The organism is Microbulbifer sp. CnH-101-G (genome assembly GCF_052466775.1).
Genome location: NZ_CP174292.1, coordinates 745,001 through 860,343, shown reverse-complemented (window position 1 = coordinate 860,343; position 115,343 = coordinate 745,001). Strand labels below are relative to the sequence as shown.

Sequence of the window (115,343 nt, the reverse complement as noted above, 5' to 3'; positions counted from 1 at the left end):
TAGTGTTCTATCACTCCACTTCAAGAACCATGGCTCTGCATAGTGAACCACAAAGTCTGACATAACTTTTGCACAATGTTCAACAGAATCAATTTCTCCACCATAGTCAAAGCGAGCATCTTCAGATAACTCACGCTCAGTGGGCCCTGCCAATGCAATGTAGTCTAATGACTCATTAAGCACACGAATACAAATGTGCATACGAAAACAAGGGCCAAACGTATATTTGTGAATATGTAAAAACTCTACAATTAGCCCAGATTCACGCACAAAGAATTTAGGCTTTATACGGCTAAACCCAAATTTTTTGATTTCCTTAGTAAAACGCCTTAGGACTTTGTCTGCGTTTGATCGCTCAAGTTTTTTATCCATATCCTACGTTTTTTGCACAACGCCGCCGTAACGGGCCAAAGCTGCATAGCGGCGAAGGTCCGACCCCAACGCAGTTGGGCTGAACGTTGACGGCCTTGTCAAATGCCATTATTTCCAACCAAGCTCTGCATACAATTTTTTATCTTGTTCTGGGTAGTCCGTGGTATATTCACCCCACCCCATGTACTCGTAATACTTAGTCATCGCTTCGAAGTGAGATGAAGCTTCGCACACCCATACTAGTTTTGCACCTGGACGAAGAAGATTTCTAGCATCATCACCATGCGGTCCAGCCAAACAAAACGTTTGCTCGTCTTCACCTTCCATCCAGAGTTCGTGCTTCATAGTCTCTTTGGCAATTAACGCTAAGTTAACCGGCGCACAGTGCGAAGCACGCTTTTATGCGTCCGGCGAAGGCTGCTCGCGGCCGGAGTGTAGTTGAACACCCTGTTAAAAGGCATTATGTACGGCCTCGCAGCTTATTAAATAGATTGAGCCAGAAGGTAGACGCGCTAACAAGCCATAAGCCAATCGTTAACTGGAACACCAAACCAGCTGGCCATAAAATGCTTGATGAAGATATTTCCACTGTGTTTGGTATAAATGACAGTGAGCGAGGTAGATAAGCTAGAGCATTAACAACAAAGTATAAACCTGCTAGCTGAAACAATACTTTTTGAGAGTCACTATTCAGTGTTGCCTCGGAGTTGGATTTGGCACTCTTTAAAACTGAGTTGGCAGCTTTGTTGATCAAGAATGCTGCGATGAGCCCGACCAGGATAAATGCCACTATGAGGCCAACATAAGACCCCATAGGTATTTCTTGCTGCTGATATTGCTCAACGCTGGCGAACAGTATTGCAAGGCTTGGCAAATTCAAGATGAGCTGAATTAAAAGCCAGATTGAAAATAGCCTTAATGCGATTGCTGTGACTTGCTGCGTAATCATGGTTAGCCTTTTAACGCCGCGCTTGGCCGCGGACAATTTTGGGTGCTTTATGCGCGACAATAGGAGCGCAGCAGCCGCGCATAAAGTGCACAAAGTTGTGCCGTCGGCCTGCAGCTCCTTGCTAAGTAGACTTTGGTGAGGAAATCTAAGTTTTTCATGCTTCTACTAATTCATTAAAGTGACGATCTATTAGTCTAGTTGCTTCCTCAATTGACTTTGCATCTAAACCCGTAGGAAACTCTAAACTTAGATCAACTGAAGGTTCTAACTAGAAGTGAGCCCGCCCAAGCTCATGCATGATAAAAACGTACATACGTGAAGTATCAAATCCCTGGTGCGGAAACATGGCCAATGTGTAACCGTCGTCTTTAATAAGTATAGCGCTGGGCAAACTCCTTCCTCTCTTTTTTGATTTATACATAACGCCGCTGGCAGGGGCAGCTTACCTGATGCGCGATTTGCGCGAAAATGGGTGCGCAGCGACCAGCGCAAAACGTGTACCAGGCAAGCTGTCCCGGAGCAAATTGCTCGGCTTGTTAGTGCATGGGACCACTACAACACTCTGAATGATAATAAACTACTGGGGTCCGATCTAAGAACATAAGAGATTGGCTTAAGATGATCGTAAAACAGCCCATCTCGAAAGCTCTTCAAGCTACCTGAATTTCTAACGGATATTAACTTAGTTCCTTCAATTGGAGCACCCGGACCTCTAGCGTGCAAAGCATCCCAAAGCGCATCTAAGTTTCTACCAAATAGATCACCTTCAACAGTATCCACAGAGGATAAGTACTTATCCCAGAACTCTTCTTCTGATTTTATATTTGTGCAGTCGACAATGAATTTACTCATGGATTTATTGTGCACTAACGTCCGCATTTGGAGCCGTAGTGAAGCGCCGTGTAACGAAGGTTCCAACCCCATAGGGGCGAACAACTTGCGCTCGTTATGTTTCTGGGCTTAACGACGATTTTTCCCAACAGTACACCCCTTTATACTGAGAACTGAGGAACAGACCCAAGCTGGCTTTTCATCTAGCCATATCACTTCCCCATCAAACGCACCAATAAAGAATTGAGGCTCCTTAAATACAAAACCGCCTGGTATTAGGATGCTCTTAAACTTTCCATTACTTGATATCGCTTCTTCAGGTAACACATTAAGCAAATGTTGGTATTCTGTTAAATTGGCCCCCAATTCAACTACGCCCATAGTTGCATCTGTTTTCGAATCTTGGTGCTCCCCTATAGTAGCAATAGGAATCATAACTGCACCTAAAATAATAGGTGCCCCACCAGTTATTACTGAATACGTAAGTAGTTCAACGCCGTAACCTACCGCCTCTAAGTTGTTCTGATCTTTATTTCCTAAGTTAGGATCAAAACTGAGAGGCAATCTAGCCTTAACAAGATTCTCCGTAAAATCATTAAGACATTTGTTTGGGTCATCCGATTCATACAGAGGAAATACCATACATTCAGATAGCCCATGACTTCCATAGCCATCATCTTTAGCGATGGCCTCTAGTTTTCCATCTTTAAAAAGGAAACTAAGGAGCCCTTCTACTTTAGACCGGTCATATTGAATGAATAGGTAATTAGATTCATTACTCCGGTATTGCGACCTTCGATAAACTTTATCACCTAGCTTTTGAGTGATTACGTTTACGTCAGCATCGCCATAATTCCAAGTAGAAATATCTCGTTGACTGATCGTTGTGTTCGAAGCGCACCCTGTAAGAATAGAAACACTTAGAATGAGGTATCTAATTTTCACCCTGCCTCCCCACTATTAAAAACATAACGCCCCGCACAAGGGCAGACAGATAAGCGCAGCGTTTTGACTGTCCCAGCGACCAACGGGAGCGATTGCTGCGGTTTGTTATATGCTGGTGAGCTGTGGATCATGCCACACATCCTCGTACTCGCCAGCGATTAAAAATCTATAACCTGGAGGCAATGATAAATACTGCTCTAATTCAGGTAGATACTTCGATATATGACTAACGTGCAATGCCTTGAAAAAATCTGCGTTTTCGGACATTTCTTCGCCGCACCAGATATACCAGCCACATGTTCCACTCTCTGGGTTGAGTCGTAAACCATTAATTGGCATCTTGCCAATAGTTTCGATAGCTATGCCTAGCTTTTCACCCGCATTGGAGGGGAGTGGCATTGCATCGAATTTTTTACATATTTTCTTTTGGCTTGACACAATATTTCCTAGGGCATGTAACGCCGGCCACACAGGCGAGCGAAACGCAGTGTAGCGAGTCCAGCCAAATGCGTTTTTTGCATTTGGCGGTTGTGCTGGCCTTTGTCAGCTTCGTTTTCCAAATACAAAGTGCTTTCCCTCAACTGTACCTAATGTTGGGAGCATATTATCCATGCCTCCTTTTATGGTTTTTCCGCTTAGATCCCATTCAACCTGGGGAAGCCAATAGTCAAGCTCCTCTCTGTTGTCGTGGCACTTAATGGGCATGCTTTCATCAACCTTGCTTCCTGAAAAGGTTGGCCCAAAATTAAAGCATGGCCAAGCAGGCCTCCACCAGTACATATCGGGAAGCCCTGTTGCTTTTCCTTTGCGGGGAATATCAAAAGCAGTAATGGAGCCACTATGGCTCTTGTAGATCATTACGCTCCATTTATAGCCTCTGATTGAATCACCGTAGTTTGGGTGATCAAAAATTATAAATTCGCCATTATTAATCTTTGATATATCTAGCTTAAACAGGGCTGCTTCAGCTTTAGCATTAGGCTGAAGCGATGAAAAAAAAGGCACCATAGAGAAAACAACCCCTATTAATAGAGTTGTTGAAACTAGAATCAATAACGATTTCTTTCGGTTCATATTTAAGCTAACGCTTCAATAACCGGCAGCTGTAACGAAGCGAAGCGTAGTGTAAGCTGTCCGGCGCCGAAGGCACGAAGTTGATTGACTTGTTATGTGTTTTACTCACAAAGGAACCCTTTGGCATTGTATATTGAATAGTATTTTGTGGAGGCGCCAGGTGTGTGAGAAAAGCCAATTTCAATTGGCCCTTTCGGGTCTGGAACGATTACATTTCCGCCTAACTCAGCCACTTTCCTCTTTGCACTCTTAAATGCACCCTCATCAGTCTTGCCTGTTCCAGATACGAAGCCTTTCACTTTACAAGAAGTAGGTTCGTGATGACGAAAGATGATACTTCTCTCTATTGTGTTACAGCCGACTATTACCAACAAACTGGCAACTACTAGATTTCTCATATGTGATTACACATAACGTCGGCTGCATTGCTTTGTTAACTGTGACCGAAGCGCTCAAGTAGGTGCCTTTTATTAGAACAGGATATTTCACCAAAATAGACACCTATTGGATAAAAGCTGAGTAAGTATGGTTTTACTCGACATTTTTGAAGACCCGGCGAGAGTTCAGAAAACTCCATTTTCAAGCTCATGTATTTTCCATGAATTATAAGGCAACTTTCTGAACACTCTTCGACTTGAATACGGCTGAGTGGATTGTTGAAGCTCCATGAGATCGGGGAACCGAAGATCGCATTAACCTTGTAATACTCCTCTCCATTCTCTTCATAGAACTTGGATTCTAGAGCCCCTAAATGTATCTCTTTCTTGATCATGTACATAATTTAACATTTATATAGTGATCACTCCGACCGCTATTATCCTGATTACTATCTCAGGATCAATTTACCAATCCAACTCTTAATTTCATTTCAGAATCATAGGGTTAAATAAACTTGGCTCGATCGTACAAACTGGAAAAGTGATCATTCTGACCACTATCACAAGTTTTAAGGGATCAGCAACCTATTGATTTTTAACATTTTTATCCTTCAGATTATTTCCTATAAAAATAACGATCACATTGAAAGAAATCCCAAAGCCATTTCAGTCACTGTTACCAAGCATCTATAGCAGGAAACTAGAACCAAGCACCACATTCAAAGAAGTAAAATCCTATTCCACCTCTCACCGTCAAGTTGCAGCCACATAGGGCCCCAGGCGTTTCTGAATCACCTGTATTCTGTCGGTTCAATACCAGGTTTTTTTCACTGCTTATCTAGGGTATTACCAACCTGCATAGGCTCCATCGCCCCAAAAATAGCGGGGTTGAGGCTCTATTAAAAATAGTTGTCACTTTATGGGGAATTTACTGAAAGGAAACCACCGCGCCGGAAATAGCGCGGTGGCTGTACACACTGGGGATAGTGCGTGGGAGTTTACGTTTTTGTTCGCTTAGTCGTTCGCTTCCGGGCGCATATGCGGGAACAGCAGTACGTCGCGAATCGATGGGGAGTTGGTAAACAGCATTACCAGGCGGTCGATACCGATACCTTCACCAGCGGTGGGCGGTAAGCCATACTCCAACGCGCGGATATAGTCGGCGTCGTAGTGCATGGCTTCGTCGTCACCGGCGTCTTTCTCTGCAACCTGCGCTTTGAAGCGTTCAGCTTGGTCTTCTGCGTCGTTCAGCTCGGAGAAGCCATTGGCAATCTCGCGGCCGCCAACGAAGAACTCAAAGCGGTCGGTGACAAACGGGTTGTCATCGTTGCGGCGAGCCAGCGGAGACACTTCGGTTGGGTACTCAGTGATAAAAGTCGGCTGGTCGAGACGGTGCTCTACAGTCTTCTCGAAGATCTCGATCTGTACCTTACCCAGGCCCCAGCTGTCTTTCAGCGGGATGTCCAGTTTCTCGGCAACGGCGCGAGCGGATTCGATGTTGTCGATATCAGCCCCAGTCAGTTCCGGGTTGTAGTGCAGGATGGAGTCGAACACAGACAAACGCGCGAACGGCTTGGAGAAGTCGTAGCTGCTGTCCTGGTATTCCACAGTGGTGGAGCCCAGTACATCTTCACAGATACCGCGCAGCATCTTCTCGGTGAGATCCATCAGGTCGTTGTAGTCCGCGTACGCCTGGTAAAACTCAAGCATGGTGAATTCAGGGTTGTGGCGCGTGGACAGACCCTCGTTGCGGAAGTTGCGGTTGATCTCGTAAACCCGCTCAAAACCACCCACGACCAGACGCTTCAGGTACAGCTCCGGGGCAATACGCAGGTACATATCGATATCCAGCGCATTGTGGTGGGTAACGAACGGACGCGCGCTGGCACCACCGGGAATAACTTGCAGCATGGGTGTTTCCACTTCCATAAACTGCTGGGCGTTGAGGAAGTCGCGGATGTACTCAATCACTTTAGAGCGCACTCGGAACACTTCGCGGGCTTCCGGCGTGGCGATCAGGTCCACGTAGCGCTGGCGATAACGCATTTCCTGGTCGGCGATGCCGTGGAATTTTTCCGGCAGCGGGCGCAGCGCTTTGGTCAGCAGGCTGTACTCTTCACAGTTGACGTAGAGATCGCCCTTGCCGGATTTGTGCAGTGTGCCTTTTACGCCGACGATATCGCCGATATCCCAGGCACCGAAGCGCTCTTTAATATCTTTTTGTGCCGCTTTATCGGCGTAGAGCTGGATGCGGTCAGACACATCCTGGATCACCATAAAGGGGCCGCGTTTAGCCAGGATTCGTCCCGCTACGCACGCCCGTTTACCCAGTTCTTCCAGCTCCTCTTTCTGTTTATCGCCGAACTCAGCTTGCAGGTCGGCAGCGAGGTTCTCGCGGCGAAAACTATTGGGGAAAGCATTGCCCTTCTCGCGCAGAGCGGAAAGCTTGGTGCGGCGCTCGGCGATCAGTTTGTTTTCGTCTTGCTGGATATCAGTCATGGTGATCTATCAGTTTTGTGAGTGATATTACCCCTCGACTCATTAGTGAGAGACGAGGGGCGCGGTGAGAGTGGAGACTTTAAATCAGAGGCCGGCTTTTAGGCTGGCTTCGATAAATTGGTCCAGGTCTCCGTCCAGTACTGCCTGGCAGTTGCTGGTCTGGACACTGGTGCGCAGGTCCTTGATACGCTGGTCGTCCAACACGTAGGAGCGGATCTGGCTGCCCCAACCGATGTCGGCCTTGCTGTCTTCCATGGCCTGCTTCTCTGCGTTGCGCTTCAGCATTTCCTGCTCGTACATTTTTGCGCGCAGCATTTTCCAGGCTTTATCGCGGTTCTGGTGCTGGGAGCGTTCGCTCTGGCACTGCACGACGATGCCAGATTCTGTGTGGGTCAAACGCACGGCAGAATCGGTTTTGTTCACGTGCTGACCACCGGCGCCGGAGGCGCGGTAAGTGTCTTCACGCACCTGGGATTTGTCGATTTCAATCTCGATATTGTCATCGATTTCTGGCGACACAAATACCGAGCTGAAAGAAGTGTGACGGCGGTTGCCGGAATCAAACGGCGACTTGCGTACCAGGCGATGTACGCCGGTTTCGGTGCGCAACCAGCCGAAAGCGTGGTCGCCGGCAAAATGTATGGTGGCACTCTTGATGCCGGCCACTTCCCCCGCGGAGACCTCTTCCAGGGTGGTCTTGAAGCCGTGGGCTTCACCCCAGCGCAGGTACATACGCAAAATCATTTCCGCCCAATCCTGGGCTTCGGTGCCACCGGAGCCGGCCTGGATATCCAGGTAGGCATTGTTCTCATCGTTCTCGCCGGAGAACATGCGGCGGAATTCCAGAACTCCCAACTGCTGTTGGAGACCTTCGATCTCAGTGGAGACCTCCCCTACGGAGTCCTCGTCATTTTCCTCGACCGCCATTTCCAGCAGTTCGCGGCAATCGGCAATGCCGGAGTCGAGGTTTTCGATAGTGTTAACCACCGTTTCCAGGGAGGAACGCTCGCGCCCCAGTTCCTGTGCGCGGTTGGGGTCGTCCCAAACGCTCGGCTCAGCCAGCTCCAGCTCTACTTCGGTCAGGCGTTCTTTCTTGCTGGCATAGTCAAAGATACCCCCTAAGAACGTCGGTGCGCTCTTCGAGGTCTTTCAATTGGTTGAGGAGGGGATTGATTTCCATGAACTCTCGGTGTCCGGACAAAATAAAAAGCGGCGCGCATTCTACCGCAGCGCGCGGGGGTCCTTCCAGTCGGCCAGCCACTGTAAATCGGGCAAAATCCCTATTTGCATGGCTGGCCGGATAACTGCTGCAAAATCGCGCAGTCCGGTGAGTCATCACCGGCACAACTGTCGATAAACGAATGCAGGGTTTCACGCATCGCCAGCATATCGCGCAGCTGGGCTTCCAGTATGGAAAGTTTTTCATGCACCAGCTGCTTGGTTTCGCGACTGTGTCGCCCGGGGTCATCCCGCAAGCCCAGCAGAGTGCGCACCTCCTCAATAGAGAAGCCGCAGGCGCGAGCGCGCTGGATAAAACGCAAGGTCTCCAGGTCATTCTCGCTGTAATGGCGGTAGCCATTGGCTTTGCGCTCGGGAGATACCAAGCCGATCGATTCATAATGGCGCAGGGCCTTGCTACTAAGCCCCGAATGCTGCGCTGCCTGGGAAATATTCACTGCCAACTCCCAACCCATTAACTACAGCTGATAGACCTTGTTCCTAGGCGCTGTTATCCCGGCACTGGGAAAATTGATACTGCATTTTTTCTGCGGGGTCGTAACCCAACTCCAGGGCCGCATCCAAGGCATCCATACTGATCAAGTGCAGCAATATATCCCCGGTGGGCGCACCACAAACGGCCGGAAACATTCGATCTGTGCGCACGCCGCAGCGGGATTCCTGCACCATCAAACCGTTTTCCCGCAGCTTGGCTCGGCTCTGCTGTAACGTCATGCCACCGCCCTCGCACTGCTTACGGCCACTCTTGCGATAGACCCAAACCAGCTCACCCTGCCTAGCTACGGGAGGATTGGCCGCCACCTCTGGCTGACTGGAGCCCGGAGTATTCTCCACCTGATTTTCCATAGCCTTTTCCTCCTTGGCTCCACCGCAGGCCGCCATCGCCAGTAAGGTCAACACCAGCAGAGCAGACAGTTTTATTTTCACCATCAAACTTCCTCCATAAAGCAATGGCCACCCAGCTTAAGACAGGGCCAGCCAGGCTCCCACCAGTAACATCAAAGTACCGGAAATACGGTTAATTAAACGCACATTTTCAGCGTGTTCCAACAGGCGACTGAGGGCCTGACCACCCCCAGCGTAAATCAGCAAGCACAGGGTTTCCAGCAACAGTATGGTGGCGATCAACACAGAGAGCTGCGGTGCCAAAGGCTTGCTTTGGTCGATAAATGGCGGCAACAGGGCGATAAAGAAGGCCCAGCCCTTGGGGTTGGCAACCGCAGTGATAAACCCCTGGGCTATTAGTGACTTTGCTGAAGGCCGGCCGCTCCTCTGTGCCGCATCAAGAGAAGCCAGCTGCCCCTGAGAGCGCCACATTTGGATACCTATCCAAGCGAGATAGGCACCGCCGCAGTATTTAAACAGCTGAAATATCGCAGGATATTGCACCATCACGACCGCCGCGCCGAGCCCCGCAGCCAGAGCCACCAAGGCGACTCCCACCAACTCGCCAATCACCATCCACAATGTGTGGCGCACCCCCACTGTAATACCAAGGCTGAGGGCCAGCATCATGCACAGCCCCGGGGTTACCGAGACAAAAAAACTGGCGGGGACAAAAAGTGCGAGTACTGACAATTCCATTGTATTTTCCTAGTGATGGGTACCACTGTGGTTCCCATAATGACTTACCAGCATCCCAGCCAGCATCAGGCCACAGCCAATCAATTCCGTAGTGTTAAGTATTTCATTAAGGAATAACCAGCCCGCCGCCAGGGCGAATACCGCCTCCAAGCTCATAATTACCGTGGCATGGGATGGTGCCGCGTGGCGCTGGGCCAGCAGTTGGAAAGTAAATGCCAGCGCGGTGGAGAAAATCATCATGTAGGCGATCGGCCAGGCTGCATCCACAGCGGACTGTATCGTTGCCTGTTCGGTGAAGAGCGATGCCAGGGCCGACAACAGACCACAAACCAGAAACTGGATACAGGCAAGGCGCAGCGCATCGTAGCGTTTCACCAGGCGATCCGCAGAGAGCACCTGAATGGCGAAGACAAAAGCGCTGGCAAATACCATCAGGTCGCCAACTAGCTGAGACTCTTCACTGAAGTCCGCCAGCCAGTAGAGACCAAATAAAGCCAGGCCAATACCGGCCCAAGTCCAGCGGTTGGTTTTATGCCCGAGGGACAAGCCGATGACCGGCACCAGCAAGAGGTAAAACCCGGTGATAAAACCGGCGCGGCCGGCAGTGGTGTAGAGCAGGCTGATCTGTTGCAGCGCCGCACCGAGAAATAACCAAAAACCGAGCAGCGCTCCCCCGGGTAAACAGGCTCTCCAGCGATGAATAACAGAGTGCCCATCCACTTCGCCGGGCTGGGCATCCCTGCGGGAGGACAGCCAGTAAACGATGGGTACCAGAATCAAGCCCCCGAGGAAAAATCGCCAAGCATTAAAGGCCAGCGGCTCAATATCCGCCATGGCGATCTTTTGTGGCACAAAGGCGACGCCCCAGAAAAGAGCGGCTAATAACAGCAGGATTTCGGCCTGGACTTGTTTGCGTTTCACGTTTTTACTTCCAACCACTTTTTTATTATTGCTGCGAACAAGCTCCAAGCCATTCACAACTCTCTGCAAAGGAAGCCCTACATGGCCTCCAGCAGGTTCACCATTAACTGCAGGGACTCGCGCCCACGAAATTCATTAACGTCTAACTTGTAAGCCAAACGCACTCGCTCGGTAGGCTGCGGCCACTGGTCTGTGTCCACATTAAAAGCGATGGCATCGAGGGCCAGCTGTGGCGCCTGCGGCGGAGCCACCACCATCTTCAAGTGACGCTCGCCGACAATACGCTGCTGCAGCAACAGAAACTCCCCATCGAAGACCGGCTCGGGAAACGCCTGCCCCCAAGGTGCACAGGCGCGCAACAGGGCTGCGGTTTGCAGGTTGTAGTCTGCAATATCCAGCTCACCATCGGAGTCGATCACCGCCTGCAATTGATTTTCATCCAGACGCTTGCGCACCACGCGCTCAAACTCCGCTCGGAACGCATCGAGGTTTTCCGCTGGCAGGCTCAACCCCGCGGCCATAGCATGACCGCCGAATTTACTGATCAACTCAGGATTGGCTGCAGCCACATCGCTCAGGGCATCGCGGATATGCAAACCGGAGATGGAGCGCGCCGAGCCTTTGACCAAGCCGTTATCCCCTTCGGCAAAGGCAATTACCGGGCGGTGGAATTTCTCCTTGATACGGCTGGCGAGGATACCCACCACCCCCTGATGCCAGTTGGCATCGTAGAGGCACAAGCTCCAGGGAATCTCTCCCTCCAGCTGCAGAACTTCCAACGCCGCCAGAGCTTCCCGCTGCATACCCTGCTCGATGGCCTTGCGGTCCCGGTTGAGCATATCCAGCTCCCCCGCCAGCTCACGAGCCTCACTGGGATCGCGGGTCAGGAGGCAGCGGATGCCGGTGCCAATATCATCCAGGCGCCCGGCCGCATTGATACGCGGCCCCAGGATAAAACCAATATCGGTGGTGGAAAGCCTGCGCTGGTCACGCCCGGCCACTTCTAACAAAGCGGAAATACCGGGTCGGCAGCGACCGGAACGAATACGAGCAATACCCTGGTGCACCAGGATGCGGTTGTTGTGATCCAGCGGCACCAGGTCTGCCACGGTGCCGAGCGCCACCAAATCGAGATATTCGGCCATATTCGGCGGGGCAATACCGCTCTGCTCAAACCAGCCGCACTCCTGCAAGGCGCTGCGCAGACGACTCAACAGGTAAAAGATAACTCCCACACCAGCGAGATTTTTACTGGGGAAATCACAGTTCGGCTGGTTCGGGTTCACAATGGCATCGGCATCTGGCAGCTCACTGCCGGGCAGGTGGTGATCGGTTACGATCACTGTCATACCCGCTGCCTTGGCCGCCGCCACCCCATCGATACTGCTGATGCCGTTATCCACGGTGATCAGCATATCCGGGGCGCAATCCTTGGCCACCTCTACGATTTCCGGGGTGAGGCCGTAACCAAAATCGAAACGGTTCGGCACCAGGAAGTCCACGCCCGGCGCTCCCATGGCCCCCAGTGCCAGCACGGCGAGCGTGCTGCTGGTGGCACCATCGGCATCGAAGTCACCGACGATCAAGATCTTCTGTTGCGCTCGCACGGCTTCCACCAGCAGTGTCACCGCTGTATCCAGCCCCCGCATCAACTGGGGTTGCTGCAGCTTGGCGAGACTGTGGTTCAGGGCCTCCTCGCTGACGATGCCACGACCAAGCAGTACCCTCTGCAAAATTTTGGGGGTTTCAGAAGCAAAACGGCCAGTGGAAAAATCCACTGGCCGCCGCTGAATTCTTGTACTCATTCTCTCTCAGCTTTTTTTATCCGGCCGCCAAGTCCCTCGCTGCAAAGTCTGCGCCAGCTAGCGTCCTTCGGACAGCATGGTCGCCATATAGTCGTGCACCTGGGACAAGTCGTTGGGCAGTACCTTGAGTCGCTCTTCGCGTTGCCAAAGGTCCTGCATATGGGCCGGCAGGGGAATTTCGGTTTGTGGCAGCGCCTGCGCCACGGCATCGGGGAATTTTGCCGGGTGTGCGGTGGATAAGCAAACCATGGGCTGCTCGGCGGAGCGCCGCACCCTTCTCGCTGCCTCGACACCAATTGCGGTATGGGGGTCGAGCAGATAGCCGGTCGCCTGGTACTGCTCGCGGATCACCTCAATAGTGCGCGCATCGTCGACCCGGCAGCTGGAAAATGTCTTTTGGGCCTGCAACAGGGCCACTTCGCTCAAGTGCATAGGTGCACTGCGATCCGCCAACAATTCTGCCACTGCGGCACCGTCACGGCCGTAGAGATCGAACAACAGCCGCTCAAAGTTACTGGACACCATGATATCCATACTGGGCGACAGGCTGTGCACCAGCGGCTTGGGGGTGTGGTCGTTATCGCTGATGCAGCGGTGCAGGATATCGTTGGCATTGGTGGCGATCACCAACTGGTCGATAGGCAGACCCATCTGCTTCGCCAGGTAACCGGCAAAAATATCGCCGAAGTTGCCGGTGGGCACGGAGAAATTCACGGTTTTTTCCGGCGAACCCAGGCGCAAGGCCGCATAAAAGTAGTAGACGATCTGCGCCATAATGCGCGCCCAATTAATGGAGTTCACTGCCACCAAGCGGCGTCCGTCGGGCAAAAAGGACTGGTTGGCAAAGCTGGCCTTCACCATATTCTGGCAATCGTCGAAATTACCTTCCATGGCGATATTGAACACATTGTCCGACAGCACCGTGGTCATCTGCCGGCGCTGTACTTCTGAGACACGGTTGTGGGGGTGCAGAATAAAAATATCGATATTGTCGCAGTGGCGGCAGCCTTCAATCGCCGCCGAACCGGTATCCCCGGAAGTCGCCCCCATCACCACCACGCGCGCACCGCGCTTTTCCAGCAGGTGATCGAATAACTGGCCGAGAAACTGCAGGGCAAAATCTTTAAAGGCCAGAGTCGGGCCGTGGAAAAGCTCCAGAATCCACTCGTTGGTATCGGTCTGCACCAAGGGCGCCACCGCCCTATGACGAAACTGACTGTATGAGCGCCCGATAATATCGCGCAGCTCCCGCTTACTGAGATCCTCTCCCACAAACGGCCGGATAATTTCAAAGGCCAACGGCTGGTAATCCATACCTGCCATAGCCGCAATATCCTTTTTGGAAAAGTGCGGCAGTGACTCGGGCACATAGAGACCGCCATCACTGGCTAGCCCGGTGAGGACGGTATCGGCAAAAGAGAGAGACGGCGCGCGGCCGCGGGTGCTGACAAATTTCACGATGTTATTTCGCTCTTGGATCTCGTGGGCAATAGTGAAAACTGGCGCCGACTCCTATGGAACGGCGCCATGTAGCAGAGGGGGTAAGGATCAGCCGAGGCTCTCCACGCGAATGCGCACCACTTCCCCCTCGACTGTATCCAGGGCCTCAATTTGTGCGACCGCCTCGCGCAGGCAGGCCTCTCTGGCACGACTGGTGAGAATCACCACAGGAACTAACTCTTCCCCATCCACTGGCTCGTGCTGAATCAGGGCCTCAATGCTGATGCCCTGATCGCTGCAGATCGTCGCCACCTTGGACATGACTCCGGGCTTGTCGTGAGCGGAAATACGCAGGTAATAGCTGGTGACCACTTCTTCCTCCGGCAACACCAGAGTATCGCCCTGCTCTGCCAAGGCCACCCCGGCAGCGGGCACGCGCTGATCCGGCTTGGCATCGAGGGTGCGCGCTACATCGACGATATCGGCAATCACTGCCGAGGCAGTGGCTTCGGCACCGGCGCCCGCGCCGTAATACAGGGTTGGCCCCACTGCATCGCCGTTGACCAACACCGCATTCATCACACCATTGACATTGGCGATCAGGCGACGCTGGGGAATCAAGGTTGGGTGTACCCGCAGTTCTACCCCCTGCTCTGTGCGGCGGGCGATACCCAGGTGCTTAATGCGATAGCCGAGTTCATCGGCATAGCGGATATCCTCCGGGCAAATGCGGCTGATCCCCTCGGTATACACCTTGTCAAAGGCGAGCGGGATAGTGAAAGCTAGCGAGGCCATAATTACCAGCTTGTGCGCGGCATCGATACCTTCCACATCGAAGGTCGGGTCCGCTTCGGCATATCCAAGCGCCTGTGCCTGAGCCAGGGCCTCATCAAAGCTGCGACCCTTCTCGCGCATTTCTGTGAGGATATAGTTCCCAGTGCCATTAATAATACCGGCGAGCCATTCGATGCGGTTGCCCACCAAGCCTTCGCGCAGGGATTTAATAATAGGAATGCCGCCGGCCACGGCCGCTTCATACGCAATGGTGACCCCCTTTTGTGCGGCCAGCTCAAACAGCTCATTGCCGTGCTCGGCGATCAGTGCCTTGTTCGCTGTCACCACATGCTTGCCGTTTTCTATCGCTACCAGAACCAGCTCGCGCGCTACCGTAGTGCCGCCAATTAATTCCACCAGAATATCGACATTAGGATTGTGGGCGACCTCAAAGATATCGCGGGTGACATTCAGCTGGCTGGTATCGCAATCGGGGTTGTCGCGGCGGGCTCCGACCTGCTCAATCACCACCGCGCGACCACAGCGCGCGGCCACCTCATCTCCATTGCGCGCCAGGACATTAATCGTTCCGCTGCCCACAGTGCCCAAACCGCAAACACCGATACGCACTGCACGCTGCGGCTCTACCGCAGACACCTGATCCGCCGCCTCTGCGACGTCTTCAATTGTTGCGCTCACAAATTCCCTCCGCGCCTAGGCTCCCGGCAGTACACCCCAACCTAAAATGCTGCGCCAGGAGAAGACGCAATAAAAACAAATAAAATTAACAAAAGATCGACAACCTTACCGAGCCGAAAGCAAAAAAGTCAATAAAATTGCGCCAGCCAGACCCTAGCCTAGGCATTGTGGTGAGCGAAACTTTTGTCACGCTAAAGATCCTCTTGAAATAGGAACCATCCTCAGTAGATGCTATAAGAGCATCTACTAGCATCAGGTACCAGCAACCTGCGAAATTGCATCCACCGCGCCTTTTCCAAAAAATGGGCGCACTGAAAACGGACTCAGATAGCGGTCGAGTGATGAAAAAAACCCTTATCCTTTATACCGGCGGAACCCTGGGAATGCGCCGCAGCGAATCCGGCTATGTGCCCGACGCCGACCTCGAAGGTGCTCTGCAGCGCCTGCTACAGGATGTGATCGGCCAGCTGCCGAGCTACGACTTCCAGGCCCTCGACCCACTCCTCGACAGCGCCAATATGCAACCCCAGGACTGGTACCGCATCGCCTCCCTGATACGCGACAACTATAGCCACTACACAGGCTTTGTTGTGCTACACGGCACCGATACTATGGCTTATACCGCCTCCGCGCTGTCCTTCGCCCTGCAGGGACTGGCGAAACCGGTAGTGGTAACCGGCTCGCAAATTCCCTTGCGGGAAATGCGCAGCGACGCCTACAACAATTTAATCGCCGCCCTGCTGTTGAGCGGTTCGGACAGTATTGGAGAGGTCTGCCTCTACTTTAATGGCAAGCTGCTGCGCGGCAATCGCGCGGTAAAAGTCAGCTCCGGCTCATTGGACGCCTTTGCCAGCCCCAATTACCCGAGCCTCGGCGAAGTGGGTATTCAGGTGCATATCGACCCCAATGCTTTATTGATGCACGGCGACACACCACAATTTGAGATTCCCGAAAACGCCGATGGCAACGTTGTACTGGTGAAACTATTCCCCGGAATAACGCCGCTATTCCTCAGCAAGATTATTGAAGCCCGTCCGCGCGGCATAGTGATTGAAACCTACGGTACCGGCAACGCCCCCACCGACGACCAGGCCTTTACCGCACAACTGACAAGAGCCGCAGAACTGGGAATTATTTGTGTGGCGGTATCCCAGTGTCTGGAAAACCATGTCGATCTCGGCAAGTACGCTGCGGGCTCTGCGCTACTGCGCGCCGGTGTAATCGGTGGCCTGGATATGACCAGTGAAGCCTGCTATGCCAAATTGAATCATCTGCTGGCCATGAATTACACGAGCAGTGAAGTTAAAAAACTGATGGAAACCCCGCTGTGTGGGGAATGTACACCCTAGCAAAACCAAACGGGATTCATTGAGCAGTGCATAAAGAAGATTCTGCCAGTCTATCGCTGCAAATATAAATCCCAGCTACTTTTTATCGGGCGGCCAAATGTGGCCAAGTATTCGTTTAGATGGGAAATACTGGGCATTTAGGCCAGAAGCAGACACTCCTTGATGAGCAATAATTTTTCACAAAACTTGCGCTTGCTGTGCAGCTTTTACCGATCGATCGCCGAAGTGTGTCGGCGCATGGGCGTGAACCGAGCGCAATTTAACAAATATCTAAACGGTAATACCCAGCCCTCACAGTATACCCTCAATAAGATCTGCCATTTCTTTGGTGTTGAACCTCATGAAATTCTGATGCCCGCGGAACAGTTTGAGCAAATTGTTCGGGTACGCAGCACCCACACTACCGTTGAACCTTCTCGCCCCTATTCCACGGATATTGATCTGTTAATGCGGGAGTCCCAAGGCCGCGCAGATAAATACCTGGGTTTTTACTTTGAGTTCCACTACTCAATGACCTTTCCCGATCACATTATTCGCAGCCTGCTGCATATTGAATCCGATGGGGAAGGATATTATTTCCAGCGCTTCGAGCGCATGCGCTACCCAGACAGGGAGGAGTGGTACAAATCTCGCTACAAAGGCATGCTGCTTTTTCTCTCCGAGCGTATTTTTCTGATCGGCTATGAAGCGCTGACGCGCAATGAAATTGCCCAGACAATTTTGTACCCCACCTACAAGAGCCGGGTCAGTTATTTGTCAGGATTAAAACTGGGTGCCTCCGCCAGTGACCGACGTGAACCCGTATGCACAAAAGTATTGTTGGAATCGCTCGGAAGAAATATCAGCATCAAGAACGCATTAAAACTATGTGGTGTATTTGGCCCGGACTCGGACGAGATTAATCGCAGCATTCGCGAAAATATCCGGGCGACCAATACTGAAGGTCCACAGAGTTTTTTTGCCACCCCACTTTAATCATAAATTTCTATTGAGGGCCCAACCAAGAGGCCCGAATAATGACAACTACGGGCAGCCTGGAACCCAGCTTAATACTGGCTACTGGTGCGCTTGCCCCTATGCAGATGAAGAGAAAGCAAAAGCATCATGACAAATGATTTCCATACCCTAAAATCCATGCCCGTATTCTCTGCCGGCAGTGAATTTCGTATCGAAAAAGACCTGCTCGGAGAGCGCGAAGTACCCGCCGATGTCTATTTCGGCATTCAAACCCTGCGCGCCCTGGAAAACTTCCAGATCACCGGTATTACCCTCAACCATTTCCCCAACTTGGTCAAAGCGCTGGCTATGGTGAAGAAGGCTGCGGCTCATGCCAACTGCGAACTTGGCTACCTCGAAGAAAACTTACAAGCGGCAATTGCAGAAGCCTGCGATGAAATTATTGAAGGCAAACTGCATGATCAATTCCTGGTGGACATGATTCAAGGCGGTGCCGGTACCTCCACCAATATGAATGCCAACGAGGTAATTGCCAATCGCGCCCTGGAACTGTTAGGCCACAACAAGGGGGAATACAAAAACGTTCACCCCAATAACCATGTCAACCTGTCGCAATCCACCAACGACGTTTACCCTTCCTCCATCAACCTGGCGGTACTACTCAGTTACAACGACCTGGTGCAATCCATGGAGGAGTTGTGTATCGAGTTTGATGGCAAAGCCAAGGAATTTTCCCACGTTATTAAGATGGGCCGCACCCAGTTACAGGATGCCGTGCCCATGACTCTCGGGCAGGAGTTTGCCGCTTTCGCTGCAACTATTCGCGAAGATGTCGCTCGGGTTAAAGAGCTCGTCGTACTGTTTAATGAAATTAATATGGGCGGCACCGCAATCGGCACAGGAATTAATACCGATCCGCAATATCGTCAATTGGTTGTGTCGGCACTGTCGGAAATTTCTGATATCGACTTTGTCTGCGCGGAAAACCTGGTGGAAGCCACCTCAGACATGGGCGCCTTTGTCATGTTTTCCGGGGTGATGAAACGTATCGCGGTAAAAATATCGAAGATCTGTAGCGACCTGCGCCTTTTATCCAGCGGCCCCCGTGCAGGTCTCAATGAGATTAATCTGCCACCGATGCAGCCGGGCTCTTCTATTATGCCTGGCAAGGTAAACCCGGTAATTCCCGAGGTAGTAAACCAGGTGGCCTACCAGGTGATCGGCAATGATCTGACCATTACTCTCGCGGCCGAATCGGGCCAGCTGCAGTTAAATGTCATGGAACCAGTGATCGCCTTCAACCTGCTGCAATCCATGCGCCTGATGACCCAGGCTATGCACACCCTGGCCCAACGCTGCGTCAACGGTATCAGCGCGAACGAAGAGCACTGCCGACAGATGGTCGAAAACAGTATCGGCCTGATTACCGCGGTAAATCCATTTATCGGCTATGAAAATGCCACCCGCATCGCCCAGCAGGCATTGATGACCGGCGCGAGCGTCAAGCAGTTGATTTTGGAGGAAGGATTGCTGAGTGAAGAGGAGTTAAACGATATTCTCGCACCGGAGAATATGACTCAGCCGCGCAAGGTGGCACTGAAGAGTCCAGCTTAGATATAAAATCAGCGGCTGCCTTAGGCTAGCCGCTGATTTTTATATGTGGGTTTTTAAATACCCAGCTCTTTAATCAGGGTAGCTGGCGGCAGATAGCCTGGCACAACTCTGCCATCCTCCATCACGATGGTGGGTGTCCCACGCACATCGATCTCTTCATTACCCAATTTATATTGGGCCGCGACCGGGTTGTTATCGCAAACTTTCAGTGGCACATTTTCGCGATTTTTTAATGCGGTCAGGGTCTGGTTGCTGTCATCGGCACACCAGGCAGTCGCGAGCTTGCGATAACCCAGTGACTGCAAGCCGCCGCGCGGGAATGCCAAATACCTGACTTCAATGCCGCGCTTATTCAACTCAGGCACATCCTGGTGCAGTTTTCGACAGTAACCGCAGTCCACATCGGTAAATACATAAATTCGCGCTTTGGTTTCACCCTTGGGCGAGAAAACGATCATATCGTCAACGCTCTGGGTTTCCATTACCTTGGCCCGGCGAGTTGCCCGGCGGCCTTCAGAGAGGTTGGCAAAGCCGCCACCGCTCTTCACCTGAAACAGGTCACCCAGGATAAAGTGGTTGCCATCGGCTGAGACGAACAGAGTGCTGCTGCCACCATCCAACTCTACCTCGTAGAGCCCTTCGATGGGGGTCTCACGCACGTCACCGTACTTGGGCTTTGGGTTACTGGCCTCTAGACGAGCTTTGATTGTCTTCGCAACATTCGCGTCGACCTCTGCAAGGGCCGCTGGGCCAAGCAGACCGAGCAGCGCACCAGCGAGCGCCAGCGGCTTCTTGATAAGCATCATTACCGATTGCTCCTTAAATTCTCAATGGGGTTCGACTCGATCGTCGGCCTTCAGTTCCAGCCAGTATGGCAGCTGCGCGCCATATCAGGTTTATATGGCGCGTTTTAACATATTCGAGCACCTGTAACTACGTGCAAATAGCCAACTTGTGGACTGACTCTATGGATCTGACAGAGGGGAACCCAACGGATGGGCGCTCAGCAAGAAGGGATAGAAAGGATAGCAGCGCAAATGACTATACAATTGCGACAATCTCTCAAAGCATCTGAGAGCGAATATTCACTAGGTCTGCTTGAGATACAAAAAAGCCGGAGCAACTGCCCCGGCTTTTTGGTGAGCTGTAAGAGATGCGCTTAGTTAAGCTTCTCTTTAATACGTGCGGCTTTACCAGTCAGGCTGCGCAGGTAGTAGAGTTTAGCCTGGCGCACGTCACCACGACGCTTAACCTTGATGCTGTCAACCAGCGGGCTGTGAGTCTGGAAAGTACGCTCAACGCCAACACCGTGGGAGATTTTACGCACGGTGAAGGAGGAGTTCAGGCCGCGGTTGCGCTTGCCGATTACCACGCCTTCGAACGCCTGCAGACGCTCGCGGTTACCTTCTTTTACTTTCACTTGAACGATTACGGTGTCGCCCGGTGCGAAGGGAGGTACTTCGCTCTTCAGCTGTTCCTGCTCCAGCTGCTGGATAATTTTGTTAGTCATTTGGATTTGCTCCCAAATAGAGTTTATGTAGCTTCTCAGCTAGTTCACCGAACTACTCTCGCCTCCCGGCGAATCCGGCATCAAGTTTCGTCGGATTTCCGCTCCTGCTGAATTTCCTCCAACAGTTGCTTCTGCTCCTTGTCCAGCTCCAGCCCCTCCAAAAGGTCGGGCCGACGCTGCTGTGTGCGCGCCAGTGCCTGCTTCAGGCGCCAGCGGCGTATTCTTTCGTGGTTGCCCGAGAGCAACACTTCCGGTACCGCTACACCCCGGTACTGTTCGGGCCGGGTGTAGTGGGGACAGTCGAGCAAGCCCGAGGAGAAAGAATCCTCAACCGCCGACTGATCGTGCCCCAAAGCGCCGGGAATCAGCCGTGTGATGGCATCCACCATCACCATAGCAGCCAGTTCACCACCGCTAAGGACATAGTCACCAATGGACCATTCCTCGTCGATCATCGATTCGACGATACGCTCATCCACCCCTTCGTAACGCCCGGCCAGCAAAACCAGGTTGCCAGCGTCAGAGAGACTTTCGACCCCACGCTGATCCAGTTGCTGTCCCTGCGGAGACAGGTAGATAGTGCGTACAGCTTCACCCTCTTCTCCAGCCCAGGCGCATGCCGCCTGCAGAGACTGATAAAGGGGTTCGGCCATCATCACCATTCCGGGACCACCGCCGTAGGGGCGATCATCCACAGTGCGGTGCTTGTCACTGGTGAAATCCCGAGGGTTCCAGCAGCGTACTTCCAGCAGGCCATCTTTAACAGCCCGCCCACTGACACCATACTCGGTCAATGCGGCAAACATCTCCGGAAAAATGCTTACCAGAGCGATTCTTTTAGCCATCGCTCAGCGCCTTAAAAAGCTGGGTCCCAGTCGACGGTGATCACACCGGCTTCCAGGTCTATATCTTTAATAAACTGGTCTGGCAGATACGGTATCAAGCGCTCGCGCTTATCCGTCCCACCACGCACAACCAATACATCGTTGGCGCCAGTTTCCATCATGCGAACGACACTGCCAAAATCGTGTTCCTCGCCGTCAAAACGGCTGATAACCCGCAAACCCTCAAGCTGGTGCCAGTAATACTCACCCTGCTCGAGTTCAGGCATCAGGTCACGCGCAATAGCAATATCCCGCTGGCAAAGTTGAGCCGCTAAATCGCGGTCATCCAGCCCCTTCACATGAACGATCAATCCCTTGCCATGACGCTTGCCAGCATCAATTTCCAAGGGCTCCCAACCTTTTGGCCCCCGCAACCACCACTTGGGGAATTGCAGGATGTTGTCCATCGGCTCGGTATAGGAGTGAACCTTGACCCAGCCGCGCACACCATAAACGGTAGTTACGCGTCCAACAGTGACCAATTCCTCGGAAGCGTTTCCGTTATCTGTCACAGACGCACCACTTACGCGCAAATTAAGCGGATTCTTTCAGCAGCTTGCTGACGCGATCAGAAACCTGAGCGCCGTGACCCAGCCAGTAGTCAACACGCTCACGATCGATACGCAGACGCTCTTCCTGACCGCGGGCAACCGGGTTGAAGAAGCCAACACGCTCAATGAAACGACCGTCGCGAGATTTGCGGCTATCGGTTACGGTCAGGTGATAAAACGGGCGTTTTTTAGCACCGCCACGAGCCAAACGAATGGTTACCATGTAACTTTCCTGTAGTTTTAAATACTTGGCGACAGCGTTAGCCGTCACCCAAACAACTCTGCCGGCAGCTCACCCCCGGCTGAAAGGCGGCGTATTCTAATGTACCGCCAGGGTTTTGTATAGCGCTTCATGGGGCCGCCAGGGCCCCGGAAACCCTTACTTTTTCTTGAATCCGGGGGGCAGGCCACCGGGCATACCGCCCATCCCACCGAGGCCTCCGGGCATGCCGCCACCGCCAGTCATTCCACCGAGGCCGCGCATCATCTTGCCCATACCACCACCCTTGAGCTTTTTCATCATTTTGCCCATCTGCTTGTGCTGCTTGAGCAACCGGTTAAGATCCTGCACCTGGGTACCGGAACCGGCGACAATACGGCGCTTGCGAGAACCATTGAGCAGATCCGGGTTGCGGCGCTCCGCAGGGGTCATGGAAGAGATAATCGCATCCATACGTTTGAATTCTTTGCCCATATCCGCCTGCTGGGCAGCTTGCGCGATGCCGCCCATACCGGGCATTTTCTCCAGCAGGGAACCGAACCCGCCCATATTTTGCATCTGCTGCAGCTGGTCGCGCAGGTCTTCCAGATCGAAGCCCTTGCCCTTCTGTACCTTTTTGACCAGCTTTTCGGCTTTTTCCTTGTCGATCTTTTGCTCTGCCTCTTCGATCAGAGACAGAATATCGCCCATGCCGAGAATTCGTGATGCAATACGATCCGGGTGGAAGGTTTCCAAAGCATCGGTCTTTTCACCGACACCGATAAACTTAATCGGCTTGCCAGTGACATGACGCACCGAGAGCGCTGCACCACCGCGGGCATCGCCGTCCGCCTTGGTCAGGATGACCCCGGTAAGCGGCAGGGCCTCATTGAAGGCATTGGCGGTATTCACCGCGTCCTGACCGATCATGGCATCGATAACAAACAGGGTTTCCGCGGGGTCCAGCTCACTGTGCAGCTCTCGGATTTCATCCATCAGCTGGCTATCAATATGCAGGCGACCCGCAGTATCGACGATCAGTACATCGGCAAACTGCTTGCGTGCGGCATCCACCGCGCCCTTGGCGATATCCAGCGGCTTCTGTTCTGGAGTGGAAGCATGAAACAGCGCACCCACTTCACCGGCCAGAGTCTCCAGCTGCTTAATGGCTGCGGGGCGATATACATCCGCACTCACCACCATGACTTTTTTCTTTTCCCGCTCCTGCAGGTATTTGGCCAGCTTGGCGACACTGGTGGTTTTACCAGCGCCCTGTAGGCCCGCCATCAGTATCACTGCCGGGGGTTGCACCGCAAGGTTGAGGGGCTCTGCAGCCGCACCCATTACCTTGACCAGCTCATCCTGAACAATCTTGACGAACTGCTGGCCCGGATTCAGGGCCTTGCTAACCTTCTGCCCTACAGCAGCTGTGCGCACTTGCTGCACAAAGGCCTTGACTACAGGCAGAGCGACATCCGCTTCAAGCAACGCTTTGCGCACTTCGCGCAGGGTATCGCGGATATTGTCATCGGTCAGGCTTGCCTTGCCGGTGACTTTTTTTAGGGCCGCCGATAAGCGGTCACTCAGGTTATCGAACATAAATTCGTCTCGATTTCTCCGATTGCGGACAGGACCCCGGTGCGGAGGGCCGCGAAATTTTTTAGGGGAGTATCTCCAACTCCCACTCTGAGGCGCGGCAGTATAGCCCAGGTCCCGTCACAGCCGAAATATCACCAGATCTTCCCTGTTAAAGCGGGCTGTGACACACTCCTCCTCCACTGCTTAGAAGATACGGATCTAACCAATGGCGGCATTCGCCCACTGGACGGCCATCGCGCTATATATAGCTACCACCATTGTCGCGGCCAGGGCCCTTGCCCGCGCACAACAGCCCGAGCGCTGGCTCCTGCTGGGCCTGCTTGCCGGGGCACTGATTGCCCATGCAATATCTCTGGCACACACGCTGTTTTCCCCCGCAGGTTACCGCTTTGACCTGTTGGCGATGCTGTCACTCATCACCTGGGTAGTGAACCTATTGCTACTTATCCTGACTGTAAGCCGCCCACTCACCCTGTTGATCCTTATTTTTGCCCCAATCGGAGCGCTCACTGAGCTTGCTGACGCCCATATCTGGGGACCTGTGGCACCACACCAACAGCTGTCTTCGGGTATAGCTGTGCACGCGCTTTTATCTATCTGCGCCTACTCTCTGCTCACCCTGGCAACCCTGCAGGCCATCTACCTCTACTACCTGAATCAACAATTGCACAACCACAGGCCTGTGGGCGCAATGCGGCTGCTTCCCCCTCTGCAGAGTATGGAGTCACTACTCTTTGGCTTGATCGCTTTTGGTCAACTGCTACTAACCGCCTCCCTGATTACCGGATTTATATTTGTGGGCAACCTTTTTGAGCAGGGTCCCCTACATAAAACAATACTCTCTCTGATCGCCTGGGTACTCTACAGTATCCTTCTCTGGGGGCACTGGCAGTGGGGTTGGCGCGGCAATACCGCCGTGCGCTGGACTCTGTGCGCCTTTGCCGCACTCATGCTGGCCTACTTTGGCAGCAAGCTGGTAATTGAGGTTATTCTTCAGCGCGGTTAAATAAGAAAAGGAAATCGCAGTTAAACCGACAGGAAGTTATTGGCAACAGCACTCCAATACACCAGCATTTTGTGGTCGGTAACTGTAGATTCCTACCATCTCTCTAGCCCTTAATTTGTATGCTTTGGGCTACTAATGACTAGAAAACTTGCGGAGGTCTCTGTTCTGTTCCAATATCTCCGCTCAGAAATAAAAAGAGTTCTCCCTTGAACGAGATGCCCCCGGGCCTGCTGTTTAGCCTGCTGGCCCTGCTGATTGTGATATCGGCTTTCTTTTCCAGCTCCGAAACCAGCATGATGGCGCTGAACCGCTACCGCCTGCGCCACCAGGCTAAGAATGGTCACCGCGGAGCCAAGCGAGCCATGGAACTGCTCGCCCGCCCAGACAAACTGATCGGCGTTATCCTGATCGGTAATAATCTGGTGAATATCCTTGCATCGGTTATTGCCGGTGCCGTTTTTACCCAGCTTTATGGTGATGCCGGCCTTCTTTACGCCACCGGAGCCCTTACCGTAGTTATCCTTATTTTCGCCGAAGTTACCCCGAAAACAATTGCCGCACTACATCCTGAGCGGATCGCCTTCCCCGCGTCCCTAGTTTTGCGCCCCCTTCAGTGGCTTCTGACCCCCTTTGTACTGCTAGTAGGGAGTATTTCAAATGGCCTCGCGCGCTTGGTCGGTGTCGAGACAACCTCTGGCGGAGATGCCGAGCACCTGGCACCAGAAGAGCTAAGATCCGTGGTATTTGAGTCCGGTGCCCTCATACCCAGCAAGCACAAAGGCATGCTCCTCAATGTGCTGGACCTGGACCAGGCCACGGTGGAGGACATTATGATTCCCCGCAACGAGGTCATGGGAATCGACCTGGAAAATAGCGCTGATCAAATCCTCCAACAACTGGCAGAAAGCACCTATACGCGCCTGCCGGTCTACCGGGGAGATATCAATCATGTGGTGGGCATTCTCCACCTACGCCGCGCCGCACAAATTCTGCGCGACGGCCCCGATAGCCTCACTGCCGAAAGGCTCAAATCCTTTACCGGTGAGCCCTACTTCGTACCCGAGGCCACGCCCCTCCCTACCCTGCTGATGAACTTCCAGAAAACCAAGCGCCGCATGGGCCTGGTTGTAGATGAATACGGCGAAGTGATGGGGATCGTGACCCTGGAGGATCTACTGGAGGAAATTGTCGGTGATTTCACTGCGAGCCCAGTACCCAGCGACGACGAGGAAATTGTCGCCGTTGAAGGGGGCTGGTATATGATCGAAGGCGGAACCTCTATTCGGGATATCAACCGCACCCTGGGCTGGGATCTGCCCACCGACGGCCCCAAGACTTTCAATGGCCTCGCCATGGAGCACCTGGAAAGCATCCCAGATGGCAATATCAGCTTGTATATCCTCAATTATCTGGTGGAAATTGAAGAGGTATCAGACAAGATGATCACCAAAGCCCGCGTTAAGAAAATCGAGCGTTAACCAATAACTTGGTGAATCCTGAGCTCAGGCGAAATCCACTAAGAGCTTCTTCACAGGGGCGAAGCTCACCCTATGTACCGGGCTAGGCCCGAGCTCTTGCAGGGCTTGCATATGCGCCTTGGTTGGGTAGCCTTTGTGGCCGGCCAGCCCATAGCCTGGATATTTCGAATCCAACTCCACCATCTCACGATCCCGCGCCACTTTTGCCAGAATCGAGGCGGCGGCAATCGCTGCAACGCGAGCATCCCCCTTGACCACAGTATCGCAGGGGTAAGGCCAATCCGGTTTCTTGTTGCCGTCCACCAACACAAATTCCGGCTGCAAGGAAAGCTGCTTCACCGCGCGATGCATTGCCAGCAGGCTCGCCTGCAAAATATTGATCTGATCGATCTCCTCGACTGTAGCTCGAGCGATAGCGAAACTCAGAGCGCGCTCACAGATTTCATCAAAGAGTAACTCTCGTTTTTTTTCACTGAGCTTTTTGGAGTCAGCCAGCCCGATAATAGGTTTGGCCGGGTCGAGAATTACCGCAGCCGCCACGACATCTCCAGCCAATGGACCACGGCCGACCTCATCAACTCCGGCAAGCAGATCCCCTTTATAAGGGCAGATGTACGGCGGCAATTCTTTTTTGATGCTCATGGATTTTTATAACCTCATTACTTCAAAAGAGTACAAATAGCATCGGCCGCCCGCTCGGAGGCATTTCGTCGTAACTGTTGATGAAGGTCGTCAAACTCGCGCTCTAACTGATCGCCGAGCAACGGATCCTCAAAATAGCGCATCAACGCAGCCCCAAGATTTTCAGGGGTCGCATCACTCTGTAATATTTCCGGAACCAGCTCCCTCTGTGCCAATAAGTTAGGCAACGAGACCCAGGTGGTATGTAACATACGGGAGACGATGGCATAGGAGATTTTGCCCAGTTTATAGGCCACTACCATGGGCTTTTTCAGCAGCATCGTCTCCAGAGTCGCCGTGCCCGAGGCAATCAATACGGAATTAGAGACACTGAGGGCCTTGTGGGAATCCCCTTCCAGCACGGTAACCGGCAGCTCTGGGAAACTCTCCAGCTGCTCTTTCAATTCCGCCAGGCGCTGCTCATTGGCCGCCGGCAAAACAAACTTAAGATCGGGGTGACGCTGATAACACCAGCGAGCCGCTTGTAAAAATAACGGCCCTAGTAAACGCACTTCACCGCCACGACTACCCGGCAACAGCGCGATAACTCTATCATCAGCTTCAAAACCTAACTCTTTGCGCGCTGCGACATTGTTAACCTGCAGGGGGATTTCATCCGCAAGGGGATGCCCCACAAACGTCACCGGCACTTGGTTTTCCCGGTAAAAGGCCGCCTCAAAAGGCAGTAACGTGAGCATATGATCGATGGCCCGGGCGATCTTTTTAATCCGCCCCCGCCGCCACGCCCAAACTGAAGGGCTGACATAGTGTACGGTGCAGATGCCCTCGGCCTTGAGAGATTCTTCCAGCGATAAATTAAAATCCGGCGAATCAATACCGATAAAAAGATCCGGTGGATTCTCAGTGAAATGCTCACGCAGGGTGCGGCGAATTTTTAACAATTCCGGCAAACGCTTTAACGGTTCAACGAAACCCATCACCGAGAGCCGCTCCATCGGAAACAGGGTTTTTGCTCCCAAAGCCAGCATTCGCGGGCCCGCAATCCCTTCAAATTGAATTCCCGGTAGACGCTTTTGCAAGGCTTCTATAAGACCTGCACCAAGGATATCCCCTGAGGCCTCGCCAACAACAATACCAATACGAACCGGTTTATTATTTTCTGACACGCCTAAATATTCCCCCAGAGCGGAATAGACCTAACTCTTACAAACATCGAGCAAAAGAAGAAAGAATTTTTTGGGGAAGTGGCCAATAACAGCACTCCCCGTAAATGATTGTGATTAGCGGACAATGCCGCGGGCTGAGGATTGTAGGGAGTCAATCCAGGGCTGGATCACAGGGGACTGTTCACGCAACTCTCTCAGGGCCTGTAAGGCCTCCTGCAAGGTAAGGCCACGCCGGTAGACCGTTTTGTAAGCCTTGTTGATCAAAGAGATATCCTCACGGGAAAAACCGCGACGACGCAACCCCTCCGCATTGATGGTTTTGGCCTCCGCCGGATTCCCGGCAACCATAACGTAAGCGGGCACATCTTTACCGATTGCCGCCCCCATGCCCAGGAAAGCATGCTCCCCAATCGTGCAATGTTGATGCACAAGACTGTAGCCACTGAGAATTGCCCAATCCTTGACAATAACGTGGCCAGCAAGCCCTACATTATTCACCAAAATCGTATGGTTACCGACAACACTATCATGGCCAATGTGGGCATAAGCCATAATCAGATTATCACTACCGATTGTAGTTTCCCCGCGGTCTTGCACGGTACCGCGATGAATAGTGACGCCCTCGCGAATGACATTGTTATCACCAATTACGAGGGTAGTTTCCTCACCCTGGTATTTTTTATCCGGCGTATCCTGGCCTATCGAAGCGAACTGATAAATGCGATTATTTTTTCCGAGCTTGGTGGGCCCGCTCAATACGACATGTGAAGCTATCTCACAGCCATCACCAAGCTCCACATTGGCCCCGACAATGGAATAGGCTCCGATACTCACCCCGGAACCGATAACCGTCGTCGGATCGACAATAGCTGTGGGGTGGATATTTGTCTGCATTCTGGAATCTACTCCTCAAGTAGCGGCACTACGGACACTACAACTTCACATAAATAACAACGGAAAACTATCTAAAGCACCTCAGTGGTCACATCAAGTGACGAGCAGAAATGCTAGACCTGCTTCACTGCACACAGAAGGTCCGCAGAGGCAGCCAACTCTCCATCCACACTGGCCTTACAGGAAAACTTCCAGATGTTGCGACGTACCGAAACCGCTTCGGACATCAAATCCAGCCTATCCCCCGGCACCACCTGACGCTTGAATCGAGCCTTGTCAACACCGCCAAACAGGTAGAGGTAGCCATCCTCTGGTTTCTTACCAAATGTCTTAAAGCCGAGGATTCCAGAAACTTGTGCCAAAGCCTCAACGATCATAACACCGGGAAAAATCGGCATCTGTGGAAAGTGACCGTTAAACAGCTCTTCATTAACAGAGATATTTTTATACCCCTTAATAAACTTTCCTTCCTCGAGCTCTACTACTCGGTCCACCAATAAAAACGGATAGCGATGTGGCAGGTACTCGCGAATCTCAGTTACATCCATCATTCCAAATGCCCCCAGAAACCACTTCGGGGCGTTAAACGCCCCGAAAACAGCAATTCAAAATTGTTTTTCTTACAGCAGTTGAGCTATTCATCCCTGTCGCGGGACAATACCTCAAGTTGCCTCTCCAAATCTTTCACTCTTCGCGCCATTTTATCCAACTGACCGAAGCGCACCGCGTTGCGACGCCAAGACTGACTGTCATCAAAGGGTAAGGCGCCGGAATAGATTCCCGGTTTTTCAATGGATTTGGTCACAAAGGTATTAGCGGTAACCTGGCAGCCATCGGCGATCGTTACATGCCCAGCTATGCGGGAGCTACCACCTAAAGCACAGTGCTTCCCTATCATTGCGCTGCCGGCGATTCCGGTACATGCGGCGATGGCTGAGTAGTCACCAATCTGCACATTGTGCGCGATTTGGACCAAGTTGTCGATCTTGACTCCACGGCCAATCACCGTATCACCTAGCGCTCCACGATCCACACAGGTGTTGGCACCAATTTCAACTTCATCGCCAATCTGGACGCCGCCCAACTGGTAAATTTTTATCCACTCCCGCTGATGAGGAGCAAAACCAAAGCCATCCGCACCAATAACCGCATGGCTATGGATGATAACATTCCGACCCACCTGACAACCGTGATGCAATATCGCACCAGCAAAGAGGCAGCTCCCTTCACCCAAGGTGCTACCCTCTCCTACAAAACAGTTGGCACCAACCGATGCACTAGGACCAATTTTCGCAAATGCCTCAATTACTGCACCCGCGGCAATGGAGGCACTGGGGTCCACTTCAGCATCTGAGTGAACTACAGCACTAGGGTGCACTCCAGCCTCTATGGTTGGAGCCGTATTGAATAAAGCACTGGCCCTGGCAAAAGCTAGGTAGGGATTATCCACACATAGGGCACTAACAGGTGTCTCCTCAACAAACTCACTGGTCACAAGTACCGCACCAGCAGAGGTACTCTTGAGGAAGCGACGATAATTGGGGTTTGCCAGAAAGGTCAGCTGGTCCGGCCCTGCATCTTGCAAGGTGCTCAGGCCACAAATTACATGGTCTGCGTCTACCCCCGGGGCTAGACGCAACTCAGCACCCAGCGCTTGTGCAAGCTGGGTTAACGACAAATTGTCTCTCATACAGGCTATCGATTACTTATCAGCGTTCATACGCTTTACGACAGCCTCAGTCAGGTTTACTGAAGGATTGGCAAAATAAGCGGTAGAGGCGTCCAACACCAAATCCAACTTTTGTTCTTTGATGATCGCTTCCAGCGCGGCTTTGGCTTTGGGTCCCAAAGAAGTCTGGATTTCCTGTCCTACCTGAGCTTCCATTGCGCGAAGCTTTTTAACAGTGGTTTCAAAGTCTGAACGCTTAAAGTTCATTTTACGCTGGTATTCTGTTTTCTGCTCATCGGACCAAGTAACACTGTTTTTCTGCGCGTCCTCTGCCATTTTTTGCAGCTCAGCGCGAATGGATTCGGCGCTGCTTTGCAGCTTGGAATACTCGGAACTGGTCTTCAGTGAATTGACCTTGGTCTTGGCCACATCGGTGCTCATAATCGCGGCCTGCAGGTTAAATACCGCAACCTTTGTCTGCGCCAGAGCGGCACCAGACAGGGTTATACCAACCAGCAGGATTGCGAAAATCTTTACATTCTTAAGCACTTTGGTCTCTCCAATTGATTTTATTTTATGCGCAACAACTGCGCTCTATCCATTTATGTCCGATTAATTTAGAAGCTATTACCCAGGGTAAACTGGAACACTTCGGTTTCATCATCATCATTTTTCTTCAGGGCCTTAGCCAAGCTGAAGGTGAGTGGGCCAAAACCGGTCACCCAAGTCAAGCCGATACCCGCGGAAACATTCATTTTACCGAAGTCCACATCGTAACAGTTGATCTGGGTTTCATCACAACTGGTGTCAAATACATTACCTGCGTCAATGAAGAAAGCAGACTGTAGAGAGCGTTGATCTTTGATAAACGGCAGTGGGAAGATAACTTCGGCACTACCTTCAACTAGGATATTGCCGCCGAAGGGGTCAGGGTCACCATTCGTGTACGTCACCAAAGAACCATTTTCATCTACCAAATAACATTGCTCTGTAATGTCTGTACCATCTGTTGCACAGGGTCCAGTTTGGGTCTGGGACAAATCAGGATAGGTATAAGGTCCCAAGAATACAGCTGGAGTAGAACGAGGACCTAAAGTATTACGCTTGAAACCACGTACAGACCCAAAACCACCGGCATAGAAGTTTTCAAAGAAGGGCAGCTGGTCGAGATCGCCGTAGCCATCTCCATAGCCCAACCGTGTACGCAAGCGCAGGGTCAAACTCTTAGTTAATGGGCGGAAATACTGGCCGGTATAAATAAATTTATAATATTCGAGATCACTACCAGGCACAGTGAATTCTGCGGAGAAGTTCTGGGAAGCTCCGCGAGTTGCCAGTATTCCACGATTCAATGTTGAGCGGGCATAAGAAGCAGTCAATCCCAAGTTATTGAATGCATCACCATAGCGATCGATGAAGCCATTTGGTGTACTAAATAAACCGTCAGTTAATGGCATCGCCAAATTTGCTGCTATACCATCCTCCAAGTCTGCAACAATTTGATCTGCTTCCTCGTAGGTAATGATTCCATCCACCCCATCAATAGGTTGAGGAGTGGTAGTGATTTCCTGCACAGAACTTCTCGAAGCCGAAAGCTCCAAATGATTGAAATTAACATTTAATCCCACTCGGGAAATTTCTGAAACCGGGTAACCGAAGCTAACACCAGCACCGTAACTTGTAGTGTTGTAGTCGGACAGGTTGACTTCCGAATAATCATTCTCTCGGTAAAAAACGTTAAACCCGCGGCTTACGCCATCCGGGGTGAAGTAGGGATCAAGATAGGAAAAATTGAGTGCAGTCTGGTATTCGGACACATTCAAGCCAATACCTACCTGCTTACCAGTACCCAGCCAGTTGTTCTCCTGAATATTACCACCGAGTACCAGGCCACTGCTCTGGGCCCAGCCGATGGTGCCGCCGATAGAACCTGAAGGCTGCTCCTCAACGGTATATTCCACATCGATCTGGTCAGAGGTGCCTGGAACCTCTGCGGTTTCCACTTCTACCTCTTTGAAGTAGCCGAGACGCTCCAGGCGCACTTTGGACTGCTCAATTCTTGCGGAAGAGGCCGAGGCAGACTCCATCTGGCGCATCTCACGGCGCAATACTTCATCGGCAGTACGGGTGTTTCCGCGGAATTGGATTCGACGCACATAAGCACGCTTGCCGGGATTGATAAAGAAGGTGATTTTTACCGTATTATCTTCTTTATTGGGCTCGGGAATACCATTCACTTCGGCAAAGGTATAACCCTCATTGCCCAGGCGCTTGGTAATGTAGTCGGACGTGGTGGTCATCCGGATTTGGGAGAAAGTCTGCCCTTCACGTACCAACAACAGGCGCTTGATTTCCTCTTCCGATACCACCGGATCACCGGCAAGATCCACTTCGCTGACCGTGTAAACATCGCCCTCTCGCACATTGACCGTAATAAAAACGCTCTGCTTGTCGGGACTCAGGGAAACTTGGGTCGACTCGATCTGAAAATCCAGGTAGCCGCGATCGAGATAGTATGATTCCAGACGCTCCAGGTCACCGGTGAGCTTCTCTCGGGAGTACTTGTCATCGCTGCGCAGCCAGGACAACCAACCAGTGGTCTGCAACTCGAAAATTTCCGCCAGTTCCTCATCGGAAAAGGCCCGATTACCCACAACATTGATGTGCTTAATAGCCGCAACCGAGCCCTCATCGACGATAACCCGCAGCTCGACCTGGTTGCGCGGCAGCTCTTTGACTTCGGTCTTTACGCTGGCTCCATAGCGCCCCTGCGCTACATATTGACGCTCAAGCTCCTGAGCAAGCCCTTCTAGAGTTGCACGCTTAAAGATCTGCCCCTCGGACAAACCGTTGTCTTTCATGCCTTTGAGTAGATCTTCAGTGGCGATAGCCTTGTTCCCAGAGATCTCGATTTTGGAGATTGCAGGGCGCTCACGCACCGTGACCACAAGCACACCGTTTTCACGGCCAATCTGGATGTCTTCAAAGTACCCGGTACGGAATAGTGCTCGAGTGGCGCTCTGGATTTCCACAGACTCAATTTCATCACCCACTCGCACGGGAAGGGCGGAAAAAACGGTACCGGCAGAGACGCGTTGTAATCCTTCCACGCGAATATCATTAACCACGAACGACTGCGCTATTGCACTTAAAGGCAACATCAGGCCGAGGGAGGCCGCTTTCAGGAAATCTTTCATCTACTAATTCCGAGTCTTTTTATTCGCAATCCAGGAGTTACAGCACTTTATTAGCGCCCCGCTCCCCCGGAACCTGAGGGTTGCCCCTCTACCATGTAATCGACATCAATCCGGTCTGAATCACCGGATACCTTAACAGTTTCAACTTTCACTACCTTCAAATAACCAAGCCGCTCAAGACGCGCTTTGGCTTGCTCAATACGAGCCGAGGAAGCTAAAGCCGACTCCATCTGGCGCAACTCTCGCCGCAAGACTTCATCTGCGGTACGAGTATTTCCACGAAAAGTAATACGCCGTACGTAAGTGCGTTTTCCCGGATCGATAAAGAAGGTGATTTTTACTGTATTCTCTTCTTTATTGGCCTCTGGAATGCCACTCACTTCAGCAAAACCGTAACCTTTATTACCCAAACGCTTGGAAATATAGTCGGAAGTTGTAGTTACCCTCTCTTGAGAGAATATCTGACCTTCACGTACTAACAACAAGCGCTGTATCTCTTCCTCAGAAACTACCGGGTCTCCTGCGAGTTCTACCTCACTGACAATGTAAACATCACCCTCATTCACATTAATGGTGATAAAAACACTTTTCCTGTCCGGCCCCAGAGATACCTGGGTCGAATCGATCTGGAAGTCAAGGTAACCACGATTGAGGTAATAGGACTCCAGACGCTCGAGATCACCAGTGAGTTTCTCACGAGAGTACTTATCATCACTGCGCAACCAAGAGAGCCAGCCGGTAGTTTTGAGCTCAAAAATTTCGCCAAGCTCTTTATCGGAAAAGACACGATTCCCCACAATATTAATATGTTTAATCGCAGCGACAGTCCCTTCTTCAACAATAACTCGCAGCTCAACCTGATTACGCGGTAGCTCTTTGACTTCAGTCTTGACGCTAGCGCCATAGCGCCCCTGTGCCACATACTGGCGCTCAAACTCCTGAGTCAAACCTTTGAGAGTCGAGCGTTTTAAAATCTGTCCCTCGGCCAGGCCGTATTGCTCCAACACTTTTAGCAGATCCTCTGCGGCAATCGCCTTGTTTCCCGAAATACCAATTTTTGATATGGCCGGTCGTTCCCTGACATTAACAACGAGAACGCTATTTTCACGACCAATCTGTATATCTTCAAAATAACCAGTGCGGAACAGCTCTCGGGTTGCCCCATGTATGTCATCAAGCCCAACCTCATCGCCAACCCGAACCGGAAGCGATGAAAAAACAGTGCCAGCTGAAACACGCTGCAGCCCTTCCACCCGGATATCACTGAGAACGAACGACTGTGCCAAAACGCTGAAAGGCAGCACCAGGCCCAAAGTCATCGTTATCAGCCAATATTTCATACCAATGCCGAGTTACTTCAATTTAATACAGAGGTTGTAAAAACAACCCGCAACGCCCTCACTCAACAAAATTCCTTCACACTCGGTGCAGTTGGGAAAATAAGCTTTAGAGCGCTACAAACGCAAAATATCGTTATAGAGAGCCAGCCCCATAATACAAAGCACCAGGGCCATGCCCACTTGCAAGCCGATCACCTGTACTCTTTCAGACACAGGAGACCCCTTGATCGCCTCAATACCGTAGTAGAGAAGGTGACCACCATCGAGTACCGGAATGGGTAACAGATTGAGTACACCGAGACTGATACTGAGCAGAGCCAAAAGTGACAGGAATGACTGCCATCCCCTCTCTGCGGAAGTACCCGCCACTTTAGCAATGGTGATGGGGCCACTCAAGTTTTTGGTCGAAAGTTGACCAAAAATCAATTTCTTTAAGCTGTTCAAGGTAAACAGGGTTTTATCCCAAGTTTCCTGAAGCCCCTGCGATAGCGCTCCCGCCACGCCATAATGGAAAACCCTGACCCGATCTTCTGGCCAGCGCTCTGTTACTGGCTGCACACCAATTTGGCCGACGCGCTCACCACTATCAAGTGTCACTTCTGCCGGTGTCACTGGTAGGGTCAAACGCTGCCCCTGCCGCTCCACCTCTACCTGAAGAGGCTCTCCTGCGCGTGCACGTACATACTGGCTCCATTCCTCCCAACCGGAAAAAGTTCTCCCATCGGTTGCCACTATCTTGTCACCCGCACGCAGACCCGCTGCGCTGGCAGCGCTACCTTCCAAAACCTGGTGGAGCGTCATACTAATGGGGGGAGTCCAGAGTTCGAGGCCAATCTCTCCCAATGGGTCAGGCACTTCCTGACCGGAGAGCCAGCGGTCGATATCGGCCGCCATGTGATATTCGAGATTGGAGTCCGGGTAGCGCACTGAAAACTCTATTGCGCCACTGTCTCCCAGACGATTGGCTAGGCGCCAGTTGAGCGCCTGCCAGGTAGGTGTGTCCTCGCCGTCCACCGCAACAATTTCTTGCCCGGGCTCCAGGCCGGCTGCCTCAGCAATAGTTCCGGGTTTGACGTTATCTACGATAGGTACCGGGCCCGCCGTCCCCCCCATAAAGACAACCCAAAACAGTACAATGGCCAACAGGAAGTTGGCTGCAGGGCCCGCTGCGGCAATCGCCATACGCGCCCATACACTCTTGCGGTTAAATGCCTGGTTCAATTCGTGGGCGGGGACAGGCCCCTCCCGCTCATCCAGCATTTTGACATAGCCACCGAGGGGAATTGCCGAGATTGCAAACTCGGTGCCGTGCCGGTCATAACGGGAGAATAAGCGGCGGCCAAAGCCCACAGAAAAGCGCAGCACCTTGACCCCACAGAGTCGTGCTACGAGAAAGTGTCCAAACTCGTGGAAGGATACCAGTATACCGAGGGCCACCAGGGCCCAGATTACCGTCTGAATCAGATCCATACTCAGTTACAGTCTCTTTTCATGCGCAAATCCCGGCATTATATGCCCAGCAGCAAATCTAAAGGGCTCCAACAGCTTGCTGGGCCAGCTCCCGCGCATTGAGATCAATGGCTTCGACTACGTCCAGCCCCGTCAGTTCAACACTGGGAGCGCTATTCATTACTTTTTCTATAGCCGCAGCAATACTAGTAAATGCCAGCCGTCCCTGTAAAAACGCCTCGACAGCCACCTCGTTAGCGGCATTTAGCACCGTCGGCATACTACCACCGGCATCCATAGCTTCACGAGCAAGGCGCAGACAGGGGAATCGCTGAAAGTTTGGCACCTCAAAATCCAGTCGTCCCTGTGCAATCAGGTCGAGCGCCGGAACCCCCGCGTCTATACGAGCGGGAAAGGCCAGTGCGTGCGCGATTGGGGTGCGCATATCTGGATTCCCCATCTGTGCCAACAGGGAGCCATCTCGATACTGCACCATGGAGTGCACAATACTCTGTGGGTGCACAACTACATCTATCTGCTCTGGGCTTGCGTTGAACAGATAGCAGGCCTCGATAAACTCCAACCCTTTGTTCATCATGGTGGCCGAATCCACCGAGATTTTCCGTCCCATCGACCAGTTGGGGTGTGCGCAGGCTTCCTCAGGCGTCACCCGATGTAAATCGCTTGTTTCGCGGGTGCGAAATGGGCCGCCGGAGCCGGTAAGCAGAATCTTTTCCACTCCTGCAGCCTCCAGGCTATCGCACGGCTGAGGCAGGCACTGGAAAATAGCATTGTGTTCACTATCGATAGGTAAAAGCTGGGCTCCGCCTGCCCGCAAAGCGCGCAGAAAAACCGGCCCAGCCATCACCAACGCCTCTTTATTGGCGAGCAGTACCTTCTTGCCAGCCTCAACGGCTGCTAGGGTCGGTCGCAAGCCTGCGGCGCCAACAATCGCCGCCATAACCACATCCACCTCATCCACAGAGGCAACCTGGCAGAGTCCTTCCAAGCCCCACAGAACTTCAGTCGAAACGTCATCCTCCAGCAAGCTTCGCAACTCCTCGGCCCGCCCTTCACTGGTGACTACCGCATAGCGCGGGTTGTGCTTACGGCACTGCTGGGCCAACTCTGCGATACGCTCGCGGGCCGTCAGGGCATAGATGGTATAACGCTGTGGATGGCGCGCAAGCACATCCAGAGTGCTCACACCAATGGAACCCGTAGAACCGAGGACGGTAACGGCTTGTGGAGATTGCCTTTGCATAAGCGTTCGACTTACCTACGAAACCTCTTGCGCTTCGAAGAAAGCGCCGGCAAACAATGCCGGCGCCTATCAAAATCACAGATATAGATTGAAGAGTGGCGTACCTGTTACAGGTGCTTATTTACAGGTACTTTTTTACAGATAGTTATTTACAGGTATTTAGGCAGCTCGCTAGCGAGCGCTGCCATAGTGAAGACCGGCAGAGCCGCAGTGAGGCTATCCAAGCGATCCATAACACCACCGTGCCCCGGCAGCATATGGCTGCTGTCTTTAATACCCCGGTGTCGTTTGAACATACTCTCCAACAGGTCGCCAATCACCGAGGCAAGCGCGGTCACCAGCACACCAAAAGAAAACAACACTGTGTTTTTGAGCGGAAGATCAAACAGATAGGAAGTGACAAGAGCAAGTATCAGGCAAGCGCCCAAACCGCCAAAAAAGCCCTCCCAGGATTTACCGGGACTCACTTCTCGGGCCAATTTGCGCTTGCCGAACTTGCGACCGACAAAGTAAGCGCCCACATCGGCGGCTACAACGATAGCGACAACGTATAAAACCAACCAGGCACCGTGATCGAGTCCTCGCAAAATCACCAGCGACAGCCAGCTGGGCACCAGCACCACCAGCCCAATCAGACCCCGCACCCAGCGGTTCCCCCAGAGCATGGCACTGGCTGGATAGCTCTGGACCCACAGGAAAGCGAGCGCCCACCAACCGCAAGCGATCGCCAATATCTGGCGTGCCCGGTCAATATCCGGAGAGCTGAAATCCATAGAAAAAACATATTCAGCGGTGAAAACCAGGGTTCCACCTAGTGCGGCGAGAAAGACAAAACGCAGTGCGCGATTGAGGTTGGAAAGGTTGGCCCACTCCCAACCACCGAGCAATATCACCGCGACGAAAATCAGCGTGTACCATTGAATTGGTAGCAGGAACAAAACTCCAGCGAAAAGTGCTAGCAATACCAGCGCAGTAATTATTCTTTGTTTAAGCACCGAAAACCCCTTTCATCTGGACCCACACTCCGCCTGCTATCTTTCAGCGACCTTGAGCGCCCCGGTGTAATATTCCTAAAAGTTATTCGCGGACAAAAAAATGGCCGCGCATTTGGCCCGATCCCTATCAGGCCTGCACAGCCGTGCCATCATCTTCAGCGCGCCCACCAAATCGCCGGTCACGCTGCTGAAATGCTTCTATCGCCTCATCAAGGGCATTTTCATCAAAATCCGGCCAAAGCGTATCAGTAAAAAATAACTCGCTATAGGCGGCCTGCCAGAGAATAAAGTTACTGATACGCTGCTCGCCGCTGGATCTTACCAACAGATCCACCGGCGGCAAATCGGTGAGCTGCATTTGGCTATCCATGGCATCCTCATCGATCGAATCGAGAGTGCGCTCACCATTGGCCACCTCTTCCGCAAGCCGTCTTGCCGCCTGGGCAATATCCCAGCGACCGCCGTAATCAGCCGCAATCACCAGGTCACCCTGGTCGCCGCCACGGGTAATCTCTTCCGCTTCCGCAATGGCGCGCTGCAAGCGCGACGAAAAGCGGTCCCTGCGCCCTATCACTCGCAAACGCACGCTTTCATCACGCATACGCCTAGCTTCCTTGCGCAGATAGGAGTGAAACAGGGTCATCAACAGTTCCACTTCCTTTGGAGGACGCTGCCAGTTTTCGCTGGAAAAAGCGAAAAGCGTCAGCGCCTCAACACCGCGACTCCTGCACGCGGACAGAAGATCGCGTATGCGCTCAACTCCTGCCCTGTGCCCCGCCGAGGGCGAGAGCCCCCTGCGGGCGGCCCAGCGCCCGTTGCCATCCATAATAATGGCGATGTGTCGGGGGCCGAGGGAGTTCAAGTCGGTACCACTATTACCCATTAAATTTCCATCAGATCTTTTTCTTTGGCCGTGAGCGCCTTATCGACATCCGCCACGAACTGATCTGTGATTTTTTGGACATCGTCACTAGCACGACGCTCGTCATCCTCGGAGATTTCCTTATCCTTGACCAGGGACTTCACCTCAGCCAGTGCGTCGCGACGAATATTGCGGATAGACACCCGAGCAGTCTCAGCCTCACCGCGAGCCTGGCGAATAAAGTTTTTGCGGGTCTCTTCGGTCAGCATAGGCATCGGAATACGAATAACCGCTCCAGCAGTGCTGGGGTTTAGGCCCAGATCGGACTTCATAATCGCCTTTTCGATATCCGGAACCAGGTTTTTCTCCCAAGGGGTAACCGATAAGGTGCGCGCATCTTCAACGGTGACGTTGGCAACCTGAGATAGTGGAGTATCTGAACCGTAATAGGAAACATGAATACCGTCGAGAATACTCGGGTGCGCACGGCCGGTGCGGATTTTATTGAAATTATTGGCTAGTGCGTCGAGCGCCTTGCTCATACGAGTCTTAGCGTCTTTTTTGATATCTTCAATCACGATTTCACTTCCTCTTCGATTAGCGTGCCTTCCTCGCCGCCCACGACAATATTGAGCAGCGCGCCGGTTTTATCCATACGGAATACCCGCACGGGCATATTGTGCTCGCGGCAGAGACAGATCGCAGTCAAATCCATCACTCCAAGTTTTTTATCGAGCACTTCGTCATAAGTCAGCTGGTCATAGCGGGTTGCGGTGGGGTCCAGCACCGGATCGGCCGAGTAAACACCGTCCACCTTAGTGGCTTTTAGCACCAACTCCGCCTCAATTTCAATGCCGCGCAGGCAGGCAGCAGAATCAGTAGTAAAGAATGGATTACCGGTACCAGCGGCAAAAATCAGCACTTCGCCGCGCTCCAGGTAACGAATTGCCGCGCGGCGGTCATAGTGATCCACAATTCCGCTCATCTGGATAGAGGACATTACCCGCGATGAAATATTGGATCTTTCCAGCGCATCGCGCAGAGCCAGCGCATTCATTACCGTAGCCAGCATCCCCATATGATCGCCAGTCACACGATCGAGCCCAGCCGCACTTAGGGCCGCACCGCGAAATAGGTTACCGCCGCCTACAACCAGTCCAACCTGAACGCCGATACCCACCAGCTGACCAATCTCCAGGGCCATTTTGTCCAGCACTTTAGGGCTGATACCAAAACCCTGATCACCCATCAGCTCTTCGCCGCTGAGCTTCAGCAGAATTCTTTTATATTTGCGGTCTTTAATACCGGGCATTCGTTGGTCCTCTCAAATGTACCTGTTTAGTGGCCAAGTATTGCCGCCGAACATTACAACACTTTCTGTCATTTACACAGAGGGGTGCCCCGCTGCAAGCACACAGGCTCCAGCGGAGGCACCCCACCGCAAGTGAGCACTCAGGGCACTCACTGTTATCAATTAGGAAGAGGATTTAACCTGTGCCGCTACTTCCGCAGCGAAGTCCACCTCTTCTTTCTCGATACCTTCACCCACTTCAAAGCGGACGAAAGAAGTTACGTCGGAGCCGGCGTCTTTAACCAGCTTGCCAATGCTCACGTCTGGATTCTTAACGAAAGGCTGCTCCACCAAGCTGTTCTCTTTCAGGAACTTCTTGATACGACCGCCCATCATCTTCTCAACGATTTCAGCCGGCTTGCCTTCCATATCGGGCTGGGCCTTGATGATGTCCTTCTCTTTTTCCAGGACGTCAGCAGGCATATCTTCAGGCTTGTTCACCTGAGGGTTTACCGCGGTTACGTGCATAGCAACGTCTTTCGCCAGTTCAACCTCACCCGCGCTCAGAGCTACCAGAGCGGCGATTCGATTGTTGGAGTGTACGTAGGCACCCACAACCGGAGCTTCGACCAACTGGATTCGACGCACGCCGATGTTCTCACCGATTTTCTGAACCAGTGCTTCGCGAGCATTTTCCAGGTCACCTTCCATCAGGGCGGCTACGTCCTGTTGACGCTCGGCAAATGCTTTATCGACAACCTTGGCAACAAAAGCCTGGAAGTTATCGTCGCGAGCTACGAAGTCGGTTTCGGAGTTCACTTCTACCAATACGCCGTAGCTGCCGTCTTCGGCAACTTTTGCAGCAACAACGCCGTCTGCAGCGGTGCGGCCAGCTTTCTTGGCAGCCTTCAGGCCGGAGGCTTTGCGCAGGTCTTCGATCGCTTTTTCGATATCGCCATCCGCTGCGGTGAGTGCTTTCTTACACTCCATCATCGGCAGGCCGGTACGCTCGCGCAGTTCTTTTACCATTGACGCGGTAATCGCCATGATTTTTTCCTCGGGGTTCTGTCACTTAAAGTTAGAAAAAAGGGGCCGTAATCCGGGCCCCTTTTTAAGTTCGCAATGTAACGCTACTCCGCTACACCACTTCGCCCTGCAAATTACTCTGCAGCAGCTTCGTCATCGCTAGCTTCGACGTACTCGTCTTTGTTCACCGCGCTGCCAGCTTCCGCTGCGCCGGCCAGAACTGCGTCAGCCACAACAGTGGTGTACAGCTTGATGGCACGGATAGCATCGTCGTTACCGGGGATCACGTAGTCAACACCAGCGGGATCGCTGTTGGTATCGACAACACCAATTACCGGGATGCCCAGCTTGTTAGCTTCCTGAATCGCGATGCGCTCGTGCTCAACGTCGATTACGAAGATCGCGTCGGGCAGGCCGCCCATGTCCTTGATACCACCGATGGAGCGGTCGAGTTTCTCCATCATGCGGGTGCGCATCAGAGCTTCTTTCTTGGTCAGCTTCTCGAAAGTACCGTCCTGAGACTGAACTTCCAGCTCGCGGAAACGCTTGATGGACGCGCGGATGGTTTTGTAGTTGGTGAGCATACCGCCCAGCCAGCGGTTGCTGACGAAAGGCTGGCCACAGCGCTCGGCCTGCTCTTTGATAGATTTCTGTGCGGCGCGCTTGGTGCCTACGAACAGAATCTTTTTCTTCTGAGCGGCCATCCCCTTGACCACCTGCAGGGCTTCGTTAAAAGCCGGAACAGTGTGCTCCAGGTTGATGATGTGAATCTTGTTGCGGGCACCAAAGATGTATTGACCCATCTTCGGGTTCCAGTAGCGGGTCTGGTGGCCAAAGTGAACACCAGCCTGCAGCATATCGCGCATGCTTACTTGCGGCATAATAAACCTCTAAATATACGGGTTAGTCCTCCACACATCCCATGCGTCAACCCCTCTCGAGGCACCCAGACACATGTGTCGATGCGTGTGCGGCATTTCCGCCCCGGAAGCACTCCGGAGCGGCGCGCTTTATACCACAACCACGCGGCCGAGTGAAGAACGGGAATAAATATGGTGAGAAAGGCTGCGCCTGTGGATTCCTTAGTTAGCGCCACTCGCTGGCGCTATGCCCCGCCGCCGGCAATCCGCTACAATGCCCGCCTTCACAGATAGACTTAAGGACACGCATGACCTCAGCCATAAAGACGCCGGAACAAATTGCCAAAATGCGCACCGCGGGCCGCCTCGCCGCAGAGGTCCTGGAGATGATTGGCGAGTATGTGGTCCCTGGCGTCACGACGGAAGAACTGGACCGCCGCTGCCACGACCATATCGTCAATGTGCAGAAGGCCATCCCCGCCTGCCTCGGCTATCGGGGCTTCCCAAAGTCCATTTGCACCTCGGTCAATGAGGTGGTTTGCCACGGGATACCCTCTGAGAGCAAAGTGCTCAAGAAGGGCGACATCATCAATATTGATGTCACCGTGATTAAGGATGGCTGGTACGGCGACACCAGCAAGATGTTCTTCGTCGGCAAGCCCGCCGCACACGCCGAGCGACTGGTGCGTGTCACCCAAGAATGCATGTACAAGGCCATTGAGATAGTGCGTCCGGGCACCAGCCTCGGTGATATCGGCCACGTGATCCAGCAACACGCCGAGAAGAACTACTACTCTGTGGTGCGCGACTTCTGCGGCCACGGTATCGGCGATGTCTTTCACGAGGAGCCCCAGGTGCTGCACTACGGTCAACCCGGAACCGGCGAGATTTTGCAGGAGGGCATGACCTTTACCATTGAACCGATGATCAATGCCGGCAAGGCTGCCACCCGCGTTCTCGGCGATGGCTGGACCGCGGTCACCAAGGACCGCCGCCTGTCGGCTCAGTGGGAGCACACCATGGTGGTCACCAGCAGCGGGGTCGAGGTGCTGACCGCGCGCAGCGAGGAAAAGTTTTAACCACAAGTTCCTCCCGCTTCTAAATAAAGATGCACAGCTCCGCCCCACGGCGGGGTACAGCCAAACGGACCTCAGTCATGCAGCCGGTCAACACGCCCTACTTCGAGCGCCCTCTTTTCTTCTTCGACCAAGCCCGCTTTCGCCGCGATCTCGCCGCCCGTGAAAAACCGCCCCTGCAGATCTTCAAGGATGCGATAGGTGCGGCCGAGCACCAGATGGCTGAGCGTTTTCGCGAGGGCGAGGATGTGGCCACCCTGGTGCATGAGCGCGCGCTCTTTGTCGATTGCCTGCTGCACTATGCCTGGCATCAGTACCACTGGAAATCGGGCGCCAGCTTGATGGCCGTAGGCGGTTATGGCCGAGGAGAGCTACACCCCCATTCCGATATCGATCTACTGATTCTCACCGAGGAATGCGCCGACGAAGAAACCATCGACAGCATTGAGCGGTTCGTCACCTTCCTCTGGGATCTAGGCTTGGAGATCGGCCACTCGGTGCGCAGCGTAGAGGAGTGCCTGACACTGGCCGCCGAGGACATCACTGTCATCACCAACCTCACCGAATCCCGCACAGTGGTCGGCGATAGCAAACCCGGGGAACAACTTGCCGCCGGCATGGAGGGCGGCAAGCTCTGGTCTACCGAGGACTTTTTCAGCGCCAAACTGGCCGAGCAAGATGAGCGCCACAACCGCCAGCAGGCCGCGGAATATATTCTCGAACCCAACATCAAGAACTCTCCCGGCGGGCTGCGCGATATCCAGACCATCGCCTGGGTCGCCAAGTATTTCTTTCGGGTGCGCACGCTCAGACAGCTGCAGGGCAAGGCCTTTTTCACCGAGGAGGAATTCGCCATCCTCCAGTCTGGCGAGAGCTATCTTTGGCGAGTGCGCTATGGCTTGCACCTTCTCGCCGGACGTGCCGAGGAGCGGCTGCTGTTCGACTACCAGAGAGAATTGGCCAAACAGTTTGGCTATGAAGATAGCGACACCCAGCTGGCGGTTGAGCAGTTTATGCACAACTACTACCGCATCGTAATGGCCCTGCGCGAACTCAACGATGTACTGCTGCAGTATTTGGGCGAGGCAATCCAGCAGGGTGGCGAGCAAACTGCCACCCCCATCAATGAGCGCTTCCAGCTGCGCGGCGGGGCTATTGAAGCCAGCTACCCACAGGTGTTCAATCAGCACCCCCCAGCGCTGCTGGAGATCTTTGTGCTGATGGCCAGACACCCACAAATCACACGGGTACGCGCCTCAACCATCCGCCTGATCCGCGAGCACCGCCACCTGATCGACGAGCACTTTCGCTCGGACCCCGCCAACAGCGAGCTGTTTATGGAGTTGCTGCGCTCTGCGCGCGGACTCTCAACACAGCTGTCGCGTATGACCCGCTACGGTATTCTTGGACGCTACCTGCCGGAGTTCGGTCGCGTCACCGGGCAGATGCAGCACGACCTCTTCCACATCTACACCGTGGACGCTCACACCCTGCAGGTGGTGCGCAATATGCGCAGCTTTCGCGGCCCCGAAGCACGCGAGAAATTCCCCATCGCCGCAGAAATTCTCAAGCGACTGCGACAACCGGAACTGCTGTATATCGCCGGCCTCTACCACGATATCGCCAAGGGTCGCGGCGGCGACCACTCCAAGCTGGGCGTGGTGGACGCCGCCGAGTTTTGCGAGCGCCACCAGCTGCCGGCGCGCGACCGCCGCCTGGTTTGCTGGCTGGTGGAAAAGCACCTATTGATGAGCCAGGTATCGCAGAAACAAGACATCAGTGATCCGGAAGTGGTGCACGCTTTCGCCCGCGAAGTGGGCGACCGCGAACACCTGGACTACCTCTACGCCCTGACCGTAGCGGATATCAACGCCACCAACCCAGAGCTTTGGAACAGCTGGCGGGCCAGCCTGATGCGCCAGCTCTACCAGGCCACCCAGCACGCCCTGCGCCGCGGCCTGGAGAACCCCATCGACCGCGAGGAAATTATCGAGGAAACCCGCAGCCTGGCGCTGGAAAAACTGTGCGCCCTCGGGCTGCCGGAAGCCTCTATGGAAAACATCTGGGCACAGATGGGCGACGACTATTTTGTGCGCGAGAGCGCCGACAACATCGTCTGGCACACCGCGGCCATTCACGAGCTGCACAGCAACAGCCCGCTAATGCCCAGCGACACCCTGGTGCTGACCCGCAACTCGGGCCCCGGCGAGCACGATGGCGCCACCCAGGTTTTTGTCTACACCCCCGACCGCGCCAATGTATTCGCCGCCGTCGTCACCGGGCTCGATATGCTCAACCTGAATGTGCACGATGCGCGCCTGTACAGCTCGGCCTCCGGCTACACCCTGGATACTTTTTACGTGCTGGACGAATATGGCCAACCCCTGCTCGACGAGCCCCAGCGCCTACAGCAAATTCGCGAGACATTGCAAAAAGAGCTGGCCTTAGTGGAGGACTACTCCAAGGTGATCCAGCGGCGTACCCCGCGGCGCCTGAAGATGTTTTCATTGGAGAGCCGCGCGCACCTGTCTACCGAGACGGGCGACCAATACAGCACACTGGAAATCACTAGCGCCGACAGACCCGGCCTGCTCGCGCTGATTGCGCGCACTTTTGTCACCCACGATCTGCGCCTGCACAACGCCAAAATCTCCACGCTCGGGGAGCGGGTAGAGGATATTTTCCATATCACCGATGCCGAGGGTCACGCACTCAGTAACGCCGAGACCAATCGCGCACTGGAGCAGGCCATTTGCCGAGAGCTGGACGACCACACAGCGCCGCAATAACACCAATGACGAGCGGATAAGAACGCTATGAATCCAAACCTGGACAAGCTGCAGCCCTACCCCTTCTCCAAGCTACAGGCGCTGAAAGCGGGCCTGCAGCCGGCGAGCAAACCCCATATCGCCCTCTCCATCGGTGAGCCGAAACACGAGCCGCCTGAATTCGTGCGGAGGGAGCTGGTCGCGCACCTGGATAAAATCGCCGCCTACCCGCTCACAAAAGGCCTGGAAACACTGCGCCAGGCGATTACCAACTGGCTATGCGCCCGCTTTCAGCTCGCACAGGTCTGCGCCGACACCCAGGTGTTGCCGGTGAATGGCACCCGCGAAGCGCTGTTCGCCTTCGCACAGGCTATGGTCACGCCGGGCAGTAAAGTGCTGATGCCCAACCCCTTCTACCAGATTTACGAGGGAGCCGCCCTGCTGGCCGGCGCCGAGCCGTACTTTATCAACTGCCTCGCTGACAATCGCTTCAAACCAGACTTCGGCTCCGTGCCTGAATCGGTGTGGCAGCAGTGTGAACTACTGTATCTCTGCTCACCGGGCAACCCCACTGGCGCCCTGCTGGAGATCGACGAATTGCAAACGCTCATCGAGCTGGCAGACCGCTACGAGTTCACCATCGCCTCGGATGAGTGCTACTCGGAACTCTACTTCGACGAGAGCGCGCCGCCGGCCGGACTGCTGCAAGCCTGCGAACAAATGGGCCGGAGCGACTATCGTCGCTGTGTGGTTTTTCACAGCCTGTCGAAGCGCTCCAATTTGGCGGGACTGCGCTCCGGGTTTGTCGCCGGCGATGCTCAACTGCTGGATAAATTCCTGCTCTATCGCACCTACCACGGCTGCGCCATGCCACTGCCCAACCAGTACGCCTCCATTGCCGCCTGGCAGGATGAAGAGCATGTGCGCGGAAATCGCGCACTCTACCGACAGAAGTTCGACGCGGTGCTCGATATTCTCGACGGCTGCCTAGAAGTACAAAAGCCACAGGCCAGCTTTTACCTGTGGCCCCGTGTCGGCAACGGGGAGGAGTTTGCCCGCGAGCTGTACCGCCAGCAAAATATCACGGTTTTGCCCGGCTCTTTCCTCGCTCGCGAGAGCGAGGGAGTGAACCCCGGCAGCGAGTATGTGCGCATGGCTTTGGTGGCCACATTAGAAGAGTGCGTGGAAGCGGCAGAGCGCATCAAAGAATTTTGCCGGTAGAACTGACAACCAAATTAATCCAACAGACACCGCAACCCAGGAGCCCCCACCCAGGCACAGACGAGAATGGCAGTAAAAAACTTACTCAAACAAGAGCGCGTGGATTTTATTCTACAGCGCCTGGAAGAACTCTATCCGCAGACCCCGGTTCCGCTCGACCACAAAGACCCCTACACCTTGTTGGTTGCCGTACTACTCTCGGCACAGTGTACCGATGAGCGCGTCAACCAAGTCACCCCCGCTCTCTGGCAGTTGGCCGACAACCCCGAGGATATGGCACTGGTGCCCGTGGAGGATATCCAGGCGGTTATCCGCCCCTGCGGTTTATCACCGCAGAAATCCAAAGCCATCAGCAAGCTGTCGCAAATTCTTGTCAACGAATACCACAGTAAAGTGCCGGAAAATATGGCCGCCCTGGAAACCCTGCCCGGTGTCGGCCACAAGACCGCCAGTGTGGTGATGTCCCAAGCATTTGGCCACCCGGCCTTCCCGGTGGACACTCATATTCATCGCTTAGCGCAGCGCTGGGGACTCACCAACGGTAAAAATGTCACCCAGACCGAGAAAGACCTAAAAAGGCTGTTCCCCAGAGAAAAGTGGAATAAATTGCACCTACAGATTATTTTCTATGGCCGCGAGTACTGTTCCGCGCGCGGCTGCGACGGCACCGTCTGCGAAATCTGCACCACCTGCTACCCCAACCGCAAAAACCCCAAGAAAACCAAAAAGGCGTAACTGTGATTACTCTGTACGGCATTAAAAACTGCGACACCGTAAAAAAAGCCCGCAAGTGGCTGGAAAAGAATGGGGTCGACTATCAATTTCACGATTTCCGTGAAGACGGCATGGACAATGTGCCCCTAAAAGCCTGGATGAATGAATTTGGCTGGCAGGAAGTACTGAATCGCCGCTCCACCAGTTGGCGCGCTCTGAGCGAAGCACAGAAAAATACGATGGATAACGACAGCGCTTTAATCCTTGCCAACGAGACCCCCACCCTGATCAAGCGCCCGGTGGCCACCTCAGACGGCACTACTCGCTTTGGTTTTAAAGAGCAAGAATTCGCCGCGCTTACCGGCCAAGCCAACTAGGAGAAAAAAATGAGTGATATCTACAGCATCGGATTTGGCGTTGGCACCTGCAATAGCAAGGGCGACTGGCTGGAAGTCTTTTACCCAAAACCGTTGTTCAAACCCAGTGCAGAAATAGCCAAAGCGGTAACTGAGACCCTGCATATCGACGGCGGCAATCACAGCCTGCCCCTCGACGCGACCCTGCTGCACAGCCTCACTGAAAAACTGCACAGCGCCGGAGCGGGCGAACAGGCGGAGATCCTGCAGCAGTTCGCCAACAGCCACCGACCGCTGATTGTCGTTGTACTTTCCAGCGACGAGGCACCGCAGACGGTACCGGAAGCCTATTTGAAGCTGCAGCTACTCTCCCACCGCCTGGTAAAACCCCACGAAACCAATCTCGAAGGTCTCTTCGGCAAACTGGTCAATGTGGCCTGGACCAATCAGGGCGCAATCGACCTGGACGAGCTGCCACAGCGCCAACTGGAAGCGCGCCTGAACGGAGAGCACCTGGAAGTTGCCTGCGTCGACAAGTTCCCCAAGATGACCAACTACGTGGTTCCCACGGGCGTGCGTATTGCCCACACCGCACGTGTACGCCTCGGCGCTTACCTCGGCGAGGGCACCACCATCATGCACGAGGGCTTCGTCAACTTTAATGCGGGCACCGAGGGCCCAGGGATGATCGAGGGCCGCATCTCAGCGGGCGTATTTGTCGGCGCTGGTTCCGACCTGGGTGGCAGCAGCTCCACCATGGGCACCCTTTCCGGCGGCGGAAACATAGTGATTTCCGTGGGTGACAACTGCCTGCTTGGCGCCAACGCCGGTATCGGCATTCCCCTGGGGGATCGTTGCACCGTAGAAGCGGGTTTATATATCACCGCCGGAACTAAGGTAGCCCTGCTAGATGACAGCGGCAAACTGGTCGAGCATATCAAAGCGCGCGAACTGGCCGGAAAATCCGACTTGCTGTTCCGCAGAAATTCCACCAATGGCGCCGTTGAATGCCTAACGAATAAGAGCGCCATTGAGTTGAATGCAGCACTGCACAGCAATTAAAACCTGACCCTGCGGGGCCCCGGCCCCGCCCACTCTCCATCTGCATAAATTCCAATAACAGCGCACCTCATCAACTAAAAGGATTATTCCGTGACCCCCACACTGCAACTGACCTTTGACCTTATCCGCCGTCGCTCCGTAACCCCCGAAGATGCAGGCTGTATGGATCAGATGATTGAGCGACTGGAAAAAGTCGGGTTCAAAGTGGCAAAGCTGCACCGTGGCGATACCGATAATTTTTGGGCGGTGCGCAACGGGCAAAGTAAAGGCCCTCTGCTTGCCTTTGCCGGTCACACGGATGTCGTGCCGAGCGGGCCGGAGGAAAACTGGAGCAGCCCGCCCTTCGAGCCACAAATCCGCGATGGCTTTTTGTATGGTCGCGGTGCGGCCGACATGAAGGGTTCACTGGCAGCAATGGTGGTGGCCTGCGAGGAGTTTATCCACCAGCACCCCGATCACAGCGGTCGCATCGCCTTTTTGATCACCAGCGACGAAGAGGGGCCGGCAATCAATGGCACAGTCAAAGTCGTTGAGTGGCTCGAGGAGCAGGGAGAAAAAATAGACTGCTGTATTGTCGGTGAACCCTCCAGCAGCGAGCGCGTCGGCGATATTATTAAAAACGGAAGACGCGGCTCCCTGGGCCTTGCATTGAAAGTCTTCGGCGTGCAGGGACATGTGGCCTATCCACATCTGGCGGAAAACCCAATTCACAATTTGGCCCCAGCACTCGCTGAACTGGCCGCAGAAGAGTGGGATCAGGGCAACCAATTTTTCCCCGCCACCAGCTTCCAGGTTTCCAATATCAACGGAGGTACAGGAGCAACCAATGTGATTCCCGGTGAGGTAGATTTGCTCTGTAACTGGCGCTTTTCTACAGAATCCAATGCCGAAAAACTGGAGGCCCGTGCCCGAGCAATCCTGGATAAGTACAACTTAAAATATGAAGCGAACTTTAATTTGTCCGGGCACCCCTTCCTCACGGCCGAGGGTCCACTGGTTCACGCTGTAGAGCAAGCGATTCAAAAAATCACAGGAAAGGAAACAGAATTATCGACGGCCGGGGGCACTTCCGATGGCCGCTTTATCGCTCCAACAGGAGCGCAAGTAGTGGAACTGGGGCCGGTCAATGCCACTATTCACAAAGTTGATGAGAGAGTCAAAGCCGACGATTTGGATATACTTAAGGAAATCTATCGGGAAGTACTTAGGGAGCTTCTAACCTGAGCTAACTGCCCCAGACGATAATTATTTATTAATTGCACGGACTATCCCACTAAATACACGGATCGGCTTATTCGCCTCCTAACCAACTGCCTCTGCGGTATGCTCCTTCCGATAACAAAATGGAGGAGCCCGCAGATCATGAACAGACTATCGAAAATAGCCGCGGCGATATTAATCGCCAGTCCTGCCCTCGCTAAAGATCAACCCACTAACTTCAGCTATGAGGATGTATTCAATCTCGAGTATGCCAGCGACCCTCAGTTCAGCAACAACGGAAAGAGTATTTACTACGTCCGCAACTCCATAAACAAAATGGCGGACAACAAGCGGACAAACCTATAGCGCATCAGTGCCGATGGCAAAAACCACCGCCCACTGACCTCTGGGGATTACTCTGATTATTCGCCGCGCCTATCCCCGGACGGTAAAACAATCGCCTTTATCAGTTCCCGCAGCGGCAGCCCCCAGATCCACCTATTGTGGCTCGACAACGGCTAAAATCTGCAGATCTCCCACCTGCCAAAATCCCCTTCAAATATTCAGCAGTCACGAGACGGCAAACAAATTGCCTTCACCATGTTTGTGCCAGAGAGTAAACCGCTCCCGGTTGAACTACCCGGTGCCCCCGAGGGCGCCGAGTGGGCAAAGCCGCACCAGTTTATCGACCGCAGTATTTATCGCGCGAACGGTATGGGTTACCTCAAACAGGGGCACACCCAGGTATTTGTCACTCCCCGCGAGGGCGGTACGCCGCGTCAGCTTACCAACGGTGAGTTCGATCACGACAGTAGTCTCGCCTGGAGCAAAAACAACGACGCCATTTATTTTTCTGCAAATCGTCACCCCGATCACGAGATCGAATTGATGAACTCTGAAATTTATAGAGTAAATCTCAAGGATGGCGACATCGAGCAGATCACCGAAAGATTCGGGCCCGATCACCATCCGCAGATTTCCCCCGATGGTAAAAAGCTTGCCTACCTAGGATTCGAGGATCAACGGCTTGGGTACCAACAACACAGCCTGCGCATCATCGACCTCGACAGCGGCGAGTCTCGTAAAGTGCAAACCGCTAAAGACCGCAGTATCTCCAGCTTCAACTGGCTCGGAGACAGCAAGCGCATCGCTTACAGCTACGACGATCAGGGCTCCACAAAAATTGCCATTAAAAAAATCGGTGGCAGTGACACTTTAGTCGCCAGAGATGCTGGCGGTCTATCGCTGGGGCGGCCCTACTCGGGCACTCACTTTGCCACATCCAAACGCGGCGCTATTGCTTACACGCAAACCAATCCGCAGCATCCGGCAGAGCTGGCTTTGGCCCAAAATGGCAAAGTAAAAGCGCTGACTAGCCTCAATAACGATGTGATGCCGCTGCGCAATATGGCCCACGTGGAGGAGATCCATTACAAGTCCAGCTTCGATGGCCGCGATATACAGGGCTGGGTCGCCTACCCGCCTAACTTCGACCCGAAGAAAAAATATCCCCTGCTGTTGGAAATTCACGGTGGGCCCTTCTCTAACTATGGCCCCCGGTTTGCCGCCGAGGTGCAACTTTTTGCCGCCGCCGGCTATGTAGTTCTCTACACAAACCCACGGGGCTCCACCAGCTATGGGCATGAATTTGCCAACCTGATTCACCACAATTACCCGAGCCAGGATTACGACGATTTAATGGCCGGCGTCGATGCAGTAATTGATCAGGGTTATATCGATGAGAAGCAATTATTCGTTACCGGCGGCAGCGGCGGCGGCACCTTGACAGCCTGGATTATCGGCAAAACCGATCGATTCCGCGCAGCAGTAGTTGCCAAACCGGTAATCAACTGGGAGAGCTTCGTTTTAACTGCTGACTACTCCAGGTTCTTTACCAAATACTGGTTCTCAGGTATGCCCTGGGAAAAACCGGAGGAATATCGCCGCCGCTCACCGCTGACTTATGTGGGCAATGTCACTACGCCAACTATGCTGCTTACCGGAGAGGAGGACTACCGCACACCCATGTCTGAAACAGAGCAGTTTTACCAGGCACTAAAGTTGAACGATGTGGAAGCGGCAATGGTACGAATTCCAGGCGCCTCTCACAGTATTGCCGCGAGGCCCAGCCAGATGATTGCGAAAGTGGCCTCTATTTTGTACTGGTTTGATCAGCATAAGCCTGAGCGGGAGAGTCAGGATTTGGCTATAAATTAACTTTACTTTTATGCCTTTTTGGGTTAGGGCGATATTTTGGAGCCCGCCCTAACCATTTGCATCCATAACCTTAACGCGCATAATTACGAGCTTTTGACACAAGGACTATATATGCGCAGGCTTCTATTATTTTTCACTTTTCTGTGGCCACTTTTCGCATTTAGCACCGAAGTACCCTTATCCGACCTAGTACGCCATATAGAAATTGAGGAGGTGAAAATATCTCCAGAGGGCACCCATCTAGCCATAAGAAAAAACCATAATGACGAGAGAGTCTTACTTTTTATATCCCTCAAAGACCGAAAAATCACCGGAGGCCTTCGATTCAAAGGTAAGGATGAAGTTGGTGACTTTTATTGGGCCAACAATGAAAGAGTTGTAGCAAAAGTCGTATCACGAAAAGCCGCTTTGGAGATGCCTATTTATTACGGCACTCTATTCGCTGTAAATGTAGATGGCTCCAAGAAGAAAAACATCTTTGGATACCTAGCAAGTGAAACTCAAACTGGAACCCGTTTAAAAAGAGCCAAAGCAACCTATGCACATGCCACAATTATTGATCTCCTTCCCGAAGACAAAAGTGAAATTTTGCTTTCCACATATCCATGGTCCAATAATTGGGAAACAACAGGGGAAATTCTCAAGGTAAACATTTATAACGGCGTTAAAACCAGAATAACAGGGCTACCGCAGGTTGGCCGGGCTCACACCGATGATCATGGCAATGTAGTCTTCGCAACTGGCAGTAATCGAAAAGGAGATTATGAAATATACGAAAAATCAAAAAAAGGATGGAAGAAAGTAGAGAATTCTCTCCTAGCTCACGGCTGGCCAAAAGGGGGAGACTTAGATACTGGTGAATTCTATTTTGAGATAGATCGCCCTAACAGTACTGAGCAACTAGTTAAATTTAACAAAAAAACAAACACAATAACCCCGATATTTTCCCACGAAATCTCCGATATTAGCGGAATAATTTACCACCCCATAAATGACAACCCCATCGGAGTCTATCTACACCCTGATTTTCCTGAAGAATACTTTTTTGATGAAGGCAATGGATTTGCAGCTTATTTTCGAGGCTTAAAGAAAGCTTTTGAAGGCTACAGAATCAACTTTACAAGCTTTACCGATGACGGCTCTCTAGGAATATTAAGAGTATATGGAGATCGGCTCCCAGGGGATTATTTCTTAGCAAATTTGAAGACTAAGAAAGTAGATTTTCTATTATCATCATCAGAATGGCTTGCCCCTGAAACTCTAAACTCAATGCAAGCGGACTCATTTGTCACCACGGACAACATGAGAATAGGCACCTATCTGACTTTCCCCAAAGGACAAACTAAAAATCTGCCTATGGTAGTAGTACCACATGGAGGCCCCCATGCCCGTGACTACTGGGGATATGACCAAGAAGCACAAATACTTTCCCAAAATGGCTACTTGGTTCTCCAGGTAAACTTTCGTGGCTCAACAGGATACGGCGACCACTTTTACACTGCCGGAGAGCAAGAGTGGGGAGGAAAAATTCAAAAGGATATAGCCGACGCCGTTCATTGGGCAGTAGAAAAAGGCTATGCAGATCCAAGAAAAGTTTGTATTTACGGTGCCAGCTTTGGGGGCTACTCTGCCCTAATGAACCCGATCAGATATCCAGACCTGTATAAATGTGCGGTTGGCTATGTGGGTGTTTATGACTTGGAGATGATGTACAAGAAAGGGGATATCAAACGTCGTGATAGAGGGTTAGCCTACCTTAATAGGGAGCTGAGTAAAGATAAGAACTTTTTAAAGGAAAACTCCCCAATCCACAACACCGATAAACTCAATATTCCCTTGTTTATTATTCATGGTGAGAAAGATGAACGAGTGCCCGTTGAGCATGCAGAGGAGCTATTGGAAAAGCTCGAGAAAGAAGGAAAGCCCGTAAAAAGCCTTATTGTCGCCAATGAAGGGCACGGGTTTTATAGCGAGGAAAACAATATGAGACTTTATACAGAACTGCTAGCTTTTCTTGATAAGCACATTGGTGTTGGGTCAGTAGAAAAACAGCCAACTGCAAACTAGTAATAAGCTAATACCCCCCGGACTTTCCAGCACCAGTTGAGCTATCAATTGGTGCTTTCACAAAGAAACGATCTTTTAATGAAGCTGCCCTGAAGTATGGGAGGGCTCCTCAACTGAACTCACCGGCTCATCCAAACCATGTGACAGCACAAAATAATAAATAACCTGCAGCTGCCCATGGATTTCGGTCATCAAATCGAAGTTATACTCTCCCCTTTCCCCTGGGCCCACTTGTACAGACGCAATATGTGAGGGCTCAATAAAGAACTCCGCTACCGGGCGTTTGCCGCGCATCACCTGCACCAGTAGTGTCCGAGTATCTTCCTCAGCAAAACGCCAGTAATAGTCATCATCATCATAAACGACGCTCTCCGGGGTACCGGCCCGGAGAATGCAATTGGGATGTTCAGTCAGCCAGGGCCAGAATTCTTTAAAGGGGATCGTCAGCGGCATAAGTAACTAGTCATCCAACTCGACGACACTGGCGGCACCGCCCTCAAGGTTAAACTCGTCGGCTATCTGTTTGCACCAGAGGTTGAGGCGTTCGGCAGTCAGCTCTTCCTGCTGGTCTTCATCGATAGCGAGGCCCATAAATTTGCCTTCGCCTTCAATTTCCGCCTTGGAAGCCTCAAATTCATAGCCCTCTGTCGACCACAAGCCGACAATGGCCGCCCCTCGACCGACAATCACATCATGTAGCATGCCCATCGCATCTAGGAAGTAATCGCCGTAACCGAACTGATCGCCCAGGCCAAACAACGCCACCGTCTTGCCACTGAAATCTATTTCCTGCACATCCTCCCAGAACTCTTCCCAGTCGGATTGAATCTGACCAAAGTCCCAGGTAGGAATACCGAAAATCAGCTGCTCGTAGTTGGCAATCTCTAATTGGGTAACATCGGCAATATCAAACAGGTCTACCCGCTCCTCTCTCAGGCGGGCGCGGATGCGCAGGGCTATAGATTCGGTATTGCCTTCGTCGCTGCCATAAAACAAGCCGATTTTGCTCACAGTCATTCCTCTTCGCCCAAACCGGGCCACACTAGATACTTATTGGCGGGGCGGCGTATTCTCCCAGCAATGGCGGGGCACGGCAAGCTGACCAAGGTTGTGCCTCGGCACAAAAAAGCCCCCATAATTGTGGGGGCAAAGGGTTATGAACCGACCGGGCCTCTGGGGAAGGGTGCGCCCGGCGGATCGCACAAGGAGTCTGCGATTTGGGAGGATCAGCTTTCTGTGGTGCGGCGCTCAAGGCGTTCCTCACGCCACTTTACACGGCGCTCTTTGCGCTGCTCTTTCAACTCTTCAAATTTGGCTTTCTGCTCATCGGTGAGGATCGCTTCGAACTGCTGGCGCATTTGGAAGTGGTTTTGCATTTTTTGAACCTGTAACTTACCCAATTCTGCCCCGAGCTGGTCCAGGGTGGCCTGGTCTGCACCGCTCTCCAGGGCAGTATGAATTTGCTTGCGCAGCTCTTGTAACTGCTGGCGCTGGGCATTCCTGCTTTCACTGTTGCTATCTCTGTTAGCCTTTAACTGGGCTTTCTGGCCCTCGGTCAGCTCCAGCTTACGCGCCATATGCTCAAATCCGCGCTTGTGATGGCCTTCCTCTGCGCCAAACGCCATAGTAGCTGCAGGGGCCGCCATTACGCCGGCCAGAGCCAGGCTACTCAGCACTAGTTTCCAGTTTTTCATCACTCCGTCCTCACGTTTGTATTCAGTGATTTCATAGTAAGTCGGGCCTGTGTAAACAGGGGCAAACTGCGGTAAACATTTGTTAAGAACGGTAAAAAGCCGGATAAGCGGCGATAACTAGCGCCAGTGCTTTGCATATAATGGCCCCACAGTAATTGAGAGAACGCCATGAGCCGCATCCTTCTAATCGACGACGACACAGAATTAACCGATCTGCTGAGTGAGTACCTTACCGGGGAGGGCTTCGATGTAACCGCCGCCAATGATGGCGGCCGCGGACTGGAATTGGCCCAGAGTCAGCATTTTGATGCGCTGGTATTAGATGTGATGTTGCCGGTGCACAACGGTTTTGATGTATTGCGCAAACTTCGGGAAGAGGCTTCACCCACCAGCCGCTCCCTGCCGGTCATTATGCTGACCGCCAAGGGAGATACCGTGGATCGAATCGTGGGCCTGGAGATGGGCGCCGATGACTATCTCCCTAAACCCTGCAACCCCCGCGAGCTGGCAGCGCGCCTGCGGGCTATCCTGCGTCGCGGCCGGGTCGAAGTAGAGGACGATGACGACAGCCTCAGTAGCGGCCAATTGCGCCTGCTGCCAGCCGAGCACCAGGCCTACTGGGGCGAGCAGGCCCTATCCCTGACCGGCGCCGAATTTTCCGTGCTCAAGGTACTGGTGCAAAACGCTGGGGATGTAGTGAGTAAAGAGGTGCTCACCGAGAGTGCCCTGGGACGCAAGCTGATGCCCTACGACCGCTCCATCGATGTACATGTCAGTAACATTCGCAAGAAACTCGCGGATAAAGGCGCCAGCCGCGATCTGATCATCAATATCCGAGGCGCCGGTTACATGCTCACCCAGGCCAAGCAGTAGGTAGTATCAAGATGCGCAGCCTTTTCTGGAAAATGTTTTTTGGCGCATGGATCACCGCCATGGTGATGGTGGTTGCCGCCATTTACATTACCCACTTTGGCGAATTTGGCGACCCCCGCCAGGAGGAGCGCTGGGAAGGCCCCGCACTGTTTCGAGAGGTGATGCGCAACATGCGTATCGCCCGCCGCCACGGACCCGAGCAATTTCAGCATTGGCTGGAGCGCGCGCCCAAGAAAGTCAAACGACGAGTCTACGCGGTGGACAGCGAGGGCAATGACTTGTTGGGACGGCCGGTGCCACAGAGTATGGCACCGCTGATTAACAGCCTCGACTACCGCAATCGCGAAGCCCATATGCTGGTGGACAACAAACCCACCGTCGGCTTTTTCCTGCCACTACGCACTGGTGACCCGCTACGAATCGCCTTGGTTGCCGGAGATAGCAAAGAGGGACTATTGCTGCGATTCCTGTGGCGCAATTTCTGGCCCATGTTGCTGCTCTCCATGATCGCCTCCGGTATCGCCTGCTATTGGCTGGCCACCTACCTGAGCCGCCCCTTGGAACAGCTGCGCGCCGCCACCAAGCGGGTTGCCGCCGGTGAATTGGATTATCGGGTCGCTCCCAGCCTGCGCAGCCGCAACGATGAGCTGACCGACCTGGCGCTGGACTTCGATTCCATGACCGCTCAGCTACAGGAGTCCATGTCAGAGCAGCGTCGCCTGATCAAAGACGTCTCCCACGAGTTGCGCTCCCCCTTGGCGCGACTGCAAGTGGCCCTGGCCATCGCCCGCCAGAAGCAGGTGGCGGGGCTCGATACTGAGCTCGATAAGATCGGCAAAGCGGCGGACTATCTCGAGGATATTATTGCCGACGTTCTCTCCCTGCCGGTCAGCAATCAGGAGCAGCGCCCACTGGATGATGTAGTCGAGCTTAACAGCCTCCTCTCAGCCCTAATTGACGACCTGCATATCGAAGCGGCGGAAAAACACCTCGGCTTTGACATGAGTGCCAGTGGCGAAGAGCTTTTAGTGGCTACTCGCGGCAGCTCCCTGACCGCAGCACTGGAAAATATCCTGCGCAACGCCATCAAATACAGCCCCAGCCATGGACTGGTGCGGGTACTGGTACAGGAGTCCGCCGATAGCTGCAGCATTTCCGTGATCGACTCTGGCTCCGGGGTGGACGAAACCGATCTGGAGGCGATATTCCGCCCCTTCTACCGCACAGACAGCGCCCGCACCCGCGAGAGTGGCGGCTTTGGTCTGGGACTGGCTATCGCACAGCGCACGATATTGCATCACGGTGGCAGCATTACTGCGCGCAACTATGCCGGTGCCGGCCTCTGCGTCGAAATCAAGCTGCCGCTTATCCACCTCAGCGACGATTAAACCGCAGAGAAACTGCTATAACCTTGACTGGCGTCGGTAATTCGCCGGCGGTCGGGGTTTTAGGCCCCGAAATTTGCAAAGGGCCCCGCTATGCGCTGGATACTCTATATCCTGGTATTCCTGATACTGCTGTTCCTGGCCGGTTATCTGTTTCCCCGCGAAGTCTCACTGGAGCGCAGTGTCTATATCGACAGACCGCCCCAGGACGTATTCCCCTACGTCAATAACTATCGCAAGTTCAACAGCTGGTCTCCCTGGAGACATATTGACCCCGCCATGGAGTACCAATACAGCGGTCCAGAGACGGGGGTCGGCGCAACCATGAGCTGGCGCGGGGAAAACTCCAACGAGGGCGGAGGAACCCAGACCATCACCGCCAGTACACCAAACTCAATAGTGCTCAACAAACTGAATTTCGGCGATGGCAGTGAAGCCACAGCCGAGTTCAAGTTGCTCCCTAAAAACGGCGGCACCCAGGTTGTCTGGAGCTTTAACACCGACACAGGGGGTGGACCCAGGGAGCGCTGGATGGGACTGGCCATAAAGAAAATGGTGGGCGAGTCCTATGAGCAGGGACTGGCAAAGCTCAAACAGCTGATGGAGTCCAGCGCCAAGACCGAGGGAGCCAAAGAAGGGGGAAATAGCGATACTAGTAATTCGGTATCCGACATCCCCTCCGATGTGGACGATGCCATGGGCGGAGGCCCCCAAGGGGTGCAATCAGAGATGCAGAACCAGCAGCAGGAAGAGGCCGGGGAAACTCCAGAAAATGAAGATCAAAAGGAGCAGCAAAAGGAAAATCAGCCATAGGCCAAAACTTTTACCCAGCTACAAAAAAAGCCCGCTCAAGGCGGGCTTTTTCTATGAAAAACGCAAAAAAATCTCAGGACTTATTGCGCCGCTGTGCCGGTACCGGAGACTTGCGCAACTTGCGTCGCTGGCGTTCCAGGGTCTGTTTTTCCCCCTGGGTCAGCGGACGCTGCCCCAGCTTGGGCAGGCCGGCGGTTATACACAGGTCATCGATTTCCCTGGGCTCCATCTCAATCCATTGGCCCACGCGCACATGGGAGGGAATAAATACACTGCCGTAGCGCACCCGCTTTAGGCGGCTTACACGAACGCCCTGGGACTCCCACAGGCGACGTACCTCGCGGTTGCGCCCTTCCATCACCACACAGTAAAACCAGCGATTTTTGCCCTCGCCGCCACTCTCGACGATATCGGTAAAGCGCGCAGAGCCGTCGTCCAGCAGCACGCCTTTCAGCAGGCGCCGCTTCATCTCCTCGTCCACATCCCCCTGGATGCGCACAAGGTATTCGCGATCGATCACCGACGACGGGTGCATCAATTTGTTGGCCAGCTCACCGCTATTGGTGAACAGCAGCAGACCACTTGTGTTGAAATCCAGGCGGCCCACGGAAATCCAGCGGCCAGTTTTCAGTCGGGGCAGTCGATCGTAAACCGTAGGGCGCCCTTCCGGATCGTGGCGTGAGCAAATCTCTCCGACAGGCTTGTTGTACAGAATTACCCGGCAGCGGTTTTCCGCACTGGAGGGCAAACCCTGGCCATCAAATTCGATATGATCTTCGCCGGTAACCCGCTCGCCGAGTTCCGCTACTTTTCCGTTGACCGTCACGCGACCCGCATCGATCGCGCGCTCCATTTCACGCCGCGACCCGAGGCCGCTGCGCGCTAATACTTTTTGCAATTTTTCGCCTGCTGGCGAGGTGCCATCACTCATGGGGTGGTGTTTTCCGCTTGCACTACATCTTGGGAATCTTCATCGACATCACTGCTTCCTCGCTCCTCTTGATCGGCGGCAGCCTCAGTATCGATATCACCAAACAGGCTGCTCTTCGGCAGTGTTGCCGCAATAGGGGCTTGTGGCTCCCCGTATTCGACATCCTGTTCAATTTCGCTTTCATGTTCTTCTTTTGGAGTTGGCTCCTCCTCGATGGTACTCAAAGGCTCAGAAACCTCTGGGCTCTCAGGCTGTGCCTGCACCAACTCCCACTCATCTTCCGGCGCCTCTTCCCTGATCTCTTCATGCACCGCTTCGGGCAACTCAGCGACCGCCGGTTCTTCGCTTTCGGCAATTTCTGCCTCTTTCTCAGGCAGCTCTGCATCAGCCCTTAGTTGAATATCGGCCTCCGCTGCGATTTCCTCAAGCGCTGCCGCGACTCGGGCATCCTCCGCTGCATCGACATCCTCTTGAAATTCATCAGACCCTTGGCGCTCTTCATCTTCGATTGCGCCGGCCTCTTCTTCCGTTTCCTCTCTCATCCCGTCGCCCTCCGGAAGCGCCTCGCTCCCCTCGGCGGCGAGTGCGGCAGCGATTTCCTCGGGTGGCAACCCCTCGGATTCGAGAATCTTATTCAAACTCTCGATATCGCGGATCTCAGCCAGAGTGGGTAGATCATCCAGAGAGGACAAATTGAAATAATCGAGAAAATCCCTGGTGGTTGCGTAGAGTGAGGGTTTACCAGGCACATCGCGGTGGCCAACCACCTTGATCCAACCTCTATCCAACAGTGTCCTCACAATCTGGGAGCTGACCGCAACCCCGCGGATTTCCTCAATATCACCACGGGTGACCGGTTGGCGATAGGCGATAATCGCCAGAGTCTCCAGAGTGGCGCGAGAATACCTCTGTGCCTTCTCTTCCCATAAACGGTTCACCCAGGGGGCCAGATCTTCCGGCACCTGAAAGCGCCAGCCGCTGGCCACTTTTTTCAGCTCAAAGCCGCGCCCGGCACAACTTTCAGCAATCTCACCGAGCAGATCCCGCAGGGTTGTGGCGGAGGGGCGCTCCTCCTCATCCATCAGGGACAACAACTTTTCCTCACTGAGGGGCTGTGCCGAGGCTAACAGGGCACCCTCCAGGATTTTGCGCAGTAACTCCGGAGCGATTGTCATTTTATTATTTCCAACTCTTCTTCTCTGGGCTCCACCTGCCCCGCAGTGAGCGGCTCTTTATCGGTCAAATCACCGTCGACCAAATCGCCATCGGTTAAATCACTGTTCAAAGTGCCCTCATCACCGGATAAACGAGGCATCTCCTCCAATTCTCCAGTATCGAAGTCACGCTCACTTTCGTTGAACTCATCATCGCCAGCTTCTTGATTGTGACTGGCTGCGCGCACATGAATGGGACCAAAGGCCTCATTTTGCACCAGCTCCACCAAAGACTCCTTAACCAGTTCCATCACGGCGAGGAAAGTCACCACTACACCGAGGCGCCCCTCTTCCGCAGTGAATAGACTCACAAAGGGCACAAACTGCCCGTGGCGAATCTGGTCGAGTACCTGGGTCATACGCTCGCGAGTGGAGAGCCTTTCCCGCTCTACCTGGTGACTCTCAAACATGTCGGCGCGGCGCAAGACGTCTGCCAGTGCCACCAATACCTCCTTGAGATCCACCTCCGGGTCGGGCCGGGTGATATTGCGGTCCGGCCCCTCGGCACTGGCCTGATGGATATCGCGGCCCATGCGCGGGATCTCGTCGAGATCCTCGGCGGCAGTTTTGAAGCGCTCGTATTCCTGCAGGCGACGAATCAGTGCAGCGCGCGGGTCCTCGCCCTCCTCCTCTTCCGCTGCCGGTGGACGCGGCAACAGCATGCGCGACTTGATCTCCGCAAGCATTGCCGCCATCACCAGATACTCCGCCGCCAGCTCAAAACGCATCGACGTCATCATATCCACATAGGCCATATATTGGCGGGTGATGTCGGAGACGTTAATTTCCAGAATATCCAGATTCTGGCGGCGGATCAGATATAGCAGCAGATCCAGGGGGCCCTCGAAGGCCTCCAGGATAACTTCCAGTGCATCCGGTGGAATAAAAAGGTCCGGTGGAAGGTCGGTAAAGGCTTCCCCCAATACGAGCGCGAGAGGGCCCTTGCCCTCCTCACTCTCGTGGGTATTCGGGCTTTCCGAGGGGAGATCAGCAGACGCGTCGGTTTCGGCAGCCGCAACATCGGCGAGTACCTGCTCCTCCACCTCGGCTAGTAGTTCTTCACTGGACACCCTGCCCCACCCTCAAAATCGCAAACGGCCGATTATACACCAGCGCGGCGCCAATCAGCCCAGTATTTCATCAGCGACACCGCAGCCCTGACGAATCAGCTCGGGCTCATCGCCTGTAAGGTCGATCACCGTGGTCGCTTCCAATCCACAAAAACCACCGTCGATCACCAGTTCCACCTGATGCTCAAGGGTGTCGCGAATATCATAGGGATCAGTCAATGGCTGTTCGTCACCCGGCATAATCAGGCTGCAGCTCATCAGCGGTTCACCTACCGCCTCAATTAATGCCAGGGCGATGGGGTTATCGGGCACACGAATGCCGATTGTTTTACGTTTGGGGTGGATCAGGCGGCGCGGCACCTCGGCGGTGGCCGGCATAATAAAGGTATAGGAACCCGGAGTGTGGTTTTTCAGCAGGCGGAACATCTGATTATCCACCTTGGCATAAGTGGCCAACTCGGAAAGATCACGACACATCAGGGTAAAGTTGTGATTTTTATCCAGCTGGCGCAGGGCGCGAATACGCTCAACCGCCAGTTTTTCCCCAAGCCGGCAGCCAATTGCGTAGGCGGAATCGGTCGGATAAACAATCACTCCGCCACTGGTCACTATATCCGCAGCCTGACCGATCAGGCGCCCTTGAGGATTGTCCGGATGAATTTGAAAGAACTGCGCCACAAAGCCCCCAAGCTTTAATCAATTGAAACCTCTTGCGACGGGCTCAGATACCCGCCGGGGATTTGGAATCGACCAATATCCACTCCCCCATCGCACGCGGCATAGAACGCCACGCCACTAGGCAGATATCGCTTCCCCCGGTCGATCCCGGTGCAGAGTGTGCCACAGATTCCACACAGGCTCGACGCCTTCGGGCAAACGCACACAGCCGAGCTCCCTCCAGGGTTGCTCCGGCTGGTGAAAGTCACTCCCCAAAGAACTGTGCATTGGGGCATCGTTGGAATCGCCAACAGCCAGCGCCATCAAACTGCGAAGCTCCCTGGTCTGGGTGGGATTCTGCCGGCCACAGAGCAGTTCTACAGCATTGCCGCCACTGTGGTGAAACTCAGTTAGAAGGCGCAGCAATTGGGTGCGTGTTAGGCCGTACTTAAGCGGATGTGCCAGCACGGCTGTGCCACCAGCAGACTGAATGGTTTCTACAGTCTCCCGCAATTGTGGCCACTCCACGCGTACATCGCCGATCTTGCCTGCACCCAAATAACGTTTGAACGCCCGCGCAGTGTCCTCAACGTGCCCGGCTTCCACCAGCCAGCGGGCAAAATGCGGCCGCCCCAGCACGGAATCACCAGCAATAGCTCGCCCCCCCTGTAGGGCTCCCTCGAAGCCCCGTTTATGTAGGCGCTCGGCAATCCGTTCGGCGCGCTCTTCGCGCAACTCCTCACGCAGAGCGATTGCCTTTCGCAAGCATGCAGATGCCGGATCAATATTGAGCCCAACAATATGAACAGAGCGTCGCCCCCAAAGACTGGAGAATTCGATCCCCGTCGCCACGGTGATGCCTAACTGGTCACCTGCAGCCTGTGCCTCAGCCACACCGTCCACTGTATCGTGGTCGGTGAGTGCCATCAGAGTCACACCCTGGGATTTCGCCCTCGACACCAGCTCAGTAGGGCTTAAAATACCGTCGGAAGCGGTACTGTGACAGTGGAGGTCTACAAGGTCTGTATTTAGATCTTCTGGCAGGAAACTCAACAGCAGGCTCTCACTCTCTCTGGGGGTTAAAAGTCGCAGCATCTATTATTTGGAACGATAACCCGGTGGGGCTGTCTTAGCCGCAACCGGTGTTTTCAGGGATAGGGCCCGGACCATAGGTCACCCTTGGCGGCCACGAGGAACCGGAGTCTGACAGCAGTATTGTCAGTGGGGAAGCGTTTTCCTGGAAGGCCACTGTAATGTGACTTCTCAACTAACTTCCTGCGGGCATTATCACCGGAATTGAGTATGAGCGAAACGAATTCGACCACCCAAGTATCCCAGCAAAAGCCCAAGAAGAAAGAGGGCCTGCTCGGCAACCTGCTTCTAAATATCGTTATCCCCACGCTGGTGCTGACCAAACTCTCAGGAGACGATTGGCTTGGCACCAAATGGGCACTAGTGGTCGCACTGGCTTTCCCTCTCGGCTATGGACTGCGCGACCTCATTCGCTCCGGCAAGGTCAACTTCTTCTCCGCCCTGGGCATTATCAGTATCATGCTCACCGGTGGCATCAGCCTGCTGGAACTGGACCCGCAGTATATTGCCATTAAAGAAGCCGCCATTCCGGGCCTTCTGGGTATCGCCACCGTCGCCTCCCTCTACACCCGCTGGCCACTGGTTAAGACCCTGCTATACAACGACCAGATTCTGGATACCGGTAAAATTGCACAGAGCCTCGCCAGCAAAGGCAACCAGGGTGCCTTCGACCGCACTCTGCAGCAGGCCTCCTGGATGATCGCCGCCTCTTTTTTCCTATCCTCAGTGCTCAACTACGTACTGGCAAAAATTATTTTACAGAGCCCTCCGGGCACAGAGGCTTTCAATGAGGAACTGGGTAAAATGACAGCGCTCAGCTACCCGGTGATCGCCCTGCCAGCCACCATTATTTTAATGCTGGTGCTCTTCTTCCTGTTTTCCCGCATCGGCAAGCTAACCGGGCTGAAGCTGGAAGAAGTCATGGTCGCCCAATAACAAAAAAACAAAAGTTTTCTAATCAACTAACAAGAGCAAAATTCACAATGTGGTACGCAATCATCAGTGAAGATGTTAGCGATAGTCTCCCTTTGCGCAAAAAAGCGCGTCCAGACCATATAGCCCGACTCAACCGTCTCAAAGACGAGGGGCGCCTGCTGGTTGCCGGGCCGCACCCCGCCGTTGATAGCGAGGAACCCGGTGAAGCCGGCTTTAACGGCAGCTTAGTGATTGCCGAGTTCTCCTCGCTTGACGAGGCTCAGGCCTGGGCCGACGGCGATCCCTATGTGGCTGCCGGTGTCTACGCCTCAGTTGCCGTTAAGCCGTTCAAATTAGTCCTGCCCTAATAACAACAAGCACAAGCTGTATCGCAATGAAGAAAATACTGTGCGGCCTGATCGCCGCCACACTGCTCAACGCAGTTCCAGCAACTGCGGCCGCCGAAACCCGCTATATCACCGACCAGTTACATGTTCCCATGCGCGCAGGTAAAGGTAATGGGTTCCGCATTCTGCATCGCGGCCTGCCCAGCGGCACCCAGCTCAGCGTCCTCGAAGATGCCCCGCAAGAAGGTTGGACCCGCGTACGCACCCAGGGCGGTACAGAGGGGTGGGTGAGGCGCCAATACCTGGTCTCCGAGCCAGTCGCGAAACTCAAGCTGGAAGAAGCGGTAGCAAACCTGGAGCGCTTCGAAAAAATGGAAGGCAACCTCGGTGGTGAAGTTCGCCGCCTCGAGGAAGAAAACGGCAAGTTGAGCAGCGCCCTGGAGTCCGCCCAGCAGCAGAGCCAGACGCTCGCAGCCGAGCTGAAAACCCTTAAGGCGTTATCGGCAGATGCCCTGGCACTCAATGAGCGTCACCAAAAGCTCCTGCATCAGCACGAGTTGCTCAAGCAGGAGAAAACCATGGCAGAAGCAGAAATCCAGCGCTTATCCGGTAGTGAAAGCCACAAATGGTATATGTATGGCGCCCTATCCGTGCTGTTGGGCGCCCTGCTCGCAATGATTGCCCCGCACCTCCGTCCGCGCAAGCGCCACTCGGAGTGGGCGAACTGATTTCGCCCACTCTCTCCGAAATCGCATACTATTGAGCCCCGGGGAACCTAGTATCCCCGAGCCCCACATCCAACACAAAAGCGGCGGCGCCCATAGGCCGCCGTGAAACCTAAAGGACTAAGGATGATGCGTAAACTTTTTGCAATGCTACTCTGTGCAGCCCTTGCCCTCCCCGCACTCGCCAAAAATCCGCGCGTGGAACTGAAAACCGACATGGGCGTTATTCAGATCGAACTCTTCGCCAAAGAGGCCCCAGTCACCGTAAAAAACTTCCTCACTTATACCGATAGCGGCTTTTACGACGGAATCATCTTCCACCGGATAGTGCCTGGCTTTGTGGTACAGGGCGGCGGTTTTACATTCGATTTCCAAAGGAAGGAAACTCAAGACCCCATCGTCAACGAATCCGCCAACGGCCTGCAAAACCTGCGCGGTACGCTCTCCATGGCCAGGACCAATGACCCGGACAGCGCCACTTCACAGTTTTTTATCAATCTGGTCGATAACACCAGGCTCGACGCGCAAGAGGACAAGCCCGGCTACGCCGTTTTTGGTCGGGTAGTCGAGGGGATGGATGTGGTGGAAAAAATGGTAGAGCAGCCTCGCGGTCTCTATCGACAGCACCCAAGCGCCCCCAACATGCCCATCCGCATCCTCGAGGCCAAACGTATTGACACCGGTGACAACGCCGTCGCCAACAACAGCAAGGGAGAATAAGCTGTGATCGCTCTCAGTGTTAATCTCAACAAAATCGCCCTGATCCGCAATTCCCGCGAAGGCAACTTCCCCGATGTCACCGCCCACGGCCGAGTGTGCCTGGACGCGGGTGCCCAGGGGATCACCGTGCACCCGCGCCCGGATCAACGCCATATTCGCCCCCGTGACGTGCGCGAACTGGCCGCCCTCTGCCGCGATCGCCATGGTATTGAGTTCAACATTGAGGGCAATCCATTTGCCGAGCACCAGGGGGACTACCCAGGCCTGATGCCACTCGCTCTGGAAACCCAGCCGGACCAGTGCACCCTGGTTCCCGACAGCAACGACCAGCTGACCTCCGACCACGGCTTCAACCTCAAGCTGGATGGGCCGCGCTTAGTACCCATAATCGCCAAGCTCAAGGACGCCGGCATCCGTGTCAGCCTGTTTATGGACCCAGACCTGGAGCAGATCAGCCTGGCCAAGGATGTGGGCGCTGACCGCATAGAGCTGTACACCGGCCCTTATGCGGAAGCAGCCGCCAAACAGAGTGTGGAGCTAGAAGACATCTTCAACGCCCACTGTGCCGCCGCCGAGCACGCGCGCCAGCTGGGACTGGGGGTGAATGCGGGTCACGACCTGAACCTGGTCAACCTGCCCCGCTACCGCACCCTGCCGGGGTTGCAGGAAGTCTCCATCGGCCACGCCCTCACCGTAGATGCCATCGGCATGGGCCTGGAAAATGCCGTTAAAGCCTATCTGAACTGCCTCGCCGGCAACTAATGAACACACTCAATATTATTGGTGCCGGGCGCCTGGGGAAAACACTCGGGCGCCTGTGGCAGCAGGCCGGAGTTTTTCAGGTTCAATCGATTCTTAATCGCAGTGTCGATAACGCAAAAGCAGCTGCCGATTTCATCGGCGCCGGGCGCGCAGTTCCCGCACTGAACTCCATGGAACCGGCGGACTTCTGGCTGATCGCCTGCGGCGATAGCGAAATTGCCGCAACAGCCGATCGCCTCGCTGATCACCTTGGCGAGCACGAGGGCATTGTTGCCTTTCACTGCAGCGGCGCCCTCAGCTCCCAAGTGCTCGAAGGTCTGCGCCCAGCCTCCATCGCCAGCGCCCACCCGGTACACAGCTTTGCCGACCCGCTGCGTTCCCTCGACAGTCTCGCTGGCAGCAGCGTTGCTCTAGAAGGTGACAGCTCTGCCACTACAGCTTTGGAAGAGGCCTTCACTACCATAGGCTGTGAGACCCTCACCATCGAAGCCCAACATAAGCCTCTATACCATGCGGGTTCGGTGATCGCGTGCAACTATCTCACCGTGCTGATCGACCTCAGCTTGCGCAGCTTCGCCGCAGCGGGCATCGACCGCGACAGCGCCCTCAAGTTGCTGGAGCCCATTGTCCTGCAGACTGCTCAGAACAATATGGCCCTGGGGCCGGAGACATCCCTCACCGGCCCGATCGCCCGGGGCGACCTGGAAACCGTAGCCAACCAGCTGAAAAACTTAACGTCGGTATCGCCGGAACTCGCGCACCACTATCGCCAACTGGGCCTCGCCTGTGTAGAGTTGGCGCGGCGCGGCCAGCTATCCGATGAAAGCGCGGCCAAATTGATCGAACTACTGAGTGAGCCATTGCGGTGAAAGACTCCTCTGAATACCTGAAAAAAAGAGCTTTTTTCGACAGCCTGCTAACTATTTACGGGCGCAAACCGGTGCTCGAAGCACTGGAAGACCCAGACCTCCCGGTACACAAACTGCACTTGGCGAGCAGCAACCGGCGCGATCAACTGATCAGCCGCATGGAAGCCCTGGCCGAGGAGCGCCAGATAGAAACCGCCTTTTGGGATCGCAAAGGGCTCTCCCGCATCTCGAAAAATTCCCGCCAGGATCAGGGGGTGGCCCTGGATCTGGCCCTACCCAACTACGGCAGCTATAAAACCTTCCTGCAAAATCACAAGAGTGAAGCTAAAACCTACGAACTTTTAGCTCTGGACGGTATTACCAACCCACAGAATCTCGGCATGATTATCCGCTCCGCCTGTGCCGGCGGCGTGGACGGAATCATCCTGCCCAGGAAGGGCTGCGCACAAATAGATCCGCTGGTTATTAAAGCCAGCACCGGCACCTTGTTTAAAACTCAGATACTCCGTTGCGAAACGTTGGCAGATGCACTGGCAGACTTTCGCGAGTCTGGCGCACGTATCTGTGGCCTGTCCTCCCACGCCTCAGTGACTCTGGCAGAGATTACCGGTAACAAGCCAACCATTTTTGTGTTGGGCAACGAAACTCACGGTGTCAGCGATGCCGTCGCCAAACAGTGCAATGAGTTAGTGCGTATCCCCATGCAAAATGGTGTGGAGAGCCTCAACGTGGCAGTCACCGCCGCATTGATCAGCTTTCGCCAACAATTCTAATCGGCCACCTGGGTAGCCTTGAATAAAGGTACCCCGCAGACACTTCCCGCTTGCAAGATATCCACCCCATTTCCCTCACCGAAAGGCTACCCACAGATTCTGTGGATATCTCTGAGGATAACTGTTCCCTCCCCGGCGCAAAGGCCCATGGTTGCGCCAGTGTGACAATCTGAGGAAAAAATGACCAGCTTTCGAAACGCTTAAAAAATCAACGAGTTACAGCGAATTACTAGAGAGAGATAAGAGACGGGCGAACCAAATAAGGGGCACTAAAGGTGAAAGAGCACAGCTGTGGAAAGTGGCACGCTTGGCGGGAAAAATAGGGAAATGGGGTGCCTTGCACCCCATTTAAGCCGCGGGATTAAACGCTTATTCCCACTCAATGGTGGCCGGTGGTTTGCTCGATACGTCGTAAGCTACGCGGGAGATATGCTCAATCTCATTGATTATGCGATTGGAGACTTTCTCAATCAGCTCGTAGGGCAGGTGCGCCCAACGGGCTGTCATAAAGTCTACGGTTTCCACTGCGCGCAGTGCCACCACATATTCGTAACGGCGGCCATCCCCCACCACACCGACAGACTTCACTGGCAGGAACACCACAAACGCCTGGCTGGTTTTGTGGTACCAGTCGGCCTTGTGTAACTCCTCGATAAAGATCGCATCTGCCTCGCGCAGGATATCGGCGTACTCTCTCTTTACTTCGCCGAGAATACGCACCCCCAGGCCCGGTCCCGGGAAGGGGTGACGATAGACCATATCGTAGGGCAGGCCCAGCTCCAGGCCGATCTTGCGCACTTCATCCTTGAACAATTCGCGCAGCGGTTCCACCAGCTCGAACTGCATGTCTTCCGGCAAACCACCCACATTGTGGTGCGACTTAATCACATGGGCTTTGCCGGTTTTGGCGGCGGCGGATTCGATCACATCCGGGTAGATAGTGCCCTGAGCCAGGAATTTTACATTCTGTAGCTTGGAAGCCTCACGATCGAATATTTCAATAAAGGTATTGCCGATTATTTTGCGCTTGGCTTCAGGCTCATCCACACCCGCCAGGCGCGAGAGGAAGTCCTCTTCCGCATCGGCACGAACCACTCGAACGCCCATATTGTCGGCGAACATTTGCATTACCTGATCGCCTTCGTTTTTACGCAACAAGCCGTTGTCCACAAAAACACAGGTCAGTTGATCGCCAATCGCCTTGTGCAGCAGTGCCGCCACCACAGAGCTATCGACGCCACCGGAAAGACCCAGCAGCACTTTGCCTTCACCTACCTGCTCACGCACTTTGGCGATGGAGTCCTCAATAATATTGGCCGGCGTCCAGAGTTTTTCACAGCCACAGATATCGATAACAAAGTGTTCATAGATCCGCATACCCTGCAGGGTGTGGGTAACTTCCGGGTGGAACTGCACACCGAAGAAATTCTTCTCGGCGGAGTACATACCGGCGATGGGGCAGGAGTCGGTGGAAGCCATCAGCTCAAAGCCTTCCGGCATCTGCACAACTTTATCGCCGTGGCTCATCCATACATCCAGCAGCGCCTCACCTTCCTCGTTGAGGTGGTCTTTGATATCGCGCAGTAGACTGGAGCTGCCTTCAACTTTTACCTGGGCGTAGCCAAACTCGCGGATGTTACTGCCTTGCACGGCACCACCGAGTTGATGTGCCATGGTCTGCATGCCATAGCAGATGCCCAATACCGGCACGCCCAAATTGAAAACCGCTTCTGGCGCACGGGGAGAACCCTCTTCCGGCACGGACTCAGGCCCGCCGGCCAGGATAATACCTTTCGGGTTGTATTCGCGGATCTCTTCTTCGCTCATATCGAAGGCGCGAATTTCGGAGAAAACACCCAGCTCGCGCACACGGCGGGCGATCAACTGGGTGTACTGGGACCCAAAGTCGAGGATCAGGATTCGGCTGGAGTGGATATCTTGGCTCATGATTGACTCATTAACAGAATAAATAACGGCAAACGGACCTGAAAGGTCCGTTTGCGGCTTGGCACTGAAAGTTGTTCACCGAGAGGCTTAGCGTCCGCCCACCGGGTAGTTGGGCGCCTCTTTGGTAATCTGCACATCGTGCACATGGGATTCACCCATGCCGGCAGAGGTTACCCGCACAAATTCCGGACGGGTGCGCATGGTTTCGATATCCACGCTGCCGGTATAGCCCATAGCAGAGCGCAGGCCGCCCAGCATCTGGTGCACTATGGCAGACAGAGGACCTTTGTAAGGAACACGCCCTTCGATACCCTCTGGTACCAGTTTTTCTGCGCCCTTGCTGGCATCCTGGAAATAGCGATCGGAGGAACCCTGTGTGCGTGCCATAGCACCGAGGGAGCCCATGCCACGATAGGATTTATAGGTACGCCCTTGATACAGCTCCACCTCGCCCGGCGCCTCTTCGGTACCGGCAAACATGGAGCCCATCATTACAGAGGAAGCACCGGCAACAATTGCCTTGGAGATATCACCGGAATAGCGGATACCGCCATCGGCGATCATAGGCACGCCGGTACCTTCGAGCGCAGAGGAAACCTCGGCAATTGCAGTGACCTGGGGAACACCGATACCCGTTACGATTCGGGTGGTGCAAATAGAACCCGGGCCAATACCGACTTTCACTGCATCCGCACCAGCTTCCACCAGTGCGCGCGCGGCATCGCCGGTTGCAATATTGCCGCCAATCACATCCACCTGGGGGTGCATTTCTTTAATGCGGCGTACGCGATCAATCACGTTGCGGGAGTGACCGTGGGCGGTATCCACTACCAGTACATCGACACCGGCTTCTACCAATGCCGCCACGCGGTCATCGGTGTCCGGGCTGGTACCTACTGAGGCGCCAACACGCAGGCGACCATCGGAATCTTTACAGGAGTTCGGATACTGCTCTGCCTTGTTAAAGTCTTTTACAGTAATCAGACCACGCAGCTCGAAATTGTCATTTACCACCAACACCTTCTCGATGCGGTGCTTGTGCAGCAATTCACGTACATGATCAGAAGAAGCATCTTCGTGGGCAGTTACCAGACGCTCTTTTGGCGTCATCACACTGGCAACACTCACATCCAGATCGGTGAGGAAGCGGACATCGCGGCTGGTGACGATACCCACCAAATCCCCTCTATCCATTACTGGAACACCGGAAATATTGTGGTGGGTCGTTAGGGCGATCAATTCGCGTACGGTGGCATCCGACTCGATCGTGATCGGGTCTTTAACCACACCGGCTTCAAATTTTTTCACGGCGCGCACCGCAAGAGCCTGCTCTTCGATAGACATACTCTTGTGGATAATGCCGATGCCACCTTCCTGGGCCAGGGCAATAGCCAGGCGCGATTCCGTCACTGTATCCATGGCGGCGGAGACAATGGGAATATTCAGGGTAATGTTGCGGGACAGCTTGGTTTTAAGGCTGACATCCTTGGCAGTCACCTCGGAATAACCGGGCACAAGTAGGACGTCGTCGAAAGTGAGGGCTTCGCGCGCGATGCGCAGATTGGATTCAGACATTGTTGACACTCAAACCTCGAATAGGCGGGATTGGGTATCGGCGCGATTATACCTCTCAAGGAAAAAAGCGCAAATGACAATTTACAGAAAATCGAATTAAACGAGCAAAGCACTTTACCTAAAAGGGGGATGCTGCAATATTGCTCCGCCAGTTTTCACTTGAGAGGCACAGATGCAATCCAGCTCCGCAGCCCCCAACACCAAGCGTAGCGTCCTGTCGGTTAGCGACCTCAACCGGGAGGTGAAACAGCTGCTGGAGGGCAGCGTGCCCCTACTGTGGATCAGCGGGGAGATCTCCAATTTTACCGTGCCCAGCTCAGGCCACTGGTATTTTAGTTTGAAAGATGCCCGCGCCCAGGTGCGCTGCGCCATGTTCCGCGGGCGCAACCGCGGTGTGGCCTTTCGCCCACAAAACGGCCGCGAAGTGCTGATCCGTTCACGGGTGAGCCTCTACGAGGGCCGCGGGGAATTCCAGTTGATTGTGGAACATATGGAGGAGGCCGGCTTTGGCGCCCTGATGCGCCAACTGGAACAGCTCAAGGCCAAGCTTCAAGCCGAAGGGCTGTTCGATAGCGCCCGTAAACGCACCCTGCCCTATTTACCCACCAATATTGGCATTATCACCTCCCCCACCGGCGCCGCTATCCGCGACATGATCCATGTGTTGGAGCGCCGCCACCCTGGAGCGCAAATTGAACTCTGGCCAGTGGCCGTACAGGGCCAGGGAGCTGGTCTGCAAATCGCCGACGCTATTGAAAAGGCAGGGCACAGTGGTCGCCACGACTTGCTTATTGTGGGTCGCGGTGGCGGTTCACTGGAGGACCTTTGGCCCTTTAATGAAGAAGTTGTGGCGAGGGCTTTGGCGGTTTGCCCTATTCCCACAATCTCCGCCGTGGGTCACGAGACCGACACGACGGTTTCTGACCTAGCCGCCGATGTGCGTGCACCCACCCCCTCTGCGGCTGCAGAAATTGCCAGTGCAAATGCCGCTGAGTTATTTCAACGCCTGGAAAACAGCAAGCTTCGATTATATCGGGCCATCCAGCACCAGATGCGCCATTTACAACAACAAGTTATGCTGCATCGAAATCGGCTGCGCCACCCCCGTGAGCAGCTACAAAACCGCGCACAACGCCTCGACCACCTGGAGATGCGCCTACTGACAGCAGGGCAGCAGCAAATCCAGCAGCGCCGCAGCCAATTGTCAGCCACCCTGCGTGCCTTCGCCCACTGCCAACCCCAGCGACAATTGCAGGAAAAAAGCGAGCAGCTTAGGCAGGTACAAAATGCCTTACGACGAGCTGCAGAACGCCTTTTACTGCAAAAAACTGATAGGCTCAATCACCAGGCGCAGCTACTTCATAATGTGAGCCCCCTAGCTGTTTTACAGCGGGGTTATGCCATCGCCAAAGATTCACAGGGACGCGCCCTGAAAGACAGCCGCGCACTGGAGATTAACCAGGAGATTGAAGTTCAACTCGCCCGCGGTCACTTCTCTGCCAAGGTAGAGAGTATCGACCACTAAAAAAACCCAGCGAATGGGCTGTCTGGGCACGACACTATAATCCATCTGTAGAGAGCTTTTGGAGCTATCTATGAGGTGTCGCTATAAAGCTATCAGTCCCTATTGCTGGTTTTTAATATATCTTTTAGTACTAATTTTCGCGCTCGCCGGGTGTGCCCCAAAAGCACCCGAGAGCACCGAGAACAAAAGTACAATCCAACCCACTGCCACATCTGAAAGTAGTTCCAAGGCAGACACCCAAACACAGGGGAAAAAAAATCCCCCCGTTACGCCTGCAAAAGAACAACAGGTCAATTACATCGAGACCGGTGATCTTAAGGAAATAAAAAAACACGGTACGATTCGCTTTGTAAACCTGACAGGCGCTTCGGAAAACTTACTTCCCCGAGACGGGGTAGTCAGCCTGCGTAACTTCGAGCTGGGTAATAAACTCGCTAACCAACTCAAACTGGAGGCCAAGTGGATCAAGGCCCCAACCCCCAATAAAGCGGTGGAGATGTTGATTGCCGGTGAGGCCGATGTCATTGCCTATAACCTGACAGTGACTGATGACCGCAAAAAAATCATCGATTTCAGTGTCCCCATTCGTCATTCTCGCCAACAGCTTGTTACCGGTGCATCTGGTCCAGACATCAGTGACCCGAGCAAACTTAGCGATGTTGAGTTAATCGTGCCGCAGGGTTCAGCCAATATGGAAACGGCAAAACAGTTAATTGCCAAATACCCTGATGCAAACCTCACGGTTAGGGAATTTGTTATCCACGGTAATCGCGACGGCTTAGTCGATATGCTCAACATGAAAAGTAATCGAGTGGCAATACTGGAAGACTTTTCCGCGGAGGATTTACGTAATTATCGGGATGACTTGCGCTTAGGGGCCTATGTCAGTGAGGTACAAAATATTGCCTGGGGAATGCGCAAAGACACCAGGCGTCTTAACTCGACGGTAGATAACTTCCTTACCCGCAATTTGGTTAAAGCGCAGGAAGAGCGCATTACCGACTGGAAAGGTATCAAAAAAACAGGTGTTATCCGCCTACTCACCTATAACGGCCCTACAACTTATTTCCTATGGAAAGGTCTGCTAATGGGGTTTGACTATGACTTGGCAAAAGCCTTCGCCGACAAACACAAACTTCAATTGCAAATTATCGTAGTGCCCTATGAGGAAGACCTGGCGGATTGGCTCAGGGCCGGTCGGGGCGACTTTGCCGGGGCGGAACTGAATATTACTTCTTCCTATGAAGATAAGGGAATGGTGTTTACAAAACCCTATGTGGAATCAGCAGACCAAATAGTAAGTAGCAAGGATAAACCTCCAATCGAGAAAATTCAGGACCTGAGTGGTCGAAAGCTCACTTTGCGCGCTTATTCTTCATTTATCGATACTGCAAAAACATTACGCGATGCCGGTATCAATGTGGAAATTCAGGTGGCACCACCGGATATGTCCCAGTCACAAATTTTCTCACTCATAGCGGATGGATTGATCGATGCAACTATCTCCAGTTCAGGTCGAGCAAAAATAGAATCCTCCGTGCAGCCCAACTTGGTGCTGGGAACTTTACTTGGTGACCCCCAGCCTCAGGGTTGGCTGGTTCTACGCCAGAACTGGCACCTGCTGAAAAACCTGAATAAATTTATAGAAAGCTACCGAAAAACAGCACAATACAAGAAAGATTATGCGGCCTATTTTGAGCCCAATAAACGCTTTATGCAGAGGGTGAGCAGCCGGGTGATTCCCGGTGAAAATCTCTCGCCCTACGATAACCTGGTAAAAGAATCCGCTTTTAAATATGACTTTGACTGGCGCATGATCGTCGCACAGATGTGGCAGGAGAGTAACTTTAATCCCAAAGCCGTCTCTCCGGTAGGCGCTCAGGGGTTAATGCAGGTAATGCCGGCAACCGCCGAGGAAATGGGCTTTCCGCCGCCGCTATTTGAGCCGGAACGCGGTATTAAAGCCGGTGTAAAATATATGGATTGGGTGAGAGATAGATTTAATCCTTCTCTGCCTACGGTAAACAGACTTTGGTTCACCCTCGCCTCTTACAATGCCGGTTACGGCCACCTTCTCGATGCGCAGCGTCTCGCCAAACAACTGGGGCTGGACCCTAATGTCTGGTTCGACAATGTCGAGGTAGCCATGCTGAAACTGGCCCAACCCCAGTATTTTAAGCGAGCGCGTTACGGCTATGTGCGAGGCTCAGAGCCTGTGCAGTATGTACGTAATATCAGCAATCTCTATAAGGCCTATGTGGAGATGATGAGTGACGATCCCACTGCAGCAGTGCCTTTACGCAAATCATCGGGCGAGAGTTACTGCTCTCCACACAATACTCCAGAAGGGGTTATCCAGCAGATACCCAACTACTCAGCACCTTAGCCAACCACCTACATTCGCTAAAGGTCACAGGGTCAGCACAATTTTTCCAACAATCTTGCCGGATTCTAAAAGCCGGTGTGCTTCGGCAACCTCCTCCAGAGGGAAACGCGCAGCAATCTGTGGATGGATTTTACCCGCTGCAATAAATGGCCAAACCTGGGACTCCAGAGCGTGGGCAATATTGGCCTTGACCCGTGTAGATCTCGGCCGCAGTGTCGATCCGGTCAGGGAAAGTCGCTTCAACATAACCGGCAACATATTCACTTCAACGCTGGCTCCTTGCAAGTAGGCAATATTCACTATGCGCCCATCATTCGCAGCCACTTTAATATTGCGCTCAATATAGCTGCCGCCCACCATATCCAAAATGACATCCGCTCCGTGGCCTGAGGTAGCCTCCTGTACTACCTGTACAAAATCCTCTTTCCGATAATTAATCGCCCGCTCAGCACCGAGCTGCTCACAGGCTGCACACTTTTCTGCGGAACCGGCGGTGGCAAAAACCCTGGCACCCAGCTGGTGTGCCAACTGAATAGCGGTAGTACCAATACCCGAGCTGCCACCGTGCACCAAAAAAATTTCACCACTTTTCAGCCTAGCCCGGTCGAACACGTTGGCCCAAACCGTAAAAAAAGTTTCCGGTAAAGTCGCAGCCTCCACCATGGATAAAGCGCCGGGTATTGGTAGACACTGCCCCTCGGGTACGGCGACAAATTCCGCGTAGCCACCACCATTAGTCAGTGCGCAGATCTTATCGCCAACTTTCCAGCGCTCGACACCATCCCCCACCGCAGCCACCCGCCCGGACACTTCAAGCCCAAGCATTGGTGAGGCGCCCGGAGGCGGTGGGTAATTGCCTTTGCGCTGAACAATATCGGGACGATTGACCCCCGCAGCGGCCACTTCAATCAACACTTCCCCAGGAGCTGGTTCAGGCTTGGGCAGGTTTTCCAGCCGCATGACTTCGGGGCCGCCATATTCCGGCAGATCTATAGCACGCATGATTCACTCCTTTAAATTCTTCACGACCCGGTTAAGCGATGGCGACAATCTCTAAATACCATCAGAGGGATACTGGGCACTACTGTACCGCTAATGAGGGGAAATTACAGGTAGGTAAAAACGATTATGGCCGGGGACACTCGCACAGATCACTCGCTGATTCAGTGTGCAATTGACCCCAGCCACATAAAGTCCATTAACTTTGAACAAAGCCCCAGTTAATGAAAAAGATATACCGCGCTGTTAAAGCTCGTAGAGGAACTCCACCCCCATAACACGCCCCTTGTTAAGTGGCGTAAAGCTGGCGCCAACACCTCCCATAACAGCAGGTAACTGGGTATTGTTACCCTCCGCCATCTCATCCAGCATATTCTTGCCGAATAGTGAAACCGTATAGCTGCCATTATCCGGCGTATAGCCGATACTGAAATCCACCATATCCACTTCTGACAACATACCTCGGTTATCATCGGTGTAAGGGGCTTCATCTCGGTGATTAAAATTCACACGGGAAGTCAGAGTGCCATAGGCGCCTAACTGCAAATCGTGAATAAAGCCCACACCGTAGGTCCAGGGGGCCAGACGAGGAATCTCAAGACCGAGATCGGTGCCATCTACAAGGCCGTCGCCATTCAGGTCGCCCAGTACCTTGTCGTAGTCGCCATCCACATAACCCACATTGAAAGTAAACAGCAGGTTTTCACTCAACGCCGCCATCGCCTCCAACTCAGCCCCGCGAATGGTGGCATCGGCAGTGTTACGGATGATTTGTGCAACCCCAGTTACTGCATCAGGAAGGTTTTCCTCGCGCTGCATATCATCAATGGTATTGTGGAACACCGCCATATTGGTGCGTAGACGTCCATCCAGCCAATCCACTTTGGCACCGATCTCGAAGCTGCTCTGCTCCTCCTGATCGGTAGCCTGCGGTGCATAAGGCTTTCCAGTTAGAGGGTTGATACCGGCGTTGCGGAAGTTATAGCCACCACTGCGGAAACCCTTGGTCCAGAAAGTATACAGCTGAGTATCATCGGAGACCGTCCACTGCAGGCCCACCTTAGGTGTGAAAGCACTCCAACTCTCACTGTCCTCAAAGTCATAGGAGGAACAACCGCTCAGGGTACAAGTATTCAGTGGAATAGAGGCAATCTTGGCATCTTTTTTCTCACTGGAGTAGCGCCCACCCAGGGTCAACACCCAGGCTTCGTTTAGGTCGATATCCGCCTGGGCAAACACGCCATAAGTGCTGTGATCCTGCTCACCGCCTCCCGTCCAGTCAATTGCCCCGAATCGTAAAAGACGATTTTCCAAGTAAGTGACATCCTGGCTAAACCAGTAAACACCAGTGGTCAGGGCGGTGCGGCCAAAGCGACCCGCATAGCGCAGCTCATTACTCAGCTGGCTCTGGTCCACACTGGAATCCGCATGGAAAAGCGTGACCGGTAGGGAGTCGATATCGCCTAGGCCCTTTGCCTCATACTCCCTCCAGGCGAGAATATTGGTGATGGTGCCATCACCAAAGGCGACATCCTTATTGAACTCGGTAATAATCTGGCTCCATTCATCTTTCTGATAGCCTTCCTCATTTTGGGCCACCTCAAAAGAGTCCCTGCCGTTATCCCAATCATCAATGCCAACTGACGCAGCAATGAGAGGGGCACTTGGAGCAAACTGCGTACCTTCCATAGTCTGGACATAGGTCGATTCATAACCGCGGTTTTGCGCTACCACACCATCAGAATCCATCCGGCCGTGTTCCATACGCACCAATAGCTCTGCTGTGTCGTTGAGCTGGATGCTAAAGCTCGGCCGAATAAACCAACTATCGGAGGCACCAGCATTATCGTTGTTAGTGGCAACGTTTTCGAACCATCCTCGGTCGTCGTTGTAATAAACCGTTAAACGGCCATTGACCCTATCGGAAATAGCGCCGTTAATGGTGCCAGCTGCGACAGTATCGAGATTGTCAGTCGTGGATAGTTTAAAACGCGAGGAAAATTCATTCGTGGGGCGGGCGGTCTTTATAACCACTGCGCCACCGGTAACGTTGCGGCCAAACAGTAGCCCCTGCGGGCCCCGCAAGACCTCAATCCCTTCTAGGTCGAACAGGTCTGTCACCACACCGGCATTCACACCCAGATACATACCATCCACAAACACGCCGACTGTAGGATCAATAGAGGGAATAGAGCTATTGATCCCCAGACCTCGCACGGTAAAGTTAGCGGTGTTTTTGACAGTGCCCACATCTTCCAACTGGACGTTGGGCATCTTGAAAGAAAGGCTCTGTAGATCCTTGGTGTGCAGAGCCTCTAGCTGATCGCCGGAATAGGCGGTAGCTGCTACGGGAACCTCCTGCAGGATTTCGGCATCGGCGCGTTTGCGAGCGGTGACTTGTACCTCTTCCATAAGGGTACCAACCGAACCCTCAGCGGCAAAGCTAGGGATAGCACCACTGGCCAACCAAAGAGTCGCTACTGAACAGGCGGAAAGCAGAGCGGAGTGCTGCTTAAGTTTTGACGGACTTCCCATGTTTTCTCTCCATTGTTTTATTGTTTTTATCTACAACAACGGACTTATCGCAATCGGTACTGCCTTATCCCGCCGCTCTACTCTCTCTGTGGAGATTCCGACTTTGCGAGATTCCGATCCAAGACCGCGCTGATAAAGAGACACAGAATTCGCATGTTTTCTGTGACGCAAACAGATTACAGGCTAGCCCCTCCCGGTGGAAGTCAATTTATCGTGGATAACCATAAAAATAACTCAATTTGTCTGGAAAGTTCGTTAAAAAAGCGAAAGCTAAAAAATGATGAAAAAATAAAGCTGAATATGCACTATTTAAGTGCGGACTTATAATCCCCCCACACTGGAAAATCCTTTAAAAAAAGAGGGAATTGAAATGAGTGCTTGCCGCAATCAGCGAGGGAAAAGAGGCATCAGCCCCTCACCTCGAGACACAAAGACAAAATACAGCCGAAAATAAAAGCGCCTTCATACCCAAATAAATTAGACACGAGGCAAGACCTAGCAGTCAGCAAAATTACTCGAGTAAAACCACCAGTAAATGGTACTTATGAATATTTTATTCAGACGCCAATTACAAATTCCTTACATTTGCGAAAACCTGGAGTTGACCACCAAGTCCAACTGCTTAACTGCCAAAATAAACAAGGTAATAGTGATTGGTTAGCAGGTTACGAGTTATCGGACGATGACGATAAAGTTGATCGGTAAATTATTATCGGCTCGACAATCACACTTCTATCCTACGATATTCCCAAATACCCAAGCTGCCTTAAGTTCATGGCTTACAGATTGAGGTTGTCCTTATCCTCTAGGGCGATCACTTTATGGATTTCTACCGCGTCCAGAGTCTCCTTCTCCAGCAATGCTTCTGCTAAAGCATCGAGCTTCTTGCGATGATTCTGCACAAGATTCTGAACTTCCTTCTCGATCTCACTGACCAGAGCGATCACCTCATCATCAATAATTTCAGAGGTATGTTCACTGAAATCTTTCTGCTGTGCCATTTCCTTACCTAGAAAGATATGCTCCTCTCCGCGTCGAAAGGCCACCGGCCCCAGTTTCCGGCTCATCCCCCAATGCGTCACCATATGTTGGGCCAATCGGGTGGCCTGCTTCAGATCAGATTCTGCCCCGCTGCTGACTTCATCAAATACCACCTGTTCGGCCACCCTGCCACCGAGCATCACACCGATACGATCACGCAGGTAACTCACCTTCATGTTGTGGTGATTTTCAGTTGGAATTTGTTCTGTTGCCCCAAGGCTGTGTCCTCTGGGAATAATGGTGGCCTTTTCCAATGGATCAGCATGGGGCAACAACGCCGCTGTGAGTGCGTGACCAGCTTCATGATAGGCAACCGTTTTTCGATCATCCTCCCCCATTATGACTTCCCGCTCTCCGCCGAGTACGACCTTGTCCCTGGCCTGTAGCAGACAATCCATATCCACGGCCTCCTTGTTTTGCCTACCCGCCAGTAAAGCAGCCTCATTTATCAGGTTTTCCAAGTCCGCACCCGCGAAGCCCGCGGTCAGGGCGGCGAGATGCTCCAGGTCAACTTCTCCGTGTAACGGAACATTTTTGGAGTGAATTCGCAGGATTTCTTGGCGAGCGGGCTTATCCGGTAAATCCAGGGTGATCTTGCGATCGAAGCGTCCAGGGCGAAGCAGTGCCGCATCCAGCACGTCCGGGCGGTTGGTTGCGGCAATCACTACCACCGCCTCCTGGGGATCAAAACCGTCCATTTCCCCAAGGATCTGGTTGAGGGTCTGTTCACGTTCGTCGTGGCCCCCGCCCAGACCGGTGCCACGTGCTCGCCCCACCGAGTCGATCTCATCAATAAAAATGATCGCAGGGGCTTCTTTCTTAGCTTCGGCAAACATATCCCGCACCCGGGATGCCCCAACGCCAACAAACATCTCAATAAACTCTGAGCCGCTGATACTGAAAAAAGGCGCATCACTCTCACCGGCCAGGGCCTTGGCCATCAGTGTTTTGCCTGTACCCGGCGGCCCCATTAACAGAATCCCACGAGGGATCTTTGCCCCGAGTTTGCGGTAGTGATCAGGATCTTTTAGATAGCCGGCAATCTCCTGCAGATCCCTCTTGGCATTGGCAAGACCGGCCACATCATCAAAAGTTACTTGGGATTCACTGCGTTCGTAGCGTTTAGCCGGTGATCGGGCAAAACTGAAAGGGCTGCCGGGAGTCATTGCACCCATGCGGGCCTGCATTCGTCGACCCAACCAGACCAGCAGCGCTATTATCAGAACCCATGGCAACAGCAGTATCGCCATCCTCTGCCAAAATCCCCCCTGTGACGATTCTGCCTGGATAGTTACGTTCTGTTTTTCCAGTAGAGGGAGCAACTCAGGATCTTGAATCGGGGGCAAAGTGGTGGCAAAGCGCTTTTCTTCTGGTTTCTCGGTCTTTTCCTTTACGCCGTTCTTGCTCTCGGGCTGGGAATTTGTGGGCCGCTTAAAAACTCCGGTAATACGCTGCCCTTCAAAGAGGACACTGGCAATTTCCCCCTTGCTGAGAGCCTCTTTAAAGTCACTGTAAGCCAAGGCCTCTCTCTCTGCCCCAAACTGCCCGCTCGAGCAGTACTGGAGAGTGAGGATAACCAGAAAGAGAAGAATGACATATTGCAACCAGCCCAACGGACCTTGCTGGGATTGGCCTGTCAGTGGGGAGCCAGGCTCCTCCGGAGACGGCTTCTTCCCCTTCTCTTCGTCATCCCCAATTGCCATAGAATCTCACTGTACTTGGGATTAGCTGCCCTCCACGTGCTGTAAGGCAGGCACTTTGTACTGGAACAAACAGTATAGTTCTCCGCCAACTGTGCTGAACTACTGTGCGTAATGACTCATGGGCATTAGACCTACCAGCGGAACAGGCGCTTTTACAGCGCCGTTCAATCTCAACTCAAGGCCAGGAGCAGCTATTTTTTAAAAAGGCTTGCAAAGTCGCCTCCTGCAGGGCAGAATTCGCGCCCTGTCGAACTTGCTGTGCTCCGAACCGGGGGCCGAGAAAGTTTGATAAGTTGCGGATTTTTAAGGGGTTTTCCTGAAAAAATTAGTTGACTTAAACAAATCAACTGACTATAGTTCGCACCCATAACGCGCTCGTAGCTCAGCTGGATAGAGTACCTGGCTACGAACCAGGCGGTCGGAGGTTCGAATCCTCCCGAGCGCGCCATACAGAAAGGGCCTGTAACGCAAGTTACAGGCCCTTTTTATTTCTAGCTTACCCTTTTACCTTCTGAGCCTAAGCCTAATAGTGACCATTCAGATTAGCTAAGAACAGGCTAGCAACCCCCTCAAGAAAGAAATGGACCCAGGTAGTAACCCAGGCCCCTTTCACCTACTATTGATGCTGACTTCTACTAAATACTTTTACAGAATGGAAGTTAGCGCATTGGCTTACTTGCAGATATTTTCTTTCTGTACCACATCGTATTTTTTCAGTAGTTCATTATAGCGACCACTGCTACACAGCTTGGCAAGCCCGCGATTAAAGTCATCACGCACTTTCTGGTCACGGAACCCTACGCGAAAATCAGTCATCGGAGCGAAAATTGGGAAAAGGTTAACCTGATCCATTTTGTGCCCCATTTTATTACTCAAGCTCTTGAATAACTCCATGTCCACAACTGCCACAACATCTTTCATCTTCCAAAATTGCGCGACAAGATCGGGTGCCGTCGGAGCTTGAATAAGGTTCTGACGCTGTGTGCCATTGGGCCCATACATTTTTTCAAATTCCGGCCCCAAGTCCATGGGCCCACCCTGCCATGTGATCACCTTCTTACCGGCAAGATCTGCAATGCTATCAATTTTCATTTTGTCGGCAGCTTTGGTAACGGCGTAGTTGGCAAAACTGATCATATTATTAGAATAAAAAAGACCATCATCCTTCTTCATCACATTAACCGCCGCTTGCACTTTACCCTGTTCAAGTGCTGGTGCTGTCTCTGCAAAGCCCATCTGCTCAAACTGCACGGCATAGTCAGGAAGCGCTTCTCGTACAATATCCACCTCCAAACCACTGGAAGCCTTATTAATCACATAGGGCGGGGCATCACCAGCTATCGCCACTTTTAAGGGCGTACCACCCGACTGGGCAACCGCCGGAACAATAACACCAAGCATTAAAACTAAAAAAGCAATAAGGGAGCGTATAAGCATAACCATCTCCAAAGCGACAGAAAAATCACCTAGACGACCTAAGTGTTGGCATCGAACAGTGATTAATCAAGTCGCATATTTCTACCAAACAAGAAACCGCCCACCATTAGCCACACACCGATAGCCAATTTTTTTTTGGATCAAGGAGCTTGAAAAGGGCGCACAATTCCCCAACCATAAAATTATTAAAGGGGGCGAGATTAAAACCACGGTGAATAAACCACTTTTTTCCAATCTATAGGATTTCGAAAAACTATAGGGCCAAACTTGCATTATGCTCGACTTGCTATATACCCCACGCAAAAAAACCGGAGAGACTCAAGTAAGGAGCCAGTCAAAATGGCATCAGATTTGGATCGCATCATTGATTATGAAACCATGCTGCACAATACGAGCAACCGTAAAAAGCTAGCAATATTGAAAGCATTGTTAAGCCCAGATTTTAGAGAGGAGGGAAAGTCTGGCCTCAGCTTTGACTTTAAATTGATAACTACACAGATGCAGTCAGAGAAAGATAGTGAATGGACAGTTCACAGCCAAAATTACCAATGTATAACGCTCTCAGAATCTGTTCAATTACTGCTGTATCAATCCGCACACCGCAACCAGCAGGGAAACTACTCTGATTTCTGCAAACGCTCCTCTATTTGGGCGCTCAACAAAGGTCACAGGAAGATGCAATACCACCAGGGCACGCCCTGTGAAGCCTTTTCAATAAGCGAGAATATTTCAGCTAAACAGTCGGCAAATAGCCTATGAGCGCTTTCCTTGCGATTATCCTGCTCGCCCTAGCTGTCTGGCTTGTACCTATTTTTTATCGCCGCTGGCATATCAATTACCGACGTGCACAAGCGCTCACACAAGAACAGTTACAACTGCTAAAAGAAACACTCCCGCTATATCAGCATCTCAACAGCAATCAACAACAAGAGCTATGCAGTAATATTGCCCTTTTCCTCCATGACAAAGAATTTGTCGGTTGTGACGGCTTACAAGTCAATGAAAAAATGAAAGTCGCCATCGCCGCCCATGCCTGCTTGCTGTTGTTGGGCCGCAAAAACGAGTGCTATCCCAATCTCTACACCATACTCCTGTACCCTGACACCTATGTTGCCCATGAAACCCACAGGGAAGGCTATATAGAAACGGCCAGACACAGTGCGCGGGAAGGTGAAGCACATTACCGCGGACCAGTGGTGCTCTCCTGGGGAGATTTGGATGAGGATCTTGAGAATCCCCAACGAGGCCACAATGTTGCCCTACACGAGTTTGCCCACAAAGTAGATGAAGAAGATGGCTACTTTGATGGCCGCCCATTATTTGAGAAGTCCAACGATGGCGCCAACTGGGCCGAAGTAATGAGCCGGGAATTCCACCGTTTACGGCAAAGAGCCGAATTTGGTCAATTTCCCGGCGACAGTCCCTCAGTATTGGATTTATATGGAGCCCAATCTCCAGCTGAATTTTTTGCCGTAGCCACTGAGAGTTTTTATACGATCCCCGTTGCCATGCGCTCTCTACACCCAGAACTGTACAATGAACTGAGTAATTTCTATCGGCTAGACCCAGCAAGCTTGGTCGGTGGAAATAGGAGAATAAAGCCAGGATTGTAAATCATACATTTTAAACTCTATATTGAAGCGCAATGTGACATTCCCTGCCTATTGGCCACGATAAACACCAAGAAATAATCCCACACAAGTAAGCCCAGGAAATTGCAATGGAAGATATTGAGAAAGCGCTCCGTTTTATAGTTGAAATAGAGAAGCTCAAAAATGTACAACGAAAAACAAAACCGGCGGGACTGAAGCGCTTCGAGAATTCCGCTGAACACAGCTGGCATGTCTGTCTGTGCGCTTTGATTCTGAAAGATTATTCAAATGACCCAATAAATATAGATCGGGTTATAAAAATGCTGCTTATACATGATCTTGGGGAGATTGATGCAGGGGATACCATAATCTATTCAAGTGAAACAGACACGGCAAAAGCGAAAGAAAAGGAAGGATTGCAACGGCTGTTTTCACTATTGCCTGATAATATGAACATAGAGTTGATGAATCTATGGGAGGAGTTCGAGTCTGGAGAAACAGCCGATGCTCGCTTTGCCAAGGCCATTGATCGTATTCCTCCCCTACTCCATAACATCTATGGCGGGGGACACAGCTGGAAGCAGTATGGCATCACCAAGGAACAAGTATTTTCTTTAAACGCACGTATTGGAAAAGGCAGCGAAGTACTCTGGTCTGAAATTAGAAGCAAACTAGAGGGCGCAGTCAAAGATGGCATCCTCAAGTAGGATCTAGCCTAGACTGATTCAAGTGCATTAAATTAGGGTCGTGAATCTACCCCCTAAGAAAACGATCATTCAGCTAAGCCTGTTCTACAATCAATTATATTCCTTGTGAAGCTTCGCCCTTATTGCCCCCGATATCTTGATCAGTTCCAGCTCATCAGGAGTTAATATCGTGCCAAAAGTAATCCCACCATTCGTCAGCATCTTCAGTCTTTTTTTTCTCCACACAACATCAGCCACTTCTCCTACTAGGTGCCAACCCCTATTTAACCACCAAGATGACAAGGTTGCTCAATACAACCGGTGCACCTTAATCGATTTTCAGCCAAGCGTTCATGCCGGATCAGCAACGATCACAATGAATCGGGATACTAAAGGCGCTTGCGTTTATACCACTGCGGTTCAATGTGGTGATGAAGATATCCGGATGGGAGATATTGCCGCGATTGACTTTAAGGTTACTGTTCCTGCAGGTAAATGTGGTCCGAGGGAGTGGATCGCCGTATACATGTTTCCCTGGTGTGGGCAACCGGGGGGCTGTTGGGATGGTGGGGACCGTGAAGTGGACTTTGTAGAAACCAAAGGCCCCAATGGTCCCGGCGGTTTCGCTTCTAACTGGGGAGACCACCCCAAGCAAGCAGGGTGGGTTAATCAACAAGGTGCTATCAGAGTAAATAACGGCACTAAACAACATGTCACTTTCACTTCCAGCCAGGTTCTCTCGGGGCCGAATAGCGGCACCTATCAATGGGATATCCGGGTGTGTGATGCTACAGAGACAAACTGTGACAATTCCAATCAACTCTGGCATGCCTATCGCGAGAGAGGTCCTACTGTTTTTGACGAATCCATGATGATTGTTGTCGATAATTGGGGAGTCAATGATCCACCCCAAAAAGGGTGTGTTTTAGAGATTACAGATATGGTAATCACAAAACAATTGAGGTCTCCTGAAGAATAGAATAGGTCTCAACTTAAATTGCCAAAATTTCGAAAACAAAGCCAAATAATAGCTATCAAAATTTATATTTACGACGGGGTTGCTGAATATTAAAAGTCTAAGACCTAAAAAAACCTGCGCACCCCCCCTAAACAGCAGGTAAGTCTGACCAAGAAACCTTCATTGTATTCACCATCAATACCAGTGGCTTGATGTAAATTTAGCGGTAAGCTTCTCCGATAAATTAACCCACCAAACGGCAAAAGTTGTCTATAGAAGACCTACAACAGCTTTTACCAAAACTTCGAAATTTCAAAATAGGGATTTAAGCCATTCAAGTCAAATCCTCCACAACAAGATGACAGCGAGGTGAGGACACCTCTAAAAATACCTGAAAAATACAAATCATCAACTTGGAGACAAGAACAAGAGATACCCAGCAATAGATATCACCAGAGGTATTTATAAGCCCACTTTTACCTTATTTGTAACTATTAATAACTGTAAACATTAATAGTCCTTCTTCCACTGCAATTCGACACTACCAGAACCACTATCGCCCTCGTCAGCCGTTTTAAACTCAAGATTGAGATTATCGCGAATTTCTATCTGCATCTCGGCCTGCCAGGGACTTAACGGATCGGTACTACGCTGCAACTCCACATAAATCCGGTTGGTGATATATTTACCCAAGCTCAGGGCATACTCATCCCCTTCGTCGCTTTCCTCTCGCTCGATATTGAGGGTATCCAAACGCAATAATTCACGGGTTTTGGCCACGGGATCCAGAGCTGCACGGCCAGTCTGCAGGCTTCGTATTACACTAACCAAACGCACGGCTTGCAGCGGGGAAATATCTGAGAGCGACTTGCCAAAAAGCAGTTGCGCCAAGATTTCATCCTGGGAAGCCGAAGGATCGGAACTGAAGTTAATATCCAGGTCGGAGGTGTTGCCGGAGATCGTTGCGATAATCTCTCCATCACTGTGTTCGTATACCCCTTCGACATTAACGGCGACTTCGTTATTCTCGAAGCGTATCTCCCCTTCTTGCAAATCAAATTTCTTACCGAGCAAATCGAAACTGCCCCGCACAATAGTCAATTTACCAGAGGCCTCAGGCTTGGCTGCAGTTCCTTGAATATTTACCTGGCCGCGCAACTGGGAATTGAGCCCCAGGCCACGCACATAGGACTGCTGATCCAAAATCACTTCCACAGCTAAACCCAATTTACTGAGCAGCGGCGGTGCGCGTTCCACTTGTTCACCATCCACTTGGACTTCCGTCACCTGTATTTCCGGCACACTACTGCCGATCCACTGTTCAATTTGTACTGATAAAGGACGTAGAGTGAAGCGGCCGGCAACCTCGGCACTCTCCGTTGTACCAGTCAGAGTTGCCTGGCCACTAATAGCGCCGCGTACCCCAGGAGTATTCAGTAAATGCGCCCGCTTTAAATTCAGGCTGAGGTCCATCCTCGCCGGGGCCTGCCCAGGGAAAAATATGGCCCCGCCCAGATTAATACTACCGCCATCGACAACAGTGGCACTCCCCCTCTCAATGCGCCACGCTTGTGGAGTCAGGCGCGCATAAAAATCAATATTCGATATACGGGTATAGCTGGGACGGTGTTCATAGCTGGCCCCACTCAGTTCTATCTCGCCATTTAAACGGGGATTGCCCAGAGTGCCGGTGCCATCAGCAGAAAAGCTCAACAACCCTCGCAAAACATTTACCCTGGGGTCCATAAATTCTGCCACCACCGACAAGTCTGCGGTACCGCCACTAACCAATTGCAGAGGTACTTCGCTCATCGGCTTAGTTGGATTATCGGCGAACAGTTTCTCAACGATTGGAGCGATCTGCAGTTTGGCGCTGCTATCTATCGCACGCCGATTACCGTGATCAGCCACCAGGGACGCCTGCAACTCACCACCCTCGGTATGCCATTCCAGGCCCATAGAGAGCGGCTGTAACTGAAGCCTCCCCTTCTCCCTACCAGGCATATAGCCACTGAGGCGTAGATCGCCCTCAAGCAGGGGCTGCTGTGGACTGCCAGTGACACTCGCGTGCAGAGTGACATCACCTTGATTGGGCATAGTAAATGGCACCTCCTGAGAGAGATCCTCCAGAGAAGCTCGGCCCTGAATTTGTAAGTCCAGCCGCTGCTCATTAAGACTGCCGTGGGCCCACAACTGGTTGCGCCCCGCCCATAAAAACTCCAGGCCTTCGATAACCAAACTCTTGTCGGCATAATCCAAGGCGCCCTGTAATTTCCAGGGCTCATAGCGGTAACCACCCTGAGCCAGCACACTAGCTCGCACCTCTGGATTGGCCAGTGATCCGTTAATTTCACCATCCAGACTCAGCTCACCTTCAAGGGTATTGGGTAGTGGCAACCCAACCACTTCCACCAGGCTCAGGGGCAAGTTGCGCACATTCACCCCCACCTTGAGCCGGTCTTTCTTTGGCTCGATTATTCCCTGCGCCTCTACCAGTACAACGCCCTGCCGCCCCAGACGCTGAGCTTCCTCGGCCAAGGCAGTCAGTCGACTCTCGCTCTGTGCGGGTTGTACAGCTCCCTTCTCAATCCCTGGAATAATCACAGGCGACTGGGGCCCGCGAAACTGTCTCGAGCCAAAATAGTTCAATGTACCGTTGGCAAAGAGCTCCAAGCGCAAGCCCTGCAGGTCTATTTTTTCCAGATCTCCGCTGGCATCGCCTTTCAAGTTATACCGATATTCTTGAACCAAGCCATCAGACTCCAGGCTGGCATTCAGGCGTGGATTGGACCAGGGTCCCTCCACACCGACCTGCCCCTGCAGACTCAGAGTTACCCCTTGCGCAGAGGTCAGGCCCAGATCTTCATAGGGATTGAGATTTCGAATATCCAGTTTGAGCTGCAAATTTAGCGTTTTCGCTTCGATATCCACCGTGCCACCGCCGAGGACATTCAGCTTTTCGCCCGCCAGGCTCAGATCTGTAATTGTTAATCCCTGCAAATTGCCATCAATCTTGGCCGTCAGCTCATTGTGTAAATCCCGATAGACGGTAACAGCGCTCAGATCCCCTTCGAAATCGGGTTTATCCCAGGGACCTTTGACTCGCGCCTGCAACTGATGCAGGGTACCGGAAAAGTCATTCGGGATATTTATTTTCTCTGTTTGAGACAGGGAGGACAGCAGCCGACGTATCTCTTCAATACCCAGCTCTTGCGCTGCCACATCCAAATCCAGAGTTTTATTTTCAGTATCGATAGTGCCCGCTGTGCGAATCTCTGCACCGGCAAACTCCAGTTGTAAAGACTCCAGCTGGATAACACCCTGAGTAGTATTCACTTCTCCTACCAAGTTCAGGGGCTGATCCCGGTAGCTGCTGTTAAGCTTTACCTGACCGGAGATATTAGGTCGTGCAAATGCGCCGCTAACGGTGACTTCTGCACTGAGCCAACCACTATTTAGTACATCCTGCCATGGACGAGAAAGAGTGATCGGCAAGCGATTGAGGTGGAGTTCAGCATTAATATCATCGGCACTAACATTGCCAGACAAAGTGCTGCGTCGGCCATCTACTTGCAACCAGATACCCTCTGTGTGTAAACGCCAAGGGAAAAGGTCTATTTGTACGCTACCGGTCAATCCTAATTGATGCTGGGAAAGTGGAGTGGAAAGAGATTCAATATCTACCAGTAACTGCTTATCGCGGCGGCGCAGGGAAATTTTACCGTGCGCATCCAGGGCCTGCCCTTGTGGTAATTGCAACCGACGGCCAACAAAACCCTGAGCCTTCTCACTGGCAGAAAAATCCAGAACAAATCGGCCCGGTTGTTGTTCGCGTCCCTCGGCAACAAATTGCAGTTCCCCACCATTTATTTCGCGAATTTTCAATTGCAGCTGGGTGGGCTGTCCCTCCCATCGATACAGAGTATTACCAAACACCGAAACCGTGGGAATATCGGGTACCTTACTACTGATTAACTGCAAGCGCTCAAGTTTTAATTCTCCCAGGCGAAAGCTCGGTAACAGGGTTTCCCAACTGCTAGCGATGCCACTATCACTTTGGTCCACAACTTGGACTGCATCTTCTTCCGTCCGTGCCAGTGAGCTCAGTAACTCATCCAGCACATCAAGGTTCAACAAAAAATCTTTAGCGGCGATGCGCTCAATATTGATGGGATTGCGGGAAAAACTCTGTAGTTTGAATTCCAACCGTTCTCCATCGGCTAGGGTGTTGCTATCAAAATTGATCCGCAAGCGTTCAAAAAACCAGGCCCCAAGGCGCTCACTGGCAATTCCTTCGGCCTCAATAGTCAATCCATCAATCACCTGCTCCGCACCATAAAAAGCTGTGCGGGTCAGGCTGACCCTACCTTGCTCGGTACCAAGAAAATAGAACAGTGTAAGCAGAATAAATAGCAACAAGCCCGTGATTACTGCCCCTCCTGCTCTGAGGGAGCGCCACAAGCTCCGTAGAAAAGCGCCAAGCGCACGAAGTAAGCCTAGAATAACCCCTTTCAATTTGGACATCAGAAAGCCTGCCCTAAACTGACATAAACCTGGTAGTGATCATCTACACCGTCGCGTCGATCCAGGGGAAAAGCCAAATCAAAGCGGATGGGTGCAAAGGAGGTGTTGTAACGGACACCAAAGCCCGCCCCCCAAAAGAGGTTGGAAAAATTAGGGCGCGGGTTTTCATAGGCGTTGCCCCCATCGAGAAACAGAACCCCGCCCCAGGTTTCACTAAAGCGGAAACGCCCTTCAATGGAAACTTCGCTAAGACCGCGGCCACCAATCGCATCAGACAGGCTTTCCTGGCCATCCGCATCAATTTCCACGAGCCTTGGGCCCAACTCCTGGTAGCCATAACCACGCACCGAGCCACCGCCACCGGCATAAAAGCGCTCATCCGCAGGCAACTCCAAATTGGGTGCGCCAGTAATAGCCCCGGCCTTGATACGCAGCGCCAATGTCGGCTCGTAGCGCGCCGATTCCGCTGTTTTATAAGCTGTTAATTGCAGGATATTTTTGACAAAGGAGGTACTGTTATTTTTGAGGTCCAGGTAGGGCTTTACTTCCAGTGCTGTGGTGGCGCCGCGGCGGGCGTCCAGGGGTTTATCCGTGGTGTTTAATTTAAACCCGAGGGGAAATGCCAACAAATGATAATTTTCATCCGGGTCTCCACCCTCCACTGCGCCATCCACTTTTTCATCGACACGACTGAACTTTAACTCTGCCCCTGCACTAATGGTGCGGTGCTTACTCAACTTGCGGGACACCAACCCTTTTAAAGTCAAGGCCCTGGAAGTGTAGGAATCCACATCTTCACCAGTCAAACCCACACTACCGGTAAAACGCTGCTTGTCATTGAAAAAGCGCGGAATACTGAGTTTGCTCTCCAGGGATTGTTTCACCTTGTTCACCTTGCTGGATACCTCCAGCTTCTCACCACGGTGAAATATGTTGCGGTGCTCCCAGCTGGCAGAAACTCCAGCGCCCTCATCAGAGGTGTAGCCCACCCCCAGAGTCACCGTGCGATGATTGCGCTCCTGTACAATAAAATTAATATCAACAATACCACCGTATGGCTCAGATACCTGGCTGGTAACATTGGAGACCAAATTGGTGCGCAGCAGTCGTAACTGAGCCGCATCCAGTTTGCTTCGGCTAAAACAGTCTCCGGGGTTGATATCCAATTTACCCCGCAGGTAATCCTCTTCTACCGAAGTCGCCCCGAGTACCTGTACATCCCCCACCATCACCTCTGGGCTAGGGGCCACCCGATACTCCAGGCGAGCGGCGGCCTCTTGGTGAATCACTGTGGCCTGATAGGTGACATCCACGTTGAGCAGGCAGGCATTGTTATTGAGGTACTGGGTAATAGTCTGCACACCCTCAAGTACCTCATCTGCCTGCAGCGGATCTCCGACTCCAATCGGCAATCCAGGGAAGCCCGCCCTTAAGTCGGCAGGCATAATGATATCCAGGCTTTTTATTAAATAGCGAGGGCCGGGTATCACTTGATATTTTATCTCTCGACCTTCTACAGATTCACGCACAATAGCATCGTAGTACCCCTCGGAGCGCAGCAACTTTTCTAGGTTGCCGCGCTCGTAGTGGGCGATATCACGCGGGGACTCGTAGCTTTCGAGAGCACTGCTATTTTTGCGCAGCTCTTCAAGCTCTTTTCGCAGGGTGGTCTGTAATTTTTTGTCCCCTTGTACAGAAAGGGTAAAACTGGGCAGGTTGGAAAAAAAAGGGATGGTCACCGCCTGCGCCTGCAGCGGGGAAAGCAGAACAAAAGCGACAAGCAGACATGTACTGAGGATTCGCAAAATTTTATCCGTTGTCCACAGCGGTTACTCCGCCTACTACCGGGAGTCCATTCCCTTAACATCTGATTTTGCCCCGAACAACCAATGCCCAGGGGAAATTTGTCGGCACAAACAATTCATAAACTGAGGTATTTTATGATCGTTCACAAAATACTGACGCAAGTGTGCGAACCTGCTGGCATTTTCTCAGGTTCGTGCCGGACCTAAAATCTATATACGATTTATGGCTGGGTGCTGGAACTGGGGCTAGAGCTAGGGCTGCCAAGCAGTGGGTTACAGTCCTTGATGATGACCCGCCCCTTGAGGATATTCCCCTTCGAATACTCAGTGAAAATACACTGGTTGGTTCTGGGGTCGTAATTCTCAACCCATAGATTATCCTCTTTCCAGGTAGCACCGATATGACGGAAGCCCTCGGGCACAGAAATGCTCATTACGCCGCCAAAACGCTTCACAAAGACCTGCTCGTAATGGAAGTAATACGCCAACCACCCGGCGAGGAAGAAAACTGCGGCCGCGATGGCGCCAATTTTAAGGCTTCCCATACGACTACCGATAAAGAGAGAGAGAATAACCAGGGCAATAACCGCTGCCCAATAGAGATATGTAACCATACTTGTTCTTCGCCGTGAATTTATTCGTTTTACTCGAGGGCAAGAGTAGCGCAGAACCGGCATAAACAAAATGACGCCCGCCTACGTACCCTCACCACAATGCGTAGCTCCTCAGTCCCCTGAAAGCCTCAATCTTCCTCCAGCTCCGGAAGGTTTTCGAACAATGCCAGAGCTTCGGGATTGGCGAGAGCTTCCTTATTCTTAACCGCCTTAGCATGCACCACATTGCGTACGGCTAACTCGACAATTTTTCCACTAATGGTTCGCGGAATATCGCCCACTTGAATCACCTTGGCCGGTACATGGCGCGGGGTAGTATTGGCACGAATGGTGGAGCGGATTTTTTGTACCAGCCCCTCATCCAACTCAATTCCCTCACGCAGCACCACAAACAGCACCACCCGCACATCGTCATGCCACTGCTGGCCGATACAGATGCTGTCGAGCACCTCTTCTACTTTCTCTACCTGGCGATAGATTTCGGCGGTGCCGATTCGCACGCCACCGGGATTCAGAACCGCATCGGAGCGACCGTAAATAACTACACCCTCATGGGCGGTGATCTCCGCATAATCCCCATGGGCCCAAACACCGGGCCAGTTTTCAAAGTAAGCGCTGTTATATTTCTTCCCGTCGGGATCATTCCAGAAACCAATTGGCATACAGGGGAAAGACTTGGCACACACCAGTTCGCCCTTCTCTTCTGTTACCGACTGCCCTTCATCATTCCAAACTTCCACGGCCATACCCAAACCGCGACATTGCAACTCTCCCGCATAGACCGGCAGGGTTGGGTTGCCCAGGGCAAAGCAGGACACAATATCGGTACCACCGGAGATAGAAGATAAGCACAGGTCTTTCTTGATATCCCGATACACATAGCGGAAGCCTTCGTGAGCTAAGGGCGAGCCTGTCGATAAAACTGCGCGCAAACGCTGCAGCTTATGACTCTCACGGGGTTTACAGCCGCTCTTCTCCAATGCAGCAATATACTTGGCGCTGGTACCGAATACACAGATACCTTCTTCATCTGCCATATCCCACAGGCTCTCTGCTTCTGGGTAGAAAGGTGAGCCGTCAAACAAGACCAGGGTGGCGCCGCAGGCCAGGCCACTTACCAGCCAATTCCACATCATCCAACCACAAGTAGTGAAGTAAAAGAGCGTATCCTCGCGACGGAGATCGCAGTGCAAGCGGTGCTCTTTAAGGTGTTGCAGCAGTGTGCCGCCTACGCCATGCACAATACACTTGGGTACCCCAGTGGTACCGGAGGAGTACATGATGTAGAGGGGATGATCGAAAGCGGTCTGGACAAAAGAGAGTTCGCGCTCGGGCGCCGCTGCTTCAAAGTCCTGCAGTATGACTGCTTTCTCCAGAGGCTCCGCCACCAATAACTGGCGGGTTTCCTCCTGGGAGCGGGCAACCGGTACCACCACCAGTTTCTCGATGGAATCAATACGTGCGATAATTTCACGCAGGCGCGGCAGGGAATCAATCACCTTGCCGTTATAGAAATAGCCTTCGCAGGCAAACAGTACTTTTGGCCCCACCTGGCCGAAACGGTCAAATACCCCGTTGATACCAAAATCCGGCGAACAGGAAGTCCAAATCGCCCCGAGGCTGGTGGCTGCCAACATGGCCACTACGGTATCGATCACATTCGGCATAAAGCCAGCGATCCGATCCCCTTCGCAAACCCCTTGATCCGCCAGGGCTGCGGCAAGGCGCTTTACCCGGCTGTGCAGCTGCGCATAACTGAGCTGGCGTCGGCTGCCGTTCTCCAGGCGCTCAACCAAGGCCGGTTTATCGTCCCGGAAACGCAGAAGATTCTCGGCAAAGTTGAGACGGGCATCGGGGAACCACTCTGCACCCGGCATACTGTCACGACCCAATACCACTTCACCGCGCGCACTGGCCTGCACTTCAGTGAAATCCCATAAGTCACGCCAAAAGGATTCCCTCTCCTGTACAGACCACTGGTAGAGCGCGCTGTAGTCTTGCAGCTGAAGCTGGTGCCTTTCGTTGATCAAGCGGCGGAACTCATCCATCTGGGTAGCGGCAATGGCCTCGGGGCTCGGTTGCCAGAGGGGTTGTGTATTGTCCTTCATTTCAGCAGGCCTTATGGGTTCATTATTCTCGATGTTTCTACACCCATTTACTGGGCGAAAGGGACAATCATGCCTTGCCCTACAACTTTAAACTATTTTAATCTTTCGAAGGTTTATTAAATAAATCTTAACTTTTTCTGAAAGCATTTCTGAAACCCTGCCGGGAACCCGGTTATCAGTCTGGAGCCCCAGTGAGTGCCACTATAAAACAGCTCCGCGCCTTCGTAGCCGTTGCGCGCAGCCACAGCCTGGCGCAGGCCAGCGCACAACTACATACCTCCCAGCCGGCGCTGTCGGTGGCTATTCGCAACCTGGAAGACGCCACCGGGGGACCGCTGTTCAGTCGCGATGGTCGTCAACTCGTACTGACCCCAGAGGGCCGTGAATTCCTAACCCGTGCAGAGCAATTGCTTAACAACTGGGACCAATCTCTTGATGCCATTCAGCAGCGTTTTCGCCTCGATCGTGGGCAGTTGTTATTGGCGGTAATCCCGGCCTTCGCCCTAAATCGCCTACCCGAATTATTGGCCAGCTTTCACCGGGACAATCCCCAGATCAACATTGTATTGGAAGACATTGTGATGGAGGGTGTTGTGCAGTCAGTGCAGGAGGGGCGCGCAGAGCTGGGCATCAGTTTCCGCCCGGAGGATCTGGGCGACTTGGAGTTTATCCCCATGGAGCAAGATCGCTTTATCGCGGTTACTCCTCCGCAACACCCTCTGTCCAGCAAAGAGGCCTTGCACTGGCGCGACCTGGCGGACTACCCGTTTATTTCTATGAATAGGGGATCAGCTGTGCGCCGTTGGACAGAGCAGGCCTTTGCAGACTGTGGCAAGGTGCCCCGTTACCTGTGTGAAGCCAATCAGCTCAGTACTATCGGGCAATTGATTCGGGCCAATATGGGGGTAAGTGCGGTACCGAGCCTGTGCGAAGGGCAGATGCGCGAGTACGGTTTGCACTGCCATCCTCTATCCGCGCCTGTTGTATACCAGGAGGTCGGTATATTGATGAAAAGCCGTGGCACGCTCTCTGCTGCGGCCAGCGCTTTTCTGCGATGTATTCAACAAGACCCTGGGGACTTACATCCTGGATACTTACCGAAATAATTTATTCAGTGCGGGCAAAACGCCCGCACTGAAAACAGCCTTATTGACTGGTAGCCCGCAACATCCAGGCAGTTTTTTCATGCACCTGCATGCGATCAGACACCAGTGCAAGGGTGGATTCATCCTCCCCTTTTTGCGCAGACTTTAATACTTCCCGGCAAGTCTTAATGACCTTTTCGTGGCCTTCGGTTAATATTTTTACCATGTCCTCGGCTGCAGGAACTTCTACCACTTCCTCAATTGAGCTCAGTTGAGCAAATGCCTGGTAAGTGCCTGGGGCGGGAACTCCCAAGGTTCTGATACGCTCCGCGATATCATCAACCGCTTCTGCAAGCTCCGTATACTGTTCCTCAAACATCAGATGTAATTCACGAAACAGCGGGCCTGTGACATTCCAGTGAAAATTGTGCGTTTGCAGGTATAGGGTATAGCTGTCTGCCAATAAGTGTTTGAGGCCACCAGCGATTTTTTCCCGGTCACTTTCACTAATACCAATGTCAATTTTCTTCATAACAACGCGCCCCTCGTGTATAAGAGTTGGGTTTTTGTAAAAAAGTCCATGTATTGAAAAAGATACAAATATTGAGCCTATGAAAGCCAAGACACAAAATTCAACATCTATAAATACACAGCTTTCGATTACACATTAACAATATCAGGAAGATGTGTCACGCCTATCCCCAAAATTCGAAACTTTCCCTCAAAAAAACCACAAAAAAAATATCCGACACTCCGAGAAATTTAAAAAATTATTATTTGTTGCATAATTATGCCAACTTCTATGCAGAACAAACCGGACAATTCTCAGATTTATTTAGCTTTAGTGTCCGCATAGCCAGGGTCTCCCCCTCAATTAAATACAATTGACCGAGACTGGATGCCGGCAAACCGAGTAAAATTTTCAATGCCTCCAAAGCTTGAACGCTGCCAACAACACCCAAAATCGGACCAATCACCCCCATCGTTGAGCAATTATGAATATCTTCCTGCTGTTGGGGTGGAAACAGACAGGCGTAACAGGGATTTTTATTCTTAGAAAAATCAAAACTGATCAACTGTCCGGAAAAGCCCTGGGCTGATGCCATCACTACTGGTCGCCCGATTTCATGACAAGTTCGATTTATCAGGTAGCGTATTTTTAGGTTATCCGTGCAATCCAGCACCAAATCCACCTGTGCAACATGATCTCTAAGCCAGGTTTCATCGGCCATTTGAGGATGCGCATAAATTCGAATATTGGGATTTGCTGCGGTTAACTGCTGTGCCGCCACCTGTGCCTTTGATTTACCTTGGTGATTGGTTTTGTACAGCACCTGTCTCTGCAAATTAGAAAGATCAATATGATCGCCATCTACCAGGTGCAACTCACCGATACCTGCAGCGGCGAGGTAAAGTGCTGCCGGACTACCCAAGCCACCGAGACCAATGATTATAACCCGTGCCGCCGCCAGTTTTTCCTGTCCCTCTTCTCCCACCTGGGGCAGTATCATCTGGCGGCTGTACCGCTGTAGCTCCTTACTGCTTAACATGGCTCGACTTCCGTACACTTGTCTTCCAGGAGGGCATTGAATTCGGCAACCGCCCGCTTATAATTTTCTGCCTTGGTAATTGCACTGACCACAGCGATACTGCCCACTCCCGTAGCAATAACCTCTGGTGCACACTGCTGATTAATGCCACCAATCGCAACCAGTGGGTAATTGGGTAGAAGTGCAGCCATCCGCGTCAGCTTCTCTACCCCTTGTAACTGATCAGACATATCCTTGGTATTGGTGGGGTAAATAGCGCCGATCGCCAGATAACTGGGGCGATATCGATAGGCCAACAATAATTCAAAGAAACCGTGGGTACTGATACCCAGCTTTAGGCTCGCAGATTGGATTGCAGCAAGATCCGCCTCTTGTAAATCCTCCTGCCCCAAATGAACACCATAAGCACCGCATTCAATCGCTAGCTGCCAGTAATCATTGATAAACAGGCGCAAGTTATAAGTCCTACCGATAGCGACCGCGCGCTTAATTTGCTCACGTAGATCCTCACCGGGCGTTTTTATCCGCAACTGTAAGGTGCGCACGCCCTGTTCAGCGAGGCATTGCAACCATTCCACAGTATCCACCACCGGATATAAACCCAAAGCTTGGGTATCGGTTGCAGCAAATCCTTGAACGAATGGCTGGGTAGAGCTAAGGCCGTAATCTTGCGCGCGCTCTTCACCCGCGACCAGTATCTCAGGGAAATCCGCCAAGTCTAGTGGCCAACCACAATGCCCTACCGGGCTGGCACCAACGCCGATATGGGAATTCTCCCCAAGGCGTAAACCACGTTGCACATAGGCCTTACCAACCACACAGGCATCTCTCATGGGATAACCGAGAGCGCAACAGGCGGCAATAGCAGAGGATAAAGTGCAGCCGGTCCCATGCGTATTATTACCCGGCACTTGCTTGCCAATAAACCAGTCGGCCTTTTCACCGTCCCAAAACAAGTCAGAAACCTCACCTGGCCGCAACTGCGTGTGGCCACCGGTCACCAAAACCGCAGTACCTGCCAAGGCGTGCAGCTGTCGCGCAGCCTCTAAAATAGATTTCGCATCCGTGGTACTTGCCCGGGTAAGCCACTCCAATTCATGTAAGTTGGGAGTCACCAGATCACACTGCGGCAGTAACTGAGCCAAGACTTCCGCGACAATATCGCCCTCAGTAAGTCCTGCTCCATTGGTGGCAACGGCAACCGGATCATAAATAACGGGAACCGGCTGTATCGTTTTTAATTTGCGTAAAAAATTAGCAACCAACAAGACTTGACCGGTATTGGCCAGCAGGCCAATTTTAATCGCAGAGGGGAATAAGTCCCGCTGTAAAGTCTGTAGCTGGGAATCCAGTACCTCTAAAGAAACTGCATTAATCGCAGTCACTTCCACCGTATTTTGTGCGGTGTTGGCGGTGATAGCACTACAACCGTGACAGCCAAAATCGGCAAACGTCAGCAAGTCTGCCTGTATACCGGCACCTCCCCCAGAGTCACTGCCAGCAATGGTCCAGGTGATAGGTTTTTTCGTTAGAAATTGATCTCGCATAAACATCCTAATCCTGCAGCATACTCTCTGCCTGCTGCCAGAATGGCATATCCAGGGTTGGGGTACTGGGGCTGGCAGTTTGTCGCCTGAGCATCAGGCCCGCATTAAAGGCGATTCGTCCAGATTCCACCGCCAACTTAAAGGCCTGTGCCATCCGTATGGGATCTTGCGCTTTGGCGATAGCAGTATTTAGTAATACCGCATCAAATCCCATCTCCAGAGCTTCGGCAGCCTGCGATGGCGCACCGATGCCAGCATCGATAATTAGCGGCACATCACGCAAGCGGTCACGCAGAGTTTGCAGGTTGTACTTATTCAGAAGTCCCTGCCCAGTGCCAATCGGCGCACCCCAAGGCATCAATACCTCACAGCCCACATCTAGTAACTTGCGGCACAAGACCAAATCATCAGTGCAGTAAGGCAAGACTTTAAAGCCGAGATGAACTAGCTCCCTCGCCGCCTCTACCAAACCAAAAGGGTCAGGTTGCAAGTTGTAGTCATCGCCAATGACTTCCAGTTTGATCCAGTCAGTCTGGAAAATCTCCTGGGACATTTTTGCCAGCTCGATCGCCTCACGGGAGGATTTACAGCCGGCAGTATTGGGCAACAACTGGCAACCAAACTCGCGAATATAATTCCAAAAACTATTATCCCGCTGCTGCGCTGGATTCTGTCGACGCAGAGACAAAGTAATAATTTCTGATGCTGAGGCTTGCACCGACTCACGCATAATGGCAGGGGATGGGTATAAAGCCGTTCCCACCAAAAGCCGGCTATTAAATGTTTTTCCGTAGAGCGTTAATAGATCACTCATCTTTTCTAACCCCCCACTACTGGCGCAACAATATCCAGGCTATCGCCGCTATTAATCTGTGTATTACCATATTCCGAGCGGCTGACAAAACTACCGTTTACCGCAACGGCAAATGTTTCTCCGCGATATCCAAGTTGTTGTAAAAGTGCAGTGAGTTTTATGGGAGATTCGAGGCTGTGAGCTTCCCCATTGATTGATATCTGCATCAAACCACCTGTAACCGTTGTTGAGTTACTTGATTCACGACCTGCTCTACCATCGCCGGCGCTAAAAGATAGCCGTGGCGATAGAGGCCATTTACCCGAACCAGCCCATCCTCATTGTGTATATATGGCAGATTATCCATAGTGGCAGGGCGACAGTTCACTCGAGTCTCCACAATACGAGCCTCGGCAAATGCCGGATTAAGGGAATAAAGGGCAGAGGAGAGTTCCATGCTAGAGCGTACCGAAATCGGGGACAGATCTTCGCTTTCAATTTCTGTAGCGCCAATCACAGTGCGGCCATCACTGCGAGGCACGGCGTAGAGTTTGTAGCGGGGATGAAGCAGGCGCACTGGACGCTGTAAAACCACCTCTCGGGATTCCACGACCATCACCTCACCGCGGACACCGCGCAAGCCCTCCACCTGCCCCTTGGCACCGAGGCCACGACAGTCGATCACACAGTCGAATTTCTCTTCCCCTGAAGCAAGAGAAATTTGTCCAGCTTCACAACTCACCTTACTGTGTTCTCTTAAATGCACACCCTGCTGGCGCAATATGCTCAGCAATATGGGTAACAGGCATTGATTATTGATATCCGCTTCACCCCGCAGGTAAAGCCCCTGCTCAAAGCTTTGCAGGGCAGGCTCCAACTCAGCCAGTGCATTGGCATCCAGCGGTTGCACCTGCTCCCTGGCGGATTCGCCCAACTTACCCTGCAACTCCCTCAGGAATTGTAATAACTCACTCCTGTCTTTACCGTGTGCCACCAGAATCGAGCCCGCGCTGCGGTACTCCACTTTGCACCCACTCTGCTGCTCCAGTTGCCTGGACCAGTCAGACCATAGCTCAAGGCTTTGCAGTCCCAGTTGGTAGACTCGTTTATCACTGTGCACCAACTCAGATAGTGGCGAGATCATCCCCGCCGCCGTCCAGCAGGCACCGCCTTCCGATGCCGACAAATCGCCGGCCTCAAACAATGTTATATCCAGGTCTCGCCGACTGAGCCGCCAGGCGAGTAGCCGCCCCAGAAGACCGCCACCGGCAATAGCTATACTGGCTTTGGTTTTGCCTGTCACAGATCACCCATCTTCACAAAATCAAATAGATACTGGCGATAGCAAACTCCCTTTACTCCACCGCACTCATACAAAGATTGGGGGAGCTACCCTCCCCCAGAATCGCATCAGCCCTTGTGATAAATTTCGCTACCCATATCCTTAAATTTAATCGACATCTCCTCCATTCCCCGCTCTGCTTCTTGTTTGGCCGCGTAATCGCGCACATCCTGAGTAATTTTCATGGAGCAGAATTTTGGTCCACACATAGAACAGAAGTGCGCTACCTTGCCGGATTCTTTAGGCAGAGTTTCATCGTGATAGGCTCGTGCCCGCTCCGGGTCCAAACCGAGGTTAAACTGATCTTCCCAGCGGAATTCAAAGCGGGCTTTTGACAGGGCGTCATCGCGCTTTTGTGCTCGTGGATGTCCCTTGGCCAAGTCTGCGGCATGAGCCGCAATCTTATAGGCCATCAAGCCCTCTTTAACATCCTCTTTATTGGGTAGACCCAAATGCTCTTTAGGCGTCACGTAGCAGAGCATGGCGCAACCGTAAGTTCCGATTAATGCTGCACCTATGCCAGAGGTAATGTGGTCGTAACCGGGGGCAATATCCGTAGTCAGCGGGCCGAGGGTATAAAAAGGCGCGCCGTGGCAGTGCTTTAGCTGCTCATCCATATTTTCTTTGATTTTGTGAATAGCCACATGCCCCGGTCCTTCAATCATGGTCTGCACATCGTGCTTCCATGCAACTTCTGTGAGCTCGCCAAGAGTATGCAGCTCTCCAAATTGTGCCTCATCATTGGCATCGGCGATGGAACCTGGGCGCAGACCATCACCGAGGCTAAAGCTCACATCGTAAGCTTTCATGATTTCACAGATTTCTTCGAAGTGGGTATAGAGGAAATTCTCTTTGTGGTGTGCCAGACACCATTTGGCCATGATAGAACCACCCCGCGAAACAATACCGGTCATACGCTTCGCTGTAAGCGGTACATAACGCAACAGCACACCAGCATGGATGGTGAAATAATCCACTCCCTGCTCCGCCTGTTCAATTAAAGTATCGCGATAGACATCCCAGTTCAGGTCTTCGGCAATGCCGTTCACTTTTTCCAGCGCTTGATAAATCGGTACTGTACCAATAGGTACCGGAGAATTTCGCAAAATCCATTCACGGGTTTCGTGAATATTGGCGCCAGTGGAGAGATCCATCACGGTATCGGCACCCCACTTGGTGGACCAAACCAGCTTTTCCACCTCCTCTTCAATAGAAGAAGTCACGGCAGAATTACCAATATTTGCATTCACCTTACATAGGAAGTTGCGCCCGATAATCATCGGTTCCACTTCCGGGTGATTGATATTCGCGGGAATAATCGCCCGACCTTCGGCGACTTCCCTGCGAACAAATTCGGGAGTGATTTGCGCGGGAATAAAAATACTATCGCGCGCTTTTTGATATTGGCTTTCACTCATTTCTGAAGCGAGTTTGGCGCGCCCCATATTTTCACGAACAGCGACAAATTCCATCTCCGACGTGATGATACCGCGGCGGGCATAGTGCATTTGCGATACATTACTTCCCGGTTTAGCCCGAAGCGGGCTGGGAAGATTTTCAAAGCGGATATGATCCAGCCCTTGGTCTGCCATACGTTTCTGGCTATAGGCGGCTTGACGGGAATCCAACTGCTCTGTATCGCCTCTAGCTTCTACCCAGCCCTGACGCAACTTAGGTAGCCCCTGGCGTACATCGACTTTGAAATCAGGTTCAGAATAGGGTCCAGATGTATCGTATACGGTGAGCGGCTCATTGGGCTCCAGAAGGGGATTGTCTGCATCTCCACCTACCACGCTATCCCCCAGGCAGATTTGGCGAGCGCCAACCTGAATATCCGGCGTTTCCCCAGGTAAATACACCTTTCGTGAATTGGGAAAAGATTGAACCGTAAGGTTCTCAAGAAATGCTTTAGCAGAATCGCGGCTGGCAGCGCGGGTGGATTTTCCGGCTTTGCCGGATTGTTCAATGATCTCGGACATGCGTAACCTTAAAGCTTGAGGATTTAAAGGTCGCAGCGTCCAGGGCACACGCAAAGAGAAAAGCCGCCAAACTGTAAAAAAACAGGCGACTTCAGATCTTGTTCCCTACGCGGGGGTTACCCCGATCAGGTTCAACGGATCTCGCAATAGCGATCTCAGCCCACAGGCACTCCGACAAGTAGAGCGCAGTATAGTGGAAGCTCTCGAATATGAACAGGTGGTCGATCTCAACTTTCAACAGACTCTAAATAACCCTCTCCATGGCGCTACAACCAAAAAATCTCGATGCTCTAGGCGACAAAAATTCAACACGCTTCAACTTATTTGAAGCTGACCCAGCGGTCGATATCATTCCCACCGGCACTCATTCCACGTCAACCTAAACTGCACAGGTTCACCGATCCAGTTTTAAAACAATAATGAACTACGACGAAAGTCGGTGTGGGAGAAAATACAATGTGGAATAGATATGGAGTTATAACAGCACTCGTTTTAAGTGTTATGTCGATACCGACAGCTTTAGCTGCCCCTTCTAAATCCGTTGCTGCTGGTGACAGTATTACCATGGCATTCGGAGCAGACTGTACCCGTAACAAGTATTTCTGGGATTTGTTTTGTCTCCTCGGTGGAGACCAACCAGAACACTCCTGGTTTGATGGTGATAAAAACTCCGTTGAGAGTATTTACGATAAGTACAAGATCATTTCACCCAGCATGGCTGCGAATAAAAAAGCTGCTGAGTCAGGGGCAGAAATGCGCGGAGGAAAAAAGAACTTTGCTGTTCAGGCTGATCGAATTTTATCTCAATCAAATATCCCCGACCATGTAGAAGTTGTTCTCGGAGGAAACGATATTTGTAACCGGGATTGTACCGATCCCAATAACTGTGATGATCCTCTATACACAGAAAGTGAGTGGCGCTCAGCAATTCAAGCGGGCTTAGATAAACTCGTCGACGGACTTCCCAATGGATCTACCATTCTTTTAGGCTCAGTACCAAGGGTGCAGGATCTGCGAGCAGCCGGCTTAGCCAAGCAGTCAAGCAATTCCCGGGTAAATTGTGAACATGTTTGGTCAACCTTTGGAATTTGCAAAATAGCCACTAATGGCGGCAGTTTAAATGGAGAAGACTTTGCCACTCGCTACAACGCAATTACTGCAGCTCAACGTCGCTACAATGAAATTCTCGTTGAGGAGGCGGAGAGCTATAATGGCACCAATGGTGTTGAAGTGATAGCCGAGTATACTGGGGAAGATGAGGTAAATGCTGGTACCTTCCAGTTTGGCAAAGATGACATTGGTGGTGGAGACTGCTTCCACCCCAGTATACAGGGCCAAAACATCGTTGCCGATCTACTTTGGCAGGGCAATCCAGATAAATAACTAGTCGTCCATTCGGTGAACATTGGGCCCTCCTGAAAACTTCTCAGTGGGCCCATAACTATTTACCTTTCTTTACCTCTCTTAGGCTATCTTCAATCTTTCTCAAAATAGCCCTGCTCTTCAACAACATATTGTATTCGCTGGGGCAACCCCTTTCGCATAAAAGCCACATCGATAATCTGACCGCTGGTAAGGGCATCCCATAGGTTATTTTGACCACTATGTACCCAGCTATCATTAACTCTCATTAGGACATCATTCTCTTGAAAACCCAGGGCGGTGAAGAACTCATTATTTGTGATACCTTCGAGTCGCATCAGGTGATGTCCCTCAACCTCCAATTCGGCCTCGATAAATTTGGCTTCCAGAACTTCCCGTTGCTCCAACTGCTTACTCAGCCAAGACTGCCCTAAGGTAAGAACTCCTGAAGAAGCTATCAGCTGGCGGCTCCCGGGCCCCAAAGGCTGCTCAATGCGCCGCTTTAATTCAGCATTCTGTTCATAGGAATGCGTCTGTAAAACATCAGTGCCCCCCTTCCCTTTCAAAGGTAACTTCTCCAGACCTTCTTTACTTTCAATAACTGCATAACTAGAGTGAAGACGGAGCAAGGAGGCACCAGCTAACAATTCTTGCCCTACATTATAATATTTAGCCACAGCTTCCTTTATTTGGATCAACGCCTTTGATTTGCTCTTAACACTGGATTCACTAACCCCCAGTAAAGTAAGTGGCAAACCGGTGATTGGTAAATCACGATCATCAATAATCTCATCATCTTTCCAAACATAGGTCTCTTTTGGATTTATGCCCATAGACCGCAACTCTTTTTCTATCCAATAGGCATATTGCTCAAATTTACGCGGCCCTTTTAGATATAAGCCATTAATAAAGACAACAGGTACATTTTTAAGCCCTAGACCTAGTGCCCAGTTCCTATTTTCAAGTACAGATGCTTTGGGGGTATTACTGGATAAACACATTTCAAACTTCTGAGCATCTAATTGTAACTGCCCGATTAGTTGGAAATAAGTATCCCCATCAATTTCTGGTGTTAATACATATAATGCATCGTGGTACTCCCAAAATCTGCCTTGATCAGCCGCGCAGCGTGCTGCCGTGCCAGCCCGGATACCTTCTCTGTGAAACTTAAGTGGAAAATCAAAGTGTACCTGGCTTACCCACCCCTTATAGGTCGACATAAGACGACGTATAACAGGTTGTATAGCTTTACAGTGTGGGGACTCAAAGGAGCAGAAAACCGCTAAAGTAACAGGGGCCTCCCTGCTACCTCGAGGATCCTGACTAGCAGTGGGCAAAGTAATTCTCGGCGGCTCAGGAGTAGTCAAAAGAATCTCAATTTTTTTACTGGATGCAATGTTGCCGTTTTCTTTATCTATCCAGGCATTGAGTTTATTCAAACGTAATTCATATTCCTGCTCTGCTATATCATATAAAGCCAACTCTAAAGTACTATCTAGCTCCTGTAGGGTAATTACCCGACCATCAATGCGTGCAGCCGCCTCATAAGAAGAGCTTTGTATTTGTTGAGATGTTATTTTCTCTCCCTTTCCCATACACCCAACGGCGACATAACCAAGAGAAACCAAAACTATTAGTCTCAATAGAAGCTTTAACTGCCACATGAATTAAACTCTCTTTTTCTTTTTATAGCGATCCTAACAAGCGATTAGCAGGCAACCTAATAAATAAAGAATAAGCGCCAAAATCCCTCTAAAATTGCGAGCTTATTTTGGTATTCTGGCAGTAATTTCATTAAAAAGGAGCGGTTTAGTAAAACAAATGAATTACCACCTATTCTTGGTAACGCCTTCGACTAAAGTCTCCGCTTATTTAATAGATAGTCGAACTTCATGCCAAGGAAATATCTATGAATAACACTCTAACAAACGTTTCAGAACTGATGGTTTCCTGCCTTGAGAATGAAGGGGTTGAATTTATATTTGGAATTCCCGGAGAAGAAAATATCCTCTTTATCGATGCCATAAATGGCTCCCGCTTACGATTTATCCTTGCCCGCTCGGAACAGGCTGCCGCTTTTATGGCAGATATGTATGGCCGGGTTACAGGGAAAGCTGGCGTGTGCTGTGCAACCCTTGGTCCGGGAGCCATCAATCTGCTACTGGGAGTGGCCGATGCCAATGCCGATAGCACTCCCCTCGTAGCAATTAGTGCCCAGGCAGGTATCGATAGGCTTTATAAAGAAACCCATCAGTATATTGATCTAGTGAAGATGTTTGAGCCTGTCACTAAGTCATCAAAGATGATCATAAATCCAGAGTCCACCTCCGAACTGGTACGTGCAGCATTCAAGATCTCTCAAGAGGAGCGACCCGGAGCATGTTACTTATGTGTTCCAGAAGACATAGCGGCTATAGCAGTTTCTACTAATAAACATCCACTGCCTGTTAACACCATGCAGAACCCCGCTCCATCTATGGAGAAAATCAAGAGTGCGGCAAAAATATTAAACCAATCGCAAAGACCTATTGTTCTTGTTGGTCATGGGGCGGCCCGAGCTAATGCCCAGGAGGCTTTGGTTCAGTTTTCTGAGGCTTTAAATGTAGCAGTAGCCAGCACATTTCATGGAAAAGGCACCATGCCAGAGAATCACCCAAACTCGCTGGGGGTGATGGGTTTTATGGTCCACGACTATGCCAATTTTGGCTTTGATACCGCCGACGTTGTTGTCTGTATAGGCTATGAACTCCAGGAAATGCCACCAGCACGAATAAACCCAAGAGCGGATAAAAAAATCATCTATATCCATAATTTTCCAGCGGAAGTCGATGCCAATTTCAATATCGCACAAGGTATAGAAGGAGATATAACTCTTTCCCTAAAAGAATTAACCAAACATGTAAAAGCCAAGCCAAATCTGACTAGCGAAGATTACAAAATACAAAAATTACTCAGCAAAGAGATTGGCAACGGTAAGGCATCTAATGCCTGCCCAATGAAACCCCAACGGGTTGTTGCAGATATTCGGGAAGCTATGGAGGCAGATGATATCGTGCTCACCGATACCGGTGCAGTGAAGATGTGGATGGCACGTCTGTATCCAGCATACAAGCCCAATACCTGTCTGATCTCCAACGGGCTCGCCACTATGGCCTTTGCCCTACCGGGCGCCATTGGTGTCAAGCTCGCCTATCCTGAGCGTAGGGTACTCGCAGTGATGGGTGACGGCAGCTTTATGATGAACTCTCAAGAAATTGAAACCGCAATCCGTGAGAGTATTCCCATTGTTATTTTAATTTTTGTTGATAGCAGCTATGGGCTCATCAAATGGAAAATGGATCTAGAGCTCAAGCATCACAGCCATGTCGACTTCCAGAACCCGGATTTTGTTAAATATACTGAAAGTTTTGGCGCAACGGCTTATTTAATCGAAGAAAGCGATCAACTCTTACCAACCCTGAAGCAAGCCTTGGCAGCGCACACAGTTTCTGTGATTGCCTGTCCTGTTGATTATTCTGAGAATGACAAATTAACAGATCACTTGGGAGAACTTGTGGAGTATTTTTGAGTACAAGCCATTTATCCACTTTTCAGGCTGGCTTTACTAACAGAAAGTCTGGATAGACTTGTGCATAACTGCGGTATATCCGCGCCAGGGCCCGTAGTTGCTCAGGCTCACCAAAACGTGCAAAAAATCACCGAATTTTTTATTGGTATTTCTGGGTCAGTTTTTCAGTGCAATGACTTTCTTGTACTGGAAATTAATCTTTAATTCCGGAGGATTTTTTGGGGGTAGGCGAGCTGCGGATTAAATAAAGCAGCGTGTTTTTCTGCATTGCTTATTTTTATTATGTTTGCGAAATTTATCAGGAAAGTACTTTATTTATAGAGTTAGAAATCTTCCAGTGGTTTGAGGAAGTTTTCTAGTTTATTAGGATTTTAATCGAGTAGGATTTTTCAGTAGAAGTGTTGCGAGCAAAAATTTGGCTGGAGTTTGAACGGAGTTTTTACTTTTCTCTAGAGCGGATTTTTCTTCCAACTCTTTTTCTATTTTCTGCTTTTATTATTTTTATTAACCATTTTTTCACACATAAAAAAAGGGCCACCCATTGGGTGGCCCTTTCGGATTAGAAGCCTGACGATGACCTACTCTCACATGGGGAGACCCCACACTACCATCGGCGATGTTGCGTTTCACTTCTGAGTTCGGCAAGGGATCAGGTGGTTCCACAACTCTATTGTCGTCAGGCAAACTGGCTTGGGTTGGCGTTGGTCTTATGGGCGTTTGCCCTGCGCTGCCGTTTGACTGTTCGTTTGCCATTGCTTTTTCAGCAGTTAACAGTCAACCCAAATTAGTCGGTAAAACAATCTGTAGTAATACACCGCAAGCGATTGTATGTCTCTTGCTCACAATCCGCTAGCTTAGCTAGTCGTTAGTAACCATCTCTGTTGTATGGTCAAGCCGCACGGGCAATTAGTACTGGTTAGCTCAACGCCTCACAGCGCTTCCACACCCAGCCTATCAACGTGGTAGTCTTCCACGGCCCTTTAGGACTCTCAAGGAGTCAGGGAGATCTTATCTTGAAGGAGGCTTCCCGCTTAGATGCTTTCAGCGGTTATCCCGTCCGAACATAGCTACCCGGCAATGCCACTGGCGTGACAACCGGAACACCAGAGGTTCGTTCACTCCGGTCCTCTCGTACTAGGAGCAACTCTTCTCAAATCTCCAACGCCCACGGCAGATAGGGACCGAACTGTCTCACGACGTTCTAAACCCAGCTCGCGTACCACTTTAAATGGCGAACAGCCATACCCTTGGGACCGGCTTCAGCCCCAGGATGTGATGAGCCGACATCGAGGTGCCAAACACCGCCGTCGATGTGAACTCTTGGGCGGTATCAGCCTGTTATCCCCGGAGTACCTTTTATCCGTTGAGCGATGGCCCTTCCATACAGAACCACCGGATCACTATGACCTACTTTCGTACCTGCTCGTCATGTCTGACTCGCAGTCAAGCGCACTTATACCATTATGCTCATTGCATGATTTCCGACCATGCTGAGTGCACCTTCGTACTCCTCCGTTACTCTTTGGGAGGAGACCGCCCCAGTCAAACTACCCACCATACACTGTCCTCGATCCGGATAACGGACCAGAGTTAGAACCTCAAACATACCAGGGTGGTATTTCAAGGACGGCTCCACAGCAACTAGCGTTACTGCTTCAAAGCCTCCCACCTATCCTACACAAGTAGGCTCAAAGTTCAGTGCAAAGCTGTAGTAAAGGTTCACGGGGTCTTTCCGTCTAGCCGCGGGTACACTGCATCTTAACAGCGATTTCAATTTCACTGAGTCTCTGGTGGAGACAGCGTGGCCATCGTTACGCCATTCGTGCAGGTCGGAACTTACCCGACAAGGAATTTCGCTACCTTAGGACCGTTATAGTTACGGCCGCCGTTTACCGGGGCTTCGATCAAGAGCTTCGCCGAAGCTAACCCCATCAATTAACCTTCCGGCACCGGGCAGGCGTCACACCCTATACGTCCTCTTACGAGTTTGCAGAGTGCTATGTTTTTAATAAACAGTCGCAGCCACCTGGTCACTTCGACCGGCCTCAGCTTAGGGAGCAAGTCCCATCACCAAAACCGGCGTACCTTCTCCCGAAGTTACGGTACCATTTTGCCTAGTTCCTTCACCAGAGTTCTCTCAAGCGCCTTGGTATTCTCTACCTGACCACCTGTGTCGGTTTAGAGTACGATTCACTATTACCTGAAGCTTAGAAGTTTTTCCTGGAAGCAGGGCATCAACCACTTCACCCACTAAGTGGGCTTCGTCATCAGTTCTCAGCCTTAGGGACCCGGATTTGCCTAAGTCCCCAGCCTACAACCTTAAACATGGACAACCAATCGCCATGCTGGCCTAGCCTTCTCCGTCACTCCGTCGCAGTAATAGCGAGTACAGGAATATTAACCTGTTTCCCATCGACTACGGCTTTCGCCCTCGCCTTAGGGGTCGACTAACCCTGTCCCGATTAGCGTTGGACAGGAACCCTTGGTCTTCCGGCGGGGAGGTTTTTCACCTCCCTTGTCGTTACTCATGTCAGCATTCGCACTTGTGATACCTCCAGCAGACCTCCCGATCCACCTTCAACGGCTTACACAACGCTCCTCTACCATGCTCCTAAGAGCATCCGCAGCTTCGGTTACCAGTTTTAGCCCCGGTATATCTTCCGCGCAGGCCGACTCGACTAGTGAGCTATTACGCTTTCTTTAAAGGATGGCTGCTTCTAAGCCAACCTCCTAGCTGTCTGGGCCTTCCCACATCGTTTCCCACTTAACTGGTATTTGGGACCTTAGCTGGCGGTCTGGGTTGTTTCCCTTTCCACGACGGACGTTAGCACCCGCCGTGTGTCTCCCGCGATTGCACTCCTCGGTATTCGGAGTTTGCATGGGGTTGGTAAGTCGGGATGACCCCCTAGCCCAAACAGTGCTCTACCCCCGAGGGTGAGACGCGAGGCGCTACCTAAATAGCTTTCGAGGAGAACCAGCTATCTCCCGGCTTGATTAGCCTTTCACTCCGATCCACAGGTCATCCCCTAATTTTTCAACATTAGTGGGTTCGGTCCTCCAGTTGATGTTACTCAACCTTCAACCTGCCCATGGATAGATCGCCGGGTTTCGGGTCTATTGCCTGCAACTAAACGCCCTATTAAGACTCGATTTCTCTACGGCTCCCCTAAGCGGTTAACCTTGCTACAGACAATAAGTCGCTGACCCATTATACAAAAGGTACGCAGTCACCCCGAAGGGCTCCTACTGCTTGTACGTATACGGTTTCAGGTTCTATTTCACTCCCCTCTCCGGGGTTCTTTTCGCCTTTCCCTCACGGTACTGGTTCACTATCGGTCAGCTGGGAGTATTTAGCCTTGGAGGATGGTCCCCCCATATTCAGTCAAGATAACACGTGTCCCGACCTACTCGATTTCACTCTAAATGCCTTTTCGTGTACGGGGCTATCACCCTGTATCGCGGTACTTTCCAGAACCTTCCACTAAAACATAAAGAGCTTAAGGGCTAATCCCCTTTCGCTCGCCGCTACTCAGGGAATCTCGGTTGATTTCTTTTCCTCCGGGTACTTAGATGTTTCAGTTCCCCGGGTTCGCCTCCCTAACCTATGTATTCAGTTAGGGATACTCCTAAAAGGAGTGGGTTTCCCCATTCGGACATTCTAGGATCAAAGCTTGTGTGCCAGCTCCCCTAGACTTTTCGCAGGCTCCTACGTCCTTCATCGCCTCCAGCTGCCAAGGCATCCACCGTATACGCTTAGTCGCTTGACCATACAACACAAACGACTACTAACGACTTTAACATTCAGACTCAACAATAAATCATTGGCCTGAACGCCGGATTGTGTGCTTGA

96 protein-coding genes, 1 tRNA gene, 2 rRNA genes, 2 pseudogenes and 1 riboswitch (1 of these 102 cut by a window edge) are annotated in these 115,343 nt (G+C 52.3%); of the genes and pseudogenes, 35 read left to right on the top strand and 66 right to left on the bottom strand.

Annotation, left to right across the window (positions count from 1 at the left end):
- From ACJJID_RS03965 to ACJJID_RS03890, 16 genes are all read right to left on the bottom strand, one after another.
- Window positions 1-372, bottom strand: partial view of a hypothetical protein gene (locus ACJJID_RS03965; protein ID WP_444921578.1) — the 5' portion only. It extends 123 nt beyond the left edge of the window; the window shows 372 of its 495 coding nt (coding positions 1-372); it begins with the start codon at window positions 370-372; the stop codon falls past the left edge of the window.
- Window positions 373-480: 108 nt separating this feature from the next.
- Window positions 481-717 carry a hypothetical protein gene (locus tag ACJJID_RS03960; RefSeq protein ID WP_444921577.1) on the bottom strand — a complete coding sequence of 79 codons (237 nt, stop codon included), beginning with the start codon at window positions 715-717 and terminating at the stop codon, window positions 481-483.
- A 115-nt stretch (window positions 718-832) separates the two neighbouring features.
- The gene (locus tag ACJJID_RS03955; RefSeq protein ID WP_444921576.1) at window positions 833-1,321 is read right to left on the bottom strand and encodes a hypothetical protein; all 489 of its coding nucleotides are present in this window, start codon (window positions 1,319-1,321) and stop codon (window positions 833-835) included.
- Between the two features lie 552 nt (window positions 1,322-1,873).
- Window positions 1,874-2,173, bottom strand: a complete 300-nt coding sequence (locus ACJJID_RS03950) for a barstar family protein (RefSeq protein WP_444921575.1) — start codon at window positions 2,171-2,173, stop codon at window positions 1,874-1,876.
- 108 nt (window positions 2,174-2,281) lie between these two features.
- Window positions 2,282-3,097 carry a hypothetical protein gene (locus ACJJID_RS03945; RefSeq protein WP_444921574.1) on the bottom strand — a complete coding sequence of 272 codons (816 nt, stop codon included), beginning with the start codon at window positions 3,095-3,097 and terminating at the stop codon, window positions 2,282-2,284.
- A gap of 105 nt (window positions 3,098-3,202) precedes the next feature.
- Window positions 3,203-3,535: an immunity protein Imm33 domain-containing protein gene (locus tag ACJJID_RS03940; RefSeq protein WP_444921573.1), complete on the bottom strand. Its 333-nt coding sequence runs from the start codon at window positions 3,533-3,535 to the stop codon at window positions 3,203-3,205.
- Between the two features lie 105 nt (window positions 3,536-3,640).
- Entirely contained in the window at window positions 3,641-4,171 is a 531-nt protein-coding gene (locus ACJJID_RS03935) for a hypothetical protein (RefSeq protein WP_444921572.1), read from the bottom strand.
- 1,391 nt (window positions 4,172-5,562) lie between these two features.
- A complete protein-coding gene (gene lysS, locus ACJJID_RS03930; RefSeq protein WP_444921571.1) occupies window positions 5,563-7,047 on the bottom strand; it encodes a lysine--tRNA ligase in 1,485 nt (494 codons plus the stop codon).
- Window positions 7,048-7,131: 84 nt separating this feature from the next.
- Window positions 7,132-8,227 (bottom strand): peptide chain release factor 2 gene (gene prfB / locus ACJJID_RS03925; protein WP_152452532.1). Its coding sequence is split into 2 segments (ribosomal slippage): window positions 7,132-8,154 and window positions 8,156-8,227, totalling 1,095 coding nucleotides; the frame shifts between segments, so codons are not numbered across the junction.
- 100 nt (window positions 8,228-8,327) lie between these two features.
- The gene (locus tag ACJJID_RS03920; protein WP_444921570.1) at window positions 8,328-8,723 is read right to left on the bottom strand and encodes a MerR family transcriptional regulator; all 396 of its coding nucleotides are present in this window, start codon (window positions 8,721-8,723) and stop codon (window positions 8,328-8,330) included.
- Between the two features lie 43 nt (window positions 8,724-8,766).
- Window positions 8,767-9,216 carry a hypothetical protein gene (locus tag ACJJID_RS03915; RefSeq protein WP_444921569.1) on the bottom strand — a complete coding sequence of 150 codons (450 nt, stop codon included), beginning with the start codon at window positions 9,214-9,216 and terminating at the stop codon, window positions 8,767-8,769.
- Window positions 9,217-9,249: 33 nt separating this feature from the next.
- Complete coding sequence (locus ACJJID_RS03910; RefSeq protein ID WP_444921568.1) at window positions 9,250-9,870, bottom strand: LysE family translocator; 621 nt, start codon at window positions 9,868-9,870, stop codon at window positions 9,250-9,252.
- A 9-nt stretch (window positions 9,871-9,879) separates the two neighbouring features.
- Window positions 9,880-10,791, bottom strand: coding sequence for a DMT family transporter (locus tag ACJJID_RS03905; RefSeq protein WP_444921567.1), 912 nt, complete (start codon window positions 10,789-10,791; stop codon window positions 9,880-9,882).
- A 77-nt stretch (window positions 10,792-10,868) separates the two neighbouring features.
- Window positions 10,869-12,596, bottom strand: a complete 1,728-nt coding sequence (gene recJ / locus ACJJID_RS03900) for a single-stranded-DNA-specific exonuclease RecJ (protein WP_444921566.1) — start codon at window positions 12,594-12,596, stop codon at window positions 10,869-10,871.
- Window positions 12,597-12,653: 57 nt separating this feature from the next.
- On the bottom strand, window positions 12,654-14,054 hold the full coding sequence (thrC, locus tag ACJJID_RS03895) for a threonine synthase (protein ID WP_444921565.1): 1,401 nt from the start codon (window positions 14,052-14,054) through the stop codon (window positions 12,654-12,656).
- Window positions 14,055-14,144: 90 nt separating this feature from the next.
- Entirely contained in the window at window positions 14,145-15,467 is a 1,323-nt protein-coding gene (locus tag ACJJID_RS03890) for a homoserine dehydrogenase (RefSeq protein ID WP_444922603.1), read from the bottom strand.
- A gap of 383 nt (window positions 15,468-15,850) precedes the next feature.
- Between ACJJID_RS03890 and ACJJID_RS03885 the strand changes: the two genes are divergently transcribed.
- The 3 genes from ACJJID_RS03885 to aspA all read left to right on the top strand — a co-directional run bounded on the left by ACJJID_RS03885 (window position 15,851) and on the right by aspA (window position 19,429).
- A complete protein-coding gene (locus ACJJID_RS03885; protein ID WP_444921564.1) occupies window positions 15,851-16,858 on the top strand; it encodes an asparaginase in 1,008 nt (335 codons plus the stop codon).
- Between the two features lie 162 nt (window positions 16,859-17,020).
- The gene (locus tag ACJJID_RS03880; protein WP_444921563.1) at window positions 17,021-17,833 is read left to right on the top strand and encodes a helix-turn-helix transcriptional regulator; all 813 of its coding nucleotides are present in this window, start codon (window positions 17,021-17,023) and stop codon (window positions 17,831-17,833) included.
- Between the two features lie 129 nt (window positions 17,834-17,962).
- Window positions 17,963-19,429 (top strand): aspartate ammonia-lyase, encoded by a 1,467-nt coding sequence (aspA, locus tag ACJJID_RS03875; RefSeq protein ID WP_444921562.1) that lies wholly within the window; start codon window positions 17,963-17,965, stop codon window positions 19,427-19,429.
- Window positions 19,430-19,482: 53 nt separating this feature from the next.
- On the opposite strand, the gene ACJJID_RS03870 is transcribed toward aspA, so the two are convergent.
- The 6 genes from ACJJID_RS03870 to ffh form a co-directional block, all read right to left on the bottom strand.
- Window positions 19,483-20,235, bottom strand: a complete 753-nt coding sequence (locus ACJJID_RS03870; protein WP_152452516.1) for a DsbC family protein — start codon at window positions 20,233-20,235, stop codon at window positions 19,483-19,485.
- A gap of 353 nt (window positions 20,236-20,588) precedes the next feature.
- Window positions 20,589-20,945, bottom strand: a complete 357-nt coding sequence (gene rplS / locus ACJJID_RS03865) for a 50S ribosomal protein L19 (RefSeq protein ID WP_286037023.1) — start codon at window positions 20,943-20,945, stop codon at window positions 20,589-20,591.
- A 74-nt stretch (window positions 20,946-21,019) separates the two neighbouring features.
- A complete protein-coding gene (gene trmD / locus ACJJID_RS03860; protein ID WP_444921561.1) occupies window positions 21,020-21,784 on the bottom strand; it encodes a tRNA (guanosine(37)-N1)-methyltransferase TrmD in 765 nt (254 codons plus the stop codon).
- Window positions 21,785-21,795: 11 nt separating this feature from the next.
- Window positions 21,796-22,335, bottom strand: coding sequence for a ribosome maturation factor RimM (gene rimM / locus ACJJID_RS03855; protein ID WP_444921560.1), 540 nt, complete (start codon window positions 22,333-22,335; stop codon window positions 21,796-21,798).
- Window positions 22,336-22,357: 22 nt separating this feature from the next.
- Window positions 22,358-22,597: a 30S ribosomal protein S16 gene (gene rpsP, locus ACJJID_RS03850; RefSeq protein WP_226648429.1), complete on the bottom strand. Its 240-nt coding sequence runs from the start codon at window positions 22,595-22,597 to the stop codon at window positions 22,358-22,360.
- A gap of 156 nt (window positions 22,598-22,753) precedes the next feature.
- Entirely contained in the window at window positions 22,754-24,172 is a 1,419-nt protein-coding gene (gene ffh, locus ACJJID_RS03845; protein ID WP_444921559.1) for a signal recognition particle protein, read from the bottom strand.
- Between the two features lie 205 nt (window positions 24,173-24,377).
- On the opposite strand from ffh, the gene ACJJID_RS03840 reads away from it, so the two are divergent.
- Both ACJJID_RS03840 and ACJJID_RS03835 read left to right on the top strand, forming a co-directional pair.
- Window positions 24,378-25,178, top strand: a complete 801-nt coding sequence (locus ACJJID_RS03840) for a cytochrome C assembly family protein (RefSeq protein WP_444921558.1) — start codon at window positions 24,378-24,380, stop codon at window positions 25,176-25,178.
- A 206-nt stretch (window positions 25,179-25,384) separates the two neighbouring features.
- Window positions 25,385-26,656, top strand: coding sequence for an HlyC/CorC family transporter (locus tag ACJJID_RS03835; RefSeq protein WP_444921557.1), 1,272 nt, complete (start codon window positions 25,385-25,387; stop codon window positions 26,654-26,656).
- 24 nt (window positions 26,657-26,680) lie between these two features.
- Here ACJJID_RS03835 and rnhB read toward each other — a convergent pair whose 3' ends face one another.
- The 16 genes and pseudogenes from rnhB to rpsB form a co-directional block, all read right to left on the bottom strand.
- A complete protein-coding gene (gene rnhB, locus ACJJID_RS03830) occupies window positions 26,681-27,298 on the bottom strand; it encodes a ribonuclease HII (RefSeq protein ID WP_444921556.1) in 618 nt (205 codons plus the stop codon).
- A gap of 17 nt (window positions 27,299-27,315) precedes the next feature.
- Complete coding sequence (gene lpxB / locus ACJJID_RS03825; protein ID WP_444921555.1) at window positions 27,316-28,464, bottom strand: lipid-A-disaccharide synthase; 1,149 nt, start codon at window positions 28,462-28,464, stop codon at window positions 27,316-27,318.
- Window positions 28,465-28,578: 114 nt separating this feature from the next.
- Window positions 28,579-29,358 carry an acyl-ACP--UDP-N-acetylglucosamine O-acyltransferase gene (lpxA, locus tag ACJJID_RS03820; RefSeq protein ID WP_444921554.1) on the bottom strand — a complete coding sequence of 260 codons (780 nt, stop codon included), beginning with the start codon at window positions 29,356-29,358 and terminating at the stop codon, window positions 28,579-28,581.
- A 113-nt stretch (window positions 29,359-29,471) separates the two neighbouring features.
- A complete protein-coding gene (fabZ, locus tag ACJJID_RS03815) occupies window positions 29,472-29,909 on the bottom strand; it encodes a 3-hydroxyacyl-ACP dehydratase FabZ (protein ID WP_152452498.1) in 438 nt (145 codons plus the stop codon).
- Window positions 29,910-29,992: 83 nt separating this feature from the next.
- Window positions 29,993-31,036 carry a UDP-3-O-(3-hydroxymyristoyl)glucosamine N-acyltransferase gene (lpxD, locus tag ACJJID_RS03810; protein WP_444921553.1) on the bottom strand — a complete coding sequence of 348 codons (1,044 nt, stop codon included), beginning with the start codon at window positions 31,034-31,036 and terminating at the stop codon, window positions 29,993-29,995.
- Window positions 31,037-31,060: 24 nt separating this feature from the next.
- Window positions 31,061-31,576, bottom strand: a complete 516-nt coding sequence (locus ACJJID_RS03805; RefSeq protein WP_444921552.1) for an OmpH family outer membrane protein — start codon at window positions 31,574-31,576, stop codon at window positions 31,061-31,063.
- A gap of 68 nt (window positions 31,577-31,644) precedes the next feature.
- A complete protein-coding gene (gene bamA / locus ACJJID_RS03800; protein ID WP_444921551.1) occupies window positions 31,645-34,224 on the bottom strand; it encodes an outer membrane protein assembly factor BamA in 2,580 nt (859 codons plus the stop codon).
- A gap of 62 nt (window positions 34,225-34,286) precedes the next feature.
- A pseudogene (bamA, locus tag ACJJID_RS03795) lies at window positions 34,287-35,564 on the bottom strand (outer membrane protein assembly factor BamA); the annotation flags it as partial.
- Window positions 35,565-35,678: 114 nt separating this feature from the next.
- Window positions 35,679-37,034: an RIP metalloprotease RseP gene (rseP, locus tag ACJJID_RS03790; RefSeq protein WP_444921550.1), complete on the bottom strand. Its 1,356-nt coding sequence runs from the start codon at window positions 37,032-37,034 to the stop codon at window positions 35,679-35,681.
- A 58-nt stretch (window positions 37,035-37,092) separates the two neighbouring features.
- On the bottom strand, window positions 37,093-38,277 hold the full coding sequence (gene ispC / locus ACJJID_RS03785) for a 1-deoxy-D-xylulose-5-phosphate reductoisomerase (protein ID WP_444921549.1): 1,185 nt from the start codon (window positions 38,275-38,277) through the stop codon (window positions 37,093-37,095).
- A gap of 149 nt (window positions 38,278-38,426) precedes the next feature.
- Window positions 38,427-39,272 carry a phosphatidate cytidylyltransferase gene (locus ACJJID_RS03780; RefSeq protein WP_444921548.1) on the bottom strand — a complete coding sequence of 282 codons (846 nt, stop codon included), beginning with the start codon at window positions 39,270-39,272 and terminating at the stop codon, window positions 38,427-38,429.
- 127 nt (window positions 39,273-39,399) lie between these two features.
- Window positions 39,400-40,155 (bottom strand): polyprenyl diphosphate synthase, encoded by a 756-nt coding sequence (gene uppS, locus ACJJID_RS03775; protein WP_444921547.1) that lies wholly within the window; start codon window positions 40,153-40,155, stop codon window positions 39,400-39,402.
- Window positions 40,155-40,712, bottom strand: coding sequence for a ribosome recycling factor (frr, locus tag ACJJID_RS03770; RefSeq protein ID WP_444921546.1), 558 nt, complete (start codon window positions 40,710-40,712; stop codon window positions 40,155-40,157). The genes uppS and frr overlap by 1 nt, the downstream gene beginning before the upstream one ends.
- Window positions 40,709-41,446 (bottom strand): UMP kinase, encoded by a 738-nt coding sequence (gene pyrH, locus ACJJID_RS03765; protein ID WP_152452478.1) that lies wholly within the window; start codon window positions 41,444-41,446, stop codon window positions 40,709-40,711. Before pyrH ends, frr begins: the two co-directional genes overlap by 4 nt.
- Before the next feature lie 162 nt (window positions 41,447-41,608).
- Window positions 41,609-42,472 (bottom strand): translation elongation factor Ts, encoded by an 864-nt coding sequence (gene tsf / locus ACJJID_RS03760; protein WP_444921545.1) that lies wholly within the window; start codon window positions 42,470-42,472, stop codon window positions 41,609-41,611.
- A gap of 113 nt (window positions 42,473-42,585) precedes the next feature.
- Entirely contained in the window at window positions 42,586-43,332 is a 747-nt protein-coding gene (gene rpsB / locus ACJJID_RS03755; RefSeq protein ID WP_152452474.1) for a 30S ribosomal protein S2, read from the bottom strand.
- A gap of 287 nt (window positions 43,333-43,619) precedes the next feature.
- Between rpsB and map the strand changes: the two genes are divergently transcribed.
- From map to ACJJID_RS03705, 10 genes are all read left to right on the top strand, one after another.
- Window positions 43,620-44,390, top strand: a complete 771-nt coding sequence (gene map, locus ACJJID_RS03750; RefSeq protein WP_152452472.1) for a type I methionyl aminopeptidase — start codon at window positions 43,620-43,622, stop codon at window positions 44,388-44,390.
- Window positions 44,391-44,467: 77 nt separating this feature from the next.
- The gene (locus ACJJID_RS03745; RefSeq protein WP_444921544.1) at window positions 44,468-47,176 is read left to right on the top strand and encodes a [protein-PII] uridylyltransferase; all 2,709 of its coding nucleotides are present in this window, start codon (window positions 44,468-44,470) and stop codon (window positions 47,174-47,176) included.
- Between the two features lie 27 nt (window positions 47,177-47,203).
- Window positions 47,204-48,376, top strand: coding sequence for a succinyldiaminopimelate transaminase (gene dapC / locus ACJJID_RS03740; RefSeq protein ID WP_444921543.1), 1,173 nt, complete (start codon window positions 47,204-47,206; stop codon window positions 48,374-48,376).
- Window positions 48,377-48,442: 66 nt separating this feature from the next.
- On the top strand, window positions 48,443-49,111 hold the full coding sequence (gene nth / locus ACJJID_RS03735; protein WP_152452466.1) for an endonuclease III: 669 nt from the start codon (window positions 48,443-48,445) through the stop codon (window positions 49,109-49,111).
- A 2-nt stretch (window positions 49,112-49,113) separates the two neighbouring features.
- A complete protein-coding gene (locus ACJJID_RS03730) occupies window positions 49,114-49,467 on the top strand; it encodes an ArsC family reductase (protein WP_444921542.1) in 354 nt (117 codons plus the stop codon).
- 9 nt (window positions 49,468-49,476) lie between these two features.
- Window positions 49,477-50,508: a 2,3,4,5-tetrahydropyridine-2,6-dicarboxylate N-succinyltransferase gene (gene dapD, locus ACJJID_RS03725; protein WP_444921541.1), complete on the top strand. Its 1,032-nt coding sequence runs from the start codon at window positions 49,477-49,479 to the stop codon at window positions 50,506-50,508.
- Between the two features lie 90 nt (window positions 50,509-50,598).
- On the top strand, window positions 50,599-51,732 hold the full coding sequence (dapE, locus tag ACJJID_RS03720; protein ID WP_444921540.1) for a succinyl-diaminopimelate desuccinylase: 1,134 nt from the start codon (window positions 50,599-50,601) through the stop codon (window positions 51,730-51,732).
- A 138-nt stretch (window positions 51,733-51,870) separates the two neighbouring features.
- On the top strand, window positions 51,871-52,074 hold the full coding sequence (locus ACJJID_RS03715) for a hypothetical protein (RefSeq protein ID WP_444921539.1): 204 nt from the start codon (window positions 51,871-51,873) through the stop codon (window positions 52,072-52,074).
- Between the two features lie 234 nt (window positions 52,075-52,308).
- Window positions 52,309-53,925 carry a S9 family peptidase gene (locus ACJJID_RS03710; protein WP_444921538.1) on the top strand — a complete coding sequence of 539 codons (1,617 nt, stop codon included), beginning with the start codon at window positions 52,309-52,311 and terminating at the stop codon, window positions 53,923-53,925.
- A gap of 111 nt (window positions 53,926-54,036) precedes the next feature.
- Window positions 54,037-55,992, top strand: coding sequence for an alpha/beta hydrolase family protein (locus ACJJID_RS03705; RefSeq protein WP_444921537.1), 1,956 nt, complete (start codon window positions 54,037-54,039; stop codon window positions 55,990-55,992).
- Window positions 55,993-56,067: 75 nt separating this feature from the next.
- Here ACJJID_RS03705 and ACJJID_RS03700 read toward each other — a convergent pair whose 3' ends face one another.
- The 3 genes from ACJJID_RS03700 to ACJJID_RS03690 all read right to left on the bottom strand — a co-directional run bounded on the left by ACJJID_RS03700 (window position 56,068) and on the right by ACJJID_RS03690 (window position 57,686).
- Window positions 56,068-56,445, bottom strand: a complete 378-nt coding sequence (locus ACJJID_RS03700; protein WP_444921536.1) for a hypothetical protein — start codon at window positions 56,443-56,445, stop codon at window positions 56,068-56,070.
- Window positions 56,446-56,451: 6 nt separating this feature from the next.
- On the bottom strand, window positions 56,452-57,003 hold the full coding sequence (locus tag ACJJID_RS03695; protein ID WP_444922602.1) for a flavodoxin: 552 nt from the start codon (window positions 57,001-57,003) through the stop codon (window positions 56,452-56,454).
- Between the two features lie 215 nt (window positions 57,004-57,218).
- A complete protein-coding gene (locus tag ACJJID_RS03690; RefSeq protein WP_444921535.1) occupies window positions 57,219-57,686 on the bottom strand; it encodes a Spy/CpxP family protein refolding chaperone in 468 nt (155 codons plus the stop codon).
- A 168-nt stretch (window positions 57,687-57,854) separates the two neighbouring features.
- On the opposite strand from ACJJID_RS03690, the gene ACJJID_RS03685 reads away from it, so the two are divergent.
- From ACJJID_RS03685 to ACJJID_RS03675, 3 genes are all read left to right on the top strand, one after another.
- The gene (locus tag ACJJID_RS03685) at window positions 57,855-58,559 is read left to right on the top strand and encodes a response regulator (protein WP_444921534.1); all 705 of its coding nucleotides are present in this window, start codon (window positions 57,855-57,857) and stop codon (window positions 58,557-58,559) included.
- An 11-nt stretch (window positions 58,560-58,570) separates the two neighbouring features.
- Window positions 58,571-59,947, top strand: coding sequence for an ATP-binding protein (locus ACJJID_RS03680; RefSeq protein ID WP_444921533.1), 1,377 nt, complete (start codon window positions 58,571-58,573; stop codon window positions 59,945-59,947).
- A 90-nt stretch (window positions 59,948-60,037) separates the two neighbouring features.
- Window positions 60,038-60,757, top strand: coding sequence for an SRPBCC family protein (locus ACJJID_RS03675; RefSeq protein ID WP_444921532.1), 720 nt, complete (start codon window positions 60,038-60,040; stop codon window positions 60,755-60,757).
- Window positions 60,758-60,830: 73 nt separating this feature from the next.
- Here the strand turns inward: ACJJID_RS03675 and rluB are convergent, their stop codons facing one another.
- From rluB to ACJJID_RS03650, 5 genes and pseudogenes are all read right to left on the bottom strand, one after another.
- On the bottom strand, window positions 60,831-61,688 hold the full coding sequence (gene rluB, locus ACJJID_RS03670; RefSeq protein WP_152452443.1) for a 23S rRNA pseudouridine(2605) synthase RluB: 858 nt from the start codon (window positions 61,686-61,688) through the stop codon (window positions 60,831-60,833).
- Window positions 61,685-62,863 (bottom strand): SMC-Scp complex subunit ScpB, encoded by a 1,179-nt coding sequence (gene scpB, locus ACJJID_RS03665; RefSeq protein WP_444921531.1) that lies wholly within the window; start codon window positions 62,861-62,863, stop codon window positions 61,685-61,687. Before scpB ends, rluB begins: the two co-directional genes overlap by 4 nt.
- Before the next feature lie 212 nt (window positions 62,864-63,075).
- A pseudogene (locus tag ACJJID_RS03660) lies at window positions 63,076-63,972 on the bottom strand (segregation and condensation protein A); the annotation flags it as partial.
- 54 nt (window positions 63,973-64,026) lie between these two features.
- Complete coding sequence (locus ACJJID_RS03655; protein WP_444921530.1) at window positions 64,027-64,650, bottom strand: L-threonylcarbamoyladenylate synthase; 624 nt, start codon at window positions 64,648-64,650, stop codon at window positions 64,027-64,029.
- A gap of 117 nt (window positions 64,651-64,767) precedes the next feature.
- Window positions 64,768-65,724: a PHP domain-containing protein gene (locus ACJJID_RS03650; RefSeq protein ID WP_444921529.1), complete on the bottom strand. Its 957-nt coding sequence runs from the start codon at window positions 65,722-65,724 to the stop codon at window positions 64,768-64,770.
- A 207-nt stretch (window positions 65,725-65,931) separates the two neighbouring features.
- Between ACJJID_RS03650 and ACJJID_RS03645 the strand changes: the two genes are divergently transcribed.
- The 7 genes from ACJJID_RS03645 (at window position 65,932) to rlmB (ending at window position 70,832) form a co-directional block, all read left to right on the top strand.
- A complete protein-coding gene (locus ACJJID_RS03645) occupies window positions 65,932-66,657 on the top strand; it encodes a VC0807 family protein (RefSeq protein ID WP_444921528.1) in 726 nt (241 codons plus the stop codon).
- 47 nt (window positions 66,658-66,704) lie between these two features.
- Window positions 66,705-67,004 (top strand): YciI family protein, encoded by a 300-nt coding sequence (locus ACJJID_RS03640; protein WP_444921527.1) that lies wholly within the window; start codon window positions 66,705-66,707, stop codon window positions 67,002-67,004.
- Window positions 67,005-67,030: 26 nt separating this feature from the next.
- A complete protein-coding gene (locus tag ACJJID_RS03635) occupies window positions 67,031-67,711 on the top strand; it encodes a TIGR04211 family SH3 domain-containing protein (protein ID WP_444921526.1) in 681 nt (226 codons plus the stop codon).
- A gap of 123 nt (window positions 67,712-67,834) precedes the next feature.
- Window positions 67,835-68,428, top strand: a complete 594-nt coding sequence (locus ACJJID_RS03630; RefSeq protein ID WP_444921525.1) for a peptidylprolyl isomerase — start codon at window positions 67,835-67,837, stop codon at window positions 68,426-68,428.
- A 3-nt stretch (window positions 68,429-68,431) separates the two neighbouring features.
- Window positions 68,432-69,190 carry a pyridoxine 5'-phosphate synthase gene (locus ACJJID_RS03625; protein ID WP_444921524.1) on the top strand — a complete coding sequence of 253 codons (759 nt, stop codon included), beginning with the start codon at window positions 68,432-68,434 and terminating at the stop codon, window positions 69,188-69,190.
- On the top strand, window positions 69,190-70,059 hold the full coding sequence (locus ACJJID_RS03620; RefSeq protein WP_444921523.1) for a Rossmann-like and DUF2520 domain-containing protein: 870 nt from the start codon (window positions 69,190-69,192) through the stop codon (window positions 70,057-70,059). Before ACJJID_RS03625 ends, ACJJID_RS03620 begins: the two co-directional genes overlap by 1 nt.
- Window positions 70,056-70,832, top strand: coding sequence for a 23S rRNA (guanosine(2251)-2'-O)-methyltransferase RlmB (gene rlmB / locus ACJJID_RS03615; RefSeq protein ID WP_444921522.1), 777 nt, complete (start codon window positions 70,056-70,058; stop codon window positions 70,830-70,832). The genes ACJJID_RS03620 and rlmB overlap by 4 nt, the downstream gene beginning before the upstream one ends.
- 369 nt (window positions 70,833-71,201) lie before the next feature.
- On the opposite strand, the gene guaA is transcribed toward rlmB, so the two are convergent.
- Both guaA and guaB read right to left on the bottom strand, forming a co-directional pair.
- A complete protein-coding gene (gene guaA, locus ACJJID_RS03610; RefSeq protein WP_444921521.1) occupies window positions 71,202-72,779 on the bottom strand; it encodes a glutamine-hydrolyzing GMP synthase in 1,578 nt (525 codons plus the stop codon).
- Between the two features lie 87 nt (window positions 72,780-72,866).
- The gene (guaB, locus tag ACJJID_RS03605) at window positions 72,867-74,354 is read right to left on the bottom strand and encodes an IMP dehydrogenase (protein WP_444921520.1); all 1,488 of its coding nucleotides are present in this window, start codon (window positions 74,352-74,354) and stop codon (window positions 72,867-72,869) included.
- A 172-nt stretch (window positions 74,355-74,526) separates the two neighbouring features.
- Here guaB and xseA point away from each other — a divergent pair, with 172 nt between their 5' ends.
- Window positions 74,527-75,879: an exodeoxyribonuclease VII large subunit gene (gene xseA / locus ACJJID_RS03600; RefSeq protein ID WP_444921519.1), complete on the top strand. Its 1,353-nt coding sequence runs from the start codon at window positions 74,527-74,529 to the stop codon at window positions 75,877-75,879.
- 70 nt (window positions 75,880-75,949) lie between these two features.
- Window positions 75,950-78,265, top strand: a complete 2,316-nt coding sequence (locus ACJJID_RS03595) for a transporter substrate-binding domain-containing protein (RefSeq protein ID WP_444921518.1) — start codon at window positions 75,950-75,952, stop codon at window positions 78,263-78,265.
- A 24-nt stretch (window positions 78,266-78,289) separates the two neighbouring features.
- On the opposite strand, the gene ACJJID_RS03590 is transcribed toward ACJJID_RS03595, so the two are convergent.
- The 3 genes from ACJJID_RS03590 to ftsH form a co-directional block, all read right to left on the bottom strand.
- On the bottom strand, window positions 78,290-79,267 hold the full coding sequence (locus tag ACJJID_RS03590) for an NAD(P)H-quinone oxidoreductase (RefSeq protein ID WP_444921517.1): 978 nt from the start codon (window positions 79,265-79,267) through the stop codon (window positions 78,290-78,292).
- Window positions 79,268-79,510: 243 nt separating this feature from the next.
- On the bottom strand, window positions 79,511-81,799 hold the full coding sequence (locus tag ACJJID_RS03585; protein WP_444921516.1) for a TonB-dependent receptor: 2,289 nt from the start codon (window positions 81,797-81,799) through the stop codon (window positions 79,511-79,513).
- Between the two features lie 779 nt (window positions 81,800-82,578).
- A complete protein-coding gene (ftsH, locus tag ACJJID_RS03580; protein WP_444921515.1) occupies window positions 82,579-84,543 on the bottom strand; it encodes an ATP-dependent zinc metalloprotease FtsH in 1,965 nt (654 codons plus the stop codon).
- 371 nt (window positions 84,544-84,914) lie between these two features.
- On the opposite strand from ftsH, the gene ACJJID_RS03575 reads away from it, so the two are divergent.
- Window positions 84,915-84,991, top strand: a tRNA-Arg gene (locus ACJJID_RS03575).
- A 224-nt stretch (window positions 84,992-85,215) separates the two neighbouring features.
- Here the strand turns inward: ACJJID_RS03575 and ACJJID_RS03570 are convergent.
- A complete protein-coding gene (locus ACJJID_RS03570) occupies window positions 85,216-85,980 on the bottom strand; it encodes a substrate-binding periplasmic protein (protein ID WP_444921514.1) in 765 nt (254 codons plus the stop codon).
- A 339-nt stretch (window positions 85,981-86,319) separates the two neighbouring features.
- Here ACJJID_RS03570 and ACJJID_RS03565 point away from each other — a divergent pair, with 339 nt between their 5' ends.
- The 4 genes from ACJJID_RS03565 (at window position 86,320) to ACJJID_RS03550 (ending at window position 89,237) form a co-directional block, all read left to right on the top strand.
- Complete coding sequence (locus ACJJID_RS03565) at window positions 86,320-86,739, top strand: DUF4440 domain-containing protein (protein ID WP_444921513.1); 420 nt, start codon at window positions 86,320-86,322, stop codon at window positions 86,737-86,739.
- Window positions 86,736-87,593 carry a M90 family metallopeptidase gene (locus tag ACJJID_RS03560; protein WP_444921512.1) on the top strand — a complete coding sequence of 286 codons (858 nt, stop codon included), beginning with the start codon at window positions 86,736-86,738 and terminating at the stop codon, window positions 87,591-87,593. The genes ACJJID_RS03565 and ACJJID_RS03560 overlap by 4 nt, the downstream gene beginning before the upstream one ends.
- 107 nt (window positions 87,594-87,700) lie before the next feature.
- Window positions 87,701-88,279 (top strand): HD domain-containing protein, encoded by a 579-nt coding sequence (locus tag ACJJID_RS03555; RefSeq protein ID WP_444921511.1) that lies wholly within the window; start codon window positions 87,701-87,703, stop codon window positions 88,277-88,279.
- Between the two features lie 355 nt (window positions 88,280-88,634).
- Complete coding sequence (locus ACJJID_RS03550) at window positions 88,635-89,237, top strand: hypothetical protein (RefSeq protein WP_444921510.1); 603 nt, start codon at window positions 88,635-88,637, stop codon at window positions 89,235-89,237.
- A 489-nt stretch (window positions 89,238-89,726) separates the two neighbouring features.
- Here ACJJID_RS03550 and ACJJID_RS03545 read toward each other — a convergent pair whose 3' ends face one another.
- The 4 genes from ACJJID_RS03545 to ACJJID_RS03530 all read right to left on the bottom strand — a co-directional run bounded on the left by ACJJID_RS03545 (window position 89,727) and on the right by ACJJID_RS03530 (window position 98,267).
- A complete protein-coding gene (locus ACJJID_RS03545; protein ID WP_444921509.1) occupies window positions 89,727-93,740 on the bottom strand; it encodes a translocation/assembly module TamB domain-containing protein in 4,014 nt (1,337 codons plus the stop codon).
- A complete protein-coding gene (locus tag ACJJID_RS03540; RefSeq protein WP_444921508.1) occupies window positions 93,740-95,545 on the bottom strand; it encodes an autotransporter assembly complex protein TamA in 1,806 nt (601 codons plus the stop codon). Before ACJJID_RS03540 ends, ACJJID_RS03545 begins: the two co-directional genes overlap by 1 nt.
- Before the next feature lie 221 nt (window positions 95,546-95,766).
- Entirely contained in the window at window positions 95,767-96,159 is a 393-nt protein-coding gene (locus ACJJID_RS03535) for a hypothetical protein (RefSeq protein ID WP_152452397.1), read from the bottom strand.
- Window positions 96,160-96,287: 128 nt separating this feature from the next.
- Window positions 96,288-98,267: an acetoacetate--CoA ligase gene (locus ACJJID_RS03530; protein WP_444921507.1), complete on the bottom strand. Its 1,980-nt coding sequence runs from the start codon at window positions 98,265-98,267 to the stop codon at window positions 96,288-96,290.
- Between the two features lie 191 nt (window positions 98,268-98,458).
- Here ACJJID_RS03530 and ACJJID_RS03525 point away from each other — a divergent pair, with 191 nt between their 5' ends.
- Window positions 98,459-99,373: a LysR family transcriptional regulator gene (locus tag ACJJID_RS03525; RefSeq protein ID WP_444921506.1), complete on the top strand. Its 915-nt coding sequence runs from the start codon at window positions 98,459-98,461 to the stop codon at window positions 99,371-99,373.
- Between the two features lie 40 nt (window positions 99,374-99,413).
- Here ACJJID_RS03525 and ACJJID_RS03520 read toward each other — a convergent pair whose 3' ends face one another.
- The 7 genes from ACJJID_RS03520 to thiC all read right to left on the bottom strand — a co-directional run bounded on the left by ACJJID_RS03520 (window position 99,414) and on the right by thiC (window position 106,563).
- Entirely contained in the window at window positions 99,414-99,884 is a 471-nt protein-coding gene (locus tag ACJJID_RS03520) for a Dps family protein (protein WP_152452391.1), read from the bottom strand.
- Window positions 99,885-100,152: 268 nt separating this feature from the next.
- Complete coding sequence (locus tag ACJJID_RS03515) at window positions 100,153-100,902, bottom strand: HesA/MoeB/ThiF family protein (protein WP_444921505.1); 750 nt, start codon at window positions 100,900-100,902, stop codon at window positions 100,153-100,155.
- The gene (thiE, locus tag ACJJID_RS03510; protein WP_444921504.1) at window positions 100,896-102,449 is read right to left on the bottom strand and encodes a thiamine phosphate synthase; all 1,554 of its coding nucleotides are present in this window, start codon (window positions 102,447-102,449) and stop codon (window positions 100,896-100,898) included. The genes ACJJID_RS03515 and thiE overlap by 7 nt, the downstream gene beginning before the upstream one ends.
- A gap of 7 nt (window positions 102,450-102,456) precedes the next feature.
- Window positions 102,457-103,263 (bottom strand): thiazole synthase, encoded by an 807-nt coding sequence (locus ACJJID_RS03505; RefSeq protein ID WP_444921503.1) that lies wholly within the window; start codon window positions 103,261-103,263, stop codon window positions 102,457-102,459.
- A gap of 5 nt (window positions 103,264-103,268) precedes the next feature.
- Window positions 103,269-103,469 carry a sulfur carrier protein ThiS gene (thiS, locus tag ACJJID_RS03500; protein ID WP_444921502.1) on the bottom strand — a complete coding sequence of 67 codons (201 nt, stop codon included), beginning with the start codon at window positions 103,467-103,469 and terminating at the stop codon, window positions 103,269-103,271.
- A complete protein-coding gene (gene thiO, locus ACJJID_RS03495; RefSeq protein WP_444921501.1) occupies window positions 103,469-104,545 on the bottom strand; it encodes a glycine oxidase ThiO in 1,077 nt (358 codons plus the stop codon). The genes thiS and thiO overlap by 1 nt, the downstream gene beginning before the upstream one ends.
- Window positions 104,546-104,652: 107 nt before the next feature.
- Window positions 104,653-106,563 carry a phosphomethylpyrimidine synthase ThiC gene (thiC, locus tag ACJJID_RS03490; protein ID WP_444921500.1) on the bottom strand — a complete coding sequence of 637 codons (1,911 nt, stop codon included), beginning with the start codon at window positions 106,561-106,563 and terminating at the stop codon, window positions 104,653-104,655.
- A gap of 85 nt (window positions 106,564-106,648) precedes the next feature.
- A riboswitch (TPP riboswitch) is annotated at window positions 106,649-106,747 on the bottom strand.
- A gap of 272 nt (window positions 106,748-107,019) precedes the next feature.
- On the opposite strand from thiC, the gene ACJJID_RS03485 reads away from it, so the two are divergent.
- Entirely contained in the window at window positions 107,020-107,946 is a 927-nt protein-coding gene (locus tag ACJJID_RS03485) for an SGNH/GDSL hydrolase family protein (RefSeq protein ID WP_444921499.1), read from the top strand.
- Window positions 107,947-108,038: 92 nt separating this feature from the next.
- Here the strand turns inward: ACJJID_RS03485 and ACJJID_RS03480 are convergent, their stop codons facing one another.
- Window positions 108,039-109,589: a thioredoxin domain-containing protein gene (locus ACJJID_RS03480; RefSeq protein ID WP_444921498.1), complete on the bottom strand. Its 1,551-nt coding sequence runs from the start codon at window positions 109,587-109,589 to the stop codon at window positions 108,039-108,041.
- A 245-nt stretch (window positions 109,590-109,834) separates the two neighbouring features.
- Between ACJJID_RS03480 and ACJJID_RS03475 the strand changes: the two genes are divergently transcribed.
- A complete protein-coding gene (locus tag ACJJID_RS03475) occupies window positions 109,835-111,493 on the top strand; it encodes an acetolactate synthase large subunit (RefSeq protein ID WP_444921497.1) in 1,659 nt (552 codons plus the stop codon).
- A 565-nt stretch (window positions 111,494-112,058) separates the two neighbouring features.
- Here ACJJID_RS03475 and rrf read toward each other — a convergent pair.
- Window positions 112,059-112,174, bottom strand: a 5S ribosomal RNA gene (gene rrf, locus ACJJID_RS03470).
- 204 nt (window positions 112,175-112,378) lie between these two features.
- Window positions 112,379-115,260: ribosomal RNA gene (locus ACJJID_RS03465) — 23S ribosomal RNA — on the bottom strand.
- Window positions 115,261-115,343: the final 83 nt, after the last annotated feature.

Excerpts from the sequence above, each read along its gene's own strand:
- ACJJID_RS03960 (WP_444921577.1), bottom strand. The coding sequence starts at position 717 with ATGAAGCACGAACTCTGGATGGAAGGTGAAGACGAGCAAACGTTTTGT.
- ACJJID_RS03955 (WP_444921576.1), bottom strand. The coding sequence starts at position 1,321 with ATGATTACGCAGCAAGTCACAGCAATCGCATTAAGGCTATTTTCAATC.
- ACJJID_RS03950 (WP_444921575.1), bottom strand. The coding sequence starts at position 2,173 with ATGAGTAAATTCATTGTCGACTGCACAAATATAAAATCAGAAGAAGAG.
- ACJJID_RS03935 (WP_444921572.1), bottom strand. The coding sequence starts at position 4,171 with ATGAACCGAAAGAAATCGTTATTGATTCTAGTTTCAACAACTCTATTA.
- lysS (WP_444921571.1), bottom strand. The coding sequence starts at position 7,047 with ATGACTGATATCCAGCAAGACGAAAACAAACTGATCGCCGAGCGCCGC.
- ACJJID_RS03915 (WP_444921569.1), bottom strand. The coding sequence starts at position 9,216 with ATGGTGAAAATAAAACTGTCTGCTCTGCTGGTGTTGACCTTACTGGCG.
- ACJJID_RS03910 (WP_444921568.1), bottom strand. The coding sequence starts at position 9,870 with ATGGAATTGTCAGTACTCGCACTTTTTGTCCCCGCCAGTTTTTTTGTC.
- recJ (WP_444921566.1), bottom strand. The coding sequence starts at position 12,596 with ATGAGTACAAGAATTCAGCGGCGGCCAGTGGATTTTTCCACTGGCCGT.
- ACJJID_RS03885 (WP_444921564.1), top strand. The coding sequence starts at position 15,851 with ATGAAAAAAACCCTTATCCTTTATACCGGCGGAACCCTGGGAATGCGC.
- ACJJID_RS03880 (WP_444921563.1), top strand. The coding sequence starts at position 17,021 with ATGAGCAATAATTTTTCACAAAACTTGCGCTTGCTGTGCAGCTTTTAC.
- aspA (WP_444921562.1), top strand. The coding sequence starts at position 17,963 with ATGACAAATGATTTCCATACCCTAAAATCCATGCCCGTATTCTCTGCC.
- ACJJID_RS03870 (WP_152452516.1), bottom strand. The coding sequence starts at position 20,235 with ATGATGCTTATCAAGAAGCCGCTGGCGCTCGCTGGTGCGCTGCTCGGT.
- trmD (WP_444921561.1), bottom strand. The coding sequence starts at position 21,784 with ATGGCTAAAAGAATCGCTCTGGTAAGCATTTTTCCGGAGATGTTTGCC.
- rpsP (WP_226648429.1), bottom strand. The coding sequence starts at position 22,597 with ATGGTAACCATTCGTTTGGCTCGTGGCGGTGCTAAAAAACGCCCGTTT.
- ffh (WP_444921559.1), bottom strand. The coding sequence starts at position 24,172 with ATGTTCGATAACCTGAGTGACCGCTTATCGGCGGCCCTAAAAAAAGTC.
- ACJJID_RS03840 (WP_444921558.1), top strand. The coding sequence starts at position 24,378 with ATGGCGGCATTCGCCCACTGGACGGCCATCGCGCTATATATAGCTACC.
- rnhB (WP_444921556.1), bottom strand. The coding sequence starts at position 27,298 with ATGAGCATCAAAAAAGAATTGCCGCCGTACATCTGCCCTTATAAAGGG.
- lpxA (WP_444921554.1), bottom strand. The coding sequence starts at position 29,358 with ATGCAGACAAATATCCACCCCACAGCTATTGTCGATCCGACGACGGTT.
- fabZ (WP_152452498.1), bottom strand. The coding sequence starts at position 29,909 with ATGATGGATGTAACTGAGATTCGCGAGTACCTGCCACATCGCTATCCG.
- bamA (WP_444921551.1), bottom strand. The coding sequence starts at position 34,224 with ATGAAAGATTTCCTGAAAGCGGCCTCCCTCGGCCTGATGTTGCCTTTA.
- rseP (WP_444921550.1), bottom strand. The coding sequence starts at position 37,034 with ATGGATCTGATTCAGACGGTAATCTGGGCCCTGGTGGCCCTCGGTATA.
- ispC (WP_444921549.1), bottom strand. The coding sequence starts at position 38,277 with ATGCAAAGGCAATCTCCACAAGCCGTTACCGTCCTCGGTTCTACGGGT.
- uppS (WP_444921547.1), bottom strand. The coding sequence starts at position 40,155 with ATGGGTAATAGTGGTACCGACTTGAACTCCCTCGGCCCCCGACACATC.
- pyrH (WP_152452478.1), bottom strand. The coding sequence starts at position 41,446 with ATGCCCGGTATTAAAGACCGCAAATATAAAAGAATTCTGCTGAAGCTC.
- tsf (WP_444921545.1), bottom strand. The coding sequence starts at position 42,472 with ATGGCGATTACCGCGTCAATGGTAAAAGAACTGCGCGAGCGTACCGGC.
- rpsB (WP_152452474.1), bottom strand. The coding sequence starts at position 43,332 with ATGCCGCAAGTAAGCATGCGCGATATGCTGCAGGCTGGTGTTCACTTT.
- map (WP_152452472.1), top strand. The coding sequence starts at position 43,620 with ATGACCTCAGCCATAAAGACGCCGGAACAAATTGCCAAAATGCGCACC.
- ACJJID_RS03745 (WP_444921544.1), top strand. The coding sequence starts at position 44,468 with ATGCAGCCGGTCAACACGCCCTACTTCGAGCGCCCTCTTTTCTTCTTC.
- dapC (WP_444921543.1), top strand. The coding sequence starts at position 47,204 with ATGAATCCAAACCTGGACAAGCTGCAGCCCTACCCCTTCTCCAAGCTA.
- nth (WP_152452466.1), top strand. The coding sequence starts at position 48,443 with ATGGCAGTAAAAAACTTACTCAAACAAGAGCGCGTGGATTTTATTCTA.
- dapD (WP_444921541.1), top strand. The coding sequence starts at position 49,477 with ATGAGTGATATCTACAGCATCGGATTTGGCGTTGGCACCTGCAATAGC.
- ACJJID_RS03715 (WP_444921539.1), top strand. The coding sequence starts at position 51,871 with ATGAACAGACTATCGAAAATAGCCGCGGCGATATTAATCGCCAGTCCT.
- ACJJID_RS03710 (WP_444921538.1), top strand. The coding sequence starts at position 52,309 with ATGTTTGTGCCAGAGAGTAAACCGCTCCCGGTTGAACTACCCGGTGCC.
- ACJJID_RS03705 (WP_444921537.1), top strand. The coding sequence starts at position 54,037 with ATGCGCAGGCTTCTATTATTTTTCACTTTTCTGTGGCCACTTTTCGCA.
- ACJJID_RS03700 (WP_444921536.1), bottom strand. The coding sequence starts at position 56,445 with ATGCCGCTGACGATCCCCTTTAAAGAATTCTGGCCCTGGCTGACTGAA.
- ACJJID_RS03690 (WP_444921535.1), bottom strand. The coding sequence starts at position 57,686 with ATGAAAAACTGGAAACTAGTGCTGAGTAGCCTGGCTCTGGCCGGCGTA.
- ACJJID_RS03685 (WP_444921534.1), top strand. The coding sequence starts at position 57,855 with ATGAGCCGCATCCTTCTAATCGACGACGACACAGAATTAACCGATCTG.
- ACJJID_RS03680 (WP_444921533.1), top strand. The coding sequence starts at position 58,571 with ATGCGCAGCCTTTTCTGGAAAATGTTTTTTGGCGCATGGATCACCGCC.
- ACJJID_RS03675 (WP_444921532.1), top strand. The coding sequence starts at position 60,038 with ATGCGCTGGATACTCTATATCCTGGTATTCCTGATACTGCTGTTCCTG.
- rluB (WP_152452443.1), bottom strand. The coding sequence starts at position 61,688 with ATGAGTGATGGCACCTCGCCAGCAGGCGAAAAATTGCAAAAAGTATTA.
- scpB (WP_444921531.1), bottom strand. The coding sequence starts at position 62,863 with ATGACAATCGCTCCGGAGTTACTGCGCAAAATCCTGGAGGGTGCCCTG.
- ACJJID_RS03650 (WP_444921529.1), bottom strand. The coding sequence starts at position 65,724 with ATGCTGCGACTTTTAACCCCCAGAGAGAGTGAGAGCCTGCTGTTGAGT.
- ACJJID_RS03645 (WP_444921528.1), top strand. The coding sequence starts at position 65,932 with ATGAGCGAAACGAATTCGACCACCCAAGTATCCCAGCAAAAGCCCAAG.
- ACJJID_RS03640 (WP_444921527.1), top strand. The coding sequence starts at position 66,705 with ATGTGGTACGCAATCATCAGTGAAGATGTTAGCGATAGTCTCCCTTTG.
- ACJJID_RS03635 (WP_444921526.1), top strand. The coding sequence starts at position 67,031 with ATGAAGAAAATACTGTGCGGCCTGATCGCCGCCACACTGCTCAACGCA.
- ACJJID_RS03630 (WP_444921525.1), top strand. The coding sequence starts at position 67,835 with ATGATGCGTAAACTTTTTGCAATGCTACTCTGTGCAGCCCTTGCCCTC.
- ACJJID_RS03620 (WP_444921523.1), top strand. The coding sequence starts at position 69,190 with ATGAACACACTCAATATTATTGGTGCCGGGCGCCTGGGGAAAACACTC.
- guaA (WP_444921521.1), bottom strand. The coding sequence starts at position 72,779 with ATGAGCCAAGATATCCACTCCAGCCGAATCCTGATCCTCGACTTTGGG.
- guaB (WP_444921520.1), bottom strand. The coding sequence starts at position 74,354 with ATGTCTGAATCCAATCTGCGCATCGCGCGCGAAGCCCTCACTTTCGAC.
- xseA (WP_444921519.1), top strand. The coding sequence starts at position 74,527 with ATGCAATCCAGCTCCGCAGCCCCCAACACCAAGCGTAGCGTCCTGTCG.
- ACJJID_RS03595 (WP_444921518.1), top strand. The coding sequence starts at position 75,950 with ATGAGGTGTCGCTATAAAGCTATCAGTCCCTATTGCTGGTTTTTAATA.
- ACJJID_RS03590 (WP_444921517.1), bottom strand. The coding sequence starts at position 79,267 with ATGCGTGCTATAGATCTGCCGGAATATGGCGGCCCCGAAGTCATGCGG.
- ACJJID_RS03585 (WP_444921516.1), bottom strand. The coding sequence starts at position 81,799 with ATGGGAAGTCCGTCAAAACTTAAGCAGCACTCCGCTCTGCTTTCCGCC.
- ftsH (WP_444921515.1), bottom strand. The coding sequence starts at position 84,543 with ATGGCAATTGGGGATGACGAAGAGAAGGGGAAGAAGCCGTCTCCGGAG.
- ACJJID_RS03570 (WP_444921514.1), bottom strand. The coding sequence starts at position 85,980 with ATGCTTATACGCTCCCTTATTGCTTTTTTAGTTTTAATGCTTGGTGTT.
- ACJJID_RS03565 (WP_444921513.1), top strand. The coding sequence starts at position 86,320 with ATGGCATCAGATTTGGATCGCATCATTGATTATGAAACCATGCTGCAC.
- ACJJID_RS03560 (WP_444921512.1), top strand. The coding sequence starts at position 86,736 with ATGAGCGCTTTCCTTGCGATTATCCTGCTCGCCCTAGCTGTCTGGCTT.
- ACJJID_RS03555 (WP_444921511.1), top strand. The coding sequence starts at position 87,701 with ATGGAAGATATTGAGAAAGCGCTCCGTTTTATAGTTGAAATAGAGAAG.
- ACJJID_RS03550 (WP_444921510.1), top strand. The coding sequence starts at position 88,635 with ATGAATCGGGATACTAAAGGCGCTTGCGTTTATACCACTGCGGTTCAA.
- ACJJID_RS03545 (WP_444921509.1), bottom strand. The coding sequence starts at position 93,740 with ATGTCCAAATTGAAAGGGGTTATTCTAGGCTTACTTCGTGCGCTTGGC.
- ACJJID_RS03535 (WP_152452397.1), bottom strand. The coding sequence starts at position 96,159 with ATGGTTACATATCTCTATTGGGCAGCGGTTATTGCCCTGGTTATTCTC.
- ACJJID_RS03530 (WP_444921507.1), bottom strand. The coding sequence starts at position 98,267 with ATGAAGGACAATACACAACCCCTCTGGCAACCGAGCCCCGAGGCCATT.
- ACJJID_RS03520 (WP_152452391.1), bottom strand. The coding sequence starts at position 99,884 with ATGAAGAAAATTGACATTGGTATTAGTGAAAGTGACCGGGAAAAAATC.
- ACJJID_RS03515 (WP_444921505.1), bottom strand. The coding sequence starts at position 100,902 with ATGTTAAGCAGTAAGGAGCTACAGCGGTACAGCCGCCAGATGATACTG.
- thiE (WP_444921504.1), bottom strand. The coding sequence starts at position 102,449 with ATGCGAGATCAATTTCTAACGAAAAAACCTATCACCTGGACCATTGCT.
- ACJJID_RS03505 (WP_444921503.1), bottom strand. The coding sequence starts at position 103,263 with ATGAGTGATCTATTAACGCTCTACGGAAAAACATTTAATAGCCGGCTT.
- thiS (WP_444921502.1), bottom strand. The coding sequence starts at position 103,469 with ATGCAGATATCAATCAATGGGGAAGCTCACAGCCTCGAATCTCCCATA.
- thiC (WP_444921500.1), bottom strand. The coding sequence starts at position 106,563 with ATGTCCGAGATCATTGAACAATCCGGCAAAGCCGGAAAATCCACCCGC.
- ACJJID_RS03485 (WP_444921499.1), top strand. The coding sequence starts at position 107,020 with ATGTGGAATAGATATGGAGTTATAACAGCACTCGTTTTAAGTGTTATG.
- ACJJID_RS03480 (WP_444921498.1), bottom strand. The coding sequence starts at position 109,589 with ATGTGGCAGTTAAAGCTTCTATTGAGACTAATAGTTTTGGTTTCTCTT.
- ACJJID_RS03475 (WP_444921497.1), top strand. The coding sequence starts at position 109,835 with ATGAATAACACTCTAACAAACGTTTCAGAACTGATGGTTTCCTGCCTT.